Consider the following 104,965-nt stretch of genomic DNA (forward strand, 5'->3'; position numbering starts at 1 on the left):
CCTGCAAGGGGCGAAGGAAATAGAGATCGCGGATTTCATAGGGGTAATCGCCCCCCTGCGCCGCCATCGCCTCGGCTGCCAGTTCCAGATAGCCGGTGCCGGGCATCAGCGCCGCGCCCGAGGCCAGCCGGTGCTGATCGAACACCCAGCGCGCCTGCGCATCGTAATCGGCCACGAAAAGCTGGTTTCCGGCGGTATCGAATCCGGTTTCGTCCAGTAGCGGCTGCTCGATCGGGTGCCGCTTCGTGGGTTTGCCCGCGTTTTCGCGCGCCGCCATTGCTTCGGCGGCCATGCCGACCTCGGCCCAGACGCCCCAGTCCACCGCCATCACGCGGGTGGCGCCGTGCTTCCGCCCGGCGGCAAAGGCATTGAGGTATTCGTTGGCCGCGATATAGTCGATCTGCCCCGCTGGCCGCGTCGCGGTCGAGGAGGAGGAGAACAGCACCATCAGCTCCAACATCCCATCGGGAAACAGCTGATCCAGCACCCGCAGCCCGGTGATCTTGGGGGCAAACACCTGCGCCACGCCCATCTCGGTCTTGGTCAGGATCGGGCCGTCGTCGATATGGCCCGCGGCATGGATCACCCCGGTGATCGCGCCAAAGCGCTCCTCGGCGGTGCTGACGGCGGCGCGCATTCGGGTGATGTTGCCGACATCGGCGGCAATCGCCATCACCGCACCTTTGCCCAAGGCCTCAAGATCCTGCAGCGCGCACAGGCGTTGTGCGATCCGGTCGGCGGGGCTGTGCGCGGCAAGATAGGCGTCTCGCGCGTTGGGCGCGGGCAGTGCATCGCGCGACAGCAGGATCACATTGGCCCCGTGCTCGCGCATCAAGGCGCCCGCCAGCGTCAGGCCGATGCCGCCGAAGCCGCCGGTGATCAGATAGGTGCCGCCGGTCTTCCAGATCGGGGTTTGCGGTGCCTCCAGCGCCACCGGGCGCCAGCTGCGGACAAAGCGTTTGCCATCGCGTCGTGCCACGGTCTCGCCGTCGGGGTCTGAGCCGGGCTCTGCAAAAAGCTCTTCCAGCACGTCCGGGACAAGCGCGGCAAGCGGGTCGTGGGGCGCGTCCCTTCGCAGGCGGGACAGGAGCCCGCCCTCGGCCCGTTCCGGCAGGCGCAGATCGACGGTCGAGCAGGTCACACCGGGCAGTTCACGCGGCAGCACGCCCGCCGGGCCGGAAATCAGCGCCTTTTCGGGATAGGGCAGCCCTTCGTCGCGCAGCTGTGCCGCGCCACTGGTAAAGACGACCAGATGCACCGGGGTTTCCAACTCTGCCGCGCCCAAGGCCTGGCCAAGATACATCAGGCTGAAAAAGCCCTGTTCCAGAATGCGGTCATAGAACGAACTGCCGGGGCGAAAGCTTTCTTCGCCCGTCACCAGCCAGAAATGCCCGATCCGGGTTGGCGTGCGCCCGGCCTCGGCCAGATCGACGAGCAGGCTGTCATAGCCAAAGCGCCCCTGTTCCGGAGGCAGGAGATAGTGATCCTCGGCCAGTTTCGCGTAAGAATCGCCGGGGCTGACCCGGGTCACGCTGTGGCCCGCCTGTTGCAGCTGCACCGCGATCCGCGCCGCCAGCCCCTCGCCATCCTCGAACAGCAGCCAGTTTTGCGGCTCTGCCGTGTCCAACTCGGTTTCGACGTCGATCTCGCAGGCCGCCGGGCGCGGCCGCCATGCCGGGCGATAGCCCCAGCGCGTCATGTCCTCGATCCGGGTCAGCGCGGTCTGCACCGTTTGCGCCACCGGCGGCGTGCCCGGTTCGATGAAATAGCGGCTGGACTGGAACGCATAGGTGGGCAGGGGCAGCCGGTGGCGTTTCGCCTCGCCCCAAATCTGTTGCCAGTCGGCCTCGACCCCGCAGGCCCAGAGCCGCCCGATCACGCCGAGAAAATAGGAATCGTCTGCGATCTCCTGCTCCGGGTGGCGCAGCGACGACAGCACCTGACCCGGCGCGACACCGTCCGACATCTGTGCCAGCGAACTCAGCGCCTTGCCCGGCCCGACCTCAAGGAACACCCGTTTGCGCCCCTCCGACAGGGTCGCGACACAATCGGCGAACCGCACCGTGTTGCGCAGCTGTTCGACCCAATAGTCGGGGTCGCAGGCCTGTTCCGCGCTCAGCATCTGGCCTGTCCGGTTCGACATCACCGGCAGGGTCGGCGCGGCGAGCGGGATGGTTGACAGAAACGCCCGGAACTCTGCCAGGATCGGGTCGAGCATGCGGGAATGCGCGGCGATATCAATCGGTACGCGCTGGTAGTCGATCTCGCGCGCCGACAGCTCTTCGGACAGTTGGTCCAGCGCTGCCTGCGGCCCGGACACGGCGCACAGGCGCGGTGCGTTCACGCTGGCGATATCCAGATCCTCGCCCAGCAGCGCGCGCAGATCTTCCTCGGGCAGTTGCACGCTCAACATGCCGCCCGCCGGGACGGTATCGAACAAGCGCCCGCGCAGCAGCACCAGATCAATGCAATCCTCGAACCGCATCACGCCAGCGAGGCAGGCGGCGGTATTCTCGCCCATGGAATGGCCCAACAGCGCGGCGGGGCGCACGCCCCAGCTGATCCACAGCTGGGCCAGTGCATATTCCACGATCATGATCAGCGGCAATTGTACTGAGGGCTGCGTCAACTTGCGGTCGGCCTGTTCCCGCGACGCCTCGTCCTCGGGCAGCCAGAGCGCGCGCAGATCGTACTCCAGCTGCGGCTCCAGATGATCAAGCCCGCGATCCATCCAATCGGCGAAAACCGGTTCGGTTTCATAAAGGTCGCGCGCCATGCCGGCATATTGTGCGCCACCACCGGGGAACATGAACACGGTTTCGGGCGCATCGCCAAGCCGGTCGTGGGTAAAGACCCGGCGCGGATCGCCGTCCTCCAGCAGCGCGGCGGCCTCTTGCGCGGTTTCGGCCACCAGCACCCGGCGTTTGTCAAAGCCGCGTCGCCCCTGTTTCAGGGTAAAGGCCACATCCGCCAGCGGTTGCTCCGGGTGGGCGCGCAGATGGGCGGCCAGCGCGGCGGCATTGGCGTCCAGCGCCGCCCGGGTCCGCCCCGACAGGCACAGGATGTGAACCGGAAATTCGCTCTCGTCCGAGGGCACGCGCTCGGGCGCCTGCTCAAGGATCACATGGGCATTGGTGCCCCCGACCCCCAGCGCGTTGATCCCGGCCCGGCGCGGTCCCTTGTGCGAGGTCCAACCGGTGAGCCTGTTGTTCACAAGGAACGGGGAATGGGCGAAATCAATTGCCGGGTTGGGGGCCTCATAGCCCAACGAGGGCGGGATTTCCCCGTGTTTCAGCGCCAGCGTGGTCTTGACCAGCCCGGCGACCCCGGCGGCCGCGTCCAGATGGCCGATATTGGTCTTGACCGAGCCCAGCCGGCAAAAGCCGGTTTCGCCGGTTTGTTTGCGATAGGCATCGGTCAGGGCAGACACCTCGATCGGGTCGCCCAGATAGGTGCCGGTGCCGTGGCATTCGACATAGTCGATGGTCTCGGCAGGCACCCCGGCAGCCTTCAGCGCCAGCGAGATCGCCTGCGCCTGACCATCCACCGAAGGCGCCAGATACCCCGCTTTTGCCGCGCCGTCATTGTTGACCGCGCTGCCCTTGATCACCGCCCAGATGTGATCGCCATCGGCCAGCGCATCCTCGAGCCGGCGCAACGCCACCACGCCCGCGCCTGAGCCGAACACCGTGCCCTGCGCCCGATGGTCAAAGGCGTGACAGTGGCCGTCAGGCGACAGGATTTCGTTTTCCTTGTAAAGATAGCCGCGCCCCTGCGGCAGTTCGATCGTGACCCCGCCCGCCAAGGCCATGCCGCAGTCACCATCGCGCAGCGCCTTGCAGGCATAGTGCACGGCAACCAGCGAGGTGGAGCAGGCGGTTTGCAGGTTGATCGACGGCCCGGTCAGGTTGAACACATGGCTGACCCGGGTGGACAGGAAATCCTTGTCGTTGCCGGTATGGCGCAGCAGGAACATGCCCACATCCTCGACCAGACCGGGGTTGGAGCAGATGTTGAAATAGAAATAGCTGCCCATGCCACAGCCGGCAAAGACACCGACCGGGGCGCTCAGGGTCTCGGGCGGGTGGCCGGCATCCTCCATCGCCTCCCATGCAACCTCAAGAAACTTGCGGTGCTGGGGGTCAAGGATCGCCGCCTCTTTCGGGGAAAAGCCAAAGAAATCGGGATCGAACTGGGCGAAGTCGTCCAAAGGCGCGGCTGCGGGCACATAGTTGGGATCGGCCATCAACTCGGGGCGCTCGCCATTGGCCAACAGCTCTTCCTCGCTGAGGCGGCGAATCGATTCCGTTCCGGTGCGCAGATTGTCCCAGAATGCCGAGGTAGAGTTCGCCCCCGGCATGCGCACCGACATCCCGACGATGGCAATATCTCTGGTTGTGCTGTTTTTTGTGTGCGACGTCATATCCCGACCACTCGATCAAAACCCATTTACTCTGGCGTGCCGTCCAAGCCCCTGATCCTTAAGCCCCTGTTCCCAAGGGGGGGATGGTTGGCGGGCAGAGCCTGCACTTCAGGAAGACTGCACCACCGGCTGCCGGTGCCGACCGCGAAACGCTCGACACATTCAACTCTTTAAATTCAATACACTACTTTGCGCATGGTTGCATTGATCAGGGCCCAATCGGGCTTGGATAAGGACAGATTGTGGCGATTTCGGCCCAAGCCTGTCTTGCCCCTATATCGTCGTGCGTGGCGTTTTGGCGTTGCGTCGGCGTCCGATCACCGGCCCTTTTCCGAACAGGGGGCCGGGCCCGGTGCTGCCGAACCGGGGCTTGCGCCCAAGTGTCTCAGCGTAGCCCAACAGCGCCCCGGTGCACAGCCAGGTCAGCGGGATCAACGTTGCGTTCAGCAACATGTCGATCATGTTCACCGCCAGAATGACCGCGACCGTATTGGCATAGGGTGAAAACCGCTCCGGCAGACTTTTGCGCGTGGACCACCAGAGCAACAACAAAGGCAGCGCCAGCAGCCCCATTTCGGCAATATAGCCGATCCAGCCATAGACCCCGAACACGATGATCCAGCGCCCGTCGGGGACGGTCAGGATCTTTCCGGAATTGGGATCGAACAGCAGATTGCGGCCCCAGCCGGCCCAGCCGAACCAGGGTTTTTCCTGGGCGCGGTCCAGCAGGATCTGTTCATTGTTGAACCGATAGGCCAGCGACGATGCCCGGTCCGGGTCGATGGCCGAGGCCTGTTCGAGGATCGTATCGAGCGGGATCATCCCGGTGTTGCGCAGGATCGGGTAGGTGATCGCGACCAGCGCAAGCAGCGCGGTCAGGCGCAACTGGGTCCGGGCATCGGACAGCACGATGACCGGCAGGAATGCGATGGCATAAAGCTGTGTGGCCAAGCTTTTGCACAGGTACAACACCCCGACAAGATAGACCGTCGCGAGGATCAGCCTGACCAGGTCGGCGTTGCTGGCGCGCCGCGCCAGCGCGGCGGTGGACAGCAGCGCGCTCAGCACGAACAGCGCCAGCCACAGGGCATGGGGCAGGAAGACGATGGGTCGGAACCCGCCCCCGCGCATCATCTGCTCGAAATCGTGCTGAAAGAACCCGTAGATCCAGATATTGAGCTGCGGGCTGAGCCTAACCTCAAGCAGGGCCGGGATTGAATAGATCAGCCCGCCCAGCATCAGGGCCCGCAAAATCTCGCGCTGGCCGGTCTCGGAGGCTAGCAATTGCCGTCCCAAAAAGAACGGCAACAGCACGATGATCTTGTCGACCGCGACCGAGAGCAGATCATGTATCGTGGCGCCCGCGATGGTAAGCCCGTGCGCCGACGTGCCGGGGTCGGAATAGGTCACCGGTTCGCCATTGCTCAGAACGGTTGGAATGACGCCCAGCAGGAACAGCAGCACCAAGGCGCGCGCGGCCCCGGACTCGGGCCAGAACGACACCTTGCGGCGCAGCATCAGGACCACGAACAGAAAGGCGCAGATATTGGGCAATGAGGTTTTGTCCATCGCCGGGACCAGTGGAAAGTCAAAGGCCGCCTTGGGCGGCAGCAGCAGATAGCCGCCCAGAATGCACCAAATCAGGGCGCGTTCCAGCGGCAGGCGCTTGAACAGGACAAGGCAGACAAATGGCCATGTCAGCAGCATGAGCGAGGCAAAGGTATTGGGCATGGGCGGATCTGCTCGGCGTTTCATATTGGGACGCGGGCTGCGTCCGCCGGGCAGTTTAGCAAGTTGTTCCGGACTTGTCCCGCATCTGGGGCGCGACAGGGGGCGCAGATACCGCACCGGGGGAAATTTTTGTCCGCTGACTGGCGTGGAGGGTGGTTCCGGCCTATGCCAAGGCCAAGGAGAATTCCGGTGAAGTTTTGCTTTTTCGACCAGACAATCAGCATCAACATGCCCAGCCGCGCCGCGCTTCTGGACGAGATTCGCCGCCGTTTTCGCGCTGGCGAAGGCTTTGCGCTGGCGACCATCAATCTTGATCATCTCGCCAAGATGACCGCTTCGCGCGCGTTCGCGCAGGTCTATGCCGGTCAGGATCTGGTGGTTGCCGATGGCTGGCCGGTGGTGGCGCTTTCGCGGTTGGCCGGGCGACCGGTTGAACTGATGCCCGGCTCTGATCTGGTGGTGCCGCTTTGCCTGTTGGCGGCCGAGCAGGGCGCGCGGGTGGCGCTGGTGGGCAGCACTGATCGCGCCCTTTCCGACGCCACCGAGGCGCTGTGCGCCCGCGCACCGGGGCTTGAGATCGTTCTATCGATCGCCCCCTCCGGGGTGTTTGATCCCGACGGGGCAGAGGCGGACGACATCCTGCGACAACTGGCCGGGGCCGGTGTGCAGCTTTGTTTTCTGGCGCTGGGCGCACCCAAGCAGGAAACATTCGCCGCCCGTGGTCGCGCTCTTGCGCCGGGGGTCGGGTTCGCCTCGATCGGGGCGGGGCTGGATTTCCTTGGCGGCCATCAGGTGCGCGCGCCGCGCTGGATGCGGCGGGTCGGGCTGGAATGGCTGTGGCGCATGGTAAGCAGCCCCGCCCGCATGGTGCCGCGCTATGCGCGCAGCGCGGCGGTGCTGCCGGTGCAGGCGCTCAAGGCGCTGAAACTCAGGTGGTTCGGCGCCTAAGGCCTCCGACGGTTGCACCGGGCGGCGCTTCTGTGATTTTTGAGGTCGGGTAACGCAGGCAGCTTTGGCGCCTCACTTGTACTCCATAAGACCCCGGCGATGCCCACGAAGCCGTCGCAGGTGAAACTCCAGTGCGCCCTGTGCCTCGGCGAATTTTCCAAGCACGGTGAACAGCGCACTTTCCCAGCGTCCCGCGCCGGACCCGCGCAGCCCCAGCCGCAGAACCTGCGCCGGGTAGACCAGCGCGAGCAGCGCCGCCCAAGGCGTGACCAGCATCAACAGCAGGATCGCCAGCGGCAGCCCCGCGCCCCAGATCAGCGCGCGGCGGGTTTCCCTGACCCAGTGCTGCTCCGGCCCCGTTCCGTGCAGATGCGCGCCCTCGGCAAAGGCATGGCCAGCGCGCCGGCTACGCTGCCACCACTGGCCAAACTGCAGGATGCGGGCGTCGTGCCGGGTCATTTCGGCCTCCAGCCGCCAGATGCGCCACCCGGCGCGGCGCAGCCGCAGGCACATCTCGGGCTCTTCCCCGGCGATCAGGTCGTCGCGAAATCCGCCCACCGCCTCCAGTGCCACCCGGCGCGCCAGCGCATCGCCGCCACAGGCCGTGGTCTCGCCGACCGGGGTGTCCCATTCGCGGTCGCACAGCCGGTTATAGACCGAGGCCTCTGGATGCTCCTCGCGGCGTCGTCCGCAGGCGATGGCGGTCTTGGGATGCGCGATCAGGGCGGCGGCGGCGGTTTCGATCCAGCCCGGCGCGATCGTACAATCGCCATCCACCAACTGTACGAAATCCGCTTGGCCCCCGGCGAGCCGCGCCAGCCCGGCATTGCGCGCCCGCGCGGCGGTAAAGGGGAGGGAAAGATCGAGCGCGACCACCTCGGCCCCCGCCGCCTGCGCCGCCGTGACACTGCCGTCGGTCGAGCCGGAATCCACATAGACGATGCGCTGAACCCGGCCCTGCAACGAGGTCAGGCAGGCAATCAGCCGCGCGCCTTCGTTGCGCCCGATCACCACCGCGTCGATGTGCGGCCCCGCGCCGGTCTGCCCGCCAGTCTGTCCGCTCATCCTCTGTCCGGTCTTCACTGCCCTGATCCGCCCGTATTGTTGCGCGCCCAACCTAGCCGCTTGGCGCCCACCTGCAAGGCGCGGCTTGGCGGCGGGGTCGGAATAGGGCAGCATGGGGGGACGGATGCGATGGGAGGGCCGCGCATGACCATACTGTTGGCGGATATGGGAGGCACCACGACCCGGCTGGCGCTGTTGCGCGGGGACGGAGAACTGCAATGCACTGTGGGCTGGAGCAACGACAAGTATGACGGGCCGGGGCCCTTGCTGCTTCGCTATCTGCGCCAATGTGGGGATCCCGCCTTGCGTGGGGCCTGCATCGCCATCGCCGGCCCGGTTGGCCCTGCCGCGTCGGACGAGCTGCGGTTGAGCAACCGCGACTGGCACATGCAGCGTAACGATTTGATCGCGCTGCTGCGGCTGCCGGGGCAGGGTGCGCTGCGGGTGGTCAACGATCTGACCGCGCTGGCGCTGGCCTTGCCGGAACTGACGGCAGAGCAGATCAGGCCTTTGCGCCCGCTTGCGCCGCCTCCGCAGCCCTTGGGTAACGGGCAGGCGCTGGTCGCCAATTGCGGCACCGGCTTCAATGTCGGGCTGGTGAAACACACCGCCGCTGGCCCCGTGACTTGGGAGGCGGAACTGGGTCATGCCGCGTTGTCGGCAACGATTGTGGCGGAGCTGGGCGCGCAGGCGGCACATTTTCCCAGCATCGAGTCGCTGTTTTCGGGCCCCGGGTTGTCGCGGTTGCATGCGGCGCGGCAGGGTGGGGCAGAGATCCCGGCCCCGTCGCTGGTAGAGGCGGCAGGAACCGATACCGCCGCGCAGCAGACCGTCACCCTGATGGCGCGGCTGATGGGCCTTCTGGCCCGTGATCTGATCGCCGCCTACTTGCCGCGCGACGGGTTCTATTGGGCGGGCAGCATGGCGCGCGGGGTGCTTGGCCCGCCGGTCTCGACGCCGTTTCCGGCACAGTTTCTGCGCGCGACGGGGGCCGGGCCGCTGAGGGAGATCAGCGAAACGCTGCCGCTGTGGCTGATCACGGAGGATGCCGCCGCGCTTTGTGGGTTGGCGCGGCTGGCGCGGGCGGATCAGTAGTCGCGTTCGTAAAACAGGCCGATCCCGGTGCTGCCGGAATTGTCCACGCTGCCCTTCACGGTCAGCGATTTGCTGAGGTCCAGATTGAGGTTCAGCTCGGTCTCGCCCTGCGTGTTTATGTTGAAATCCGTATAGATGTTGTCCGACAGATAGGTGCCTGCGCCAACTTGGGCCGCACCGCTGTCATCGGTGCCGAAATCGACCGTGTCCACCCCGGTGGCCTTGCGCAGCTTGTCCTTGGCCCCGCCGGAGCGGCCCAGAGTGGCGAGCGAGGCTGCCATCTTGGCGATCACGAAGGGCGACAGGTCGGCGACCCGGCTGCCGAAAACCACCATCGCCAGCGCCTCCTCTGCGGGGCGTTCCGGTTCGGCATAGACGCTGACCTTGGGGCCATCCATCGGGCCGGCGATTTCGATCGTGGCCTTGCCGTCCTCGGTCGTGGTCGAGGAGGAGAAGTCCACATAGGGGGACAGATCGCCCTGCATCGTGACCACGCCCTTGGTCAGCTTCAACCGTCGCCCGATGATGTCGATCGTGCCGCGGATCAGTTCGATCTGGCCGACCGGCTCGACCGCGGCGGTGGTGCCGCGCAGATACAGCGTGCCGCCCAGTTCAGCCTGAAGCCCGAAGCCACGGGCAAACACCCGGTTCAGGGCCACCAGCGTCAGGTCAAGCCCGATGGCCGGTCCACCGCCGCCGCCGCCGTTCCCGGTCTCGATCAGCCCGGCGCGGGCGCGGGTGGCGCGCACGGCGGCGGGTTCGTTCACATGGGCGATTTGCGGGATCGGGGCGGCGGCGGCGCTGCCTGAAACCGCGTTGAGGTTGAGCTCGGTCTCGCCGAACACCACCCGCCCCGAAAGGGTCGGACCAGCCGTGAGCGGACCGGACAGTAGCAACTGCCCGCTGGCCGAGGAGGTGACGGATTTGTTATCGGTCAGGATCAGGTTTTGCAGATCGACCGCGATGCGCCCGTCATAGGGCGGGATCAGCGCTACCGGCCCGCTGACACGGAAGCCCCCACCGGCCCCCAGCGCGCCGGTTATCGCGAGGGCGGCGCTGGAATTGCCCAGCGTTACGCGCCCTGAGATATTCTCGATGGTTTGCGCCGCGGCAGGAATGGCCATACGGGTGCCCGAGGTCGAAACCGTTCCGCTGAGCGACGACAGTGCTGGCGGCCCGTTGAGCGCCAGATCGAATTCGGCCCGCCCGGCGATGGAGTTCGGGGCCATGAACGGATTGGCCGCCTCCAGCCGCAGATCACCACGCGCGGTCAGATCGGCGGTGCCCGCCGTCTCGTCGAAACCGCCCGCGATCCGGGTGGTGACACCGGCCGGGCCGGTGGCGTCGGCCGCCAGCGTCCAGAGGCCAGCGGTGTCGCGACTGGCCTTGCCCTTGGCAGCCAATTGCCCGGGCAGGTCGGGAACAAAGCGTTGGATGCGGTCCAGCAGCGCGTCAAAGGTCAGATCGGCCTGCCCGTCGGGGTCAAAGGTGCTGCTTAGATCGGCATAGGATTTGTCCGGTCCTTTCAGCGTGATCTTGCCTGTCCATTCGCGCCCGGCCGGCCCGGTCTGATCAAGATCGCCGGTAAGGGTGAGCGGGCCGGAGACCTCCGGTGTGATCCGCTTCAGATCGTCCAGCGCGGCGCTGAACCGCAGCGAGCTGCCAGTGCTTTTCAGCACGCCTTTCGCCTGTGCCGACAGGGCCGTGCCGTCAAGCGTGAAGCTGCGGATGTTCAGCCCGTCGGTGCCGCGCGCGGCCTCCAGCGCAAGGGTGCTGGTTCCTGCGATCAGCGGATCAAGCTGCTCGATCCCCGCCGAGAGATCCTGTGCCTGCATCGCCAGCGTGATGTCGAAACTGCCCGCCAGCGGCGCACCGGTGCCGGACAGATCGGCACTGACCGCGCCGCCCAGATCGCGCCCGGCCAGACCCGAAAAGCGGCCCAGATCTGCTGCCTCAAGCCGCAGCCGACCTTCCATCTCGAAGCCGCTTTGCAGGCCGTCAAGGCTGCCGTCGAGCGTGGCGGTGTAATCAGTTCCCGTCAGTTCGATCCCTTGGAACGCCAGCGCGCCGGTTCCGGGCAGGGTAAAGTGCCCGTCCAGCGTGACATCCTTTCCGACAGCCTGGGCGAGGGCGGTATCGGTGAACTCCAGCCCGCGCAGCCCGGCGGTGATGTCCCCGTCCAGTGCCAGCCCGGCGCTTTGATCCATCGTGCCGCTGGCACTCAGATCGGCCCGGCGCAGGGTGAGATCGGGGCGCGAAAGCCGATCGGTCGACAGCGTCAGATCCCAGTCCTGGGTCTCGCTCCCGTCCATCCGCAGGGTGATCTGGGCCGCGCCGATCCGGGTTTGTGGCCCGCTGATCGGCAGTAGAACGGTTTCCCCCGAGGGCGGCGCGATGCGCCCGTGCAGCAGCGCCGTTTCCAGCTTGCCGCCCGCCGCCATCGCCATCTTGCCGTTCAGAAGCAGCGCATCAGAGCTGAGATCCAGCTGCTCGATTTCCATCCGCCCGTCGGGGTGGTTGACCCCGTTCAGCGCCAGCCGCGTTTCGGCACCGAAAAAGGCGCGGTATTCGGGCGGCAGCATCGGGGTGATGTCACCGGCCAGATCGGCCGAGAACCGGGTGCCTTGCGGGGCTGTTGGATCGGTGCCCTCGGGCACCTCCAGTCCGCGCAGGCGCACCGCGCCGCCGATCCGCTCGGCGTCGTCGCTGACCAGCGCGATATCGGCGGTGAAATCGCTGATCGGCCCGTCGCCCTTGGCGGTGAACAGCAGCGGCGGGCGATCCGGCATCTTCAGCACGGTCGAGATCAGCCCACCGGCATCCTCGATCAGCTTGAGATCCAGCGCGATCTGCCGGGTGGTGTTAGAAAACTGCGCCATCAGATCCAGCGCATCGCCGGGCCGGTCCAGCCGCGTGACCGAAAGCTCGGTCTCCAGCGCCCCGTCCGCAAGGCTGAGCGCGCCCGACATCCGCAGTTCTGCGGCAAGCCCAAGCACCGGTTCGCCCAGTTCAAACCGCTTGACGCCGATCTCGCCCAGTTCCACCGCCACCGGCAGTTCGGGGAGCGCAAAGGGCTGCGCCTCGGGGTTGGGCAGGTCGACTGCGGTACTGGGCAGCGGTTTGCGCGCGATCACGATCTCTTCGGCGGTCAGCGCGTTGACGGTGAATTTACCGCGCACCAGATCCAGGCGGTTCCAGTCAAGCACCGCGCCAGAGATCGTCAGCCAGACGCCATCCGCATCCGAAACCGTCAGTTTCTTGATCGACGCCTGAGAGCTGAAGGCCCCCTCCAGCCCGCTCACCTCGATCTGGCGGCTCTCGTCCGAAAAGGTGCCCTCAAGGAAGCGCACCAGCAACCCGCCGGCCTCGTCCTCGTCCGAGACCTGCGCGCGCATCGGTCCTGCGACAGCTGTGCCCAACACCAGAAGGATGGCGAAAACCCGTTTCAAAATGCCTGTCCGATCCCGATATAGAACTGGAGCCCGTCGCCGGTTGATCCGCCTACCGGAACCGCGAGGTCGAGCCGGATCGGTCCGAACCCGCCGATATCATAGCGCACCCCGAGCCCGGCGCCAGAATGGCTGGGCGAGCTGCCGTCGATGAAGGCCCCGGACCCGACCGCGCCATAGTCAAAAAAGCCCACCGCCGAAATCTTATCGGTGATCCGCCCGCGCAGCTCGACCGAGGCACCGAGGAAGGCGCGCCCGCCCGCCAGCAGGGTGCTGGACGGCTCGTCGATACCCAGCGTTTCATAGGGTTGTCCGCGCACGGTGCCCGCGCCGCCGGAAAAGAACAGCAGATCGGGCGAGACCTCGGACTGCGCCGCGCCGATGACCGAGCCAAGCTGCATCCGCCCGGCCAAGGTGAGGCGCCCGGCAGCGCCAAAGGTGCGATAGGCCCGCCCGTCCAGCCACAGCCGTCCGCCCGAGGCGCTGCCCGCAACGCCAAGGAACGGCATCATCTCGGTATCGAGATAAAACCCTTTGCGCGCATCCACCGGGCTGTCGCGCCGATCCCATTCCAGTTTCAGCGGCAGGGCGGCATAGCGGAACTTGCGGTCGGAGCCAAAGGCGTCGTCGGCATCGGCATAGTTCGCGGTGAGCGACAGCTCTCCGACAAGCTTGTCGGAGAACACCCGCCGCGTCCCGATCCCGATGCTGCCCCGGGTCACCGCGTAATTGGTGCGGTCCTGCCGCTCCAGCTCGAACAGGTAGAAAATGCTGTCATCCGGCCCCAGCCGGTCGGGGCGATCAAGCCGCGCGCCGATGCGCCCGTCGATCTCTTCGCTGCTGCCGATATTGCTCAGCACTGCCTCAAGTTGCAGCCGTTCGGCACCGCCAAACAGGTTGCGATGCGTCCATGTCGCGCTCAGGTCCAAGCCTTCGTTCGACGCCAGTTCGGCGCCGAAAGAGATGCGGCGCTTGGGCATGTCTTCGAACGTGGCGGTCACGTCCAGGGTGCCGTCTGGGTTGGCTGTTTCGCCCTCTTGCAGGGTGACGGAGGAGAAGGTTCCGGTGCGGCGCAGACGGGCGTTCACGGTGGGCAGCGCCTCGGGGCTATAGATTTCGCCGCTGGGAAACCCGGCGATGCGCCAGATCGAGGTGTCGCGCACCCCGGTCTGCCCCTTGATGGTCATCTGGCCAAAGCGCAGCCGGGGGCCGGGGGTCAGGCGGAGGGCGGCATCCAGCCGGGCCTGCGTGTGATTGGCGGTGATGCGCTGGCCTGCGACCCCGGCTTTGGCATGCCCGACCTCGCGCCAGCCCTTGATCCCGGCGGCGGCGGCATCGCGGATCGCGCCGGTGGTGGCCGGCTGATTAGGGGCGAAGGTGGCGGGGAGGGCAGTGCCCGGGGCCAGCGGCGTGATCTCGGTGCGGCCAAAGCGAAACGGGCGTCCGGGTTCGACGGTGATCTCGATCCGGTCGATCCGGCGCGGCTGGTTCAGCGGTCGGATATAGGCGGCCTCGCGCCCGTCGACGCGGATCTGGACGACCGGGCTGAAATAGCCCTGATCGTACAGCACCTGCACCAGCGTGTTGTAATCGGATTGGGCGGCGGCCAGCAGTTCCTGCGCGGTGCTCAGCCCGTGGGTCTGCGCCGCCATCACGGAGGAGGCGGTCTGCAACTGCTCGCGCAGCGCCTCGGGCGCGCCGGGGGTCTTGAACGCGGTGTCGAGCGCCAGCGCGGTGACCGGGGCCATAGCAAGGCAAAGCGCCGCCCCGATCAGGGTGGCCCTGCGCAAGACACCCTGTCCACGATCCGTGGCGGTCATTCCGGCCCCTCTCTCACTCTGTACGCCCCGTAAAACATCCGGGGCCGTGCGGCTGCGGGTCTTCCGGCACCGGCACGTGATTTGTTTACCACGCTCTTTGCTAGGGGTGAAATCAGTTTCCGGGCCAAACAGCGCGATCCTCTGTTGGCTGGCCGATTTTCGCCACCCTCGGGGTGCGGGCAGGTCCGTGTTTTGGGTTAGCGTGCTGCCATCCGTTTGGCCATGTCCAGCATCCGCGCCGAGAATCCCCATTCGTTGTCGTACCAGCCGAACACGCGCACTTGGCGCGGGCCGATCATGCGGGTTTCCGGTTGCGCGATGACCAGCGATTCGGGGCGCGCGCGCAGATCTGACGAGACCAGCGGGCGTTCGGTCCAGCCCAGCACCGGGCTGGCGGCGACGGCGGCTTTCAACTCGGCGGTAAAGCCGGTGATGTCGCGGTCCTGCTCCAGTTGCACCACCAGATCCACCGCCGAGACGCTGGCGGCGGGCACCCGCACCGCCGCGCCGCTGATCCGCCCGGACAGATGCGGCAGTACGGTGTCGATCAGATGGGTGGCGCTGGAGGTGGTGGGAATCATCGACAGCGCGGCGGCGCGGCTGCGCGCAAGATCGCCGCGCGGCGCATCCACCAGCGGCTGGCTGTTGGTGTAGCAGTGGATCGTGGTCATATGCGCCCGCTCCACCCCGGCAAGGGTGTCGATCACCTTGACCAGCGGCGCCAGCGCATTGGTGGTGCACGACGCGTTGGAGACCACTCGCTCATCGCCCAGTGCCTCTTCGTTGGCGCCCAGCACCACGGTGATCTCGGCCGCCGGGGAGGGGCCGGAAATCAGGACCTTGTCCGCCCCGACGTCGATCCCGCGATGCGCCAGCTCCGAGGTGCGCGCGATGCCGGTGCAGTCGAGCAGAACCGCGACCCCGCTCAAGTCGACATGGCGCAGATCGGCTTCCTGCGTCAGCCGGATCTGCCGCCCATTGACGTTCAGATAGCCGTCCCGCGCGCTGACCTCGCCCGGGAACGGGCCAAAGGTGCTGTCATATTGGAACAGATAGGCGCAGGTCTCGGCTGGTGCGATGTCATTGATCAGCACCAGGTCGATGTCAGCCCCGCGCGGGGTGGTCAGGATCTGGCGCAGAATGCTGCGTCCGATCCGTCCGAATCCATTGATCGCCAGTTTCATGGGCGAAGCTATGGCAGGCTGTTTGAGCGGGCTCAATCCCGGAAGTTCTGGCTGCGCCGATCAGCCGCCCTTGGTGCAGTTAAGCTGGGCAAAAACCGCGCCGGAAATGGTCTGATACATGCTGGAATAGATCGCCTTGCAGCCGGTGGCGGCATGAAAGGCGCGGATCGCCTGATGGGTCCGCAGCCGGGCCGGCGGGCCGAAGGGGCTCAGGCCGTTTTCATGGCGCACCGCCTTGTAAAATCCGGGCTTGTCCCGCGGCTGGGTGATGGTCCAGACCCGGCCCCAGACCGTGACCTCGGTTGCCGGGGCGCTGCGCGTGAGGGTCCAGTTTTCAGGCAGGTCCGTACAGGCCGACAGCATCAGGGCGAGGCCAAGCAAAGCATATTTCATCGGGTCCGGTCCTTTGGATTGCTGCCGTTGTACCAATGTGAGCAAATTATCGCGCCTAAGTGAAGCCCTTGTGGCGTCGCAGGGCCGGTTTGCGGCGCAAAGCCGGATATCGTTGACGGATGTTTTTGCGGGCATACTCTGGGCGGGAGCGTACAGTGATGCGGTGAAAGATCTGAGGATGAGCGGATGAAGATTCGGCAACAGACTCCGTGGCAGAATCGGCGGCAGAATCGGCGACAGAATCGGCGGCACAGGGCATCACGAGGCCTGATCCGGGCGGCGTTGGCCGGGGCGGCGCTGGCGCTGTGGCCCTGTCTCGGCGTGGCGCAGGACTGGACCATGTCGCAATTCGACGACGGCTCGTTTTTCAGCGCGACGCTGGCGCCGGTGGACGGGCCGGGCCCGGCGCTGGTGTGCGGCGAACGCTCGCCACAGGGGGTTTCGGCGGCGGTGACCGGCAATACCGAGCCCGACATCACCCCGGCGGGGGCGTTTCGTGTCTATGTCAGCGACCGGGCGATCGGAGCACCAGGGGCGCATCTTCAGACCCGCGACGACGTGCTTTTGGTGGCCGGTGACAGCGGGTTCCGCCTGCACGGGCTGCGCTGGAATGAAATGTTCAGCACTTGGGAGGTCGATCTGCCTGCCAATGACCCGGCCTTTGCCGCCATCGCCGGGCAGGAACGGTTCGAGCTGCGCTCGGATCGCGGCAGCGACATGGTCTCGGCGCTGGGGTTTGACGCGGCGCTGGAGCAGCTGGCAGGCTATTGCGCGACCATGTTCACCTCGGTCGGCCTACCTTGGCCGCAACAGCAAGCGGCGGCGGTGGCTGGGGCCATGCGGCGCGCCGCCGAGGCGGATATAAGGCGTGGCTGCAACGGCCCGGCGCGCTGGAGCGCGGCGGCGATGAAACCGGCGCAGATTGATGGCGACGGCGCCGAGGATATCGTGTTGGACTGGCGCGAGGTGAGCTGCTCCACCGGGAAGGCGCGCCCGTTTTGCGGCGCGGCCATGTGTTCGGCCGACCTTTATCTCAGCGCGCTATATCCGGGCAGACGCCAGCCGGAGAAAATGCTCGCTCAGGGGGTGCGGATCCAGCCGCTCGACAATGGCAAGGACGCGGTGGCGCTGGGCAGCGCGCTGGCGACTTGCCAGCAGGCGGGCACCGGAGGGGGCTGTGAAACCCTGTGGTACTGGGCTGGCACCGGGCTGATGCGGCTGCGGTAACGCCTGCGCCTGCTATGACTTGACAGATGTATCATCGGGACGCTAAGGGCGAGCCGGGCTACAGACGCCCGCCCCCCGCAGACGCAAGTCTTGGTGAAGTTCTGTGAAAGACATCCGATCTGAGTCCTTTCCCGCATGGCGCGCGGATGGCAATGCGGGGCCCGTCCTTTAATACGCGACATGCGCGATAGAGGAGTACCGGGCCGATGTCTGAGCTTGCCCGCAATTCGTTTCTCGAAGGATCGCTGCCGGCGATCTATGCCAAGACGGCGCTGCCGATCATTTTCGTGATGGGGATGAGCGGCCTGTTGAGCGTCGCCGATGCCGTGTTCCTTGGCGTTTACGTTGGGCCGCGGGCGCTGGCGGCGGTGACTCTGATGTTCCCGATCTACATGGTGATCGTGGCGCTGGCGACGCTGGTGGGCAGCGGCATGTCCAGCCTGCTGGCGCGTCATCTGGGGGCCGGGCAGATGGAACAGGCGCGCGCCACCTTGGCCGGGGCGCATGGGCTTGCCCTGGCGCTGGGCATCGGGCTGATCGCCTTGTTCGCGCTGATTGGCGGGTTTGTCGCCAGCCGCGCCGCCGGGGGCGCTGGTGATCTGGCCGACATGGGGCTGGCCTATCTGCGGATCATGGTCGCCTTTTCGCCGGTGATGTTCGTGCTGTCGGTGCAGTCCGACGCGCTGCGCAACGAAGGCAAGGCCGGGACAATGGCGGCGATGAGCCTGCTGGTGACGCTGGCCAATATCGCCCTGAACTACCTGCTGATCGCGCGGCTCGAGATGGGCGTGGCGGGCTCGGCGCTGGGCACCGGGCTGGCGCAACTGCTGGCGCTGGCGGCAATCCTTGCGCTGCGTTCGAGCGGGCGCACGCTGCTGCCCGTTGATGCGATGCTGCGCGGCGGGCTGTGTCGTGGCTGGCGCCAGTTGCTGGCGTTGGGGGCACCGCAAAGCCTGAATTTTCTGGGTCTGGCGCTGGTGTCGGCGGCGCTGATGGCGGGGCTGCAGATCGCTGCGCCACCAGAGTATTCCACGCTGGTCTCGGCCTATGGTATCATCACCCGCATCATGACCTTCGTGTTCCTGCCTGTCCTTGGTCTGTCGTTCGCGATGCAGACGATCACCGGCAACAATTTCGGGGCCGGGCTTTGGCAGCGCTCGGATCGCAGCGTGCGGATCGCACTGGGTGCGGCACTGCTTTATTGCGGTGCCATGCAGCTTGCCCTGTCGCTGGGGGCGGCAGAAATCGCCGGGGCCTTTGTCGATGATCCCGAGGTGATCGGGGCGGTGGCGCGGATCCTGCCGGTGATGACGGCGCTGTTCTGGCTTGCCGGGCCTTTGATGTTGATTGCCAGCCATTTTCAGGCGCTGGGCGATGCGGCGCGGGCGGCGGTTCTTGGGCTGTCGAAACCCTATCTTTTCGCCATTCCGCTGACGCTGGTGCTGGCGCTGTCGGTGGGCGAGGCGGGGATCTGGTTCGCCGGTCCGATCGCCGAGCTGTGCCTGTTGGCGCTGACCGCGATCGTGCTGGCTCGCACCGCACGGCGGCGGGCGTTGCGTTGGGGGTTGTTCTCGGCGCGTGTGGAGGCGGGGCAATGAGCGCCCCGCTCGCCAATATCGCCGCCGCCAAGGCCGCGGCGCGTGATCTGCGCGCACGGTTGGCCGCCGAGGGGCGCGAGATCGGGCATGGTCAGGCGTTGGAACTGATCGCGCGCCAGCACGGGTTTCGCGACTGGAACGCCTGCCACGCGGCGCTCGTGGTTGCCGACACCCCAGCTTGGCAGCCCGGCGGGCGGGTGCGCGGGCGCTACCTGTCGCAGCCGTTCGAGGCCACGGTGATTTCGGCCGCGCCGCAGGGGGCGGGCTGGTACCGGTTGGCGCTGGATCTGGACGCGGCGGTGGACGTGGTCCGTTTCGACAGCTTCTCGTCGTTTCGCAAGCGGGTGCAGGGCACCGTCGGCCCCGCTGGCACCTCGCGCGAGCGGACCTCGGACGGGCATCCGCAGCTGGTGATTGAGCTGTGATCCGGGCGGGGGAGGCGGTGGGGCGGAACCAGCTGCTTGATTCGACATCTTGTTTCGGCCACCTGATTCGGCCACTTGATTCGGGCGCCTGTTTCAACGGCCGAATCAATCACCGCTTTGATCCACTCAAAGGGGTCAACGCATAGGGCAAAGACTTGACGTCCCAGCTTTTGCGGACCAAGCGGGCAAAGCGGGCACGCGATCTGGCCCCGGCGTTGGAATGGGGCCGGGCGGCGCAGCCAAACCTGTTCTGAAACCGACTTTTCTGACCTCTTGTGCGGCATCGGTATCGTCGCTAGTGTGACCTCGAACACGTGGGAGAACCGGTGAAAACCGGTGCCGAAGGAGCAACCGCCCCGGAAACTCTCAGGCCCAAGGACCGCGTGTTCTGACAGACTCTGGAGAGTGGCGACATGTGCGCCCGCCGAAGGGATAACGATCTCAGGCCAAAGGACAGAGGGGGCATCGCATGGGGGGCTTGAGCCCGCCAGAGAATGGGATGCCGGTGGAGTTCGTCGTAACAGCCCCGGATACAGACAGGACGGGCCATGACGGAACTGCGCAGAACGCCGCTCTATGATCTTCATGTGGAATTGGGCGGCAAGATCGTGCCCTTTGCCGGCTATGAGATGCCGGTGCAATACCCCGCCGGGATCATGGCGGAACACATTCACACCCGCACCAAGGCCGGGCTGTTCGATGTCAGCCATATGGGGCAGGTGATCCTGCGCGGGGACAGCCCCGAGGCGGTCGCGCGCGCGTTCGAGACATTGGTGCCGATGGATGTGATGGGGCTGGGCGAGGGGCGGCAACGCTATGGCCTGTTCCTGAGCGAGACCGGCGGCATCCTTGATGACCTGATGTTCGCCAATCGCGGCGATCATCTGTTCGTGGTGGTCAATGCCGCCTGCAAGGGTGAGGATACCGCCCGCATGAAAGCGGCGCTGGAGCCGGAGGTGAGCGTCACGGCAATCGAGGATCGCGCGCTGCTTGCGCTTCAGGGTCCCCGCGCCGAGGCCGTGCTGACCGAATTCGCCCCCGAGGCCGCAACCATGCGCTTCATGGATGTGCGCACGCTGGAGCTTGACGGGGTCGAGGCCTGGGTCTCGCGCTCGGGTTATACCGGCGAGGACGGTTATGAGATTTCCGTGCCCGCGGATCAGGCCGCGCGTCTGGCGCGCAGTCTGCTGGCGCATGACGATGTGGCCCCGATCGGGCTGGGCGCGCGGGATTCGCTGCGGCTGGAGGCGGGGCTTTGCCTCTATGGCCACGACATCGACACCGAGACCTTGCCGGGCGAGGCCAGCCTTGCCTGGGCGATCCAGAAGGTGCGCCGCAGCGGTGGTGCCCGCGAGGGTGGCTTTCCCGGCGCCGCACAGGTGTTGCCGCAACTGGTCAACGGCCCCGCACGCAAACGCGTCGGTCTGCGCCCCGAGGGCCGCGCGCCGATGCGCGAAGGGGTGGAACTTTTCGCCGAGCAAGAGGGCGGCGCGCCGGTGGGGCACATCACCTCGGGCGGGTTTGGCCCCACTGTGAGCGGCCCGATCGCCATGGGCTATCTGCCCGCCGATCTTTGCGCCCTGGGCACCACGGTCTACGGCGAATTACGCGGCAAGCGACTGCCTGTCACCGTTGCCGCGTTGCCTTTCGTGCGGGCCAGTTTCAAACGCTAATCTCTATCTCCATCTCCAACAGGATCCTGAACAGATGAAATACACCGAAGAACATGAATGGTTGCTCACCGAGGGCGAATTGGTCACCGTCGGCATCACTGAACACGCCGCCGAACAGCTTGGCGATGTGGTGTTCGTCGAACTGCCCGAGCCGGGCACCGAGGTGTCCAAGGACGACGAGATCGTCGTGATCGAAAGCGTCAAGGCTGCCTCGGACATTCTGGCCCCGCTCGACGGTGAAATCGTCGAGGTGAACGAGGCGCTGGTGAAGACCCCCGGCTTGGTCAACGAAGACCCGCTGGGCGATGCCTGGTTCTTCAAGATGAAGGTCTCGGACCTGTCGCCGATGGATGATTACATGGACGAAGCCGCCTACAAGAAATTCATCGGGTAAGCGGCGCCTCGGAGGCCGTCCGTTGGACGGTTTCCGCCGCGACCGGGCAGCGCCCCGGATAGCCCACGGCCGGGGGCGGGGTGCCCCCGGTTGAAAACTGTTGCAACGAAATGACCAGGGGCGGTGCCGGGCCGGGCGCTGCCATTCCGGAGAGACATCGCAATGACCTACACGCCCACCGATTACCTGCCCTATGATTTCGCCAATCGCCGCCATATCGGCCCTTCGCCCAAGGAAATGGACGAGATGCTGGCCGTGGTCGGGGCTGACAGTCTTGAGGATCTGATTGACCAGACCGTGCCGGAGGCGATCCGGCAGGTGTCCAAACTGGATTTCGGCAAACCCGAATCCGAACGCGAGTTGCTGCGGCACCTGCGCCGGGTGGCGCAAAAGAACAAGGTTCTGACCTCGCTCATCGGGCAGGGCTATCACGGCACGGTGACGCCGCCGACCATCCAGCGCAACATCATGGAAAACCCGGCCTGGTACACTGCCTATACCCCGTATCAGCCTGAAATCAGCCAGGGCCGGCTTGAGGCGCTGCTGAACTTCCAGACCATGATCAGCGATCTGACCGGGCTCGAGGTTGCCAATGCCTCGCTGCTGGACGAGGCGACCGCCTGCGCAGAGGCGATGACCATGGCGCAACGGGTGGCCAAATCGAAGGCCAAGGCGGTCTTTGTCGATGAGAACTGCCACCCGCAAAACATCGCGGTGATGCAGACCCGCGCCCGCCCGCTGGGCATCGAGGTGATCGTGGGGGCGCCGGAAATGCTGAAGCCCGACACGGTGTTCGGTGCAATCTTCCAGTATCCGGGCACCTATGGCCACCTGAGCGATTTTTCCGCGCCGATCAAGGCGCTGCATGACGCCAAAGCGGTGGCGGTCGTGGTTGCCGACCCGATGGCGTTGACGCTGTTGAAGGAACCGGGCGCGATGGGGGCCGACATTGCTGTCGGCAGTGTCCAGCGGTTCGGTGTGCCGATGGGCTATGGCGGCCCGCACGCCGCCTATATGGCGTGCCGCGATGACTATAAACGCAACATGCCGGGCCGGATTGTCGGCGTCAGCGTGGACAGCCATGGCAACCGCGCCTATCGGCTGTCGCTGCAAACGCGAGAGCAGCATATCCGGCGCGAAAAGGCGACCTCCAACCTGTGCACCGCGCAGGCGCTGCTGGCGGTCATGGCCTCGATGTATGCGGTGTTCCACGGGCCCGAGGGGTTGCGCGCCATTGCACAGCGCATCCATCGCAAGACCGCGCGGCTGGCCCGCGGGCTGGAGGCGGCGGGCTTCAAGGTGGTGCCGGCGCAGTTCTTTGACACCATCACCGTCGATGTCGGCCTGTTGCAGCGCGGCGTTCTGCAAGCCGCCGTGCGCGAGGGTGTGAACCTGCGCCGCGTCGGCGAGGCCAAGGTCGGCATCACGCTGGATGAACAGACCCGCCCCGACACCATCGAGGCGGTCTGGCGAGCGTTCGGCATCATCATGGACGCGGATGAGATCGACGTGGCCTATCGTCTGCCCGACGCGCTGCTGCGCAAAAGCAGCTATCTGGACCACCCGATCTTTCACATGAACCGGGCCGAGACCGAGATGATGCGCTATATGCGCCGTCTGGCGGATCGCGATCTGGCTCTGGACCGGGCGATGATCCCGCTGGGCTCGTGCACGATGAAGCTGAACGCGGCGGCCGAGATGATGCCGATTTCCTGGCCGGAGTTTTCGGAACTGCATCCCTTTGTGCCCGCCGATCAGGCGCTGGGATATGCCGAGATGATCGCGGATCTTTCGGCCAAGCTGTGCCAGATCACCGGCTATGCCGCCTTTTCGATGCAGCCCAATTCCGGCGCGCAGGGGGAATACTCCGGTCTGCTGACGATCTCGGCCTATCATCGCGCGCAAGGGCAAGGGCACCGCAAGGTCTGCCTGATCCCGGTCAGCGCCCATGGCACCAACCCCGCCAGCGCCCATATGGTGGGCTGGGACGTGGTGGTGGTGAAATCGGCCGAGAATGGCGATATCGACCTCGATGATTTCCGCGCCAAGGCCGAGAAACACGCCGACAATCTGGCCGCCTGCATGGTGACCTATCCCTCGACCCATGGGGTGTTCGAGGAAACCGTGCGCGAGGTCTGCGAGATCACCCATTCCCACGGCGGGCAGGTCTATATCGACGGCGCCAACCTGAACGCGATGGTCGGGCTTGCCCGGCCCGGCGATATCGGTGGTGACGTCAGCCACCTGAACCTGCACAAGACCTTTGCCATCCCCCATGGTGGCGGCGGCCCCGGCATGGGCCCGATTGGGGTGAAAGAGCATCTGATCCAGCATCTGCCCGGCCATCCCCATACCGGCGGCACCGAAGGGCCGGTGTCTGGCGCGCCCTTTGGTTCGGCCTCAATTCTGGCGATCAGCTGGGCCTATTGCCTGATGATGGGCGGTGATGGTTTGACCCAAGCCACCCGCGTGGCGATCCTGAATGGCAACTACATCGCCAAGCGGCTCGAGGGGGCCTATGACGTGCTGTACAAGGGCGGCAAGGGTCGGGTGGCGCATGAATGCATCATCGACACCCGCCCCTTTGCCGACAGCGCCGGGGTTACCGTCGATGACATCGCCAAGCGGCTGATGGATTGCGGCTTTCACGCCCCGACCATGAGCTGGCCGGTGGCGGGCACGCTGATGATCGAACCCACCGAGAGCGAGACCAAGGCCGAGCTGGACCGGTTCTGCGACGCGATGCTGGCGATCCGCGAAGAGATCCGCGCGATCGAAGAAGGCCGGATGGACCCCGAGAACAACCCGCTGAAGAACGCGCCGCACACGATGGAAGATCTGGTCAAGGAGTGGGAGCGTCCCTATTCGCGTGAACAGGGCTGTTTCCCTCCGGGTGCGTTCCGGGTCGACAAATACTGGCCGCCTGTGGGCCGGGTCGACAATGTCTATGGCGACCGGCATCTGGTCTGTACCTGCCCGCCGGTTGAAGATTACGCCGACGCGGCGGAATAGACGCGCGCGCGGCAGGTTGGAAACGATAGGGGCGGGCCTTTGGGTCCGCCCTTTTTGCTTCCGCATCTGATTCCGCTTGCGCGCTTGTTTTGCTTGGCGAAATAGCCTTTCGCAAATACCTGCTGCTTGAACGCTGCGCTCTTGATCGGAAAAATCCAGCGATTTTCGCGTTCTGACGGGTGGTGACGTTCCGTCAGGGCGCTAGACATTCGCCCATTCCCTGCGCAGTCTTGCCGCGACAGATTGGGACCGTGCGCGATGCCGGTCGGACGGGAGGGAGAGCCTAGATGAACATGTCATTTACCATTCGCGAGGAGAACGCGAAACTGCTGGAGCGGGTCCGCGACATGGTCCGCAACGAGATCATGCCGTTGGAGGCGGAATACCAGCAGGAGATCGGCAAGGGTGACCGCTGGCAATATACTGAACGTCAGGCCGAGATCCTTGAAGGGCTCAAGGCCAAGGCAAAGGCGCAGGGGCTGTGGAATTTCTGGCTTACCGACAGCGACAAGGGCTTTGGCCTGACCACGGTTGAATACGCCCATTTTGCTGAAGAGATGGGCAAGACCCCGCTGGGGGCCGAGGTGTTCAACTGTGCCGCCCCCGACACCGGCAATATGGAGGTGTTCGAACGCTACGGCACCGAGGCGATGAAGGACGAGTGGCTGAAACCGCTGCTGGAGGGCGAGATCCGCTCGGCTTATCTGATGACCGAACCGGATGTCGCCAGCTCGGACGCCACCAATGTCGCCATGTCCTGCGTGCGCGACGGCGATGACTATGTGCTGAACGGTGAAAAATGGTGGTCCTCGGGCGCCGGCGATCCGCGCTGCAAGGTCTATATCACCATGGTGAAGACCGGCGGCGAAGAGATGCCAAAGCACCAGCGCCATTCGATGATCGTGGTGCCCGCCGCGACAACCGGTGTCGAGGTTCTGCGCGCGATGGAGGTCTATGGCCATGACGACGCGCCGCATGGGCATATGCATATCCGCTTTAGCAATGTGCGGGTTCCGGTGACGAACCTGCTGGTGGGCGAGGGCAAGGGCTTTGAAATCGCACAAGGCCGCCTCGGCCCGGGCCGCATCCACCACTGCATGCGCGCCATCGGTCAGGCCGAGATCGCGCTTGAGCAGATGTGCAAACGCTCGCTGAACCGCGAGGCCTTTGGCAAGAAGCTGGCGCAGCTGGGCGCCAACTATGACATCATTGCCGAGTGCCGGATGGAGATCGAGATGGCGCGGCTGCTGTGCCTCAAGGCGGCATGGTACATGGATCAGGGCGATGCCCGTGCCGCCGCCCCGTGGATCAGCCAGATCAAGGTGGTGGCCCCGCGTGTCGCGCTCAAGGTGATCGACGAGGCGGTGCAGATGTTCGGCGGTGAGGGGATCAGCCAGGATACCCCGTTGGCGCAGGCCTGGACCCATGTGCGCACCCTGCGCCTTGCTGACGGGCCGGATGCGGTGCATCGCCGTCAGGTGGCGCGCACCGAATTGAAGAAACACACGCAGGAAAAAGTCTGACTCGGGCAGGGTTTTGACACCATGATCGGGCGGCCCCTTGGGGCCGCCTTTTTTGTCGCCCGGTTTCCGTTGCGGCAACCCCGCCAAGGTTCATCTGGCTGTCACATAGTTTCATCCAACTGTCATCTCTCCCTCCTATGACCGCGCCATGACCGCAGGACGGGATCGGTTCCCGCCTTGCCTGTTTCAATGACGGGCTTGGGGTGGGGCGCGCCCCCATTCGCCATGCCGAAGGAGAACGAGATGACCTTCAAGACCATTCTGACGGCCACGACGGCCCTCGCCATTGCCGCCCCGGCCTTTGCGGCCGACAAGGCCCAGGTTCAGTTCTGGCACGCCATGGGCGGCGAGTTGGGCACGATCGTCGACAAGTTCGCGACCGACTACAATGCAGGCTCCGAAACCTGCCAGATCAACGCCATCTACAAAGGCAACTACACCGAGAACATGACCGCCGCGATCGCCGCCTTTCGCGCGGGCGAGCAGCCGCACGTCGTGCAGGTGTTCGAAGTGGGCACCGCCACCATGATGGCTGCCGAGGACAAGGGCGCGGTCTATCCGGTCTACAAGCTGATGCAGGATGCCGGCGTCGATTTCGACCAATCCGCCTATCTGCCCGCCGTGATCTCCTATTACACCGACACCGACGACAACCTGCTGTCGCTGCCGTTCAACAGCTCGACCCCGGTCATGTGGTACAACAAGACCGCACTGGATGCCGCTGGCGTCGCCGTGCCAACCACTTGGGACGAGGTCGAAGCCGCCGCCCGCGCGCTGAAAGCCAACGGGGTTGAAAAGCCGTTCTCGATGGGCTGGCAGTCCTGGACCCAGATCGAAAACTTCTCGGCTTGGCACAACATCCCGATGGCGAGCGAAGAAAACGGCTTTGCCTCGCTCAAGACCGAGTTCACCTTCAACAACGACGCCGTGGTCAACCACATCCAGCGGATTGCCGACATGGGCAAAGAGGGCCTGTTCGGCTATGGCGGCCGTCGCGGTGACTCGCGCGGGATGTTCGTCAACGGCGAAACCGCGCTGTGGATCAACTCTTCGGGCTATTACGGCGGCTTCAAGACCGACATCAAGGATTTCGAGTTCGGCCAGACCATGCTGCCGCTGGAAACCTCTGTCGCCGACGCGCCGCAGAACTCGATCATCGGGGGCGCGACCCTGTGGGTGCTGAACGGCCACCAAAGCGACGAATACAAATGCGTCGCCGAGTTCTTCCAGTACCTGTCGCAGCCGGAACAACAGGCGTTCTGGCATCAGAACACCGGCTATGTTCCGATCACCACTGCCGCCTATGAGCTGTCGAAAGAGCAAGGGTTCTATGAGACTGATCCCGGCACCGACACCGCGATCAAGCAGCTGTCGCTGAACGCACCGACCCCGAATTCCAAGGGCATCCGGTTTGGCAACTTCGTGCAGGCGCGCGACGTGATCAACGAAGAGCTGGAGGCCGTCTGGGCGGGCGACAAGACCGCGCGCGAGGCGCTGGATGCGGCCGTCAAACGCGGCAACGCCTTGCTGCGCAAGTTCGAAGACGCCAACTCCTGACATCAGAAACGACGCGGGCGGCCCGGATCGGGTCGCCCCTGTCTTTAACGGCCTGACCCATGCAGAAACGTGTTATCTTTCGCTCCAAGTCGCTGCCCTATCTGCTGGTTCTGCCGCAGATCGTGATCACCTTGGTATTCTTCTTCTGGCCCTCCTATCAGGCGCTGGAAAGCTCGTTCTTCATCGAAGACGCTTTCGGCTTTTCGCGAGAATGGGTTGGGTTGCGCAATTATGCCGAGCTGTTCGCCGATCCCGGATACCTGAGATCCTTCCGCACCACGCTGATCTTTGGCCTGTCGGTGGCGGCGCTGGCGCTGGGAATGTCGCTGGGGCTGGCGGTGGCGGCGAACCGGGTGCTGCGCGCGGCGCAGGTCTATCGCACCTTGTTGATCTGGCCCTATGCCGTGGCCCCCGCGCTGGCCGGGGTGATCTGGTATTTCCTGATGAACCCCTCGATGGGCATCGTCGCCTATTGGCTCGAAGGACTGGGGGTGGAGTGGAACCACTATGTCAACGGCGATCAGGCGCTGCTTCTGGTGGTGGTTGCCGCCGCCTGGAAACAGGTCAGCTACAACTTCCTGTTCTTCCTCGCCGGTCTGCAAAGCATCCCGAAATCCCTGATCGAGGCCGCCGCCATCGACCGCGCCGGCCCGATCCGCCGGTTCTGGACGATCACGCTGCCGTTGCTGTCGCCGACGACGTTTTTCCTGCTGGTGGTCAACCTCGTCTATGCCTTCTTCGACACCTTCGCGCTGATCCATGCCACCACCGAAGGCGGCCCGGCGGACGCCACCTCGGTTCTGGTGTTCCGGGTTTATAACACCGGCTTCATCGGGCAGGACTATGGCTCCAGCGCGGCGCAGTCGGTGATCCTGATGGCGCTGGTGATGGGGATGACCTTCATCCAGTTCCGCTATGTCGAGCGTAAGGTGAATTACTGATGGTCGAGAACCGCCCCATCCTGAACTTTGTCACCCATGCGGTGCTGATCCTTGGCGTGCTGTTCCTGTGCTTTCCGGTCTGGATGGCGCTGGTCGCCTCCACCCATGGCCCCGACGCGCTGTCGAAATCGCCGATCCCACTGTGGTTTGGCGGTCAGGGCTGGGACAATTACACCCAGCTTCTGTCCGCCGGCCTACCGGCAGCGGGCGGTGTGCCAATCGGGATGATGATGTTGAACAGCCTGATCATGGCGCTGGTCATCACCTTCGGAAAGATCGCGATCTCGATCATCTCGGCCTATGCGATCGTCTATTTCCGGTTTCCCTTCCGCATGGCGTTCTTCTGGATGATCTTCCTCACCCTGATGCTGCCGGTCGAGGTGCGCATTCTGCCGACCTTTGACGTGGTGACCAAACTGGGAATGCTCAATACCTATGCCGGGCTGACGATCCCGCTGATCGCCTCGGCGACGGCGACCTTCCTGTTCCGGCAGTTCTTCCTGACCATCCCCGATGAATTGGTCGAGGCCGCCCGCATCGACCGCGCCGGCCCGGTCCGGTTCTTCATCGACATCCTGCTGCCGATGAGCCGAACCAATATCGCGGCGCTGTTCATCATTCTCTTTATCTATGGCTGGAACCAATACCTTTGGCCGTTGTTGGTGACCACGGACGAGGCGCTCTACACCGTGGTCATGGGCATCCAACGGATGGTCAACTCGGGCGAGTCGCTGCCGGTGTGGCACTTCGTCATGGGCACCGCCGTGCTGGGGATGATCCCGCCGGTCGTGGTCGTGGTGGCGATGCAGAAACTCTTTGTCAAAGGCCTGGTCGAAAGCGAGAAATAACAACATGGCGACCCTGAATCTGAATGCACTTGGCAAGACCTATCCCGGCGGCGTGACGGCCGCATCGGATGTCAGCGCCGAAATATCGGACGGCGAATTCGTCGTGCTGGTCGGCCCCTCGGGCTGTGGAAAATCCACCATCCTGCGCATGATCGCCGGGTTGGAGACGATCACCACCGGCCAGCTCGACATCGACGGCTCCCGTGTCAACGACCGCGAACCGGGCGAGCGTGACATCGCCATGGTGTTCCAGAACTACGCGCTTTACCCGCATATGAGCGTGCGTAAGAACATGGAATACGGGCTGAAAAACGAGGGGCTGCCCAAGGCGCAGATCGCCGAGCGCATCAGCGAGGCCGCGCGCACGCTGCGGCTTGAGGGTTATCTTGATCGCAAGCCGCGCCAGCTTTCGGGCGGTCAGCGCCAACGCGTCGCGATGGGCCGCGCCATCGTGCGTCAGCCCAAGGTGTTCCTGTTCGACGAGCCGCTCTCGAACCTTGACGCCAAACTGCGCACGGAACTGCGCGCCGAGCTCAAGGCGCTGCATCACCGGCTTGGCGCCACCTTCATCTATGTCACCCACGATCAGGTCGAAGCGATGAGCCTCGCGGATCGGATCATCATCATGAACGCCGGTCGGGTCGAGCAGATCGGCACCCCGATGGATCTGTATCTGCGCCCGGCGACCCGTTTCGTGGCCGAGTTCATCGGCAGCCCCTCGATGAACATGCTTGAGGGGCGGATCGGCGCGGATCGCGCCAGTCTGAGCTTTGACTCCGCGCCGCCGTTGTCCTTGCGGGGGGATCTGCCGGGGGTGGAAGGCCAGCGCATCGCACTGGGGGTGCGGCCGGAACATCTGGACCTTGCAGGCGACAGCGCCGGGCGGATCGACCTCTCGGTCCGGTTCGTCGAACAGCTTGGGGCCGACACGGTCGTGCATGGCGCCGTGTCGGGCGCCGAGGTGCCGCTTGCGGTGCGGCTTGCCGGGGTGCAACGGCACGAGACGGGCACGGTGCTGCCGCTCAGCTATGCGCCCGGGAACCTGCACCTGTTCGATGCGGACAGTGGGCGGCGGCTGGAGGTGGAGGCGGGGTAGAGCGTCCAAACGCTCTGATCGGATTAAATCGCGGTCGGAGCAGATCACGGTTTTGCCCGAACAGCGCCAAAGGCGCCGGGCGAGCGCCTGCCCGGTCCGGCGGGCTGGCGCTTTGGAAATGGGGTGCTCCGGTCATGTCGGGGAGGGGTTTGGCTGGGATAAAGCGCGCCGCCCGTCTGTTGCACGCGCCATCCCCCGGGCAGGCACTTGCCCGGCGCGGGGTGCGCCAAGGGGCAGGCCCTTCAGGGATTGCAGCCGGCCTCGCGCCTAGTCGCCGTCGAAGGAACACAGCGCATGCACGTCCATGCCCAGCCCTTCCAGAACCTTGCGCCCGCCCAGATCGGGCAGGTCGATCACAAAGGCGCAGCTGACGATATCGCCGCCCAGCCGCTCGATCAGCTTGATGCCCGCCGCGCAGGTGCCGCCGGTGGCCAGCAGGTCATCGACAACAAGGATCTTTTCCCCTGGCGCGATGGCATCATCGTGGATCTCGACAATCGCCTCGCCATATTCCAGCGTGTACTCTTCGCTGATCGTGGTGCCGGGCAGCTTGCCCTTCTTGCGGATCGGCACGAACCCGACGCTGAGCTGGTGCGCAATCGCCCCGCCCAGAATGAACCCGCGTGCCTCAAGCCCGACCACCTTGTCGATACGCTCGCCGGCATAGGGGTGCAGCATCTGGTCAATCGCCATGCGGAATCCGCGCGGGTCGGCAAAAAGCGTGGTCACATCGCGAAACATGATCCCCTCATGCGGGAAATCCACGATGGTGCGGATATAGTCCTTGACGGAAGTCGGTTTGGCCATTGCGCGGCTCCGGTTGTTCTCAACGCGACGGGTTTGGCCGATGCGGCCCGCGCATGCAAGGGGCGGGGCCGTTATCATGGCGGGGCCGCTGTCATCGCTTTCGCGGCCCTATGGAAAGCGCACCTTTGGGAAGTGCATGCCTCAGCCCAGCACCCGGCCCGCCACCGCATCCAGCTTGGCCACCAGATCCGCGTCGCGTTTTTCCGGCGCGGTCATGACGGCAAACTCCAGCGCGTGATCGCAGCCCTGCGGGCAGGGCGCGCGCTCGGCCCCCAGCAGGGCGGGCAGGCGGCGCACCTTTTCGCGGCCCTTTTCGGCATTGCCGGTCAGCGTGGCGATGATCTGCGTCACATCGACCTCGCCATGGTCGGGGTGCCAGCTGTCGTAATCGGTGATCATGGCGACAGAGGCATAGCAAAGCTCGGCCTCGCGGGCGAGTTTGGCCTCGGGCATGTTGGTCATGCCGATCACATCGGCGCCCCATTGATCGCGATACATCTTGGATTCTGCCAGCGATGAGAATTGCGGCCCCTCCATCGCCAGATAGGTGCCGCCGCGATGCACGGTGATGCCAGCCGCCTTTGCCGCCGCCTCACAGGCATCGCCGAGCCGCGAACAGGTCGGGTGCGCCATGCTCACATGCGCCACGCAACCGGTGCCGAAAAAGCTTTTGTCGCGGGCGAAGGTGCGGTCGATGAACTGATCGACGATGACGAAATCGCCCGGCGCCAGCTCTTCGCGGAACGAGCCGCAGGCGCTGATGCTGATCACATCCGTCACCCCAAGCCGTTTCAGCGCGTCGATATTGGCGCGGTAGGGCACATCGGTGGGGCTGAGATAATGCCCGCGCCCGTGACGCGGCAAAAACGCCAGTTCGACACCATCGAGCCGCCCGGTCAGGATCTCGTCCGAGGGGGCGCCCCAGGGGCTGTCCACCGTGACCCAACGGGCATCCTCCAGCCCTTCGATCTCGTAAATGCCCGATCCGCCGATAATGCCGATTTTGGTCTGTGCCATGCTGCTTGCCCCAACGCTTTTTCTTGGCCGAGATTACCCGGGGGCGAGCGGGATGCAACCGGACGCCGCCTCGCTTACCCAAGGACACCGTGCATATTTTGTCGGGTCCGGTATGATCTGGGTGCATAGCGACCTTCCGCTGGGTGCGGTGGCAACCGCGGGCGGAACCGGGTACACGCTGCGTTTTAGCGAACAGATCATCACAGGACCCCCTATATGAAACGCGCCATTATGGCCTCCTTCGCCAATCGTCTTGCCATTCCCGACCTGCGCTGGATGCCCGATGAGGGATTCAGTCTGGGGCGGATCCGAATCGAGCTGTTGTCGGGGTTGACCGTGGCGCTGGCGCTGGTGCCCGAGGCGGTGGCCTTTGCCTTTGTCGCCGGCGTGAACCCCTTGGTGGGGCTTTATGCGGCGTTTCTGGTTGGCCTGATCACCGCGCTGATCGGCGGTCGGCCGGGTATGATTTCGGGCGCGACAGGGGCGCTGGCGGTGGTCATGGTGGCGCTGGTGGCGCAGCACGGGGTGGAATACCTGTTTGCAACCGTCGTTCTGATGGGGCTGATCCAGGTGCTGGCCGGGGTCATGCAATGGGGCAAATTCATCCGTCTGGTGCCGCATCCGGTGATGCTGGGCTTCGTCAACGGCTTGGCGATCGTGATCTTTCTGGCGCAGATGGGCCAGTTCAAGGTGCCCGGCAGCATGACCAACACCGGCCACGGCGTGTCGGGGGGCGAATGGCTGTCGGGCCTGCCGCTGTACACCATGCTGGGGCTGGTGGGGCTGACCATGGCGGTGATCTGGGTGATGCCGCGGATCACGCGGATCGTACCGGCACCGCTGGCCGGGATCGCGGTGGTCGCGGCGCTGGTGATCGGGTTTGGGCTGGATGTGCCCCGGGTCGGGGATCTGGCCTCGATCAAGGGCGGGCTGCCGCAGTTCCACATTCCCATGGTCCCGCTGAGCTGGGAGATGCTGCAGATCATCCTGCCCTATTCGGTGATCCTTGCCGCCATCGGCCTGATCGAAAGCCTGCTGACCCTGAACCTTGTCGGCGAGATGACCGGCAAGCGCGGCGGCGCCAGTCAGGAATGCATCGCCCAGGGGCTTGCCAATACCGTGACCGGATTCTTTGGCGGCATGGGCGGCTGTGCCATGATCGGGCAGTCGATGATCAACGTGAAATCGGGCGGGCGCACCCGCATCGCCGGGATTGCCGCAGCGCTGTTCCTGCTGATCTTCATCCTGTTCGCCGCACCGCTGATCGAACAGATCCCGCTGGCCGCGCTGGTCGGCGTGATGTTCATGGTGGTGATCGGCACCTTCGCGTGGAACTCGCTCACCATCCTGCGCAAGGTGCCGCTGACCGATGCCTTCGTGATCCTGCTGGTCACCGTGGTCACGGTGATGGAGGATCTGGCGGTCGCCGTGGTCGTCGGCGTGATCGTCTCGGCGCTGGCCTATGCCTGGAACAACGCGCGGCGCATCCACGGCAAGACTTACCTCACCCCCGAAGGCGCCAAGGTCTATCAGGTGCAAGGCCCGCTGTTCTTTGGCTCGGCCGAGGGGTTCTCCGAGATGTTCGACCCCAAGAATGACCCCTCTGTCGTGATCGTCGATTTTGCCGACAGCCGGGTGGTCGATCAATCCGCCCTGCAGGCGATCGAAGCGGTGGCCGCGAAATACGAGGCCGAGGGCAAGCATATCCAGTTGCGCCATCTCAGCCGAGATTGCCACCGGCTGCTGAACAAGGCGGGGCATCTGATGGTCGACAGCGATGATGATCCCGATTACGCGCTGGCGGTGAACTATTCCGTCAAGACTGGGATCCTCGGCGGCCATTAGGGCCGCCGCTGGTCGCAATCTCCTGCCGCCTGCGCCGCGCGTGGCCCGGTCTGCGGCGGGGATGGGCCGCCAGACCGGGAACGCTCTGCCTCAGTCGTCGGGGCGGGTCATCTCGAACAACTCGGTCACATGGCTGTAATCGCGATAGCCCAGCCGCGCCAGCGGTTGAAACGACAACACATCTAACCGCCCGTCCTTGATGCAATCCTCGCGCAGATGCACGCCGACGACCTCGCCCAGAACCAGAAAGTTGTCCTGCCCCAGCAGCGGCACGATCTGGGTCAACCGGCACTCCAGCGCGGCGGGGGCATGGGCGATGCGCGGGCAGTCGATGGTCGCGCACTCTGCAGCCTCCAGCCCGGCATGGGCAAATTCATCCACCTCCTTGGGCAGGGCGGCGGAACTGGCATTCATCGCGTCGCGCATGGCGTATTCGGCCACGTTCACGCAAAAGACGCCGGTGGTGCGGATATTGCTGACGCTGTCCTTGGACTCGACCTGATCGGATTTGCCCGAGGTGCTGGCAAACATCACCTGTGGCGGGGTATAGGCCACGCCGTTGAAAAACGAATAGGGCGCCAGATTGTTGACCCCTGCGGTGTCGCGGGTCGAGATCCAGCCGATCGGGCGCGGCGTGATGATCGCGTTGAACGGGTTGTGCGGCAGGCCGTGGCCATCCTCGGGGCGGTAGAACATTGCTCTTTCCTCTTGTTTTGGACTGTTGTCTTGTTTGCCCAAGGGGTAGCGCCGTGCTAGGGCGATTTCCACCTTGGAATCAGAGGCGCGCGGATAGGTGATCGAGCTACAACCGGAAAATCCCGCCGATTGGTGGGCTGTCGAGGCCCTTTATGATCTGTGTTTCGCACCGGGGCGCGAGGCGTTGTCGTCCTATCGGCTGCGCGATGGCATTGATCCGGTGCGGGGGCTGTCGATGGTGGCGCGCGACAGCGACGGCACCATCGCGGGCGCGATCCGGTTCTGGCCGGTGCGTGTGGACGGGCGGCCCGTGCTGTTGCTGGGGCCGGTCGCGGTGCACCCGACCCATCAGGGCGAAGGTCTGGGCGGGCTGCTGATCGACGAGGGGCTCGCCGCCGCCCGTGCCTCTGGCTGGGCGCGGGTGATGCTGGTGGGCGATGCGCCCTATTATGGCCGTTTCGGCTTTACCCGGCTGAGCGGGGTGGTGATGCCGCCCCCTACCAACCCGGACCGCGTTCTGGGCCGCGAGCTGGAGCCCGACGCCTGGCGCGATGTCCGCGGGGCGGTGACCCGCTGGATCGAACGGGAAGAAGCACGGGATTGAATTCTGCCCCCGGTATGCCAATCTTGAACAGATGACACCCGAGGACATTACCCTGAGCCTGCCGGTCGATCCGGAGGCCGAGCTGGATCGCCTTGCCGCGCTGTATCGTGCGGCGGGTGGGCCGGGGATGCGCCTGCTGACGGCCCTAGGTGGGCGCGCTGAGGGGCTGCTGTCGCGCCTGCCGCCCGAGCTGCGCGGCAAGCTGGGCGCCGCCACCGAACAGGCGCTGACGCTCTCCGTGCGCGCCGCCCAGAGCAGCCGGGGCAGGGTGCCTGACCAGCCCGGCTGGGTCGACACCGCGCTGACCACCGCGATGGGGGCCGCTGGCGGGTTCGCCGGCCTGCCCGGCGCGCTGGTGGAACTGCCCGCCACCACCACCATGCTTTTGCGCACGATCCAAGGCGTCGCGGCGCAAAGCGGCTTTGACCCCGCCGCCGAGAACGTGCAATTCGACTGTATCCAAGTGTTTGCTTCGGCCGGTCCTTTGAGCCATGACGACGGTGCCGATACCAGCTTTCTTGCGCTGCGTCTGACCCTGACCGGCGGCGCGTTGCAAAAACTGATCGCCCAGGTCTCGCCCCGGTTGGCCGTCGTTCTGGGGCAGAAGCTTGCCGCGCAAAGCGTGCCGGTGCTCGGGGCCGTGGCGGGGGCCGGGACCAATTTCCTGTTTACCCGCTATTACCAGCAGATGGCTTTTGTGCATTTCGGTCTGCGTCGGCTGGCAATCGACGCCGATATCCCCCATGCTGAATTGACCGAGAGGCTCGCCGCACGAATGGGGGCCGTGAAAGCCTGAAGGCGACCCGGGGGAGGCTTGGCAGTCGCCGATAAACGCCCCGAAACGTTGCCGATTTTGTACACTCTCGCGTGATCTGCCCCCCGCGACCGCCGCGGCCCTTGATCTCGTCCCCCGTGCGGATATCTAATCACAGACCCCAAATGGCGACACGAAGATGATCCAATACGCCTTGAAATGTGCCGATGGGCACGATTTTGACAGCTGGTTCCAGTCTGCTGCGGCCTATGACAAGCTGGCCGCCGCCGGCATGGTGCAATGTTCCATCTGTGGCAGCGGCAAGGTGGAAAAGGCGATGATGACCCCGCGCGTGCGCCCCGAGCGCCAGATCGCGGACGCGCCAGAGCCAAAGACCCCGGATCGCCCGCTCAGCAAACCTTCCAACGCCGCCGAACAGGCCCTGTCCGAATTGCGCCGCAAGGTCGAGGAAGGCTCTGACTATGTCGGCGTTAACTTCGCCTCCGAGGCGCGCGCGATGCATCAGGGCGATGCGCCCGAGCGCCCGATCTATGGCGAGGCCAAGCTCGAGGAGGCCCGCGCGCTGGTCGAGGAGGGCATACCGATCGCGCCCTTGCCCTTTTTACCCAATCGAAAGGTCAACTGAGCCTATGCATGTTCTTATCACCGGCGCCGGGCGCGGTATCGGCGCGGCGCTGGCCGGGCGGTATCGCGCGCAAGGTCACACGGTCAGCGGCACCGCCCGCGATGGCAGCGCCGAGATTGCCCTCGACGTGACCGACCCGCAGGCGCATCGCGCTATGGCGGCGCAGCTTGCCGATCAGCCGCTGGATCTGCTTGTGTGCAATGCCGGGGTCTATCTGGACAAGGGACAGGCGCTGGAGGGCGGCTATCCGGCAGATATGTGGGCGCAGAGCTTTGCGGTGAACGTGACCGGCGTGTTTCTGGCTGTTCAGGCCCTGTTGCCAAATCTGCGCGCGACACCCGGTGCAAAGATTGCCATCATTTCGTCGCAGATGGCCTCGCACACCCACGCACCGGGGGGCAGCTATATCTATCGCGCCTCTAAGGCCGCCGTGCTGAATCTGGGTCGCAACCTTGCCACCGATCTGCGGGGCGAGGGAATCGCTGTAGGCATCTACCATCCGGGCTGGGTGCAGACCGACATGGGGGGCGGCACGGCAGAGATTTCGGTCGCCGCCGCCGCCGCCGGGCTGGTGGAGCGGTTTGCCGAACTGGATATGGGCCGAACCGGCTGTTTCGAGACATGGGACGGACGCGCGCACGCGTACTGAGGGCTCCCGCCACAGCCGCATCCATCGCGTTTATCGCAAGTTGTCGCCCCGCCCCGGCCGACCACTGCAGGCGGCGGGGCGCGCTTCGGGGGCGGATGTGCGCGAGACTCGCGCCACACCCCACGCGCCTTTCTCTTGCGCCCGTCGCGCGCTGCGCGTACACCGCGCCCGACTTCGGGACCAAGGGAAAAGCGCATGCCCGTCCTCGTGATGAAATTCGGCGGCACATCCGTCGCCAATCTGGATCGTATCCGGCGCGCCGCCAAGCGTGTCGGTGTCGAGGTGGCCAAGGGCTATGACGTGATCGTCATCGTCTCGGCCATGTCCGGCAAGACCAATGAGCTGGTCGGTTGGGTGGAAGAAACCTCGCCGCTGTTTGACGCCCGCGAATATGATGCGGTGGTGTCTTCAGGCGAAAACGTCACCGCTGGTCTGATGGCGCTTACCTTGCAGGAAATGGATGTCCCGGCGCGCAGCTGGCAGGGCTGGCAAGTGCCGCTGAAAACCACCAGCACCCATTCGGCCGCCCGGATCGTGGAAATTCCGACCGCGAATGTCACCCAGAAATTCGCCGAGGGCATGAAGGTCGCCGTTGTCGCCGGGTTTCAGGGCATCAGCCCCGAGGGCCGGATCACCACCTTGGGCCGGGGCGGCTCGGACACCACGGCGGTGGCCTTTGCTGCCGCATTCGGGGCCGAACGCTGCGATATCTATACCGATGTGGACGGTGTCTATACCACCGACCCGCGGATCTGCGCAAAGGCGCGCAAGCTGGACAAGATCGCCTTTGAGGAAATGCTGGAACTGGCCAGCCTTGGTGCCAAGGTGCTGCAAACCCGCTCGGTCGAGCTTGCGATGCGGTTTGGCGTCAAGCTGCGCGTCTTGTCGAGTTTCGAGGAACAGTCCGACGAAGCGGGCACACTGGTCTGTGCCGAGGAGGATATCATGGAATCCAATGTTGTGAACGGCGTCGCCTATTCCCGCGACGAGGCCAAGCTGACGTTGCTGTCGGTGGCGGACCGCCCCGGCATCGCCGCGACGATCTTTACCACGCTCAGCGAGGCAGGCGTCAATGTCGACATGATCGTGCAGAACATCTCGGAAGAGGGGCGCACGGATATGACCTTTTCCTGCCCCACCAACGAGGTGACCCGCGCCGAGGCGGCGCTGGACAAGATCAAGACCGACGGTCAGCTGAACTATGGTCAGATGATCGCCGATACGGAGGTCGCCAAGGTGTCTGTCGTCGGAATCGGCATGCGCAGCCAGTCGGGCGTCGCGGCAAAAATGTTCAAGGTACTCTCGGGTGAGGGGATCAACATCAAGGTCATTACAACCTCAGAGATAAAGATTTCTGTCCTGATTGACCGGAAATACATGGAACTTGCCGTTCAGGCGCTGCATGATGCGTTCAATCTGGACAAGGCGGCCTGAGTGGATTTTCCTCGGGTCGTCTGATACCCCAATGTGAACGAGGCCCATGCCCGACGGCACGGAAAGCGAGAGTCGCAAGCTGCTGAGGCGGTTGCAAGAGGTCATGGCGGGCAGTGATGCCGGTCAGGCCCGGCTGGACAAGATTACCCATTTGATCGCCGACAGCATGGGGACCGAGGTTTGCTCGGTCTATCTGTTCCGCGATCCCGAAACGCTGGAACTTTGCGCCACCGAAGGGTTGGACGCTGCGGCGGTGCACAGCACCCGGATGCGTCTGGGCGAGGGGTTGGTGGGCCGGGTGGCCCGGACCGGGCGTGTGATCAACACCCGCAATGCGCCGGCCGAACCCGGTTTCCGCTACATGGCCGAGACCGGCGAAGAACGCTATTCCTCTTTCCTCGGGATCCCGATTCAACGGCTGGGCGAATCGATGGGCGTGCTGGTGGTGCAATCGCACGACGCTCGGGAATTTTCCGCCGATGAGGTTTATGCCCTTGAGGTGGTGGCGATGGTGATCGCCGAGATGACCGAGTTGGGCGCTTTCGTCGGCGAGGGCGCGGCGCTGTCGCCGCTGCATCAGCGCTCGGTGGTGATCCGTGGCATCAGTGCGCAGGAAGGCGCCGCCGAGGGCCATGTCTGGCTGCATGAGCCCCGGGTCGTCGTCACCAACCCGATCGCCGATGATCCCATTCGCGAGCTGGAGCGGATGACCGAAGCGGTCGAGGAGCTGCGCGTTGGTGTCGACAAGATGTTGGAGCTGTCGCGCGGGGCCGACACGGAACAGCTTCAGGTGCTTGAAGCCTACCGGATGTTCGCCAATTCCAAGGGCTGGATGCGCCGCATGTCCGAAGACATCGCCCGCGGCCTGTCGGCCGAGGCGGCGGTGGAAAAGGAACAAAGCCTGGCGCGCAACAGGATCTCGCAGTCGCAGGATGCCTATTTGCGCGAACGGCTGTCGGATCTTGATGATCTGTCGAACCGGCTGCTGCGCATCCTGACCGGGCAGGGCAACAACACCGGTGCCGAAATGCCGGCGGATCCGATCCTGATCGCGCGCAATATCGGGCCCGGGGATTTGCTGGAATATGGTCGCGGCCTGCGCGCCATCGTGCTCGAAGAGGGGTCGGTCGGATCGCACGCCGCCATCGTCGCCCGGGCGCTGGCGATTCCGCTGGTGGTGCGGGCCAAACGGATTACGACCGAGGCGCTGAATGGCGATCATCTGGTGGTGGATGGCGATCACGGCATGGTGCATCTGCGCCCCGACGAGTCGGTGGTCGGCGCCTTTCGCGACAAGATCGCGATGCACGCCGAGGCCCAGCAGCGCTATGCCTCGATACGCGACAAACCGGCCGAGACGCTGGATGGGGTGAGCATCAGTCTGCTGATGAACGCCGGGCTGATGGCCGATCTGCCGTCGCTGGACGATTCCGGGGCCGAGGGGGTTGGCCTGTTCCGGACCGAACTGCAATTCCTTGTCCGCAACAAGATGCCGAAACGCTCGGAATTGGTGGCGCTTTATGACCGGGTGCTGGATGCCGCGCATGGCAAACGGGTGGTGTTCCGGACGCTGGATATCGGCTCGGACAAGGTGCTGCCCTATATGAAGCCCAACGATGAACCCAACCCGGCGCTGGGGTGGCGCGCGATCCGGGTCGGGCTGGACAAGCCCGGGGTGATGCGGATGCAGCTTCAGGCGCTGCTGCGCGCGGCCAACGGGCGGCCGCTGTCCGTCATGTTCCCCTTTGTCGCCCAGTTCGAGGAATATCGCGCCGCCCGGGCCGAGGTCGACAAGACCATCGCGCGGGAAGAGCGGCTGGGCCACACGCTGCCCGAAAGCATCGAGATCGGCGCCATGCTGGAAACCCCCTCTCTGGCGTTTGCACCACAGAAGTTCTTTGACGAGGTGGGGTTCGTGTCGATCGGCGGCAATGATCTCAAGCAGTTCTTTTTTGCTGCGGACCGTGAAAACGAACGGGTGCGGCGGCGCTATGATACGCTGAACGTAAGTTTTCTCAGCCTGCTTGAACAGATCGTCGAGCGCTGTGATCGCTCTGGCACGCCGCTGAGTTTCTGCGGTGAAGATGCGGGCCGCCCGGTCGAGGCCTTGTGTCTGGCCGCGATTGGCCTGCGCACCCTGTCGATGCGCCCGGCCTCGATCGGGCCGGTGAAAAGCCTGCTGCGGCGTACCAATCTGGGCGAGGTGCGCAAGATCATCTTTGACGCCCGCCATCGCGGTGATCAGTCGGTCCGCCCGGCGGTGATGGAGTATCTGCGCAGCATCGGATGAGGGGCGCGGTTTCGCGCGCTAAATCTCCCCTATGCGGCGGGTCCTGAAGGGTTCGGATGCGCTAGAGAGTGATTTCTGAGTTGATATATTGCGATATATTTCATGATATATGCTCAGTTAACTGCGCGATTGCCTAACATATCGAACATTGGTGTCATTTCTCCACAAGGTGACCTCGGCGCTAAGACCTGCTTTGGCGAGGATAGACGGCGCGCGCCGCACCGGGCAAAGGCCGGGCAAAAGGCAGAGCGGTGCAGGCCGCTTTTATCAGGGGAAAACCGCAAAACGGGGGGCGAAACTCGTAGAACTTCAGAAAGGGCCACCCAATTTGGTCTCTTTCCGGCGGTCAGGCACCGATATCGGGGCGGAGAAACGGATTGTCGTTGGTAGTCTTATTGTTATTTATCAAATAAATAAGATGCAAAGATAATGTGATTTTCGGAAAGCCCTCTCTAGATCCAGCGGCGCCTGCAATGGAGGTGGGCTCACCCTGCGCGAGTTCCACCAGTGACCGAAGGCAATGGCCCCTGGCTGAGCCTGAGCCGCCCTGAACCGCAGGGGGATATCGCCCGGACCAGACTGCGCGCGCCTTTGCCGTGGCGGGCCTGTCCTGCGGTTTCGGGTTGCAAATCCGGGCCCCGCTTTGGATTGTGAATGCAAGCGTCCGGGACACATGCGCATATGGCGCTGCGGGACCAAGCCCGCGCCCGATCGCAGAAAAGATGGCGGACCGCCGCCAGAGCAGGAGAGCGATGACCTTACACCCTATCCTTTACAAGGTGACCGAGCGGATCATCGCGCGCAGCCGGGCGTCGCGCACGGCCTATCTGGCGCGCATGCAGGCGGCCCGCGAGCAGGGGCCGGCGCGGGCACATCTGTCCTGTTCCGGTCAGGCCCACGCCTATGCCAGTGCGGGCCCAGATCAACAGGCGCTAGCGCAGGGCGGCGCTGGCAATCTGGGCATCGTCACCGCCTATAACGATATGCTTTCAGCGCATAGCCCGTTCGAGCAGTTTCCCGAACTGATCCGCCAAGCCGTGCGCGAGGTCGGCGGCACCGCACAGGTTGCGGGGGGCGTTCCGGCCATGTGTGACGGTGTCACCCAAGGCGCGCCGGGGATGGAGCTGAGCCTGTTTTCGCGCGACCTGATCGCCATGTCCGCCGGTGTCGCGTTGAGCCATGATGTGTTTGACGCCGCCGTTTTCCTTGGGGTCTGTGACAAGATCGTGCCCGGGCTGGTGATCGCGGCGCAAAGCTTTGGCCATCTGCCCGCTGTTTTCCTGCCTGCGGGGCCGATGACCAGCGGTCTGGCGAACGATGAAAAGGCCAAGGTGCGCCAGCAATTCGCCGCCGGTGAGATCGGGCGCGAAGAGCTGATGGCAGCCGAGATGGCCGCGTATCACGGGCCGGGCACCTGCACCTTTTACGGCACCGCCAATTCCAACCAGATGCTGATGGAATTCATGGGGCTGCACCTGCCGGGGGCCAGCTTTGTCAATCCGGGCACGCCGCTGCGCGCGGCGCTGACCCGCGCAGGCGCGCAGCGGGCGCTGGCGATGAGCGCTCTGGGTGCGGAGTATACACCGGTCTGTCGCATCCTTGACGAGCGTGCCTTCGTCAACGGCATCGTCGGGCTGAACGCGACGGGCGGGTCGACCAATCATCTGATCCATCTGATCGCGATGGCACGGATGGGCGGTATCATTCTGGATTGGCTGGATTTTTCCGAAATTTCAGAGATCACGCCGCTGGTCGCGCGGGTCTATCCCAACGGGTTGGCCGATGTGAACCATTTCCATGCCGCTGGTGGGCTGGGCTATACCATCGCCACGCTGCTTGACGCCGGCTTGCTGCATCCCGACACCGAAACCGTGGCCGGACCGGGGCTGCACCGCTATACTCAAGAGGCGCAGCTGATCGACGGTGAGCTGAGCTGGGCGGCGGGGGCGGGTCACAGCCTGAACGAATCCATCCTGCGCCCGGCAAGCAAGCCGTTCCAGCCCAGTGGTGGGTTGAAGCGGCTGGCGGGCACGCTTGGAACGGCGGTGATTAAGGTGTCCGCGGTGGCCCCCGAACACCACGTGGTCGAAGCGCCGGTGCGGGTCTTTGACGATCAGGAGGCGGTCAAGCTGGCGTTTCACAATGGCGAGCTGACCGGCGATGTCGTGGTCGTGGTCCGCTTTCAGGGGCCGCGTGCCAACGGCATGCCAGAATTGCACAGCTTGACGCCGATTCTGTCCATTCTGCAGGGGCGCGGGCAAAAGGTCGCTCTGGTGACGGATGGGCGCATGTCCGGCGCGTCTGGCAAGGTGCCTGCGGCGATCCATGTCTGCCCCGAGGCGCTGGAGGGCGGCCCGATTGCCCGGCTGCGCGATGGCGACGTGCTGCGGGTGGATGCGCGGGCCGGGCGGCTCGACATCGTGAGCGAGGGCGTGTTGGAGCGCGCCGCTGCGGTGGCGGATCTCTCTTCCCATGCGGTGGGGATAGGGCGCGAATTGTTCGCGGTCTTTCGCAAGGCGGTTTCGCCTGCGACGGCGGGGGCGTCGGTGTTCGGTGATGCGACGGGGGCAAGCGATGGCGATTGATCCGGTGACAGCAAGCCACCGAATGCGCGCGCTGGGGGCGATGGCCCCGGTGATCCCGGTTCTGGTCGTCGAAGACGCGGCCCAGGCCCGACCGCTGGCCGAGGCCTTGGTAGCTGGTGGCTTGCCGGTATTGGAGGTCACACTGCGGACGCCGGCAGCGCCCGAGGTGATCCGGCAGATGTGCGATGTGCCCGGTGCGATTGTCGGGGCTGGCACCGTGATCACACCGGCCGATGTGCAGATCGCGCGCGCGGCAGGGGCGCAATTCGCGGTCTCTCCCGGCGCGACGGATGCACTGCTTGCGGCCTGCGAGGCGGCGGATCTGCCGCTTTTGCCCGGTGCGGTCACCGCGAGCGAGGCGATGGTGCTGCTGGCGCGCGGCTATGATCTACTGAAATTCTTTCCCGCCGAAGCCGCGGGTGGCGTGGCCGTGCTCAAGGCGCTGGCTGCACCGCTGCCGCAGATCAGCTTTTGCCCCACCGGCGGGGTCAGCCCGACAAATGCGCGCGACTACCTTGCGCTTTCGACAGTTCCCTGCGTCGGTGGTAGCTGGGTGACCCCGAAATCGCTGCTCGCCGCCGGAGACTGGCCCGCAATCCGCGCGCTGGCGCAACAGGCGCGGCATCTGGGGAAGTAAGCGACCAGCGACATGTTCCGGGAGCCGGGGAAGTTGGAGGCGAGTAGGAGAATCGAACTCCTGTACACGGATTTGCAATCCGCTGCGTAACCACTCCGCCAACTCGCCGCCGATGGTGTAGACAGGCATTTAGACGATCCCTTGGCGCCGTGCAAGAGGGTCTGCGACACACAGGGGCTACTGCGTCATGTTTCGGTGGCTGGCACGACAAAACCATGGCCTTTGGTGCTATAGATCCATTTCACGGGGGCTCGCGGCATGTCCCGCGTCGCCTTCTGACGTGCACTTGGCCCCGTGCGGTAACTCTGCGCGGGGCAGGATTACACGGCCAATGTAAAAAACAGGAATTAGGGGCTGATTTTCACGGCCATGCCGGATATTTCGGCCCTCAAATAGGGGGCGAAAGATGATCCTGTACGGGCTGAAAACCTGCGATATCTGCCGTAAGGCACTGAAGTTGCTTGGCAATGCGGATTTCGTCGATGTCCGGGGTGCCGGGGTGCCAGAGGAGGTTTTGCGCGCGGCCCATGCCCAATTTGGCGCCGCGCTGCTTAACACCCGATCCACTACTTGGCGCGGGTTGTCCGAGTCGGACCGCGCGGGTGATCCGCTGGCGTTGCTGGCTGCGCATCCGGCGCTGATGAAACGCCCGCTGATCGAGGCGGATGGCGAGCTTTACCTCGGGTGGGGGCCCGAGGTGCGCGCGGCCCTTGGCTTGGGCTGAGCGCGCCTTTATGTGAAGGTTCGAAACAGGAGGCGAGACAAGATGCGCAACGCGGCCCTCGTATTGGGGATTATCGCCGGGGTAACCGGGATGATCGTGGGGTTCTTCAGCTATGGCTATACCGCCGCAGTCGAACATTTTGGCACGATCGACGGGCTGGCCGAGCAGGTGCTCGATGTGCAACTGATCCGCGTGACCTCGGTTCTGGCGCCGATGTTGGCGATCGCCGGGGGTGCGATGGCGCGTGCGCGGGCGCTATGGGGCGGGATTTTGCTGCTGCTTTCGGCGGCAGGGATGTACCATGCCTTTGGCTTCAATGTTTTCACCATGTTCCCGATTGCATTCGCGGGGCTGGCGGGGGTGCTGGCGCTGGCCGCCGGTAAGCCGGACGAGCCCAAGGCGCATTTCTGAGACGGCTCAGGCCGAGTAAACACACCCGGCCAAGCCTCTTCAGGACGCGTGCGCTCAGGCCCAAGCCGGTGCCATGCGGCGGCGCAGAAGCGCGTCCAGTGACAGCGTGCCGGCGCCCTTGATTACCGGTATGGCCAGCAGCACGACCCAGAACAGGCGCTGATCCAGCAGGGTGCCGTCGGGCATCCGGTCGAACCAGACGCCGATGGTGGCCGCATCCGTCATCCCGTGTCCGTATATATCGGTCAGCGTTTGCAGCAGGACAAAGCCGATCATGCCAAGCGCGGCCAGCCGGGTGAACAGGCCAAGAACGATCATCGCTGGCAGCAGGAATTCGGCCCAGGTGCCCAGTGTCACCATCAGCCAATGCAGCACCGAAAGCTGCGAGGCGTCATAGCCGACCGCTTCCAACTGGCGGGGAAAGATCTGCGCATAGGCCCCGGTCGAGGGGCGCAGCAGGCCCAGCGGCCCGTCGCCCAGTTTGGTCAGCGCCGAGGCCCAGTAATAGCCCAGCAGCGTGGCGGCAAAGGCGAGCCGCGCCAGCAGCGGCAGGATCTCGTTTCCGGCGCGGTCCAGTGCGCCGAAAACAGAATGGTGAAGGCGGATCAATGGCTGCATTCGTTATCGCTCCGGTATGAGGTCGGTGATCGCGCCGCCCTGCAACAACAGGGTCAGCACCGGCGTAAGGTCGAAATCGGGGGCCTCAGTGCGGGCGGCATCCTCGGCCGCGCTCCAGCTTTGGCCTGCTTGCAGCGTGGCGATCCATGCGGCCCCGCCGGGGGGCAGAAGGTGCGGCGCGGGATCGAAATCGGGGCGCGTGATCAGCATGTCTTGCGGCTCTGTGCGGGGCTGGGGCGCGCCGGGCTCCAACGCATAGCGCCAGATGTCGTGGATCGGCCAAGGCGCACGCAGCAGGCGCAGCGCTGGGGCCAAGGTCAGGCGGGCTGTCAACAAGGTTTCGGGCGCGGTCTGGCCCAGCCGCTCTGGTGTGATCGGGGTGGCATCGGCGGCGTGATAGGCGTGGCGCAGTGCCAGTTCCAGACGGGCCACATCGGCGAGATAGCCCAGATGCGCGAGTTGTTCGAGCCCGGCGAGAAAGTCGGGGAAGGCGGCACCATATAGCATCAACCGGGGCGTGCGCGGCGGGTGCGCGCGCAGGAAAAGGCCCGCGACCCCATCCATATTGGTCTTGCCCAGCAGGCTTGAGATGGCCGGAAATCCCTCGTGCAGCGCGTCGGTCAGCGAGGCGGCGACATTGTTGCGGTACACATCAAAGCGGCACCCGGCGGGGCGCGCGGCGCTGTCGTGCAGGCCCGTTGGCACCGGTTGGTCGGCGTCCAGCAGGGCGGCGCGGAATTCGGTCTCGCTTACGCGCATGCGGGCACCTCTTGCAGGGCGACACGGGCGCGGTCGGCCTCAGTCTCCAGCACGGGCCAGTCGGGCACGTCATTGTCCCATTCTATCAGTAGCGGGCGCGGCCCCGAGCGGGCCAGCGTATAGTCGAGCAGCGCCCAGACCGGATCGGCCACCTCGCGCCCATGGCTGTCGATCAGCAGTGGTGCGCCGTGATCGTCGGCTTGGGTGTCATGGCCGCCGAGATGGATCTCGCCCACCGGATCAAGCGGGAAGGCGTCGATATAGCCCTGCGGTGAGAAATTCAGATTGGTGGCCGACACGAAGACGTTGTTCACGTCCAGCAGCAGACCACAGCCGGTGCGGCGGGCGATTTCGGCCAAAAAATCGGGTTCGGACCAAGTGCTTTCGGCAAAGGCGAGATAGCTGGAAGGGTTCTCCAGCAACATGCGGCGGCCAAGCGTGGTTTGCACCTGATCGATATGATCGGCGACACGGGCCAGCGTGGCATCGGTATAGGGCAGCGGCAGCAGATCGTTCAGAAAGGCCTCGTCGTGGCTGGACCACGCCAGATGTTCGGAAAAGCTGGCGGGATTGAGCCAATCGCACAGCTGTTTCAGCCGGGCCAGATGATCGCGATCCAGCGCGCCTTCGCCGCCGATCGACAGGCCGACGCCATGGACCGAGATCGGAAAGCTTTGCGCGAGGTGGCGCAGTTGCGCCAGCGGGCGGCCGCCATCGCCCATGTAGTTCTCGGCGTGGATTTCAAGCCAGCTCACCGCACTGGGAGCATCGCAAAGCGCCGTGAAATGCTGCGGCTTGTAGCCGATGCCTGCGGCGTTGGGCAGGCGTGCGGGTTGGGCGGTCTGGTCCAGCATGGGATCGCTCCCGAGGGGAAAGATTGGGAAAAGGAAAGTCGGGCGGCGCGCACAGGGGCGCCGCCCGGGGGCGTGTTGCCCTTATGCGGGCACGTCGCGGGCCAGCGGCTCCAACGAACCGGCGCGCGCGGTGCCGTCCATCATGGCCGGCAGCTCCATCGAGGTGCAGGTGCCTTCGTCGACCAGCTTCCAGGAGTTGCCCTGATAGTCGACCTTGGAGGTGCCGGCGCAGGTTGTACCGGCCCCTGCGGCGCAGTCGTTCTGTCCGGCCATCGCCACGCCGTAGCATTTTTCCTTGGCTTGGGCCGAGGCGCTGTGGGTGGTGGCGGCGGTCATGGCTGCGGCAACGGCGCCGGCAACGGCGAGGGTCTTCAGAGTGGTGTTCATTGCGAGTCCTCCAGAAATGAATTCAACAGTAGTCGTATGTCGCAGGAGGACTGTAGCGCGGCGGGGCTGATTTGGGGAATTCACGTCGGCGTGCGTCACGCCCGTGTCAGGATACGTGAGCGAAACGAAGCCTTTCGGGCCTGAAATCGGTGGAAACCCGCCAAAATGTTGCATTCCGACCCGGTTCAAGGGCCGGAATGCAGGATCAGGGCGGGAAATGTTACAAAAGATCCGGCGGTGTCGCCTCAAGGCCGAGCGCCTTTGTAACATCTTCGAGCGAGTGGACCGCGGTTTGTTTCTCGCCCAGACGGCGCAGCGTCACGGTGCGCTCTTCGACCTCACGATGTCCAAGGGCAAGGATCACCGGCACTTTGGCGACCGAATGTTCGCGGACCTTGTAGTTGATCTTTTCGTTGCGAATATCGGCCTCGGCCCGGACACCGACAGCTTGCAGTGCGGCGACCACCTCGGCCACGTAATCATCAGCCTCGGAGGTGATCGAGGCCACCACGACCTGACGCGGAGCCAGCCAGAACGGCAGCTTGCCGGCGTGTTCCTCGATCAGGATGCCGATGAAGCGCTCGAAACTGCCCAAGGTGGCGCGGTGCAGCATGACCGGGCGATGCTTGGCGCCATCGGTGCCGATATAGGTGGCGTCCAGCCGCTCGGGCAGCACGAAATCCACCTGCAAGGTGCCACATTGCCAGTCGCGCCCGATGGCGTCGGTCAGCACGAACTCCAGTTTGGGGCCGTAAAAGGCGCCTTCACCGGGGTTCAGCTCGATATCGTTGGTCACCTTTTGGGTGGCCGACAGCAGCGCCGCTTCCGCGCGGTCCCAGACCTCGTCCGAGCCGGCGCGCATATCGGGGCGGTCGGAGAACTTGATCTTGTAGCTGGCAAAGCCGAGGTCGCGATAGACGTCGCTGAGAAAGGCGATGAACTTCTCGGTCTCGGACGCGATCTGATCCTCGGTGCAGAAGATATGCGCATCATCCTGGGTAAAGCCGCGCACCCGCATGATACCATGCAGCGCGCCCGAGGGCTCATAGCGGTTGCACGACCCGAATTCGGCCATGCGCAACGGCAGTTCGCGATAGGATTTCAGCCCCTGTTTGAAGATCTCGACATGGCAGGGGCAGTTCATCGGCTTGAGTGCGTTGACGGTTTTCTCGCGCGCGTGCTCTTCGTCGACCTCGACGATGAACATGTGCTCCTGGTATTTCTCCCAGTGACCCGAGGCTTCCCACAGCTTGCGATCCACGACTTGCGGCGTGTTCACCTCGACATAGCCGCCGCGTTTCTGCTGGCGACGCATGTAGTCTTGCAAGGTGGTATAGATGGTCCAGCCATTGGGGTGCCAGAACACTTGACCCGGGGCCTCTTCCTGCATGTGGAACAGGTCCATCTCGCGGCCCAGCTTGCGGTGGTCGCGCTTGGCGGCCTCTTCCAGCATATGCAGATAGGCCTTGAGCTTTTCCTTGTTCTGGAAGGCGACGCCATAGATCCGCTGCAACATCTCGCGATTACTGTCACCGCGCCAATAGGCGCCGGCGATGCTCATCAGCTTGAACGAATCGCCGGGCAGCTGTCCGGTATTCTGCAGGTGCGGACCGCGGCAAAGATCCTGCCAATGGCCGTGCCAATACATGCGCAGGGGCTCATTGCCGGGGATCGCCTCGACCAGTTCGACCTTGTAGGGTTCGTTGTTGGCCTCGTAATATTCGATCGCGCGGGCGCGGTCCCAGATCTCGGTCGTGACCGGATCACGGCGGTTGATGATTTCTTTCATCTTCTTTTCGATCACGGCGAGGTCTTCGGGCGTAAAGGGCTCGTCGCGGTCGAAATCATAGTACCAGCCGTTTTCGATCACCGGGCCGATGGTGACCTTGGTGCCGGGCCAGATCTCTTGCACGGCGCGGGCCATGATATGGGCCAGATCGTGGCGGATCAGCTCAAGCGCCTGCGGCTCGTCCTTCAGGGTATGGATGGCGATCTTGGCATCCGCTTGCATCGGCCACTGCAGATCCCAGTGCTGGCCGTTCACGGTGGCGCTGATCGCCTTCTTGCCCAGCGAGGTGGAGATCTCTGACGCCACCTGCGCAGGCGTGATGCCGGCGTCGAAGTTGCGCGAATTGCCATCGGGAAAGGTGAGTGAGATTTGGGCCATGTCTGGCACTCCTCGTCAGTTTGGCGCCCACGGAACGCCCGGTTGCGGGTTATGGTGTAGGGGTCATCTGGCAGGCGAGCGGGGCCAAGTCAAGATGGGTGCGGCATTGCGTCTTGGGTTGAGTGCGGCGGCGGCGTTGCCGTCGGGGGCGAGCGGCGCGCGCCATCACCCCAGCACGTAAAGCCAGAACCACACGGTGAGCGCCGAGGCCCCGGTGGCGATCAGCACGGAAGAGGCAGCCACCCGTTTCGCCCGCCCGTACATATTGGCAAAGATATAGGCGTTCACCCCCGGCGCCATCGAGGCCGTCAGCACGCCCGAGCGGAACAGATCCTGCGGCAAGCCCGTTGCGCGCCCCAGCATCCATGTGAGGGCCGGATGCACCAGCAGCGCCAGCGCGCAGACCATCGCGATGGCGCGCAGGTCGCCTTCGGGACGGTATTGCACCAGCACGCCCCCCAGCGCGAACAGCGCAGTGGGCAGGGCGGCGCGGGTGATCAGCCCGAGCGCATCGTTCACCGCGCCGGGCACGGCGATGCCGGTGAGGTTGACGATAAAGCCCAGCAGGATCGCAAGGATCAGCGTATTGCGGAACATCGCGGTCAGCACCGCGCGGGCGGTGTGACGACCGCCGCGCCCGTGGTTGCGCACGATCTCCATCGCGGTGATGCCGACGCCGTAGCAAAACGGCGAGTGAAAGGCGATGATGGCGTAGTTGCCGGTCAGGCTGTCGGGGCCGTAGGCGCGTTCGGTGATCGGCAGGCCCATCAGCACCGAGTTGGAAAACAGGCAACAAAAGCCGATGGCGACGCAATCTTCCCAGTCGCGGTTGAACAGCAGCCGCGCCCCCACAATCCCGAGGCCGAAACAGGACAGCGCCCCGGTGTAGAAACTGATCAGCAGTCGCGGGTCCAGCCCGGCGCGCAGGTCGATGTGCGATATCGCCGAGAACAGCAGGCAGGGCACGGCAAAGCTTTGGGCAAAGCGCATCAGCCCGTCGACATGGCTGGACTGAAAGTACCCCGCCCGCGTGGCGGCATAGCCAGCGCCGATCACCAGAAAGACCGGCAGGATCACGTCGATCAGGGCTTGGATCATCCTGCGGTGCGCCTGCGGTGGGGTCGGGACGCCTCCGGCGGGAGTATTTGCAACAAGAAGAAGATCATGGGGCCGGGAAGGGCAGCCGGATCACCATGCCGTCATAAGCCGGGATGATATGGTCCGGCGTCTCGTCGGCGAGGGTGTCATGGTCCAGGTCGATATGCAGGTTGGTTAGCACCGCCTGTTTCGGGGCGGCGCGTTCGATCCACTCCAGCGATTGCGCCAGGTGCGAATGGGTCGGGTGCGGGGTGCGGCGCAGGGTGTCGAGCACCCAGACGTCGAGATCCTGCAACTCGTCCCAAGCCTTGTCATAGATTTCGGCCACGTCAGGCAGATAGGCCAGCCCGGCAATGCGGAACCCCAGCGCGTCAATCGAGCCATGGCCAACCGTAAAGGGGCGGAACGGGATCGGCCCGCCGGGGCCGGTGACCTCAAACGGGCCCTTGATGGTCCGCAAATCGAGGATCGGCGGATAGGGCGAGCCCTCGGGTTGGACGAAGGCATAGCCGAACCGGCTCAGCAGCGCGTTCTGGGTGTCGCCATCGGCCCAGACCGGCACCCGGGCGCGCATGTTGAAGACGATCATGCGCAGATCGTCGATGCCATGCACGTGATCGGCATGGGAATGGGTATAAAGCACCCCGTCGAGCCGCCCGGTGCCGGTGTCGAGCAACTGGCTGCGCATATCGGGGCTGGTGTCGATCAGCACGCTGGTGGTGCCCTCGGGGCCGTCGCGTTCGACCAACATCGAACAGCGTCGGCGGCTGTTGCGCGGGTTTTGCGGGTCGCAATCGCCCCAGTGCCCGCCGAGGCGAGGCACCCCGCCGGAAGAGCCACAGCCGAGGATGGTAAAGCGCAACCCCTCGGTCATGCCGTCACCCCGTAGGCGGCGACCTTGGTGAACAGGCGGTCGAAATTGTCCTGGGTCCGGGCCGCGAAGTCGGCGTAGTCGAGGCCAAAGGCCTCGGCCCCGACCCGGGCGGTCAGGGCCGAGAACGCCGGTTCGTTGCGTTTGCCGCGATGGGGCGGCGGCGCAAGATAGGGCGAGTCGGTCTCGACCAGAATGCGATCCAGCGGCGCGGCGGCGAAGATCGCGCGCAGATCGGTGCTTTTGGGAAAGGCGGCGATGCCCGACATCGACAGGTAAAACCCAAGGTCAAGCGCGGCCTTCGCCAGCGCGGCGGACGAGGAGAAGCAATGCATCACGCAGCCATAGGCGCCGGCGCGGTATTCCTCGGCGAGGATGCGCGCCATGTCATCATCGGCGGCGCGGGCGTGGATGATCAGCGGCAGCCCGGTCTCGCGGGCGGCCGTGATATGGATGCGCAGGCTTTGTTTCTGCACCTCGGCGCTGTCGGCGCTGTAATGGTAGTCGAGCCCGGTTTCACCGATGCCGACGAATTTCGGGTGTTTGGCCAGTGCGATCAGCTCGTCCACCGTGGCCATCGGCTCTTCCGCCGCGCTCATCGGGTGGGTGCCGGCGGCGTAGAAGACCGGCGCATAGGTTTCGGCAAGCGTGCGCACCGCGGGTTCGTTACGCAGGCGGGTGCAGATCGACACCATGCGGGTGACCCCGGCGGTGGCGGCGCGGGCGATGACAGCGTCGAGCTGCCCCTCGAAATCGGGGAAATCAAGGTGGCAATGGCTATCGGTGATCTGGGCGGTGCTTTGGGGCGGGGTTTGTATGGTCTCGGTCATCGGCTTCCGGTCGGTTTCTGTCCGTCGCGCTGGCGGGTGCAGGGCAGGTGGCGCAGGGCTGGTGGCGCAGGGCTTGGGGCGCCGGACTTAGCCCGTGGCTGTCTTGTGCATCCTGAAAACCGTATCTAGGACAAGCGCCGCAGGGTCAAGGTTGACCGCCCGTCCGTGTCGGCTGCGGGCGGTGATTTCGGAGGCGGCCTCGGCCCAGGCGCGGGCGCGGGGCAGGTCGGGTGACAGGCGGGACAGGGTTTCGCTTTCGCCGTTGGCGGCCTCGGGCGTGGGGGCGATGCCGGTGGCGCCGGTGCGCGCCAGCCGGGCGAGCGCGGTGTCGATCAGGTCCAGCAGCAGGTCGAACCGCTCACCGCCACCGCGCTGGGCGGCGGTCTCGGCCAGTGCCAGCGCCCGCGGTCGATCCAGTTGCGGCAGGCTGTTCAGCAGGGCGATCAATTCGGTATAAAGCGCCAGACCGTTCAGCGCGCTCAGCCGTAGCGCCGCCCCGACCGACCCGGCAGAGAGCGCCGCCAGATGCGTGGCATCGCCCGGCAGCGCCACCCCGGCCTGTTCCAACGCGGCGCGCATGTCATCGGGGTTCAACGGACCCAGCCGCAGGGTGCGACAGCGCGAGCGGATGGTCGGCAACAGCCCCGAGGGCCGGTGCGAAATCAGCAGCAGCGTGGTGCGCGCCGGCGGTTCTTCCAGCATTTTCAACAGCGCGTTGGCGGCGCTCGTGTTCATTTCGTCAGCGCAATCCACGATCACCACCCGCCGTCCACCATCGGCCGCCGAGAGCCCGAAAAAGCGGTTGAGCGCGCGAATGTCGTCCACCACGATCTCATCGCGCATGCGGCCGGTCTTTTCGTTGACGCTGCGGGTGATGGCGGCAAGCCCAGGATCAGACCCGGCCAGCAGCCGGTGCGCGACCGGGTGGTCGGGGTCGATCTGCAGCGTCTCGGGGGGGGGCGGCCCGGCAAAAAGCCCGCCGTCCTGCGGGTCTGGCGTGGCCAGCAGAAAGCGCGCGATGCGCCACGCCAGCGTTGCCTTGCCGACCCCTCGTGGCCCGGTAAGCAGCCAGCCGTGATGGAGCCGCCCGGAGTTGAACGCGGTGAGAAAGGCCTGTTCCGCGGCATCCTGACCAAACAGCCGGGGCGTTTCGCGCGGATGCGGTGCGCCTTGCACCTGATCGGTGGGCGGGGGGGTGTCGCTCATGCCAGCGCCTGTTCGACGACCGAGAATACGTCGCGGGCGACCTCTTCTTCGGTTCGGGCGCCGTCGATGATGCGAAAGCGGGGGGCGAATTCGCGGGCCAGCGCGCGGAACCCCGCGCGCATGCGCTGTTGCAGATCCGGGCCGAAATCCTCGAACCGCTCTTCATGTCCTTGCCGGCCCCGGGCGCGGGTAAGCCCGGTGTCGGGGTCAAGGTCGATCAACAAGGTCAGGTCAGGCTCTCGCCCGATCATCAGATCATGGAGCGTGTCGACCAGCGCGCGCAGATCGCCGCGCGACAGGCCCTGATACATCCGGGTGCTGTCGACAAAGCGATCGCAGATCACGATCTTGCCTGCGGCGAGCGCCGGCTCGATGGTGCGTTCCAGATGGTCACGCCGCGCCGCGGTAAACAGCAGGATCTCGGTTTGGGCCGACCAGCGGTCGGGGTCGCCCTCCAACACGAGGCTGCGGATTTCCTCGGCCCCGGGCGAGCCGCCGGGTTCGCGGGTCAGCACAACCGCGTGACCGGCGGCGCGCAGGGCGTCGGCCAGGCGGCGCGCCTGGGTGGATTTTCCCGACCCGTCGATACCCTCGAAGGTGATGAAGCGGGCGGGGGCGGTCACATCGTCCCCTCGGGGCCTTTGACGAAGCGGGTTACAAGCGCCCGCGCGGCGGTCTGCACCCGGACAGTGAACCCGCCTGTGGGCACCGTGCGATCAGCCACCAGCGGGCGGCGGATCTCTTCCAGCCCCTCGGGTTTGAGCACCAGTTCCCCCAGTTGGTCGCCCTTGGTGATCGGGGCGTGGATCGGCCCGGTATAGACCACCTCGGCCTCAATCTTGTCCGCCGAGAGCGCAGGCAAAAGCGCGGTGACATCCTCGGTTGCGACCAGATTCACCTCAGGCTCTCGCCCCATGAAGACCTTGGCCTGGGCGACTGGCGTTTCGGCGCGAAGAACGATTTTTTCGGCAAATTGGCGAAATGACCAGTTAACGACGGCCTCGGCCTCGTCGGCGCGCGCCTCCTTGCTGCCCAGTCCGAACAGGACAAAGATCACCCGACGATCGCCCTGCTTGGCCGACCCCACCAGCCCATATCCGGCCTCTTCGGTGTGACCGGTCTTGAGCCCGTCGGCGCCGACGCCCAAATGCAGCAGCGGGTTGCGGTTGTGGGTGTTCGAGGGAGCGCGCCCGTCAAAGGCGAACTCGGTCTCGGAAAACAGCGAATAATACTGCGGGAAATCGGTGATGATATGTCTGGCAAGGACAGCAAGGTCATGCACCGACATGCGGTGTCCGGCGGCGGGCCAGCCATTGGAATTGGCAAAGGTAGAGTTGGTCATGCCGATCTGCTGGGCGCGCTGGGTCATGTAGCGGGCAAAGCCGGCCTCGGTGCCATCGGGGCTGAGCGCCTCGGCGATGACGGCACAGGCGTCATTGCCCGACAGCACGATGATGCCGCGCAGCAGATCCTCGACCCGGACCCGGTCGGTGGTATCAAGAAACATGGTCGAGCCGCCATAGCTCATGGCGTGTTCGCTCACCGGCAGCTTTTCGTCCAGCGTCAGCCGCCCGTCGCGCAGCGCCTCGAAAGCGACATAAAGCGTCATCAGCTTGGACATCGAGGCCGGCGGCAGCGGTTGGTCAGGATTTTTGGACAAAAGCACCGTGCCGGTGCCTTGGTCGAGGATATAGGCCGCACGCGCCCGGGTCTCGAAGGCTGCAGCCGGCAACGCCCAAAGGACGGTTGCAAAGGCCAGAACGGTCAGGCGAAGCGCCCCGGAGAGGCGGGGATTAATTTGTAACAGCATAGGCATCCGAGAATCCGGTTTCCTTGACTTTCTTCAACAAGGCCGCGCGTTCGGATTTGTTCCGTGCGGGGCCGACGACGACGCGCCAGAACTGTTTTCCGTTCGACTCCTGCTCCAGCAGGGTCGGCACCATGCCGGTGCGCCGCATCTGGTCGGCGGTGCGTTTGGCATTGGCCTCGACGCTGAAGATCCCGATCTGGATATAGGGCTTGTCCAGCGCAGAGGCGCGCGATGTTGAAGCCGGTTTCGCCGCCGGTTTGGCAGCCGGTTTAGCCGTTGCCTTGGCTGCCGTTGCGGAGGCATCAATCGCCGCCGCTGCCCCGGCGATGGGATCCAGCGCGGTCTCCGTCACGTCGGCGGGGGCGTCCGGGGTCGCAGAGGCGGCGGCCTCCGGATCGGGCTCCGGCTCGACGGTTTCGCGCCGCAGCGCGGTGACGTTCAGCTTGACCGGCGCACCGGCCAGCATCCCCAGCGCGGCAGCGGCATCCGAAGAGGCCTGAATGCGCGGCCCCGGAATCGCCCGTTCACGCCGGAACAGCGCGCCGATGACGAATTTGCCGTTGGCGGCATTTCGGATGATCACTCGCTCGGGCTCGGTCACGTCCGGATGCGCCACCCAGACCCCGCCCAGCGAAGGCCGCCCGTCCCACAGCCCCGCCTCGGTGACCTGAAACACCTCGGGGGCCTCGACGTCGCGCTCCACCAGTTTGGTGCGGGTGGTCTGCACGGGCGCGCTGTCTGCGGGTTTGTCCTTGGCCTGTAAAAAGGCGGGCATCTGTGCCCTATCCTCGCAGCCCGCGAGCACCCCGACCGCCCCAAGAAGCAGCGCGAAACGCACGGGGCTGCGGAGAGTACAAAACGGGCGCCCGAATGTACGTAATACGCGATCCATCTTCATGTTCCTTGCCTGTCGGCGGGCCACCGTCCGCAGATGCACCCCATATGCACCTACGCCCGTGCGCCCCGCGCCGGTTGACCCGGTCGTGCAGCCACGTCGCACCCCGACAGGGTCCGACGCAACCGGTTGGGTGGATCATAACGCGACGATGCTGGCATGGAAAGTACGCCGCGCAGTCCTCGGCAAGAAATCCCCGGTTTTGTCTTGCCTGCCCCCGCCGGGCAGCTTACACCCGCGCCGTGCCGGGGAGGTGGCAGAGTGGTCGAATGCGGCGGTCTTGAAAACCGTTGAGCGTGAGAGCGTTCCCAGGGTTCGAATCCCTGTCTCCCCGCCACCCACCTTCCGGTATTCCCCTGATGACGACGCTCTCGCGATTTCTGCCCGGGTTTTCGGGCGGTTGCGGGTTAGACTCTTGGGGAGAGACGCCTTGGCTTGGCGCGAAACAGGCGGTTTTCGGGCGCAGTCTCCGCGAGGCAATTTCGGGGGTTCGGTTTTCGGACCCGGGCCCGTGATGAACAGGGAATTTACAGGGAAACCGCATCCTGTGAGCCATCGCTTTTTTTCCGCAGAATGAATGGAATCGCGCCACGGGCGACCCCCGGGAAAGAGAGTGCTCCGCGGCGCGAAGTGATCTCGAACACTGTTCAGGTGGCGGGAGGACCGTAGAGATGTTCCTGCTCGGCCCAGTCGAGGGGGATCGGTTTGGCGAGGATGCGCTTGAGGGTGACGTCAGGCGGCAGGGTGCCTGAGAGGATGGCGGCCTGAAGGCTCGGGGAGAGGAAGGCGAGCTGCGCCCGGGTGCGGATGAAGGATTCGGAGTGTCCGCTCTTGCGGGTGATCCCGGATATGGGTGTCCCGGCATGAAGGTCGCGGGTCCAGGAATGGGCTGCGGCCAGGTTGCGCAGCAGAACCGGGTCCGAGGCCGGGGCAAGCGTGCCACTGACGATGCGTGTCTCGACACCGCGGCGGCGTAGCGTCAAGGGGGACGCGAATGCGACGGCGCCGGAAGAGAGGGCACCGGTGGCAAGGCCGAGGCCGTCGGTCAGGGCATCCTCGTCGCAGGTGACGTGCAGGCTGGTGCGGGTCACGCGGACCTCAGCAATTAGTGGCGCTGCCGTCGCCGGTGTCCTGCGCAGGTTGTCGGTCAGGGTGTCGACGCGTGCCTCGAGGCTGAGGGCCGCCGCTGCGTCCGGGGTTTCAAGCAGGCGATGCGATTTGACCAGCGCTGTCAAATGCTCCGCCAGGCTGCCAGCGACGGCCCGCTCAAAGCTCGCGGCGGGCAAGCGCCAGCCGGAGGGATCGGTGCCGCCAGATATCAGGCGGTTGGAGACATAGTAGCGGTGGCGCCGGCCTCTCTTCACGGTGTGGGTGGGTGTGAGGCGATCTCCGGTCTCATCGCGAAGCTTGCCGACGAGAGCCGCGGCGGGGGATGCGCCGGAGGGGATTGTCCGTCCACGAGGCCGTCGCGATGCTGCGTCGAGCCCGGCCTGGACACGGTCCCAAAGCTCCTGCTCGAGAATCGGATCGTGCAGGCCGGGCCAGAGCTTGTCCTTGTGGCGGATCTGCCCGGTGTAGACCGGATTGCGCAGGAGGTGGTGTACCTGCCCGTTGCTGAGGCGACCGCCTCCGCTCGCGCGACCGGACAGGTTGGTCCGGCGTTTGGACCCTATGCCAAGCCGCTCGGCTTCGCGGGTGACAGCGCCTAGGGACCCCAACTCATCGTAGAGACGGAACAGGGTCTTGACCACTTCAGCCTCGACCGGGTTGATCGCGAGGCTGCGCTTCTCCGGATCGGGATGGCGGTCATAGCCGAGCGGCAGGTTGCCCCCCATCCAGAATCCCTTCTTCTTGGAGGCGGCGATCTTGTCGCGGATGCGTTCGGCCGTCACCTCACGCTCGAACTGGGCGAAGGAGAGGAGCACGTTGAGGGTGAGCCGCCCCATCGAGGAGGAGGTGTTGAAGGCCTGGGTGACCGATACGAAGGAGCAGTCCGCGGCCTCCAAGCGTTCGACCAGTTTTGCGAAGTCGGTCAGCGATCGGGTGAGACGGTCGATCTTGTAGACCACGATCATGTCGACCCGGCCCGCCTCGATATGGCCGAGCAACCGCTGGAGGGCAGGGCGCTCCAGCGTGCCGCCGGAGAGGCCGCCATCGTCGTAGCGGGCAGGCAGGAGCTTCCAGCCCTCGTGCTTCTGGCTGGCAACATAGGCGGCGCAGGCCTCGGCCTGGGCATCGAGGGAATTGAACTCCTGCTCCAGCCCGTCCTCCGAGGATTTGCGGGTGTAGATTGCGCAGCGGATGGTCCTTGGCTTCGGCTTCATTTTGCGGCCCCTTTGCCTTTCGACCCTGACCGCGACTGGCGTCGGCCCGCCTGATCGGCGAGGCCGAAGAAGCGCGGTCCGGACCAGTGGGCACCGGTGATGGCGCGGGCGACGGCGGAAAGGGAAGGGTAGGTCTCGCCCTGCCACAGGCAGCCATTCTCGAGAATGTCTACCACGTGGGTCACGCCGTTCCACTCCCTGAGCAGTCGGCCGCCAGGACGGAGCGCGGGCGCTGTCTTGCGCGTCGTGCCCGCCGCTTCCCGCGCGATCCGGTCGATCAAGCTCTTAGGCAGGCCACCATGCTGGCAGGATTGCAGCTCGAAGGCGAGAAACCGGCGCAGGAAGACCTGGCTCATGCCCTTGGGCGGTGGCGCGGCGAAGGTTGCGCGCCAGTGATCGAGCAGGGTGGCGCGATCCGCTGCCGCAAGGTCGGCGAGGGACGGGGCTCCCGTTGCTTGCCTCTTCGCCTGCCTCTTCCGGGCATCGGCCTCTGGGGGTGTCGGGATGTGGGACAGGTCCTGCATGTTTGTGTCTCTCCTTTGATCCAGCGACCGGGGTGGTCCGCTGCTACCGGGAGAGGCCCGGAAGAGGCCGGGCACGGGGCCAGTGACGCTCTGTGAGGCTTGGAAGTCCAGTACCTTTCTGGGGCAGAAAAATCAATTCTCATATCACGGGCGTGATACTAAGTGACTGTAATCAAAATAAAATATATACCACCCCACTCTGTTCGTGCTATGTTCCATGTTGCGGAGCCGCCGTGATTCCCATCATCGCCAGACCTGCTCCGCCCCGCCCACGGGCCACAGCATGCAGCATCATGAAGTGGTCCTTTGCCGCAGACACGCCGGATCGGAGGACGGCTGCCTGCCTTCAGGGGGATTGCATCCCCTTTTTAAGGAGCGTTTGAGACATGTGTGCTCAAATCGAACAGATCTCTGTCACGGCATTGACGCCGTGGAAGCGCAACGCGCGCAAACATCCGAAGAAACAGGTCGAGCAGATCGCCGCCAGTATCGAGGCCTTCGGCTTCAACACGCCGGTGCTGATCGATGCGGCGAACCGTATTCTGGCGGGGCATGGCCGGGTGGCCGCGGCGCGGCACCTCGGACTCGACACGGTGCCCTGCCTCAGGCTGGAGCACATGGGCGAAGCGGAGGCGCGCGCTTTTGTCATCGCCGACAACCAGTTGGCGCTGAATGCCGGTTGGGACGAGGATCTGCTGGCCGAGGAATTGGAGGCCTTGCTGGCATCGCCCGACCTCACCTTCGACGTCAGCGCGATCGGCTTCTCGGTGCCGGAGCTTGATGCATTGATCGCCGGGGGATCGCCAGCAGAGCCGAACGATCCGGCCGATGACCGTCTGCCCGATGCGGCGGGGACCCGGTGCGGCCCGGGCGATGTCTGGCAACTCGGGGCGCATCGCCTGATCTGTGGCGATGCGCTCGACCCGGCGGTGGTCGAGACCCTGATGGCGGGCGAGAAGGCGCGCATGGTCTTCACCGACCCGCCCTACAACGTGCCGATCAAAGGTCATGCGGGGAACTCGGGCCGCACCCGGCACCGCGAGTTTGCGATGGCGGCGGGCGAGATGAGCCCGGAGGCCTTCACCGCATTCCTTGCCGGCGCCTTCGGGCAGTTGACGTTGCACAGCATGGACGGGGCGATCCACTTCATCTGCATGGACTGGCGCCATCTCGGCGAGGTGCAGGCGGCGGGCCGCGAGGTCTATTCCGAGCTCAAGAACCTGATTGTCTGGGTCAAGGACAATGGCGGGATGGGCACCTTCTACCGTTCGCGTCACGAGATGATCCTGGCGTTCAAGCATGGCACCGCCGCGCATGTGAACAGCTTCGAGCTGGGCCAGCACGGGCGCTACCGCACCAATGTCTGGGAGTATCGCGGGGTGAACACGCGCAAGAGTGGGCGCATGGACGAGTTGACGCTGCACCCGACCGTCAAGCCGGTGCAGATGATCGAGGACGCGATCCGGGATGTCTCGGGGCGGGGCGAGATCGTGCTCGATCTCTTTGGCGGCTCCGGCTCGACGCTGATCGCGGCGGAGAAGACCGGCCGCCGCGCGCGGCTCTGCGAGATCGATCCCGTCTATTGCGACCGGATCATTGCCCGGTGGGAGGCCTATGCCAAGGACACCGCGGTGCGGCTGGACCCGAAACCGGGTGAGGACGGCCAGGTCCGGGAGGCTGCGCAATGAGCCGGGACAAGAACAAGCCGCCCTTCCTGCCCTCGCCGGATTACGAGGTGGGCTATGGCAAGCCGCCGCGGGACAAGCGCTTTCGCAAGGGTAGTTCGGGAAACCCCAATGGCCGTCCGAAAGGAGCGTTCAACCGTCGCTATATCGGGCAGGAAGAACGGCTTTTTGACGCGTTCCGCAAGCATGCTGCGCGGGAGATCACGGTGCGTGACGGGAGTGCGGAAGTGTCGATGACCATGATCGAAGCGGCAGTCAGAACCCTTCTCGTGAAGGTAGTCCAAGGGAGTGCCCGTCACATCGAAATATTTTTCAAGTTCATGGCTCTCATTGAAAAGAATGACCGTGAACTGCATGAGCAGCTTCAGCAGGCCTTCATCGAGTACAAGGTCGGCGGCGAGCGGGAATTGGCCCGCCGCAAGCGGTTCGGGATCACCCATCTCCCTGACCTTGTCCCGCATCCGGAAGACATCGAGATCGACTTCGAGGATGGCAGCATTACCGTCAACGGGCCGATGACGGAGAAGGAGAAAGCCGAACACGATGCCGCGCTCGAGCGCCTGGACCAATGGTATGCCAGACGGCAGAGGGATCTCGCCTTTCTCGAAGCGGAGAGCTCCGGTGATCCGAAACTCAAGGCTGTCGTTGACGAACTACGCCGCTGGGTCGCGGCGCAATACGACCAGACGCGCGCCAATCTCGGCAAGTAAAGGCGTCGATCGGCCCGGGTCTAGCCCGATCCGGGCCGATCAGCTTACGTCGAAGAGTTGGTGGGCAAGGTCCTCGATCCGGCTTGACCAGGCAAGGCCGTCCCGCCACGTCCGTGGGATCGCACGCGCACCCTGCAGGGCGCCCGCCAGTTGCCCGGTGATGGCGGCGGTGGTGTCTGCATCCTCGCCGAGATTGGCGGCTCGCAGGACCGCCCCAGAAAAATCTCCGGATGCGCCAACGCTCCAGAGCGCGGCCTCGAGCGAATGGGCAACATAGCCCGAGGCCCGGATCTGCCCCCTTGTCCGGCCGCGCCACGAGCCGCTCATGATTTCTTCGATGCGGTCGGCATATCCACCGGATCGGTTGCGCAGGACTGCACTGCGTGGCTGGCCCTCGATCGCGTCGGCAAGCAGGTCGGCCCAGGCCACGCAGGCATCGACCGCTTCGGCCGCAGCATGGGTGGTCCGGCTTTGCCGGGCCGCGACATCGCGCAGCCGCTCCCGGTCTCGCCAGTGCCGGATCGCCACCGGGGCCAGGCGCATTAGGCTGCCATTGCCGGCGCTCATGGGATCGGTCGAGCCCGCCATTGGATCGCCAGAGCTTTTCCAGCGCGCAAGCGCCTGACGCGTGGTGATGCCGATGTCGAAGCACTGCCCCGTGCAGGAATAGGTGCCATGTTCGTGCCAGTCGACGAAGCGCTGCATGAGATCGCCGACATCGAGATCTGCATCCGCGGCGAGGCTGTCGCCCAAGGCCAGTGCCATCGCGGTGTCGTCGGTCCACTCTCCCGGCTTCAGGCCGAAGGGGCCACCGCCCACCATACCGGTCAGCAGGGGGTAACTGTCCCGGCTGCGGAACTCCAGCGTCGTGCCGAGAGCATCGCCCAAGGCGAGACCTAGAAGGGCCCCGGCCGCGCGGTCGCGGATCGCGCCCTCAGTCGCAAGCGGTTCGGGTTCGGGCCTCTCGTGCTGGCGCAGCACGAAGCGCTCCTGCTCCAGCGTTTCGATCGCGCCTGGCCGCACGGCCCGGACGGCAGCAATGGCCCTGCCGGGATCTGTTCCCAGTTCGGCCATCAGCCGGGCTGCAATGGTGCCGGCTCGGCCGAGCCCGCCCTTGCAATGCACCAGGACGTCGAAACCGGAGCGCAACCGGCCGAGGAGATCCGGCCCGGCAAGGGCCCAATCCCGTTCGAAGCGCTGATCCGGAACCGCGACGTCCGGGATGGGCAAATGGAACCAGTCCATGTGTCGAGCCCGGACCTCGGCCCCCATCCCGGCGACCTGCAGCGTTGCCAGTTCATGATCCTCGACCAGCGTCACGACGGCCACCGCACCCCAATCCCCGATCGCATCGAGATCGAGGCCAAGATCCCGGTTCCAACTGCCGGACATCGCACCCGGCTGGACCTTGCCGGGGCAGAAGGTGATCCCGATCCGGCCTGAGTCCGCGAAGGGGCGGAGTTCGGCGATCTGGAGCGGGTGGGTTAGGCTTGTGCGCATTGGGATACTCCTCAAGCAAGAACGCAGGCGCCACGCGACACACTGGTTCCGATGCCGCTGGCAGCAGCACAGCAATGCTCCGAAATGAATGACTTGCAACGGATTTGTGCTGGAAAACGTGAAAAACGCTTAAGTGCGTCAGCGTCTCGGCAGTCCGAATCCCGTTCCCTCCGCCATTATCCCCATTGCGAACCAGTGACGCCGTCCTGACGGGCACGTATTTTTCCGTGTTATCAAAGGGGTTTGCGCGAACCGACCGAACTTCATAGACGCGCTGTCAGGCTAAAGTCGGGCTCAGAATGACCCTCAGTCTCAGTTTGGGCGAACCGCGCTCGCCACGGTTCGGTCCACTTTTCTTACGCTTTTTCAATAACCTGACGTCGAACTCCGCCAAAACCCAATCGTGCGATCCGAATGATATCGATGGCAACATAGACAGAACGCGCAGTAGGCGCGTTGCTCGGGAAGCCAGCGTAAATTGGCGGATTGCTAGGGTTGGTTCGCGACGCTTTTCCTTACCGAAACCCATTCCATCATCAGATCCTACTGGCCCGCTTGGAGAGTAACGATACTATCAGTTTCTTCCTGGAGTCTCGCAGTGCGCGTTATCTCTTGTATGAGCAGCGTCTCCTTGCCCCGGTGCCCGGAAATCGCTGACCCCAGCTTGTGATGCAACTTGGAAAGAACGATCCCCATCGACCTACACACGACAGGCATGTTATCTTTTTGCGCTCTTTCGAATACCATTTTGGCCGTCATCAGGATTTGAGCCAATACCTCGATTTGCTCGTCCTCAACGTCCGACTCTGACAAAGCCTCTGGGATCGCCTCCACAAAACCTTGAAGGCAGCGTCCGAGCATGCGGATCCAACCGCTTCCCGGCTTGTTCGGCCCAAAAGCTTTGGCCTCACCCGCGGTACTATCTGTCTCCGCGGCCTCAGATCGCATCGTGGTGATGAACGCCTGAATCATGGTTAGGGCCGTTATTGACAAGGGCTCCAACCCACCAGATTGGAGACCGTCGAGAATGACCTGCAGGAATTCACTCAGCTGATCCCGCCGCTGGTCTGGTGAGCGCTTATGAACTGCCGCTGGCTGCTTGCTTCCACTCGAAGATCCACCATTACTCAATTCGGACTGCGTCGTGCGGGGCTGTAGATGCCGCAGGATCTGTGCAATCCGATCATATGCGCTCCGGAACGCCACATCCCTCTCAGCATTCGTCGAAAACCCTTGGGCCGCCTCCCCGAATGCATCGCTGTCAAGATGCCGACTATCATCCTCGTCCTGGGGATCGTCTCCGCGGGAAGAGGAACCATCCCGCGTGGGAACTGGTGCATCATTCTCCTGCAAGAGTTCGAAAAGACGCCTGAGTTGCTCGCACAACTCTGCATCGATCGTTTCCTGCGCATAAATCTCGTCGAGGATCTTCTGCGCTCCTGCGCGCGAAGGCGGGTTGGATCTCGCCTTGAGCTGGGAAAGGGATACGATTGGCATCCGAACACTTCGCCTGTCTTCGATGAGCGCTTCAGCCGCAGCTGCCGCGTTCAGGTCGTCTATCCCCTCAATCCATATCCGCTCCCCGACTCCCACCGGCTCGCCGACACCTAGGCTTTTTCTCGCCACGTCGAATACCTCGATCAGGCAGGAGGACAGATCGACATCACCGGGCGGCTGCCACTCGAGCGCCGCCGCATCAAGGAAGACTGCCCCTCCGTCGATCAGCCTCTCTTCCTTGGTCTCCCCCTCATTCACAGCTCTCTGCCTCGGCTTTAAATCCGAAAGCGGCATATTTACCGCAAGAGCGGCATCGATACCGAGCCGCTGGACAGCTGTGCCGGGCGGTTCCCAGCGCAGGATTGCTGCCTCTGCGTTACCGTTGCCCGCGACTTCTAGAAGCGCAGGTCGGGAGATATTCGCAGAGCCTGACAAGACGAGATCACCCTCGTTAGTCTCCACTATGATCAACTTGGCGTGAAACCGACGTTTTTCGCAGGCTGATAATTGACCTGCCGAATGCAGGGAAGCCCGCTCCAGAGCTCGAAAGCCCGGTGCATCGAAATCCTGCGCCTTTGGATCGACGACTAAAGCCGTGATCTCTGGCGAAAGCCTCCTCTGCAGGATTTGCACGGCTGATAGATTGCTGTCCCAGAACGGTGCCGCGCAGACGACACGGGAAACTCGCCGTCCGCCAACGGCATCGACAAGCCGATCCGCGATTGTGGCTCCGGCACTTTCGGTGACAAATTCCACGAAACCGCTAGGTGTCTCTATGCGACTGGCGGCCCTCACGTGTTGCAACCAGTCCGTATTCCTCGATGCCCGCTCGAGGGCCTGCTTCATGGCTTTGTCCCGCCGGTCCGTGTGACTTGCGAAATAGGCCAGCGCTGCGGCCAGAAGGGGCGCTGCCGTCATGTCGTTTTGATTAACTTCAAGAACTTCCAGTATTTCGAGATTACCGTGAAGGCCAGCACCGGTCAGATTGGCCGACCCAACGATCAGTCGGCCTTTCGTCTTGCCAAACTGGAGGACCATCTTCGGATGAAACGCTCCTTTAACTGATCGTTTGGCGAGGTGGTAACGTGCGCCAGCTGAGACTGGCAGCCCTGTCTCGGCAAAAGCCGCATTGAGCATGTCAGTGTCAGCGAGAACAGCAATGTTGCGGCAGCCGTTTGATCGAAGTCGAGACCTGATCACGTCTTCGAACACTCCAGCATCGAAACGGAACGTGGTCATTAGTGCAGTATGAAATCCGTGCTCCGCGAAAGCCTCGTAGTACTTCAAGCAGATCCTCCCAATGAATTCTCGCGGCGATGCATCCACCGCCGCCCAAGGGCCGTGATCCGACCGTCTTTGAGCAGGCATATGTCGTTCAAAAACTGAACTGCCGTTCCCAGTCTCGGGCCGCTTGCTTCGACTGTGCGGCTCTCCCGTGCCCGCACAGTCCCGCTTTCCGCCTCGATCAGGAACGTGTAGTTGTTCTGCCCATGGAACTTGCGCGCCGCGACCCGCAAGTGCCTCCTGATGACACGCTCATCAAGGATTTGGGCGAAACCCCGTTCCGCTGAGGCGCTGTCGAGCTTTTTGATCAATTTCAGCTCCGAATACACCGTCTGCCCTTCGTTTGTGGGTGGATAGGCGTCCTCAAGAACATCCATATCTTCCGACCAAAGGCGCGCCAGCCGGGCGACAGGGGCAATTATCTCATCCAGTGAGGCGCCGCGCACCAGTGCCGATTCCTGCAATTCTTCGAAATCCGTCTCGCGATACGCTTCATCGACGCCGCCCCGCCAGTTGCGGAACGATTGCCCAGACAAGGGGGCGGAAATCTCTCCGACGAGACCCGACAACGAAGTACCGTCAGGATATTCCTCCAGTATTAGTGTTGCGTGTCGCAACAGGGCCTCGTAGCTGGTGCGGAGCACATCGCCGGCTTGGTAGGCCGCCCATAATTTGACGACATCGGTAACCGCGGAGTCGCGCTGGGCATGCCACTCCCACCGCAGACCGTTTGCCGACACTCCGTTCCTGAAGCCCGCATCCTCATGTGCCGCAGCCATTTCCAGGATGGCTCGCAGGGTTGCACCGCGGCATTCTCCAGAATCCTCTGGGCCTTCATATCCCATCAAGAGAGCGCGAAGCAGTTCTGCCTCTTCACCGTGAGGGTCGATTCCCGATGGGGCGAATACTGAAAAACGTGCTAGATCATCCCGAGACACCACGCCTTCTTCTGCGACCGCCAGAAAAGCATCGCCTTGATCTTTGATGACGGCCTCGAACGCGGCTGCTAAACGGCGTCCAAGCTTCGTCGGAACCATTAGGTCATGGTTTTTTGCCTTGGAAATAAGACCGATCTCCTCCATTTGACCGGCATAGATACCCGGGAAAGCCCCGCCCATGGGACTGAGGTAGCGATCCTTCTCGCCAGACTGCCTGTCTGTCTCTCGTCGGAAGTCAACCGGATCTACGGCTTCAGCGAGCTTGTCACGCGCAAAAAAGTAGCCCGCGAGTCCGGTTTCATCGGGCTTGGCCGCTAAGCCTGACAGGGCAAAAAGCGCTTCGACGCGTCGGGTGTGATCCTGAAATATCTCCTGGCTCGTCGATTGCCCGCCCTTGGCGTCCGCGTATCTGGTCAACCACCAGGCGTGAAAGCTGTAATAGCGTATCCGCGTGGTTACAGAGCTGAATCCCGGCAGAAGCCCCTTTTGATAGAGCTGCTCGATAGGGCCCAACATCGCGAGAGGATCGAGCCCCCGCGTTTGTCCGGCCGTCGTCCAACGAGATGGCGCGTCCAGCAATTTTTTACCTCGCCTTGTTCAAGTGTCCTCATATTGGCCGATAACTAAGCGCAGAAGCAAATGCGGATCGAAGTCTTTGGTTTAGTGAAAAACGCTGTGGTTTCATCCGAATGAGGGTGGTCGCAAACGACCGAAATCGAAGCAATGTCTACAACAGAGCTTCTTAGTCGGACATAGACTGCTCTCCCGCCCGTACCCATGAGTTTCCCGGCGCGAAGGGGTTGGACCTCAGTCAAACACTTGCCCCGGCTGCTCGGCCCACGGCAGCTCCGCCACGCCACAGAGGTCGAAGATCGACAGCACCGTGGGCTCGCGCCGCAGGACCAGCCGCTCCAGAACGGAGGGCGAGAGCCAAGCCAGCCTGATCACGCGGCTGACATAGCGGTCGGAGATGCCTTCCTCTTTTGCCAGATCGGCGATGGTGGTGACGTCGCCGCGCTCAAGTCTGCGTCGCCAGTCCCACGCCCGGCCGATGGCGCGCAGCAGGCGGGCATCCTGGCCGCGTTCCATGGCGACATCGATCTCCTTGGGAGGAAAGATGCGTGGGCGGCCGCCGCGATTGCGCATGGTGAGCGGGATGTGGACGCGGAGGGTTTCGGGCTCTGCCATCACGCCACCTCCGGCTTGGCCGGGGCCATAAGGGCGGCAATCGCGCCCAAGCCCTCATGTCGGAGATCGACCGCGAGCCCGGCGTCGCTGGCGGTGACTCGCGCCACCAGAAGCCTGACCACGCGTGCCTGCTCGGCCGGGATCAGCGCCTTCCACATGTCGTCGAACTGGGTGAGCGACGCACTGATGTCCGCCTCGCCAAGGTCTGGTCGGTCCTTGCGCAGGGTCCGCGACACTCGCGCGGCAACCTCCGGCGTGCGTAGCAGGCGGCGGATTTCGCCGACCACGGCATCCTCGACCATGCCACCGGGCAGCCGCTGCGGGCCTCGGATCTCGGCTTTGGGCCGTTTTTTGATCACGTCCATCGAGACATAGTAGCGATAACGCCGCGTGCCTTTCTTGGTGTGGTGCGGGGTCATCGCCACGCCGGTCTCGGTGAAGATCAGTCCGCGCAGCAGCGCCGGTGAGGGTTCCTTGGCAACGGCAACCCGCTTGACGCGGTTGTTCACAATTACATCATGGACGTCGTCCCAAAGTGCGGCGTCGATGATCGCGTCGTGCTCACCGGGATAGGCCGTGCCCTTGTGGACGGAGAGGCCGCGATAGACCTTGTTGTGCAGGGTCTTAAGTAGCGAGGTCTTGTCGTATGGCCTGCCGGTCTTTGTGAGGATTGCGCGCGCGTCCAATTCGCGGATCACGGCCGCCGTTTAACTGGACCGGGCGTAGAGCGTGAAGATCGTCCGCACCGTCTCGGCCTCGGCCGGGTTCACGATCAGCTTGCGGTCCTTCACGTTGTAGCCGAGCGGCACCGGCCCACCCATCCAGATGCCCTTCTTGCGTGATGCAGCGACCTTGTCGCGGATCCGCTCGCCGATAACCTCGCGCTCGAACTGAGCAAAGCTGAGCAGGATGTTCAGAGTCAGCCGCCCCATGGACGTGGTGGTGTTGAAGGACTGCGTGACGGACACGAAGGTGACGCCATGGCGGTCGAAAATCTCGACCAGCTTGGAGAAATCCATCAGCGCGCGGCTGAGGCGGTCGATCTTGTAGACCACGACGATGTCGATCAGCCCATCCTCGATGTCGGCGATCAGATCCTTAAGTGCGGGGCGTTCCAGTGTCCCGCCGGAGAAGCCGCCATCGTCGTATTTATCGCGCAGGCAGACCCAGCCCTCGGCTTTTTGGCTGGCGATATAAGCCTCGCAGGCCTCCCGCTGGGCATCAAGGCTGTTGAACTCCATATCGAGCCCTTCCTCGCTCGATTTGCGGGTGTAGATGGCGCAACGCAGGCGGCGGGGCGGTTGTGGCTGTGTTTGGCGCGTCATTTGCTGATCCTCGTGCGTGGGGTGAAGCCGAAGAACTTCCAACCGTTCCAGTTCGCACCTGTGATGGCCCGCGCCGCGCCGGAGAGCGACTTGTACCGGCGTCCCTGCCACTCGAAGCCCTTCGTCAGCACCGTGACAGTGTGCTCGACGCCGTTCCACTCACGGACCAACTTGGTGCCCGGCAAAGGCCGTCGTGGGTCGGTCATCACCTGACCGGGTTCACCAGAGACCACCTCGGCCGCCAGCGCATCCAGCGTCCGCCGCGCGTCGCGACCAATGCCGCCAAGGGCCAGTTCCTGGATGCGGTATCCCAGCCGTAGTTCAAGGTTCTGGCGGCTGGTGTTCGGTGCTGGCGAATCAAAGATCGCCGCCCATTTCTCGCGCAGCTCCGGCACGGTCATGGCCCTCATCGCGACCAGGTCCGCCAAGACAGCGTGGCCCTGCGCAGGGCCAACGCCTGTTCTCTTCCCTACTGATTTCGTTTTGGTTTTCGTCATTCGTCCTCTCCAACTCGGGTTCGCAACTGGTGACGACGACGGCGAACAAGGGCGAGGATGTCCAGCGAACTGTCTCGGTCGTCCGCAGGATTCTCGTTTATTTTTGGTGGGTTGGCGCGATCCACGGCCACAGCGAGGATCTGGGCGAGTTCCGCCAGCCGCTCATCGGTGGTGAGCGTTTCAGGCGGTGGTGCGAAATTGACGCTGGTGTCGGGCATGATGGGCGAACCTCAGGAGCTGTTTTGTCCTGTGGTGGCCGCGATGCGAAAGGGATTTCAAGTTAAAACAATGGGTTGTCGCAATGCTGCGTATTTCAGAGAGCTTGTTCGTGCGCGGCGCATCTGGTCATAATTGGCGGAACACATCTTTCACTCCGGTAGCAGGCTGCGGCTACACACTGGGTGAAGCATCTCGCGCCAAGTGTATCAACCAGAGCGGTAGTCTAGGTGGAACGAGTATTTCCCGATTAGACCTAGCCCGAGTGATCGCCAACTTCGCTTACCACCGCTTCCTTTCCCGTCTGATCGGCTTTGTCGACCTCGAACCAGAGATGTGGCGGCAGAGGTATGCGGTGATGCCGACACGCAGTCATGAACAACGGGACCAAACCGCGCTTGAAAGCTTCCATTCGAAGGATCTGATCATGTTCGGTGACCACCGCGTCAATTTCCGCGGATAGTGACGCATCGCTGTCGTCTTTGTTTATTTCTGGAATGGGGATGCCAAACCCAATCGATTGGCCAGTTCGCCAGATGCAATCATCCGTCTGTTCGCTTGGAACCCATACCTGCTGGGTCATGTGAGACAGCACACGGCGCACGACATCTCTAAAAGCTTCCAGTTCGTCCTTTGCCGAGAGGCGCTCCAGCCCAACGAGGACGAAAGGAACAAGAACACTCCCGCACGTGGAGCGCTCAAAATAGGCGTCATCGCGGCTGATTGGATGGCGGGCCAACTGACGATAATCTTGGAAGTAACTAGTCCAGTGTGAACGACGAAGATATCGATAGGACAGCCGAGACGCTACCTCACGAAGATAATGGTCAACATCATGCAACCGTCCGCAAGCCTGGGCCAGAAGCATAAGCATACCAATCTCAATGTGATGGTCGTCCCGCATCGGGGCAACCAAGCTTGGATTGGTGTTGATCATGGAAATGGCTAGGTCAAGGATCTGGTCGCGCAACTTGAGGTGCTCGGTTTGTCGCTCACCCTCGCTCAAGCAAGCGATGTAGTGGTGCCATAGTCCCAGAAGTACGGCGCGTCCTAGGGTCTCAAACAATGCCAGGTTCACGTCGAGCGAAGACCGTGATCGGACAGCAGCCGAAAGCGCGTGCTGGTTCATTGTGTGCGGCCCGACTTTCTCGACAATGAGCTTATTACTCACGTTAAGGTAGAGCGAAAGAACGTGGTCAAGAATCTCCTGACGTTCTGCACGCCGAACCCTCGCGCTTTCCGGGCAGCGACGGAACGCGTCCCAGGCATGCAACATCGCCAACTCGCACGCGCGGTAGGGCGCGTCGAGATTACCAGCATCAACACCGTTGCTCACGAGGATCCAGAGGCAAATCATCATTTGCCGGAGGTGTTTTGTGCCTTGCCGGTCTGCTCCAATGTTTTCGGTGAGCGCGTCGAGCAGCGCTCGGAAGTTTCGGTATGACTCTTCCGGCTCGCTCACCAGCGCTACCGTTTTCTGGAAGTGTGCCCGATGATCAGGATCAAGAAGCTCTTGCCCAAGGATGCCCGACAGGATCAAATTTGCCAGACGATCACCGTTCCATTCACGAATATTGAGCGTTGCCGTTGAATGGCGATCAACAAAACCGCGCCACTGCGCCCGGATTCCTTCTTGAATCTCTCCACCCATGCAAACGCATATGGCCACAGGCAGCCCGCGATACTGCTGTGGAACTCGGTTTGGAATGTAGTCGTCCAGAACCTCTCCCAAGGATGGACGTACCGCCTGCAACGTTCCGTCCCAATCTGCGCGTCCTACATCGCCAGCCTTAATAACAAAGAGCAAAAGTGATTTTGCTCCTTCTGCGTCAGGATCAGGGCCAACCGCGACGACGTCGACACCTGCTTGTCGTCCACCAATCCTTGGATGATGAACAATCTCGTAGCCCAATTCGCTGAGGAGCAGTGGCAGCAGGACGTCTAGCTCTCCACGCTCCTTCATGCCTTGCAGATGTTGTCTGACGAGGAGCTTCATGCGATCACCCTCTGCTCATGGCGGAACTGTTCTAGCAACCACTCAGTTCCGACCGGGTCGAAAATGACGCCCTTTGGAAGCTCACTGCTGACAGACATTTCGGCCATGTGCACCGTCTGGGAGCGGCGGTTGCCGTCACCGTCTTTCATGCTGAAACTCGACTGATCGCCATAGAGCAGCGATTGAGTGGTCACAATCTGTGCGAAGATTGATTTCTCTCTGGCCATTTCTTGAATCCGAGCGGCTTCTTCTGCTTCCTGAAAGCGGACAAGAGCCCTTTGAGACGCTGGTGGCTCTAACTCGACAACCTCACGGGCCGCCTCAAATCCGTCCCACAGCTGATTTGCCTGTTGGATGGCTTTCTTAATGGCTTTTGTTCCAGGCGCATCAGCTTTGCTGACATCCCCAAGCCAATCCTTAAGAGCGCCACCGTAGTTTAACAGCAGTGGATCGAAGAGTAGGTCCGCAACTTCGCTTGCAGCTTCGGCATGCCCGCCCCGGAGGACTGCGATTATCCACGATGCGGCAGTCATTGGCGAAAGGAATAGGAAGCCAATTGCCTTGCGGCACAAAAAAACCTGATCGATGGCATCGACGGGCAGGTCAGCGGGCTGAATATCGACGCAAGGAGACGTTCGGTTTATCTCCGATAGGTGGGACGTGAGCGTTGAACACACATAGTAATTCCCCGCCAAGAGCCAGCTGGTTGCAAGCGTTCCAAGGTTCTTGCGATCATCGGATTCTGTTGCTGAGAAAAAGCCCTGCAATTCGTCTGTTCCGATAGTTCCTTCAGTTCGGGAGATAAGTTTTGCAGCCACCTGGCCTGCCTGTTGTGGGTTGATTTTCCAAAGGCGTCGTAATGCCGAGTCAATTTCTCGTATTGTGCCTCGATTCTCTGGATTGACTTCGAGGATACCCTTCAGACAAATTTCGACTTCTTCGGGGCACATCTGCCCAAGATGCATGTGCACTGCGCTTGCCATTAAATGAACAGTGATTGGGCAATCGCTTGCTGTCGTTCGATTGAACGTTTCTGCAAATTGCGCTCGGTCGAGATCTTCATGCTTGCCTGCCATGTCCAGGGCAGCTTTGATTAGCCCAGCAGTCTCCTTTGCTTCGCTGGTCTCGGCGATCCCTAATATGTATTCAATGGCTTGCGCCGCCTCGACTAGCGTAAGCTTCATCCGTGAAAGGGCGAGAACACCTGCTATCCGCTCTTCACCCGAGGCTTTGGCAGAGCGCAACGCTTCTTGGAAGTCGCCCTTGCTTTCTAGTGCGAATACAAGGTGACGAAGCGACAATGGATCGCTAGCGCGCGCAGATGACACTATCTCATCGGCCCGTTTACTGTCGGATGCACACCATTTTCGGAACGCTGCGTTCGGCTGATTTGCGGCTAGATCCTCCCCACCTTTTTCCACGAGCAGATGAACCAAATTCATCACTTCGCTTGGAGCTACATCCAAGAGCGGAATGATCTCGCAGGCAATTGTTTGGATACTGAAGAAATCTGAACCCGAAAGATCGCTAAGCAAGTCCACGTCCTGCTGGGATAGAAGAACACTACGCTGGGAAGCGGCTTCCGCAATCTCTCTTATTAGCTTTTCATCCTTGCGGTCGGTACGATCGAACTCCTGCAATGTCCCAAAGAACCCTTGCGCGGCAATCTTGCGTTCAATTTCGTTCAAGTCCATTCTCCAACCACTACTCAGGTTCTGTTCCACTTCCGAGAAATGAAATGTCCTGTTGTCATCGTAATTAGCGTGTAGATCACAACTCCCGCGCGAACCAGCGGATGCGGCCGATGATGTGGATTTCTTCGGCACTGCGCTCATAGGGACTGTAGAAACCGTTGTCCGAGATCACGCGCACGGCGGGTGGGTCGCTGTTAGGAACGTGCTCGAGTCGCTTGGCAACTAAGCCTACACCATCGTCCAGCACGAAGATCCCCGGCGGGTTCGGCGCCCGGCGGGTCATGTCGACCAGGACGGCGTCGCCGTCCAGCAGGGTCGGCGACATGCTGTCGCCCTCTACATGCATGATGCGCAGCTGCGACGGGCTGGCCTTCAGGCTGCCCTTTATCCAGGAGCGGCGGAAGTGATAGGCGCGGCCGGGTGTGTCGTGATCCTCGGTCACCACCGCACCCCCGCCCATCGACGGACGCGGGCTGGCATGTGCGATCGCGACGAAGGTTTCATCCGGGTTCTCGATGAAGGGCGGCTCGCCTTCGACCTCGCCGATGCCGTGGATCAGCCATTCCCGCTCGACTTTCAGCACGCGGGCAACCTCTGCCAGCTTGTCGATACCGGGGCGTGTAGAGCGGCCGCGCAGGATGTCATAAACGAAGGATCGATTGACCCCGGCCATCTCGGCAACATGGGCTGGGCTCAGCCCGAGTTGCTGAGCGCGGGCGCGGAGGCGGTCTGAGAGCGTGTGATGCTCAGTCATGTTTTCCCCAGAGGGCTGTGGATCAAATAGGATAAAACAGGATTGATCGGAGGGCGTCAAGGATTTAGAACAAACCCTAAACACTCAATGGCAGGAATCGGGGGTCAGATGGAGATCGAGAAGGCGTATTTTACTCTGCCGGAGATCCTTGATCGCTGGTCCATCTCCGAGGCCGACCTGATCTATCTGGCGGAGAACGACAAGCTGCGGCTGTCGGTGCGCGTCTTCGGCATTCCGCTTGAGCTGGGTGATTACGAGGAAACCGGCAATGGGGAGCGGTTCCGCGTTCCCTGGGAGCCGAGCCGCTTCAGCGGTCTGCTCGATCTGTATGCGCAGGACGTCTTCCAGCTCTTCCGGTGCAGCGAGGCTCATCTCAGCGATTTTCGTACGCCGCGCGCGTCCTATGCAACGCTCTATGGCGAAGCTGAGCCGATCTTCGTCATGATTGGAGATCTGCTGCTAAGGCGCGAGGAACGTGACCGTTTCGAAGCCGAGACAGGGTTCTCCGGCGCAGAGACCGGGCCGCAACTGCCGGTCTTCAGCGCGTCACCTGACTATCACGAGGTGCGTTGCGGAGGGCATCAGTGTGAACAGGCATGCAAAATTGACCCCGTAGCGGGGTGATCGGCGTCCAAAAATGGCTCTGACGCAGATTTAGTGCAGTTCTGGCATGGCTAACGCTATATTTCGGCCATCTTTCGCGGAGGTTGCCGATGGCGTTGCACTTTTCACGGCGGGATTTTCTACCCGCAGGTCTCAAGGCCGATCAGATCGAACTTGTCGAGAACACGATCCGGATCCATTCACATTCCGCCAAAGCTGCGGCGTCCTGTCCGCACTGCGGCACGATTTCGCGTCATGTCCACAGCAGGTATCGGCGTCGTCCGGCTGATCTGCCTGCTCATGGCCGGGCAGTGGAACTGGTCTTGCTGGTTCGTCGCTTTCGGTGCCGCGCCATGAATTGCTCTGCGAAGATATTTGCGGAGCGGTTCCCACCTGCGGTGACCCGGCCGTATGCGCGGCGCACCTCCCGTCTGCAAGGGGCTGGTCCGGCACCTTGGCTTGGCACTGTGCGGGCGTCCAGCACAGGCACTTGCTGCACGGCTCCAGCTGCCGGCCGGCAAGGATACCTTTCTGCGCAGCATTCGAAGCACGACGGAGGCTGCCAGCAGCGAACTCCGCGTCATCGGCATCGATGACTGGGCATGGCGCGAAGGTCAGCGGTACGGCACGTTGATCTGCGATCTGGAGCGGCGCCGGGTCATCGATCTTCTTCCGGACCGGGAGCCTGCTACGGTCGAGGCGTTGCTGCGGACCCGCCCAGGGATCGAGGTCGTCGCCTGCGACCGCAACGGGGGCTATGGCGGTGCCGTCTCAAGGGCTTTGCCGAAGGCGGTTCAGGTCGCCGACCGCTGGCACCTGTTGGGGAATGTGAGCGCGGCCTTTCTGTCCGCAGTACAGCGGAACATGCCTGCCATCCTAAAGGTGACCGGGGCGAATACCCTCGATCAGAAGCTGCTGACAGCGGCGGAAAGGCTGCAATACGAGGGCTTCCTGCGTCGCCAGCAGATCAATCGAATGGTTCGCCAGATGGCCGATGATGGCACTCCCATCAAACGCATCGTTCGCCTGACCGGGCTGAGCCGCGGTTTGGTTCGCCAAATCGTTCGCGGGGAGCGTAAGGACGTTTTCCGAATCCGCGAGAGCAGTCTCACCCCTTGGCTACTGCGGTTGGAACGGGAATGGGCCGGCGGCTGCCGGAATGGCGCAGAACTTTGGCGCAGGCTGCGCGCGGACGGCTTCCAGGGCAGCCTTCGCGTCGTCGGAGAATGGGCAACGCGCCAACGCCGAGCCGAGCAAACAGTGCCACCGGGAACTGGGAAGTCTCCCTCCGCGCGCAGGATTGCGCGCCTCCTGACCATGGGCCGAGACCACCTGAACAAGGCCGATGCAATCCAGGTTGCAAGGATCGAGGCCGCGCTGCCAGCGCTTGCCACTGCCCGAAGGCTAACCGACCGGTTCACGGACATGGTGCGGAATGCTCGTGAAGGCGAGTTGGAAGGATGGCTGGATGAAGCGGAGGGCGGGCTGCTCTGTTCCTTCGCCCGCGGGCTCCGGCGGGATCAGGCTGCCGTCATCGCAGCACTGCGTGAACCGTGGTCAAACGGGCAAACCGAGGGCCAAATCAATCGTCTCAAGACCCTGAAACGTCAGATGTATGGCCGGGCGAACATCGACCTGCTCAGAGCCCGACTCGTTGCAGCGTCTTGATAGGAAGGAACCCCAAAGCTGCACCGAAATTGATTCAGAGCCAGAATTGCATGCCGATTGACACCGACTTCATGGCAGCCTAAAATTGCGCCCGCAGAATCAAGGCCCTCAACGGGCTCACGCCTTATGAATACATCTGCAAGATCTGGACTTCCGAGCCAGATCGATTCATCCTAAATCCGATCCACCAAATGCCGGGACTAAACACCTAAGTCGCCGTCCACGAAACCGGCAGCAGCTCACACCGCGCATGCCGGAGGGAAAATTGGGGCGCAGGTCGGTCGGACATGCGAAATGCCGACTTTCGGCGGTGTCTTGATCGGTACAACCGATCAAGACCACAGTCAGTTCCAAGCGTTACTCCCCGCTCGAAATGGGGGGCACAACCGGATGAGATGTTACACCTATTTCGGCAGGGAACGCCTAGAGTTGCTGTGATGCCTCATGTGGGCGGAGCGCTATTCGCCAGTGTAGGTTGGCGCACGTTTTTCTCTCATGGCGGCCACGGCTTCTTCATGGTCGGCGGTGGCGTGAACCAGAGCTTGGTAGGCGGCCGAGGTTTCCAGAATTTCGGACAGGCTCTGCTGACCGGCCTTGCGCAACAATCGTTTCGTCAGGCGCACCGCGTAGGTTGGGTTCGCGGCTATGCGCAGGGCGACTTCGCGCGCAGACTCCATTAGCTGGTCCTGAGGGACGACGCGTGACACCAGGCCGATGGCTCTGGCCTCCTTGGCATCCACCATGTCGCCGGTGAGGGCCATTTCACAGGCTTTGGACCAGCCGACTACGCGGGGCAGCAGCCAAGCGCCGCCGTCGCCGGGAACGATCCCTAGCTTCACGAAGCTTTCCGCGAACTTGGCGTGTTCGCTCGCGATACGCACGTCGCACATCAGGGTCAGGTCACAGCCGGCACCGATGGCTGCGCCGTTCACCGCGCAGACCACGGGAAGTTCCATCGCCTCGAATAGCTGCGGTAGACGCTGGATGCCGGTGCGATAATTGCGCCGGGTCTTGGCGGGCAAGGGATCGTTCAGTCCGCCGCCCGCGCCCATCTTTTTGATGTTCCCACCGGAGGAGAAGGCCTTGCCTGCACCGGTCAGGATGATGACCCGGGATCGGGAATCAGCCTCGGCCGCGGTGACAGCGTCGATAAGCGCCTCGATCATCGGGGCGTCCGAGATAGCATTGCGGGTGTCGGGGTCATTTAAGGTCAGTGTGACGATGCCGTGATCGTCAGTGTCGTTCAGTATCAAGTTCATTGTCATTCTTTCAGGTTTGGGAGCTTTGCCGTTCAGCGCAGGCCGAGCCCGCGGGCGATGATGCCGCGCAGGATTTCACGAGTTCCCCCCCGCAGCGAGAAGCTGGGCGCGGACATCAGGGTGCGTGCCAGGGCGTAGGCGAAGTCTTGCTTCGGGCCGGGAATGGGTTCGACGGGGACAAGGGTACGCGCGATCTCGGGGATCTCCTGTTCGAGCAGCGCGCCCAGGTCCTTGACGATGGTGGCCTGAAGGGGCGGGTTTTCGTCCCGTGCCAGCTTGCCTGCAACCGCTCGCGACATCTGCCGCAACACCATCAGGTGTGCAGCCATCCGTCCGATCGCGCGGACCGAGGATTGATCAGGCGCGGTACCAAGCACCCGGATCAGATCGTTCAGTAGCGCGAAGGAGGATAGGAAGCGGTCGGGACCGGAGCGTTCAAAGGCCAACTCGCCCATTACCAGGTTCCAGCCCTGGCCCTCCTGCCCAATCAGGGCGGAGGCGGGCAGGCGAACGTCATCGAACTGAACCTCGTTCAGGTGATGTTCGCCCGACAGATCCAGGATTGGGCTGATTGTGATGCCGGGGGTCGAGAGATCTACCAGCAGTTGGCTGGTGCCGCCGTGCCGATCGTCGGTGTCGCCGGTGCGGCAGAAGACGATCATGTAATGCGCGTGCTGGGCGTAGGTGGTCCAGATTTTAGTGCCTTTCAGAATCCAGTTGCTACCATCCTTGCGGGCGCGGGTTTTGGTGGCCGCAAGGTCCGAGCCGCTGCCCGCCTCGCTCATCCCGATGCAGAAATAGCATTCGCCCGAGGCGATACGGGGCAGGATGTCACGGCGTTGCTTTTCGGTGCCATAGCGCAGCAGAAGGGGACCAGACTGTCGGTCGGCGATCCAATGGGCGGCGACTGGCGCTCCGGCGGCAAGTAATTCCTCGACGACAATGTAGCGGTCAAGGGGCGAGCGATCCTTGCCACCGTACGTTTCCGGCCATGTCATGCCGAGCCAACCTTGCTGGCCCAACTTGCGTGAGAATGCGGGGTCATAGCCATTCCAGCTACGTGCCCGGTCATTGGCACCGTAGTCTGGGCCGAGGGTGTCGGCCAGAAAGGCGCGGACATCTCGACGCAGATCGTCCTGGCGGGGCAGGATGGGCGGAGCGGGGAAATCCAGAAAGTTTCTCATGCCAGGGCTCCCATGCGGGTCAGGAAGGGCCAGAAGTCATCGGGCCCCAATGTGCAGACGCGTTTGCCAAGGGCGTCGGACCATTCGGCCTCGCGCCCCCATTCGTCGCGCCAGGACCAGAGCCTCCGGGTCAGCGGGTGTAGCCTGTATTCACTGGTATAGCCGATGGCCCCGTGAGTCTGATGGGCTATCGGCGCGCTGGTTCCGGCGGCCTCGCCGGTGCGGATCTTGGCCGCCATGGCGGCCGCGGAGAATGCGCCGGTCCCCACCAGCGCATCGGGCAGAAGGTCAGTCGCCATGTCAGCGGCGGCTCCGGCAGCGGCGACATGGGTGGCCATAACAGCCATGTTCTGCTGGATCGCCTGGAACCTGCCAATTGGGCGACCAAACTGTTGGCGTTCGTTGGCATAGGCCACGGTCATCGAGAGCGCTGCGTCCAATGAGCCTGCGATAGCCTGGGACCGGAGGGTGGCTCCCAGCAGACGAAAGGTCTGTTCATCTACCGAGGCGGGGGCGGTTTCTACGGCTCTGGTCCATTCCAACGTGTCGCGCGGCTCGCCTGCGATGTTGTGGGAATGATCGGTCACCGTCGCGCCAGTGGCTCGGACCAGCCGGTCACCGACCAGCAACACAACGGTCTGCGCATGACGTCCAAATGCAACGCGGGCTGCGGTGCCGGTAAGCCGATCACCATCCAGTGTTGGGCCAAGAGCCAGGCTGGCGGGCCCCTCGGCCGGGGGCAGGCCGGCATGGGCCAGCAGCCAGTTGGCAATCATCGTCTCGCCCAAGGGCAGGGGAATCGCCTGAGTCGCGGCCAGACGTACCAAGCCGAGGGCCGTAGTGGGGGGCAGCTCGAAGCCGCCCTGAACTTCTGTGGGAAGTGCGAGCGGCAGGCCAAGTTCCTCCACTTGGTCCCAGAGTTCTGCAAGCCAGGCCACCGCCCCCTCGGTCACATCGTCGGGATGTGCTGCGAATGACGCATCTGCATGTTCGGCGAACAATTTTGCGCCCATATCCAGAACCATTTCCTGCATCAGAAACCGCTCCTTCTGGTTCGATCAAACTTATCTGATTTCAAAAGGTTCTCCTTTGCGAACTCAAGTCCTGTTCCGCCGGACTGGCCGGGGCAAGAGGGCCGTGGAACAGAATCCTATTGACGATACAAATAAATCATGAATGATTGTTTTTGCAACCGAAATCCTTCAAGATGGTGGGATCGGAGCAAGATAGAAACGCCCGGATCGGCTGTGCCAGCCCCCGGGAAAGGGGAGGAGACCCTATGAATTTCGCCAAGAATGTCGCCCGTGGTTTAGCTGCGGCACTGGTTGTGATGCCCATTTCGGGCCTGGCCAAGGAACTGAAATACAACACCTACCAGCCCGGTACTCATCAGGTGACCAAGAATACCGCCAGCTTCGGAGAGGCCCTGAGCGAGGCAACAGGTGGAGATCTGAGTATTGACGTGCTGTCGGGCGGGGCTGTCGCGTCGGGAAAGGCGACGCTGTCATTCATTAGTGACGGGCTGATTGATGCAGGGCTTGTCACTGACGTCTACGTGCCGGGTGACCTGCCGCATACCGTGATCGCCTCGAGCCTGGCACTGGAGGGGGAAAGTTCCTGGGTGATGGCGGCGGCGATGGCCGAATACGCCATGCTGAAATGCCCCGGTTGCCAGGAAGATCTGGACGAGATGGGTGTGATCAACTTGGGATTCCAGTCGACCTCGACCTATAAACTGCTCTGCAACAACGAGATCTCGGGGATCGAAGACCTGCAAGGCAAGAAGATAAAGGCCGCAGGTCCCTGGAGTCGGCTGGTTGTATCTTGGGGGGCGGCGCCGGTGAACATCCCCTTTAACGATGTGTACGAAGGGATGCAGCGCGGCCAGATAGACTGCGCCCTGGCTCCGGACAGTGCGATGGAGGATTATGGTCTCTACGACGTGGTCAAAACTGTGGTCGACTTGCCCATGGGCACCTACCACGGCTTCCACAGCTTCGTGTTGAACCGCGATGTCTGGGACGGATTGCCTGAGGAGCAGAGCGCGCTAATCCTGGACAAGATGCCCGGCTACATCACCAAGAACGTGCAGGCCTATCACGACAGTTCCGAGGTTTCCAAGGCCAAGGCCATTGAGAATGGAACGGTCTACACTCAGGCTGGGGCGGATTTGAAAGCTTCGATCGCGGCCGCGAAGGAAGAAGGTCGCAAGATCAGCCTTGAGAATGCCCACAAGCAGGGGATCGATACGCCTGAGGAGAACCTTGAGACCTTTCTGGCGATCCTGTCCAAGTGGACCGGGCTTCTGGGCACCGACGCACCGGATCCGGCTCGATACGAGGAACTGCTGCGCGAAAACGTCTACAGCAAGGTCAGCTTCTGAGCTGGGCGCATAAGGGCAGGAGGGATCACATGAACACGTTGACCCGGATCGCCATGCGCGCGATGCAAGTTGCTTCGTCAACCGCATTTGCGGTTGGCGGGGCCTGCATGGTGGCGATGATGGTGCATATCTTCGCCGACGTGCTGCTTCGGGGGCTATTTTCCATGCCTCTGACCGGTACGCTAGAAATCGTGTCTAGCTATTACATGGTGGCTGTCAGCTTTATGCCCTTGGCCGCGTTGGAACTGTCCCGCGACCTGGTCTTTGTTGAGGTCTTCACGCAGCGCATGTCTCTGAGGCGACGCCGGGCGATGGATGCCTTCGCCCGGCTTCTGAGCCTGCTGGCCATGGGGCTGATCGCCCTCAGTGCCGGACAGTACGCGTTAAAACAGACAAAGCGTGGCGAGTTCATGGATGTCGTCTATTTCGACCTGCCCATCTGGCCAACCCGTTGGATCGCGGCCGTGGGCTTCGGGCTTGCGGCGTTTGCTGCCATCGCTGTTTTCATCCGGACCCTGCGCGACAGGTTGCACGGCGCCTCCGAACCGGCTCCCGAGCAATCCGCGATCGGGCCGGACCATGGCGCGGTCGACTGATCGCGCGCACATCGCATATCCTGAAAGGTTCCCATGTCCGGCACCGTCATTGCTTTGATTTTTCTCGGCTTGCTTCTTGTTCTTCTCGTCGTGCGAGTGCCGATCGCTATCGCTCTGATCACCACGTCCGTGGGCGGTATCGCGGCGCTACGCGGGATGGACACGTTGTGGGCCGTCGTGGGCAAGCTGCCCTACGACTTCGCCGCGCACTGGTCGCTGTCGGCCATCCCTATGTTCCTGCTGATGGGAACGATCGCGTTTCGCGGGGGGCTGACTGCATCGCTGTTTTCTGCGTGTCGGATCTGGTTCGGGCGGTTACCCGGCGGGTTGGCCATTGCCGCCAATTTCGCTTCTGCCATGTTCGCGGCAGCATCGGGTTCTAGCCTCGCCACGGCCGCTGCGATGGGCAGGATTGCTGTGCCCGAAATGTTGAAGAGTGGCTATCAGCCGGGGTTGGCCACGGGCACGGTGGCGGCGGCAGGGACACTCGGGGCGATGATCCCGCCCTCAATCGCCTTCATCGTGTACGGCTGGTATACTGGGGTGCCTATCGGCCAGCTACTGATTGCGGGGATTCTTCCGGGCATCCTGACGGCAGTGGCCTATAGCGCCACCGTGGTGATCCGGGTCCTGATAGACCCAAGTCTGGCCCCGCGGTCGACCGAACGGCCCACTTGGGGTCAGTCGTTGTCGGCCTTTGTCTCGGTTTGGCCAATCCCAGTGTTGATCTTCGCGGTGATTGGGCTGCTCTATTCCGGTTTTACCACGGCAACCGAGGCCGGGGCCATCGGCGCGGTGGCTGCTCTGCTGATCTGCGCTCTGCGCGGTACGCTGACCCTTGATGTCGTCCGCAACAGCATCCGTGACGCGGTAACCAGCACGACCTCGATCCTGATCATCGCGGTCGGTGCCTCGCTTCTGTCCAAGTTCTTGGTTCTTGCGGGGCTGCCCCAGACCATGGGCCGCATCGTGACCGAGGGCGAGGCAACGGTGTTCATGGTGATCGGGTTCACGGTGGTGCTCTATCTGGTGCTGGGTATGTTCCTGGACCCGATTGGCGTGATGCTGGTGACCCTTCCAATCCTTCTGCCAGTCTTTGATGCGCTCGACTTGAACCTGATCTGGATGGGCGTCGTGGTGGTCAAGTTGATCGAGATCGGCCTGTTGACGCCGCCCGTGGGGTTGAATGTCTACGTGGTCAAAAGCGTGGTCGACCCGCGTATCCCGGTCGAGGAGATATTCAAAGGCGTGATGTGGTTCCTGGCCGCTGAGGTCGTGATTACCGCACTTCTAATCTTCATTCCCGAAATCAGCCTCTGGTTACCGTCACATATGTGACGGGGCAGGGCAAAAATAACTAAGGAGCATGAAATGCACAAACCAAGTGTTGTCCTGACCGGTGTCAGTCGCGGGATCGGGGCACAGACGGCGAAATATCTGACAGAGCAAGGCTATCACGTGATCGGCTTGGCTCGGACCGAACCGCTGGACTTTGATGGCACCTTCCGCGCGGTGGACTTGGCTGACGCCTCGGCCAAGCAGGTATTCGCCGAGATCGCCGAAGAATTCGGGCCGACCCGGCTGGTGGCCAATGCTGGCTATGTTGACGCAAAGCCGATTGAGGATGTCACGGATGAGGGGTTCGAACAGACCATCAAAGTCAACCTGCAGTCGCAGATTTGGGCGATGCAGGCGATGATCCCGGCTATGCGCAAGGCGCAGTTTGGGCGGGTCGTGATGATCGGAAGCCGGGCCTCACTGGGCAAGCCGGAACGGGCAACCTATTCATCATCAAAGGCGGCGCTAACCGGGCTCGCGCGGACCGCTGCGCTGGAATTGGCGCCTGACGGGATCACTGTCAACGTCATCTCTCCGGGGCCGTTTGAGACCGAGATGTTCTCCGCGCTCCAACCCGAAGGGTCGGAAAAACGCGCTAATTTCATGGCCAATGTACCGATGAACCGTGTTGGAAAGCCCGAGGAGATCGCGGCCACCATCGCCTTTTTCCTGTCCGAAGGCTCAGGCTTTGTGACTGGGCAGAACCTGTTTATTTGCGGGGGGCTGAGCCTGGGCTCGGTCTTCTGACGGCTTGCGTCCTTCCGGGCGTTTTGTTGGCCGCCTTTGCTGGGCACGGTTTTACCGGGCTTCGCGGCCAACATGATATGTTCGCATTGCATGTTGCGCATATACGGTGGCCTGTGGAGAGAAGGCCTTCATTGCCATCGGGGGCGCAGAGCCTACCCGGTGGAATGAAGGTCTCGATTGTCAGGTCCAGCCCGTGGTTTTTGCCCAGTATTTCGTGACAGCAAAAGGGCATCGTCTTTGCGGACGATGCCCTTTTGCTTTTGGCCGACGACGAAGCTGGGGTCTGACGGGGGTCAGTGAATGGCCCCCGCCTTGCGCAACTGCTCTTGCCGGTCGGGAGCGATGCCGAAGCGGGTCAGCACCCCGGCAGTATTAGAACCCGCCGGGACTGGCGCGCAGGGTGTGCCGGGCTGGCTGCGGCTGAAGCGCGGGGCAGGGGCTGCCTGAGGCAAGCCCGCTATGGTCACATAGGCGTCCCGGGCGATGGCGTGGGGGTGCGCCACTGCCTCATCGGGGGTCAGGACGGGCACAAGGCAGGCGTCAGACCCCTCAAAAATGGCGGCCCAGTCGGCGCGGGTGCGGGCAGCGAAAATCTGGGCATAGGCCGCTCGTTGTTCGGGCCATGTGGAATGGTCGTCGCGGCGCGCGGCCAGTTCGGCGGGAATACCTGCCTTCTTGACCAGTTCAGTGAAGAACTGTGGCTCGATCGCGGCGATCGACACATGGCCGCCGTCGCTCGTCTCGTAGACCCGGTAGTAGGGAGCGCCGCCATCCAGCATATTGGCACCGCGCGCCGGGCCCCACATGCCTTGGGCGGTCATGCCGGCAAAGACAGCGCCCAGAGCGTTGACCCCGTCGATCATCGCCGCGTCGACCACCTGACCTTGGCCGCTACGCGATCGCTCCCAGAGAGCGGCGAAGATGCCAAAGAGCAAGAACATCGTGCCGCCACCATAATCCGCCACAAGGTTCAGGGGCGGTGCTGGGGGGCGGTCGGAATCGCCCATCATGTGCAGCAGACCGGTCTGTGCGACGTAATTCAGGTCGTGCCCGGCCATCCGGGCCATCGGCCCCTCCTGGCCCCAACCGGTCATCCGGCCGTAGACTAGGTCTGGATGTTGCGCGAGGCAGACATCAGGCCCCAGGCCCAGCCGTTCCATCACGCCGGGGCGGAAGCCTTCGATCAGTACGTCGGCCTGCGATGCCAGGTCCAGCACTAGGTCGGTCGCCCCCGGAGCTTTGAGGTTCACGGCGATGCTGCGCTTGTTTCGGTTGTTGATGTCGTGCGGGCGGGCGCCACCTGGCGCACGATCCACCACGATCACCTCCGCCCCCTGGTCGGCCAACAATTGGCCGGCCAAGGGGCAGGGGCCGATGCCCGCCATCTCGATCACGGTTAGGCCTTGCAGGGGGCCGGTCATGGGTGCCGCCTCACACCGAGTACACACGCTGCGCGGTGCCGGCGAAAAGCGCGGCCTTCTCGTCAGCGCTGCATCCCGATGCCAGCCGTTTGAAAGTGTTCCAGAGCGTGCCGTAGGTGCAGGTGATCATGTCGACCGGGAAGTTGCTTTCGAACATGCAGCGGTCGGCGCCGAAGGCTTCGATGCAGGTCTCGACATAGGGTTTCCAAGCTGCCGCCAGATCTTTTGACGAGGCTGGCTGTGGCAGGGTCTCGAACCTAAAGCCGCCCAGCTTCATGCCCAGCCCGCCGATCTTGCAGCTGACATTGGGCTGGGCGGCAACCTGATGGATGCCAGTCTTCCATTCGGCAAAGACCTCGTCCCGTTTGCCTTCATAGGCTCCGGCGCCGATCGGGCCGCCCACGTGATCGAGGATGATGTTGGCGTCGGGATAGCTGGCGGCCAGGTCGGCCACCTCACCCAGTTGGGGGTGATAGACCCAGCTGTCGAAAGTCATGCCTAGGGCGACCAGTTTCTCGAAGCCTTCGCGGAACTTGGGGTCCATCAGCACACCCGCCGGTGGGGTTCGGGCAGTGGTGCGTACCGTTCCGGTCTCGTCATGGGCGGTGGACTGGCGGATGCCACGCCAACGTCCCTGGCCTAGGTCCTTGTGCATCTGCAGCACCTCCTCGACCGAGGCGCCCTCCAGCAAGTCGGCACGACCGATGATTCCTTTGCAGACGCCTCGGTCACCTTCGGGAGCATTGGCTGCCTCTTTCGCGAAAGCCACTACGAATTCGGTCTCCCCCAAGGGTTTGAGCCGCTCGGGGCCATCTTCGCGGTAGCTTTCGGTGCATTCGGCGAAAACGGTGGCGATCACGTTGTGGCCGACCGCCAAGTCGGCTGAGAATTCCTCCTGCAAGTAACGGGGCACACGGGGGCTGTCCCACAGGTGGTGGTGCGGATCGACAATGGGCAGCGTGGGCTCGAGTATTTCTTCGGTGTGTAGCGACAGCCAGCCGGGGTCGGCAGTCGGTAGAATCGTTGCGAATTTCGGTGCATGGGGCTGGGCCAAGTCATTCTCCTCCAGGCGTAGCGATTGAGCTTATCGGTGGATGAAGGGCATGCCGCAGATCGCGGCAACGGCCCCTCCCACAGGTGGCTGAGGCAAAATTGGCATGCAGAAAGAAAACAGTCAAGAATGATTTTTTATGAAGAAATCCTCTTGATCATGAGGTCGGTCAAGATCTCAATTTGCGGCGTCACGTTAATGCCGGCACCCTGTTCGATACGCCGCAGGGCAAGACCGCGCAGGCAATCCAGCATGTAGAGCCGATAAGGGATTAGGTAGTCAGGACTCAGCCCGGTATCAGAAAAGATTTCCTGCCATTCGGCGTTCCGCTCGCCGGTCAGCTTGTTCATCCGTTCCAGCAGGGTCTTGTGCATGCTGCGGTTGAACCGTTCGTACAGGCGGACTTCCAGTGCTGCGATGTAGTTCTTGGAGCCAATAAAGGTCCAGTAGTGGTCAATGATCATGCGTATGCGCTCATCCACCGGTCGTTCTCGCAGTGTCTCCGGTTTCCAGGGGAGGTTTAATGCCCGCGCGACGTAGTCTCGTGCCGCAACCAAAATGTCGTCGCGGGTCTGGAAATGGTATTGCAGGGCGCCACGCGAAACCTTGGCCTTTTCTGCCACCATGGAGGTCGAGAAATTGGCATAGCCGCGCTGGGCTAGCACGGAAATAGCAGCCCTAATTAGCTTCTGGTGGGTTTCTGCACTGCGTTCCTGCTGTGGCTTGGATGTCTTGCCTGCGCTGCTGTTTTTTTTCTCGGTCACGATCTTCGGTCTCCCTGTTTTGACGTGGCTCCCGGCGCCTGAGTCACACAAAAGAATACGTCCAGAATGATTTTTCGAGTGTTCCGTTTTTCTCTGAAAATAGTAGCGCGGGCAAGTGTTCAATACCCGTTTCTTCGTGAGGGGCAGATTTTCACAAAGCCTTAGAGAATACCTTGATGCCGTTCAGTCCTCGTTGCGGCACCACTTGACGGGGGTTGTTAAAAAAAATAAGTCATGATTGTTTTTTATTGATGTCGAGGCGGGCTATTGGCCGCGCGTGGCAAAAGGGAGGTGACCATGATCGAACGCTGGACAATGCCGGATCTGCCGTTCTTCGATGACTCGCATCGCGCATTGGGCGAGCGGTTGGCAGACTGGGTTGAGCAGGCCGAGGAGCCGGCCGAAGAGGGCTCGGCATATTTTCGTCAGGAGTGCCTAGATGTGGCAGCCGAGATGGCGGAATGGGGGTTTCTGGGCTACGTGATCCCGGATGTGGAGGAGCCCGCTCCTCGGGTCGACGTGCGGGCCGTGTCGCTGATCCGCGAGGCCTTGGGTTTCCGTTCAGCTCTGGTGGACAGCGTTTTTACCATGCAGGGGCTGGCAACGGCACCATTGTGGCTCTCGGAGTCCAGGGTGTTGAGCCGTCGATACCTGGGCCCTTGTAGGCGGGGGGAGAAGATTGCGGGTTTCGCGGTGACCGAGCCCAACGCGGGCTCGGACGTGGCCGCGTTGGAAACTTCGGCCACCCGTGACGGCACCGACTTCGTACTGAACGGAACCAAGCGGTGGATTACCAACGCGGGTGCGGCGGATCACTATATCGTCGTTGCAAGGACGGGTGAGGCACCCGGTGCGCGGGGGCTCTCGGCCTTCATGGTTGATGCGGATACGCCCGGCTTGAGTGTGGGTCCCGAGGTGCGGATGATTGCACCCCATCCCATCGGTGAACTGATCTTTGACGCATGCCGCATTCCAGCGACAAATATGATTGGCGCTCCGGGCGAGGGGTTCAAGGCTGCGATGAAAACTTTCGATATCTTTCGCACGTCGGTCGGGGCAGCGGCGGTCGGCATGGCGCGGCGGGCGCTTGGCGCGACCGTCGAGCGGATGCGGGGTCGGCAGTTGTTTGGCAATCCGATGGGGCAGATGCCCACGGTTCAGGCAGCTATGGCAGATATGGCGCTTGATACCGAACAAGCCAGCCTGTTGGTTTATCGCGCCGCCTGGTTGCGCGATACCCGCGATGGTCGGCACTCTGATGCTGTGGCCATGGCTAAGCTGGGTGCAACCGAAGCTGCGCAGCGCGTGGCAGACCAAGCGGTGCAGTTGTTCGGGGCGCTTGGTGTCGCCCATGGCTCGATCGTCGAACAGATTTATCGCGACGTGCGACCCATGCGGATCTACGAAGGCGCATCTGAGGTGCAGAAGCTGATTATCGGCCGGTCGTTGATGAAAGGCGGAGAGGCCTGATGACCGCATTTCCCGCCTTGTTCCAACCTGGCCGGATCGGTGCGTTGACCTTGCCAAACCGCCTGATCATGGCGGCGATGGAGACCAACCTTGCTGGCCCTGGCGGCACCGTATCGGACCGGATGCGGGCGTACTACGCTCAGCGCGGGTCAGGGGGCGTAGGTATGGTCACAGTGGAATACACCTGCGTCGACAGCCCGCGCGGCATGGGCGGCGCGCCTCAGGCGGCGCTGGATGATGACGCGCAGATTGAAAGCCATGCCGCCTTGGCCCGGGCGATCCGCGCGGGCGGGGCGCGGGCCTGTGTGCAACTGTTCCATGCCGGGAGGCAGACGTTGCGACAGTACACCGGCGGGGTAATGCCCGTGGCGGCGTCGGCCGTCGCCTGCAAGGTCTATCGCGAGGCGCCCGAGGCGCTGGACGCTGCCGGTATCGAGCGGTTGATTGAGCAGTTTGCCGCAGCGGCCCGGCGGGCGGTGCGAGCGGGCTATGACGCGATCGAGATTCATGGCGCGCATGGCTACTTGCTGGGGGGGTTCCTGTCTGGTGCGGCCAACCGGCGCGACGACGCCTATGGCGGGTCACTGGAAAACCGGATGCGTTTCCCTTTGGCCGTGATCTCGGCTGTCAAGGCGGCGGCCGGATCTCTGCCCGTGATCTTTCGCTTCTCGGCTGATGAACATGTGCCCGGTGGTACGGTGTTGCACGAGGCGTTGAGGATGGCGCCGCGCTTCGAGCAAGCGGGTGCAGATGCGCTGCACGTCTCAACCGGCACGGCCGAGGCGATGGACTGGAACGTCGACCCTGTCTCACGGCCCCAGGGCGCGCGGCTACCTCTGGCGCGGGCAGTACGAAAGGTAGTGGAGGTGCCGGTGATCGCCGTCGGTGTCATTCGCGAACCGCGTGTGGCCGAGGCCGCGATCACCGGGGGAGATGCCGATTTCGTGGCCTTGGGCCGGGCGCTGCTGGCGGATCCGGACTGGCCCGCCAAGGCACGCGAGGGGCGGTTGGCTGATATCCGGCCCTGTACGTCGTGTAACTGGTGCGTCGATCGGCTGTTGGCCAAGAAAAGCCTCTCCTGCGCCGAGAATCCCTTGGTTGGGCACGAGGCCCAACCGATGCTCGCGTGTGACGGCGGTGGTCGAACCGTGACTGTGGTGGGGGGCGGCCCGGCGGGTATTGCTGCGGCACTGTTGCTGGACGCGACGGACTGGCGAGTGACGCTTTACGAACGCGATGCGACCCTGGGGACGGGGTTGCGCGCCTCTGCCGAGCCGCCGGGCAAGGAAAAGTTCCTGTGGTACCGCGATTATCTTCTGCATCGACTGGAGCGGTCGGGCGTTTTGGTGCGTACCAGCTATGCGCCGAAGGCCGAGGAGTTGACGGCCGCGAACGACATAGTTCTGCTGGCCATCGGTGGACAAGATCGCCGTCCTGAAGCGAGCGGGCTGGAAGACCCGCGCGTCGGCTATGCCTATGACGTTCTGACCGGGAGGTTGGCGCTGAGGCCGGGCCAGATATTGGTTTATGGCGGTGGCGAGACGGGGTGTGAAATTGCCGACTACGCCGCAGAACAGGGCTGCGAGGTGTTGCTGGTGGCGCGCGGCGCCGCGCGACTGGCGCGGCGGGCGCAATATGTCTATCGCCGGCACCTGCTGGGACGCCTGCACGACAACCCTCACGTTAAGATTCTTGAAGGTTGGTCGCTAGAGGCGGTGACGCCTGCAGGTGCCACCTTCACCGATGCGGACGGGAGGCGCGCGACCCACACCTTTGACCAACTGCTTCTGGCAGCGGGCCGGTTTCCAGGCGGGCCTCTGATGGAGGAGTTGCAGGCTCTAGGTCTAGAGGTCCACAGCATTGGAGATTGCCGAGACGTGCGCCGGATCGGCGATGCAGTGCATGACGCCTACGCTGTCGTACAGGCGATGAACGCCGCAGCCAGCCCCGGGACGCCGCAGCTGGAGGCTTTGCCGGTTTGATCCGGTTTCATTCAGCATCCGTGCGATCGGGGTGCCCGACCGAACAAGCAAGAGAGAAATGGAGAAACCCATGAAAAATCCGGTTATCGTTGATGCGTTGCGCACGCCCATAGGGCGCGGCAAACAGGGTGGAAGCCTGTCCTCGGTTCACCCGTCAGACCTGTTGGGCCAGGTGCTGAAAGCCTTGGTGGAGCGCAATGGCATCGACCCCGCCCGAGTCGATGACGTCCTGATCGGCTGCGTGAGCCAAGTCGGAGAACAGTCGGCCACGCCCGGTCGCTGGGCGCTGCTTGCGGCGGGGTTCCCCGCCTCTGTCCCCTCGGTCACGATCGACCGCAAATGCGGCTCAGGCCAGCAGGCGATCCATTTCGCAGCTCAGGGAATCATGGCGGGGGCCTATGATATTGTGATCGCGGGGGGCGTCGAAAGCATGAGCCGTGTACCCATGGGAAGCGCCCGGATCGGCATGGATCCCTTCGGCGATGGCGCGAACACGCGCTACGCTCCTGGGTTGGTTGGCCAAGGCGTCTCTGCCGAACTAGTGGCGCGCAAATGGGGGCTGAGCCGCGAGGAACTGGACGACTATTCCGTCCGTTCGCATCATCTGGCGGCACGGGCGCAGGCCGCAGGTCGGTTCAAGGACGAGATCCTTCCCATCCTGACCCCCGAAGGGTTGGTCGATCAGGACGAGACGATCCGCGCCAATTCTACACTCGAGGGGTTGTCCGGGTTGAAGACTCCCTTCGCCGATCCTGCCCTCGACGAACGGTTCGGTGGCATCGATTGGAAGATCACGGCGGGCAACTCCTCGCAGATCACCGACGGGGCCTCAGCTCTTCTGCTGATGAGCGAAGAGACCGCGGCGGCGCTGAACCTGACGCCGTTGGCGCGGTTCGTGGGTTTCGACGCGGTGGGCGATGATCCGACCTTGATGTTGACAGCGCCCATCCCTTCGACCCGGCGGGTGCTCGAGAAAGCTGGCCTGAGCCTAGATGACATTGGCCACTACGAGGTGAACGAGGCCTTCGCGCCCGTGCCCTTGGCCTGGCTGAAGGAACTCGGCGCCGATCCTGAGCGGTTGAATCCGCGTGGTGGGGCTATCGCCCTAGGTCACCCTCTTGGAGCCTCGGGCGCGCGGATCATGACGACCATGGTCCATGCGATGTCCCAGACCGGGACGCGCTATGGCCTGCAAACGATATGCGAGGCTGGTGGCATGGCCAATGCCACCATTCTGGAAGCGATGAACTGAGGAGAGAGAAGACATGGACATCAAGGGAAAATCCGCAGTGGTTACGGGCGGCGCTTCGGGGCTGGGCTTCGCCACCGCTCAGAAACTGATTGCGCAAGGCGGACACGTGGTGATCGTCGATCTGCCGACTTCGGCGGGCGAGGAACAGGCTAGGGCGCTGGGGCCCCGTGCGCGGTTCGTGCCTGCCGACGTGACCGAGACCGTGCAGATGGCCGAGGCCTTCGACGCGGCCGAGGACATGGCAACTTTCCGCGCTTGCGTGCACTGTGCAGGCCGGGGAGGAGCTCTGCGGATCCTCGACAAGGAAGGCAAGGCGGGCGCGCTTCAGCATTTCGAGGACCTGATCCGGCTGAATCTGGTCGGATCCTTCAACGTGTTGCGCCTTGCGGCTGAGCGGTTCAACAACAACGACCCGATCGACGACGAACGCGGTGTTTTCATCCTGACCGCCTCGGTCGCCGCGTGGGAGGGCCAGATCGGCCAGATTCCCTATGCCTCGGCCAAGGCAGGCATCGTCGGTATGACGATCGTGGCTGCGCGCGATCTGGCGCGGCGTCTGATCCGGGTCTGCACCATTGCACCCGGAATCTTTGATACGCCAATCTTGGCGCGGCTGCCACAGGACGTGCGGGATTCGCTGGGGGCGTCGGTGCCACACCCGGCACGCCTTGGCCAACCGCCCGAGTTTGCCGCGCTGGCCGCGCATATTATCGAGAACCAGATGCTGAATGGCGAGACGATCCGTCTGGACGGCGCAATCCGAATGCAACCGAGGTAGAACGATGTCGAACCTGACCTTCGAGGTGGCGGACCACGTTGCCCTGTTGACCATCAACCGCCCCGAGGCACGCAATGCCGCGACCTTGGCGTTGTCCGAAGCGATGGTCGAGGCGATCGACCGGATTGATGCCGATCCGGGCATCCGCGCTATCGTGCTAACCGGGGCGGGGGGGCATTTCTGCGCCGGAATGGATCTTAAGGGATTTCTGCGAGGCGAACTGCCCAAGATCCCTGGGCGCGGCTTTGCTGGTATGACCGAGGCGCCCCCCAAGACCCCGATTATCGCGGCGGTAGAGGGCTATGCGCTGGGCGGCGGGTTTGAACTGGCGCTGGCCTGCGACATGATCGTGGCAGCGGACACGGCGCGTTTTGGCCTGCCGGAGGTCAAGCGCGGACTCGTGGCGCGGGCCGGCGGGCTGTTGCGTCTGCCGCGTCAGATGCCGCAGCGCATTGCAATGGAACTTCTGATGACCGGCCGCATGCTGCCACCGGACGAAGCGTTGCGCCTGGGGCTAATCAACCGTGTGGTGCCGGAGGGCGGTGCGTTGGAGGCCGCCCGGGCGTTGGCCGCCGAGATCGCGGCGAACGGCCCGTTGGCCGTGGCGGCTGTAAAGGAGGTGGTCATGCGCCAGCAAGATTGGCCGGCGGCCGAAGGGTTCACCCGGCAGGCCGAGTTCACCGACCCGATCTTCGCGTCCGATGACGCCAAGGAAGGCGCCTTGGCCTTTGCCGAAAAGCGTGCACCGCATTGGACTGGCCGCTAGAAAAGCGGAGATTGGTATGTCGAGACAAGGCCGTGTCGGGGAACTGCCGCGGCCTTGTCTATATCGGGTGATGGTGAGCCGCTGCTCTGACCGGGTCGGCAGGTCACAAATCTTCCAGTACCACTACCGGCTTGCCAATACTGCGCCGGGCAACCAGATCTTCGATCGCTTGGCCAAAGGTTGCGACGGTGTATGTCCGGCTGGGGCTCGGTGTTAGAGAGCCAATGGTGAGCATTTCTCCCAGTCGGGCCAGCAGGGCCGCATTGACATTGGGTTCCTGCTGGGCGAAGCCGCCCCAATCGACGCCAACTAGGTTGGCGCGTTTCAAGAGCGGTAGGTTCAGCGGCAGGCGCGGGATTTCTCCGGCGGTAAAGCCCAGAACCAGATGACGACCGTTGGGGGCGAGGTGGCGGAAGGCGGGTTCGGAATAGCTTCCGCCCACGGGGTCGACCACGATATCCACGCCGCTCGGAGCCAAGTCGCGTAGTCGATCACGCCAGTCGTGGGCGGTGTAATCAACAGTGGCCTCGGCTCCGCGCATCCGTGCCGCTTCGCGCTTGGCGGGCGTCGATGCGGCGGCAATGACACGGCCGCCCAGGGCCCGGCCAAGATCGATTGCTGCCATGCCTAGGGTGCCAGAGGCGCCCAATACCAACAATGTTTCGCCGGCTCGCTGATGACCGCAGTTGGTCAGGGCATAAAGCATCGTGGCGTAGGCCGACAGGAAGGCGGCACCGATGGTGGCTGGCATGCGCCGAGGCAGGGGAACCGTGTCGCTGATCCTCACTATAGCATATTCAGCCATGCAGCCGGTAAAGGCGATGGCGGCCACGCGGCGCCCCAAGAGGGTTGGGTCTGTCCCGGCACCCAGGGCGACCACTGTGCCGCAGCATTCGCGGCCAGGGATCATCGGCAGGGGAGGTTTTTCCTGGTACATGCCGCGTAGCAGTACGGAGTCGAAATACCCAAGCCCGACGGCCTCGACTGCCAGCTTTGCCTCGCCGGGGCCTGGTGCGGGATCGGGTATCTGGCCCCGCGTCAGTTTTGGCGGAGACCCATATTCCTCGCATATTAAAGCTCGCATGACATCCCTTTCGTCTTTTGGTTTGACTACAATAAAACAATCATAAATGATTGTTTGCAATGGCCTTGGTGGCCGAAAGGGGAGCGAATGGAGAATGTGATATATGAGGTGTCGGAGGGAGTGGCAGTGATCACGCTGAACCGTCCGCAGGCGAAGAACGCCATCGACGCGGCGACGGCGCAGGCAATCGAGGCCGCTATGGACCGGTTGGAAGCTGATCCGTCAGTCCGGGTGGGCATCTTGACTGGCGCAGGAGGGACCTTCTGTTCAGGAATGGATCTTAAGGCATTTCTGCGCGGTGAGGTCGTGGTAACACCCAGACGGGGCTTTGCGGGCATCGCCTCGTGTCCGCCGCCGGTTCCGTTGATTGCCGCGATCGAGGGATATTCCGTGGCGGGTGGGTTCGAGATCGCCTTGTCCTGCGATCTGATCGTCGCATCCCGGGCGGCGCAGTTTGGCCTGCCTGAGGTCCGGCGCGGGCTGGTAGCGACAGCAGGCGGCATGTTGCGGATTCCGGGGCTTCTGCCGCCGAATGTGGCGCACGAGTTGGTGTTGACCGGCCGCATGGCCTCAGCTCAGGAGATGGCCGGTTACGGCTTGGTCAATCGGCTGGTTGATGAGGGCGAGGCCCTGCAGGGGGCGAAGGCCTTGGCGGCCGAGATTGCGGCGAACGGGCCTGTGGCTGTACGGACAAGCAAGGCGGTGATGCGACAGAGCCTGCACTGGAGCCAGGATGAGATGTTCGAGCGGCAGGATGAGGCGGCGCGGCCGGTTTTTACCTCTGAAGATGCGAAGGAAGGCGCGCGCGCTTTCGCAGAGAAGCGCGCGCCGCGTTGGTCAGGGCGGTAGCGCGGGCACCGGGCCGGGGGAGTGCCTCCTGGCCCGCGCGGCCAGGACCTGTGGGTCGTTGGGTCAGGCCAGTCCGTCGGCCATCGCCTGTTGCGCGATGTCACGCAGAACATTCTTGCGCACCTTCAACCCGTTGGGGCCGTCGGCCACGGGGATCTCGTTGATCTCGAATATGCGCACTGGAACCTTGTAGATCGCCAATTGCGCTCTGCATGTTGCAATTAGAGACGCATGGTCGGGAGTGGTGCCGGCTGCTGGTACGACAAAGGCCACCGGGCGCGGTCCCTGTTTCAAGGTAACCGAAACGACTTGGCACTGGTCGACCGAAAGGTCCTCCTTGATGACCGCCTCGATCTCCTCTGGTGCGACGAGGTATCCGCCGATGCGCAGGATGTCGTTCATTCGGGTCAGGAAAGTGAAGCTTTCACCTGCGCCGCGCAAGCCCAGATCTCCGGTGCGCAGGTAGCCATCCGGGGTGAAGGTGGCAGCTGTCCTTTCGGGGTCGTTCAGATAGCCGACCATGACGTTGGGCGACAGTATCTGGACCTCACCCGCCGCGCCTTCAGGTTGCTCAGCGCCAGTGTCGGGATCGGCGATGCGCAGCTTTGCGCCGGGGGTCGTCAGGGTGCCGCCGCCCTCCTTGCGCTCTTCCAGTGGGGCGTCGGCGCGACGGGCGGCCACGAAAGCAAGGGTCTCGGACAGTCCGTAGAAACCACGTATAAGAACGGCGCGCCGTTCCGCCTCGGCGGGCAGTTCGGTTAGGCCGGGGGTAAAGTTGGCGTGGCCGAACATCTTGAGACCGGGAAAAGGGCGATCACCGGGGGTCACTGTCAGCAGTTTGTCCAACATATCGTTGGTGCCCATGGCATGGGTTACGCCCAGGTCGTTGATCAGGCGCGAAACTTGTTCGGGTTCAAAGGTGTCCAGCAGTACCATGGGAATGCCGGAGGCGATCGAAGTCATGGCCACGGCAAAGCCGAAGCCGCCACAGAACGGGATGGCCAAGATGGTGCGGCTGTCGGCGTCGAAGCCGATGGCTGCGGCGGCGTTGGTGCAGTGGTGTGCGACCCGATTCTGGATATGTTGCACGATCTTGGGTTGGCTCGTGGTGCCCGAGGTGGCCAGGTAGAGGCAGACGTCCTGCGGTTGCGCCTGTATCTCTGTCGTCGAGAAATCAGAAAGGGTAGACAGCGCCAGCGTTTCAACTCCGGGGATGACCTCATCGGCCGGGATGTCCTCGACCGAGAGGACCAGTTCAAGGCTGGCGCGATCCTTGGTCGGGATGCGCCGCACGGCGTCGGCTACGGCCCCTTTTCGATAGCCGGGATCCAGCACCAGGGCGCTGGCATCAGTGCGACGGATCAAGTCGCCGATCTCCTTGGTGCCGAAACGGGGGTTCAAGGCCAGAATGGCTGCCCCCAGCCGCCAGGCGGCGAAGGCGGCGACCATCCATTCCGGCCGGTTGCCCAGGCACAGTGCCACTGTATCACCGCGACCGATGCCCCTTGCATGCAGGGCCGCCGCCAGCCGTTTGCTCTCGGAGCGCAACTGGCCGTAGGTGTAATCCGGTTGTCCGGGTATCAGAAACAGGGGCGCATCGTCGGGTGCTTGCTCGACTAGGTTAGAAAGCCTGTCTCGGCTGGCGGAGTCCGTTTTATTCAAGGGTTTCACTCACTTTTCGTCTGGTAGCCCGGTCTTGGGGTGGGCGTCTCTCCCTTGCCATGCAGAGGTGCGTGGCGCCATAACAATCATTCTTGATTGTTTTAAATTGTCAATCGAAAATGGCGCGGCCGAAATCTTTATAAAACAATCATGATTGACTTTTATTTGTCGGACGGGCAAGTAATGTCAACGACTGAGGGGGAGGACTTTCATGTTGGATCTGACGTATTCAGGCGGCACTGTTGGGCGTCTGATCGCCGATGCCGTAACACGGTTTTCGGACCGGCCGGCGCTGGCTGACGATCACGTCCGCTGGACTTATTCACAGCTTGGCGATGTCATCGGGCGTTTACTCACGCTCTACCGACAACTGGGGTTGAAGCCCGGTGATGGTATCTGCATGGTCACGGGCAATCGGGTCGAGGCTTGGGCGGCTACTTGCGCATCAAACGTCATGGGGCTGCGCCATACGCATCTGCACCCGATGTCGGTCGAGGATGATCACGCCCACATCCTGCAGGATTCACAGGCCACCACGCTGATCGTTGACAGCCGCAAGTTTGCCGGGCTGGGCCAAAGGCTGAAGGCCCGTTTGCCGCAGGTGCAGCGGCTGTTGTCGCTGGGGCAGGTCGAGGGCGCGACGGATATCCTGGCGCGTATCGAGGGTCTAGAGGCTGCGCCGCTGGTCTGCCCCTGCGATCCCGAGGACACAATGCTGCTGACCTACACCGGTGGTACCACGGGCAAGTCCAAGGGCATAGATATGCCGCACCGGGCGATCGTGACAATGTCCTCGATCATCGCGGCGGAGTGGGAATGGCCGCAAAATTTACGCTACATGGCGATGACCCCGATCAGCCATTCTGCGGGGGTGAAGATTTACCCGGTCATGTCGCGCGGCGGCTATACCCGGCTGGTCGACGGGTTCGACGTTGAGAGCTTTTGTCAAATTGTTGCCGAAGAAGGTATCTCCGCGACCTTCCTGGTGCCGACGATGCTCAATGCAATGTTGCAACGGCCCAAGATAGTGGAGAACTATGACCTGTCAAGCCTAGGCCTGATCATCTACGGAGCTGCTCCGATGGCTCCTGATCAGATGCGCCGAGCGATCGAGAGTTTCGGGCCGGTTTTTCTTCAACTTTACGGCCAGTCTGAGGCGCCGGAATGCATCACTACGATGCGGGTGGCTGATCACGACTTGGCGCGCCCAGACCGGCTGGCTTCCTGCGGGCGTGCAACCATGCTGTGCGAGGTGACGCTGCTGGATACCGGCCTGAACGAGGTGCCGGACGGTACGCCGGGTGAGCTTTGCGTACGCGGGCCACTAGTGATGAATGGGTACTGGGGTTTGCCCGAACTCACCGAGGAGGTCTTTCGCGGCGGCTGGTTACACACCGGCGACGTGGCCTGGCGTGACAGCGACGGGTATTACTACATCGTTGATCGTACCAAGGACATGATCATCTCGGGTGGATTCAACATTTACCCGCGCGAAGTCGAGGATACTCTCGCGGCCCATCCGGCCGTGGACATGGCTGCTGTGATCGGCGTGCCGGACGCCAAGTGGGGCGAAGCTGTGACGGCTTTCGTCGTGCTGCGCGACGGTAAAAGAATTACGCCAGAGGAGCTGATGGCCCACGTAAAGGCCGAGCGCGGCGGGCCTTGGGCCCCCAAGACAATACATTTTCTGGATGAACTGCCGCTGACGGGGCTGGGCAAGCTGGACCGAAAGTCCCTGCGCAAGCCCTATTGGGAAGGGCGCGCGCGCGACATATGACCCAGGTCCCTATTCAGTACGACCGCGTCTTGGCGCAAACCGCAGAGACGCTTGTGTCCTGGAGGCCCGAGGACGCGTTGCTATATGCCCTAGCCATCGGGATGGGGGCTGAAAATCTGGCCTATGTTTATGAACGTGACCAGCGGGTTTTTCCGACCTTCGCTGTCATCCTGGCCTTTCAAGGCGGGCCGTTGTCAGACTTGGCAATTGATCCGCGCTTCTTGCTTCATGGCGAGCATGCGTTAGTGCTTCACCGGCCCCTGCCTGTCGCCGGCAAGGGGGTCGTGCGGGGCCTGATGACCGGGGCCTGGGACAAGGGGGCGGGACGCGGAGCGATCTTTCGCGAGGAAAAGCAGATTGTCCTTCAAGGGGAGGAGCTGCCTCTGGCCACGATCACTACTACGTCCTTCGGCCGGGCCGAGGGAGGTTTTGGCGGCCCGCGTGAGGGGCAGCCCGCTCCGCATCCGCTACCCGGTCGTGCTCCCGACGCGGTGGTGCACATGCGGACAGGGGCGGATCAGGCCCTTCTGTATCGGCTGTGTGCTGACCGAAATCCGCTGCATGCGGATCCGAAGTTTGCGCGTGAAGCTGGGTTTTCCGGGCCGATCCTGCATGGACTTTGCACCTATGCAATCTGCGCTCGGGCGGTGCTGTCGCACTACGTTGGAATGGACGGAGGGCGGCTACGGTCTCATGCGCTGCGGTTTTCGGCCCCGGTCTATCCGGGAGAGGTGCTGCGGGTCGAGATGTGGCGCGACGGTGTGGTCATCTCGTTTCGTGCATTGGTCGAAGATCGAGACACGGTGGTCGTCACGAATGGAAGAACTGAACTGGGAGAGCCCGAATGACTGAAAGCCCTTATCGGCAATATCTAATGGACGAAATTACCATGGGGTCTCCCGTGGCGAAAGGGTTGGGGCTGGAACTGGTGAAGGCGGCCCCGGAACTGACAGTTTTGCGCCTGCCATTTCGTCCTGAGAACACTACCTTTGAGGATGTGGTGCATGGGGGCACAATCGCCACGCTGATCGATATCGCTGCAGCCGCCGGTTTTGTCGCCGGTGCGGGTGAAGGGGTGGTGGGTGGCGTCACATCGGCCTTGTCCATAAACTACCTGTCTGCGGCGCGCGGCTGCGACCTTCTGGCCGAGACACGGCCTTTGCGGCGGGGGCGTTCGCAAACCACTTGCGAAGTTACGGTGCTGGACACCGAAGGGCATCTGATCGCCAAGGGAACAGTCACAAACCGGGGGTTTGCAGCACCGGTCGGAACAGCGTGATGGGCCATACCTTCAAATCAGCTGGGGGCTTCGAAAAAAACTTTGCCAAGCTGATCCAATGAAGAATTTGTAATTTTCGACACGCCTTCGTCCTTTTTGCTGTTCATCACCAAACAATCATATTCGACTGTTTTTTAATGGCAGTGTTTTGGGCGATGGAGGGCGCGGGGCGATGCCTGAGCGTAAAGGGGAGACGACATGATCAAAATTCCGGAACTTCTGGCGACATGGTTCTCGAGGGGGTTGATGGCGCTGTCTTGCCTGGCGCTGCTGGCAATGGCCCTCCATGTGACCGCGGACGTGGTGATGCGCACCTTCTTTAACAGCCCAATCCCCGGTACGCTCGAAATTGGCACGCATTATTACATGATTGCTGTGTCGTTCTTGGCGCTTGGCCAGGTTCAGATCCGCGACGGCCATGTCGCGGTCGAGTTCGTGGTGCACAGCCTAAAGGCTCGGCCCCGCATGGTTTTGGAGTTCCTGGCCCTGCTGGTTACCTTCGTTTTCAGCGTGATTTACCTGAACATGTCCTGGGTTTCGGCGGCGCAGAAGACCGCGCGACGGGAATATGTGCTGAGCCAGGACAATATTCTGCTCATCTGGCCCTCGCGCTGGATCCTCGTGGTCAGCGTCGCCGCCTTCTTGCTGGTGTTGCTGGTCCAGATGGTCCGCATGGGACAGGCTCTGTGGCAGGGCCATGTTCGCAGGGTTGGGGAACTGATGGATGAAGACCGGGTAGAGCCGGCTGAAGAGGAGGCGCGCTGATGTCGCTGATGCTGATTGGGTTCCTGGGGCTGGTGGCCCTTGTCGTTATGCTGGCCATTCGCGTACCGGTCGGCATTGCGCTGTCGGTCGTGTCGCTGATCGGGATCACATTGGTCCGGGGCCCGAATGCGGCCTTCGGCGCGCTGCGCTCGCTGCCCTATGACTTCACTGCTGTCTGGACACTATCGGCCATCCCCATGTTCCTGCTGGCGGGTTCTGTTGTGTCGAACAGCGGCATGACCACAAGCCTCTTCAAGGCGATGCGGGTCTGGCTTGGCTGGTTGCCCGGCGGTGTGGCGGTGGCCACGAACTTTGCTGGAGCGGGTTTCGCGGCGGCTTCGGGGTCGTCAATTGCGACCACCGCGACACTGGGTCGGATCGCCGTGCCCGAGATGCTGGATAGCAAGTATGACCCGGGCTTGGCCACAGGGGTGGCTAGCGCGGTCGGCACATTGGGGGCGGTGATCCCGCCCAGTATTATCATCGTTCTCTATTCGATCTTCGCTCAGGCCCCAGTAGGGCAGGTGCTGATCGCGGGAATTATCCCGGGTCTGCTGACCGCTTTTTGCTATGCCGCGATGATCATCATCCGCTGCACATTGAATCCGAAGCTCGCGCCTCGCGTGATAGGACCCAAGCTTACCCTGCGCGAACACCTGAGGCTCGTGTCGGCAATCTGGCCGCTACCTCTGCTGGTGCTCTGCGTCGTCGGCGGCATCTATTCCGGCATTATGACTGCGACCGAGGCGGGTGCCGTTGGTGCGGTTTTGGCGATCCTTACATCGATGCTGCAGTTCCGCTTTAGTTTGACCATGCTGCGCAGCAGTCTGATTGATGCGGCGGGGACCACTGCCAGCCTGTTAATGATAGCCATTGGCGCGATCCTTTTTACCCGGTTCCTGGCACTGTCCGGTGTGCCGACCATCCTTTCGGACCTTATCGCGATGAACGACACCAGCCAGCTCTCGATCGTGCTGTCGATCGCCGTGGTTTATCTTTTCCTTGGCTGCTTCTTGGATCCGTTGGGGGTGCTGCTGCTGACCCTGCCTGTACTGCTTCCGGTCTTCGAAAGTGCCGATATTAACCTGATCTGGATCGGCATCATCCTAGTGAAGTTCATCGAATTGGGGATGCTGACGCCCCCGGTCGGGTTGAACGTCTTTGTCATGAAGGGAGTGATCGGTGATCGCGTCTCACTGCCCACGATCTTTAAGGGGGTGGGGTGGTTCCTGCTCGCTGAGGTCGTGGTCATGGTGCTGTTGGTCTCTTTCCCTCAGATTACTCTGTTCCTGCCCAACTTCATGGAATGACCGGCATTGCCTGTGGAAAAGGGGTTGGCAGATTGCGGATCTGCAAATAACATTCAATCAAGATTGTTTTTAATTATCGAGTCGCCGGTTGGTGGCTTAAGCGAAAACGGACCTAGGGGAGGATACGATGGGAAAATTTAGAAATACGGCGCTGGCTGCGGCATTGGGGGTCTCGACGGTAATTCCGGCGCAGGCTGCCGACATGAACATCGTCTACGCGACGTTCTTGGGGCCGAACGCGAGTTTGGTGAAAGACGGCGTGGTTGTGTTCCTGGATTACGTCAAGGAACATTCGGACGGCGCCATCGACTACACGCTGCACAGTGGTGGATCGCTGCTTAGCGCGACAGGGATGCTGGAAGGGATCCGCGACGGGATCGCCGACGGAGGCCAGATTTTGGGCGTTTACAACCCAGCTGAACTGCCGGTGACGAACGTGGTGATGGGGCTCGCTCCCGCGATGACTAGCGATCCACGAGCGGTCGCGGCGGCGCTGACAGAATACATTCTGCTCGAGTGCCCCCGCTGTATCGGGGAATACGAGGAGAACAACGTCCAATATATCGGTAGCTGGGCTACCAGCCGCTATGCCATGCTCTGTGCCGCCCCGGTCAACGGTCTGGACAGCCTGAAGGGTCGCAAGGTCCGCGCGTCGGGCGAATGGGCTGGAATTGGTGCCGCGTTGGGGATGACGCCGGTGACTATGTCCTTGGGAGACACCTACGAGGCGCTACAGCGCGGTCAGGTAGACTGCACCCTTGGCGAGATCAACTGGATGACCAACAATTCGTTCGGAGATGTTGCCAAATATGGGATCGAACTGGACCAAGGCATTTCCTACATTGGGCCGGTCTTCAGCCTGCGCAAGGACATGTGGGATGATCTGAGCGATGAGCACAAGCAGGTCTTTTACGAGGGGACCGCTCGCGGCATGATCAACGGCGCAATCCAGACCGTCGCCTCGAACCAAGACGCCAAAGACATGGCAGACGAGAAAGGCTGGGTTATCGCGCCGCCCTCGGATGACATCAAGGAAAAGCTTGAAACGGTGCCGCCGAAGGTGCGTGCTGCGCTGATCTCACGCAGCGAACAACTCGGGATTGAGAACTCCGAGGCCATCATTGATGGCTTTTTGGCCAAGCTGGAGAAGTGGGATGAAATCGTTGCCAAGACGCCAGATCAGGATGCGCTGGTCGAGCAGGTAATGATCGAGATCTACGACAAGCTCTAAACCTCCCCGGGCATGCCGAGATACGCCGTCGCCCTATGTCTTCTGGGCGGCGGCCTGTCTTCGAGGCGCCTGAGGTAGATGAGCACTCGGGTAGGAAGCGCGCGGTGTTTGGCAAGGTGCCCACGTAAGGCAGTAATTATTCGGGTATGCCTCTGCGACCGCATACGAAACAGCGATACGCTGTTCTGCCGTCGTTCCCGCCATGAAGCACATGGTGGGCCCAAAAGCAGCGTCGACCGTCGCCTCGGTGCCCAGCGCATCGTTCATCGTCTGATTGTTGCGCAGCACCCGCCGTTCCCGAAGCTATAGTATCATTAGGTCCTTCGATCCGTTGAGTGCATTGTCTAAGTGGCAGAGGTGCAAAAATTGGTCGCGCAAGTGTCTTGCGAGGGCAAGGAGGAGGGGCGTCTGACGGCAACAAAAGGTGTCGAACTCATTATTCCGAAACAATGGCCGACCAAATGAGGTGCGGAAAAAATAATTTGGAACAGTGGATTGGCATTGATGATGTAACTGCCCCCCGACGGCATCTGTGTGCCAAGGTGGGTCTTTGAGGATCCACAAAGGAGAGCGGTCATGTCAGAGATTATCACGGTCGGGCTCGATCTGGCGAAGAAT

86 protein-coding genes, 2 tRNA genes, 2 pseudogenes and 1 riboswitch (1 of these 91 running past the window's edge) are annotated in these 104,965 nt (G+C 63.2%); of the genes and pseudogenes, 46 read left to right on the top strand and 44 right to left on the bottom strand.

All coding sequences use genetic code 11. The features are described from left to right. Both E1B25_RS16670 and E1B25_RS16675 read right to left on the bottom strand, forming a co-directional pair. Window positions 1-4,423 carry the 5' portion of a type I polyketide synthase gene (locus E1B25_RS16670; protein ID WP_132830653.1) on the bottom strand. The gene continues 2,090 nt to the left of window position 1, outside the view, so the window shows 4,423 of its 6,513 coding nt (coding positions 1-4,423); it begins with the start codon at window positions 4,421-4,423; its stop codon lies off the left edge, out of view. A 273-nt stretch (window positions 4,424-4,696) separates the two neighbouring features. Next, the gene (locus tag E1B25_RS16675; RefSeq protein ID WP_132830654.1) at window positions 4,697-6,178 is read right to left on the bottom strand and encodes a hypothetical protein; all 1,482 of its coding nucleotides are present in this window, start codon (window positions 6,176-6,178) and stop codon (window positions 4,697-4,699) included. A 165-nt stretch (window positions 6,179-6,343) separates the two neighbouring features. On the opposite strand from E1B25_RS16675, the gene E1B25_RS16680 reads away from it, so the two are divergent. Next, the gene (locus E1B25_RS16680; RefSeq protein WP_425358942.1) at window positions 6,344-7,102 is read left to right on the top strand and encodes a WecB/TagA/CpsF family glycosyltransferase; all 759 of its coding nucleotides are present in this window, start codon (window positions 6,344-6,346) and stop codon (window positions 7,100-7,102) included. Window positions 7,103-7,174: 72 nt separating this feature from the next. Here the strand turns inward: E1B25_RS16680 and E1B25_RS16685 are convergent, their stop codons facing one another. Continuing rightward, window positions 7,175-8,167 carry a glycosyltransferase family 2 protein gene (locus tag E1B25_RS16685; protein ID WP_132830655.1) on the bottom strand — a complete coding sequence of 331 codons (993 nt, stop codon included), beginning with the start codon at window positions 8,165-8,167 and terminating at the stop codon, window positions 7,175-7,177. A 144-nt stretch (window positions 8,168-8,311) separates the two neighbouring features. Between E1B25_RS16685 and E1B25_RS16690 the strand changes: the two genes are divergently transcribed. Then, entirely contained in the window at window positions 8,312-9,262 is a 951-nt protein-coding gene (locus E1B25_RS16690; RefSeq protein WP_165937648.1) for a glucokinase, read from the top strand. Here the strand turns inward: E1B25_RS16690 and E1B25_RS16695 are convergent. From E1B25_RS16695 to E1B25_RS16710, 4 genes are all read right to left on the bottom strand, one after another. After that, window positions 9,256-12,711 (bottom strand): translocation/assembly module TamB domain-containing protein, encoded by a 3,456-nt coding sequence (locus E1B25_RS16695; protein WP_132830657.1) that lies wholly within the window; start codon window positions 12,709-12,711, stop codon window positions 9,256-9,258. The genes E1B25_RS16690 and E1B25_RS16695 overlap by 7 nt on opposite strands. Beyond that, window positions 12,708-14,531 carry an autotransporter assembly complex protein TamA gene (locus E1B25_RS16700; protein ID WP_132830658.1) on the bottom strand — a complete coding sequence of 608 codons (1,824 nt, stop codon included), beginning with the start codon at window positions 14,529-14,531 and terminating at the stop codon, window positions 12,708-12,710. The genes E1B25_RS16695 and E1B25_RS16700 overlap by 4 nt, the downstream gene beginning before the upstream one ends. A 197-nt stretch (window positions 14,532-14,728) precedes the next feature. Next, window positions 14,729-15,715, bottom strand: coding sequence for a type I glyceraldehyde-3-phosphate dehydrogenase (locus tag E1B25_RS16705; protein WP_132830659.1), 987 nt, complete (start codon window positions 15,713-15,715; stop codon window positions 14,729-14,731). 60 nt (window positions 15,716-15,775) lie between these two features. Then, a complete protein-coding gene (locus tag E1B25_RS16710) occupies window positions 15,776-16,108 on the bottom strand; it encodes a hypothetical protein (protein ID WP_132830660.1) in 333 nt (110 codons plus the stop codon). Window positions 16,109-16,294: 186 nt separating this feature from the next. Here E1B25_RS16710 and E1B25_RS16715 point away from each other — a divergent pair, with 186 nt between their 5' ends. The 11 genes from E1B25_RS16715 (at window position 16,295) to ugpC (ending at window position 30,402) form a co-directional block, all read left to right on the top strand. Beyond that, complete coding sequence (locus E1B25_RS16715; RefSeq protein ID WP_132830661.1) at window positions 16,295-17,335, top strand: hypothetical protein; 1,041 nt, start codon at window positions 16,295-16,297, stop codon at window positions 17,333-17,335. A 206-nt stretch (window positions 17,336-17,541) separates the two neighbouring features. Next, entirely contained in the window at window positions 17,542-18,933 is a 1,392-nt protein-coding gene (locus E1B25_RS16720; protein ID WP_132830662.1) for an MATE family efflux transporter, read from the top strand. Next, entirely contained in the window at window positions 18,930-19,358 is a 429-nt protein-coding gene (locus E1B25_RS16725) for a glyoxalase superfamily protein (RefSeq protein WP_132830663.1), read from the top strand. The genes E1B25_RS16720 and E1B25_RS16725 overlap by 4 nt, the downstream gene beginning before the upstream one ends. Window positions 19,359-19,663: 305 nt before the next feature. Then, a riboswitch (glycine riboswitch) is annotated at window positions 19,664-19,750 on the top strand. Window positions 19,751-19,906: 156 nt separating this feature from the next. Then, on the top strand, window positions 19,907-21,031 hold the full coding sequence (gcvT, locus tag E1B25_RS16730) for a glycine cleavage system aminomethyltransferase GcvT (RefSeq protein WP_132830664.1): 1,125 nt from the start codon (window positions 19,907-19,909) through the stop codon (window positions 21,029-21,031). A gap of 34 nt (window positions 21,032-21,065) precedes the next feature. Further along, window positions 21,066-21,425, top strand: a complete 360-nt coding sequence (gene gcvH, locus E1B25_RS16735; RefSeq protein WP_132830665.1) for a glycine cleavage system protein GcvH — start codon at window positions 21,066-21,068, stop codon at window positions 21,423-21,425. Window positions 21,426-21,587: 162 nt separating this feature from the next. Beyond that, on the top strand, window positions 21,588-24,437 hold the full coding sequence (gcvP, locus tag E1B25_RS16740; protein WP_132830666.1) for an aminomethyl-transferring glycine dehydrogenase: 2,850 nt from the start codon (window positions 21,588-21,590) through the stop codon (window positions 24,435-24,437). Window positions 24,438-24,724: 287 nt separating this feature from the next. Next, window positions 24,725-25,960, top strand: coding sequence for an acyl-CoA dehydrogenase family protein (locus tag E1B25_RS16745; RefSeq protein ID WP_132830667.1), 1,236 nt, complete (start codon window positions 24,725-24,727; stop codon window positions 25,958-25,960). Between the two features lie 243 nt (window positions 25,961-26,203). After that, window positions 26,204-27,517, top strand: a complete 1,314-nt coding sequence (gene ugpB, locus E1B25_RS16750; RefSeq protein ID WP_132830668.1) for a sn-glycerol-3-phosphate ABC transporter substrate-binding protein UgpB — start codon at window positions 26,204-26,206, stop codon at window positions 27,515-27,517. A gap of 59 nt (window positions 27,518-27,576) precedes the next feature. Next, complete coding sequence (ugpA, locus tag E1B25_RS16755; protein WP_132830669.1) at window positions 27,577-28,458, top strand: sn-glycerol-3-phosphate ABC transporter permease UgpA; 882 nt, start codon at window positions 27,577-27,579, stop codon at window positions 28,456-28,458. Beyond that, window positions 28,458-29,306: a sn-glycerol-3-phosphate ABC transporter permease UgpE gene (gene ugpE / locus E1B25_RS16760; RefSeq protein ID WP_132830671.1), complete on the top strand. Its 849-nt coding sequence runs from the start codon at window positions 28,458-28,460 to the stop codon at window positions 29,304-29,306. Before ugpA ends, ugpE begins: the two co-directional genes overlap by 1 nt. A gap of 4 nt (window positions 29,307-29,310) precedes the next feature. Then, window positions 29,311-30,402 (top strand): sn-glycerol-3-phosphate ABC transporter ATP-binding protein UgpC, encoded by a 1,092-nt coding sequence (ugpC, locus tag E1B25_RS16765; RefSeq protein ID WP_132830672.1) that lies wholly within the window; start codon window positions 29,311-29,313, stop codon window positions 30,400-30,402. Between the two features lie 267 nt (window positions 30,403-30,669). Here the strand turns inward: ugpC and E1B25_RS16770 are convergent, their stop codons facing one another. After that, a complete protein-coding gene (locus E1B25_RS16770; protein WP_132830673.1) occupies window positions 30,670-31,209 on the bottom strand; it encodes an adenine phosphoribosyltransferase in 540 nt (179 codons plus the stop codon). A gap of 141 nt (window positions 31,210-31,350) precedes the next feature. Further along, window positions 31,351-32,226: an S-methyl-5'-thioadenosine phosphorylase gene (locus E1B25_RS16775; protein ID WP_132830674.1), complete on the bottom strand. Its 876-nt coding sequence runs from the start codon at window positions 32,224-32,226 to the stop codon at window positions 31,351-31,353. Window positions 32,227-32,442: 216 nt separating this feature from the next. Between E1B25_RS16775 and E1B25_RS16780 the strand changes: the two genes are divergently transcribed. After that, the gene (locus tag E1B25_RS16780; protein WP_132830675.1) at window positions 32,443-34,071 is read left to right on the top strand and encodes a SulP family inorganic anion transporter; all 1,629 of its coding nucleotides are present in this window, start codon (window positions 32,443-32,445) and stop codon (window positions 34,069-34,071) included. A 90-nt stretch (window positions 34,072-34,161) separates the two neighbouring features. Here E1B25_RS16780 and E1B25_RS16785 read toward each other — a convergent pair whose 3' ends face one another. Then, on the bottom strand, window positions 34,162-34,767 hold the full coding sequence (locus E1B25_RS16785) for a flavin reductase family protein (RefSeq protein ID WP_132830676.1): 606 nt from the start codon (window positions 34,765-34,767) through the stop codon (window positions 34,162-34,164). A gap of 97 nt (window positions 34,768-34,864) precedes the next feature. Here E1B25_RS16785 and E1B25_RS16790 point away from each other — a divergent pair, with 97 nt between their 5' ends. From E1B25_RS16790 to eda, 8 genes are all read left to right on the top strand, one after another. Then, window positions 34,865-35,371, top strand: coding sequence for a GNAT family N-acetyltransferase (locus E1B25_RS16790; protein WP_132830677.1), 507 nt, complete (start codon window positions 34,865-34,867; stop codon window positions 35,369-35,371). A 31-nt stretch (window positions 35,372-35,402) separates the two neighbouring features. After that, window positions 35,403-36,167: an EcsC family protein gene (locus E1B25_RS16795; protein ID WP_132830679.1), complete on the top strand. Its 765-nt coding sequence runs from the start codon at window positions 35,403-35,405 to the stop codon at window positions 36,165-36,167. 157 nt (window positions 36,168-36,324) lie between these two features. Further along, a complete protein-coding gene (locus E1B25_RS16800) occupies window positions 36,325-36,771 on the top strand; it encodes a DUF1178 family protein (protein ID WP_132830681.1) in 447 nt (148 codons plus the stop codon). 4 nt (window positions 36,772-36,775) lie between these two features. Then, entirely contained in the window at window positions 36,776-37,420 is a 645-nt protein-coding gene (locus tag E1B25_RS16805; protein ID WP_132830683.1) for an SDR family NAD(P)-dependent oxidoreductase, read from the top strand. 195 nt (window positions 37,421-37,615) lie between these two features. Further along, entirely contained in the window at window positions 37,616-38,854 is a 1,239-nt protein-coding gene (locus E1B25_RS16810) for an aspartate kinase (protein WP_132830684.1), read from the top strand. Between the two features lie 46 nt (window positions 38,855-38,900). After that, window positions 38,901-41,144, top strand: a complete 2,244-nt coding sequence (gene ptsP / locus E1B25_RS16815) for a phosphoenolpyruvate--protein phosphotransferase (RefSeq protein WP_132830686.1) — start codon at window positions 38,901-38,903, stop codon at window positions 41,142-41,144. Between the two features lie 752 nt (window positions 41,145-41,896). Next, entirely contained in the window at window positions 41,897-43,729 is a 1,833-nt protein-coding gene (edd, locus tag E1B25_RS16820; protein ID WP_132830687.1) for a phosphogluconate dehydratase, read from the top strand. Beyond that, window positions 43,719-44,366, top strand: a complete 648-nt coding sequence (gene eda, locus E1B25_RS16825; protein WP_132830689.1) for a bifunctional 4-hydroxy-2-oxoglutarate aldolase/2-dehydro-3-deoxy-phosphogluconate aldolase — start codon at window positions 43,719-43,721, stop codon at window positions 44,364-44,366. Before edd ends, eda begins: the two co-directional genes overlap by 11 nt. 34 nt (window positions 44,367-44,400) lie before the next feature. Here eda and E1B25_RS16830 read toward each other — a convergent pair. Next, window positions 44,401-44,474, bottom strand: a tRNA-Cys gene (locus E1B25_RS16830). Window positions 44,475-44,772: 298 nt separating this feature from the next. Here E1B25_RS16830 and E1B25_RS16835 point away from each other — a divergent pair. Together E1B25_RS16835 and E1B25_RS16840 are read left to right on the top strand one after the other, a co-directional pair. Then, window positions 44,773-45,090 carry an ArsC/Spx/MgsR family protein gene (locus E1B25_RS16835; RefSeq protein WP_132830690.1) on the top strand — a complete coding sequence of 106 codons (318 nt, stop codon included), beginning with the start codon at window positions 44,773-44,775 and terminating at the stop codon, window positions 45,088-45,090. A gap of 42 nt (window positions 45,091-45,132) precedes the next feature. Continuing rightward, window positions 45,133-45,501: a hypothetical protein gene (locus tag E1B25_RS16840; RefSeq protein WP_132830691.1), complete on the top strand. Its 369-nt coding sequence runs from the start codon at window positions 45,133-45,135 to the stop codon at window positions 45,499-45,501. 54 nt (window positions 45,502-45,555) lie between these two features. On the opposite strand, the gene E1B25_RS16845 is transcribed toward E1B25_RS16840, so the two are convergent. From E1B25_RS16845 to E1B25_RS16900, 12 genes are all read right to left on the bottom strand, one after another. Continuing rightward, complete coding sequence (locus E1B25_RS16845) at window positions 45,556-46,119, bottom strand: DoxX family protein (RefSeq protein ID WP_132830693.1); 564 nt, start codon at window positions 46,117-46,119, stop codon at window positions 45,556-45,558. Window positions 46,120-46,122: 3 nt separating this feature from the next. Further along, window positions 46,123-46,878, bottom strand: coding sequence for an HvfC/BufC N-terminal domain-containing protein (locus E1B25_RS16850; RefSeq protein ID WP_132830695.1), 756 nt, complete (start codon window positions 46,876-46,878; stop codon window positions 46,123-46,125). After that, entirely contained in the window at window positions 46,869-47,732 is an 864-nt protein-coding gene (gene bufB / locus E1B25_RS16855; RefSeq protein ID WP_132830696.1) for an MNIO family bufferin maturase, read from the bottom strand. The genes E1B25_RS16850 and bufB overlap by 10 nt, the downstream gene beginning before the upstream one ends. An 81-nt stretch (window positions 47,733-47,813) precedes the next feature. Further along, window positions 47,814-48,119: a BufA1 family periplasmic bufferin-type metallophore gene (locus E1B25_RS16860; RefSeq protein WP_132830697.1), complete on the bottom strand. Its 306-nt coding sequence runs from the start codon at window positions 48,117-48,119 to the stop codon at window positions 47,814-47,816. A 220-nt stretch (window positions 48,120-48,339) separates the two neighbouring features. Continuing rightward, complete coding sequence (gene thrS / locus E1B25_RS16865; protein ID WP_132830699.1) at window positions 48,340-50,286, bottom strand: threonine--tRNA ligase; 1,947 nt, start codon at window positions 50,284-50,286, stop codon at window positions 48,340-48,342. A 165-nt stretch (window positions 50,287-50,451) separates the two neighbouring features. Further along, window positions 50,452-51,384, bottom strand: a complete 933-nt coding sequence (locus tag E1B25_RS16870; protein ID WP_132830701.1) for an AEC family transporter — start codon at window positions 51,382-51,384, stop codon at window positions 50,452-50,454. 64 nt (window positions 51,385-51,448) lie between these two features. Next, the gene (locus E1B25_RS16875) at window positions 51,449-52,258 is read right to left on the bottom strand and encodes an MBL fold metallo-hydrolase (protein WP_132830702.1); all 810 of its coding nucleotides are present in this window, start codon (window positions 52,256-52,258) and stop codon (window positions 51,449-51,451) included. Next, on the bottom strand, window positions 52,255-53,085 hold the full coding sequence (locus E1B25_RS16880; protein WP_132830704.1) for a TatD family hydrolase: 831 nt from the start codon (window positions 53,083-53,085) through the stop codon (window positions 52,255-52,257). Before E1B25_RS16880 ends, E1B25_RS16875 begins: the two co-directional genes overlap by 4 nt. Before the next feature lie 87 nt (window positions 53,086-53,172). Further along, window positions 53,173-54,291 carry a DNA polymerase III subunit delta' gene (locus E1B25_RS16885; RefSeq protein WP_132830705.1) on the bottom strand — a complete coding sequence of 373 codons (1,119 nt, stop codon included), beginning with the start codon at window positions 54,289-54,291 and terminating at the stop codon, window positions 53,173-53,175. Further along, window positions 54,288-54,914, bottom strand: a complete 627-nt coding sequence (gene tmk / locus E1B25_RS16890) for a dTMP kinase (protein ID WP_132830707.1) — start codon at window positions 54,912-54,914, stop codon at window positions 54,288-54,290. Before tmk ends, E1B25_RS16885 begins: the two co-directional genes overlap by 4 nt. Continuing rightward, on the bottom strand, window positions 54,911-56,101 hold the full coding sequence (locus tag E1B25_RS16895; protein WP_132830709.1) for a D-alanyl-D-alanine carboxypeptidase family protein: 1,191 nt from the start codon (window positions 56,099-56,101) through the stop codon (window positions 54,911-54,913). The genes tmk and E1B25_RS16895 overlap by 4 nt, the downstream gene beginning before the upstream one ends. After that, window positions 56,085-56,876 carry an SPOR domain-containing protein gene (locus tag E1B25_RS16900; protein WP_245510746.1) on the bottom strand — a complete coding sequence of 264 codons (792 nt, stop codon included), beginning with the start codon at window positions 56,874-56,876 and terminating at the stop codon, window positions 56,085-56,087. Before E1B25_RS16900 ends, E1B25_RS16895 begins: the two co-directional genes overlap by 17 nt. A 367-nt stretch (window positions 56,877-57,243) precedes the next feature. On the opposite strand from E1B25_RS16900, the gene E1B25_RS16905 reads away from it, so the two are divergent. Then, a tRNA-Ser gene (locus tag E1B25_RS16905) sits at window positions 57,244-57,333 on the top strand. 310 nt (window positions 57,334-57,643) lie between these two features. Here the strand turns inward: E1B25_RS16905 and E1B25_RS16910 are convergent. Together E1B25_RS16910 and E1B25_RS16915 are read right to left on the bottom strand one after the other, a co-directional pair. After that, a complete protein-coding gene (locus tag E1B25_RS16910; RefSeq protein ID WP_132830712.1) occupies window positions 57,644-59,320 on the bottom strand; it encodes a recombinase family protein in 1,677 nt (558 codons plus the stop codon). Further along, window positions 59,317-59,844: a DUF2924 domain-containing protein gene (locus E1B25_RS16915; protein ID WP_132830714.1), complete on the bottom strand. Its 528-nt coding sequence runs from the start codon at window positions 59,842-59,844 to the stop codon at window positions 59,317-59,319. Before E1B25_RS16915 ends, E1B25_RS16910 begins: the two co-directional genes overlap by 4 nt. Before the next feature lie 386 nt (window positions 59,845-60,230). Here E1B25_RS16915 and E1B25_RS16920 point away from each other — a divergent pair, with 386 nt between their 5' ends. Together E1B25_RS16920 and E1B25_RS16925 are read left to right on the top strand one after the other, a co-directional pair. Beyond that, complete coding sequence (locus E1B25_RS16920; RefSeq protein ID WP_132830715.1) at window positions 60,231-61,532, top strand: site-specific DNA-methyltransferase; 1,302 nt, start codon at window positions 60,231-60,233, stop codon at window positions 61,530-61,532. Next, entirely contained in the window at window positions 61,529-62,239 is a 711-nt protein-coding gene (locus E1B25_RS16925) for a DUF5681 domain-containing protein (protein ID WP_132830717.1), read from the top strand. The genes E1B25_RS16920 and E1B25_RS16925 overlap by 4 nt, the downstream gene beginning before the upstream one ends. 39 nt (window positions 62,240-62,278) lie before the next feature. Here the strand turns inward: E1B25_RS16925 and E1B25_RS16930 are convergent, their stop codons facing one another. From E1B25_RS16930 to E1B25_RS16975, 11 genes are all read right to left on the bottom strand, one after another. Continuing rightward, on the bottom strand, window positions 62,279-63,739 hold the full coding sequence (locus tag E1B25_RS16930; protein ID WP_132830719.1) for an ADP-ribosylglycohydrolase family protein: 1,461 nt from the start codon (window positions 63,737-63,739) through the stop codon (window positions 62,279-62,281). A gap of 543 nt (window positions 63,740-64,282) precedes the next feature. Continuing rightward, complete coding sequence (locus tag E1B25_RS16935) at window positions 64,283-66,523, bottom strand: phospholipase D-like domain-containing protein (protein WP_132830720.1); 2,241 nt, start codon at window positions 66,521-66,523, stop codon at window positions 64,283-64,285. Next, complete coding sequence (locus E1B25_RS16940) at window positions 66,520-68,037, bottom strand: hypothetical protein (protein ID WP_132830722.1); 1,518 nt, start codon at window positions 68,035-68,037, stop codon at window positions 66,520-66,522. Before E1B25_RS16940 ends, E1B25_RS16935 begins: the two co-directional genes overlap by 4 nt. A 228-nt stretch (window positions 68,038-68,265) precedes the next feature. Continuing rightward, window positions 68,266-68,646 carry a hypothetical protein gene (locus tag E1B25_RS16945; protein WP_132830723.1) on the bottom strand — a complete coding sequence of 127 codons (381 nt, stop codon included), beginning with the start codon at window positions 68,644-68,646 and terminating at the stop codon, window positions 68,266-68,268. Continuing rightward, a complete protein-coding gene (locus tag E1B25_RS22800; protein WP_342635600.1) occupies window positions 68,646-69,344 on the bottom strand; it encodes a recombinase family protein in 699 nt (232 codons plus the stop codon). The genes E1B25_RS16945 and E1B25_RS22800 overlap by 1 nt, the downstream gene beginning before the upstream one ends. A 9-nt stretch (window positions 69,345-69,353) precedes the next feature. Then, on the bottom strand, window positions 69,354-69,971 hold the full coding sequence (locus E1B25_RS22805; protein WP_342635601.1) for a recombinase family protein: 618 nt from the start codon (window positions 69,969-69,971) through the stop codon (window positions 69,354-69,356). Next, on the bottom strand, window positions 69,968-70,468 hold the full coding sequence (locus tag E1B25_RS16955; protein ID WP_206338572.1) for a DUF2924 domain-containing protein: 501 nt from the start codon (window positions 70,466-70,468) through the stop codon (window positions 69,968-69,970). The genes E1B25_RS22805 and E1B25_RS16955 overlap by 4 nt, the downstream gene beginning before the upstream one ends. Next, window positions 70,465-70,686: a hypothetical protein gene (locus E1B25_RS16960; RefSeq protein ID WP_132830725.1), complete on the bottom strand. Its 222-nt coding sequence runs from the start codon at window positions 70,684-70,686 to the stop codon at window positions 70,465-70,467. The genes E1B25_RS16955 and E1B25_RS16960 overlap by 4 nt, the downstream gene beginning before the upstream one ends. Before the next feature lie 254 nt (window positions 70,687-70,940). Next, on the bottom strand, window positions 70,941-72,680 hold the full coding sequence (locus tag E1B25_RS16965) for a hypothetical protein (protein ID WP_132830727.1): 1,740 nt from the start codon (window positions 72,678-72,680) through the stop codon (window positions 70,941-70,943). Further along, window positions 72,677-74,368: a hypothetical protein gene (locus E1B25_RS16970; RefSeq protein WP_132830729.1), complete on the bottom strand. Its 1,692-nt coding sequence runs from the start codon at window positions 74,366-74,368 to the stop codon at window positions 72,677-72,679. The genes E1B25_RS16965 and E1B25_RS16970 overlap by 4 nt, the downstream gene beginning before the upstream one ends. 82 nt (window positions 74,369-74,450) lie before the next feature. Then, window positions 74,451-75,128 carry a LexA family transcriptional regulator gene (locus tag E1B25_RS16975; RefSeq protein WP_132830731.1) on the bottom strand — a complete coding sequence of 226 codons (678 nt, stop codon included), beginning with the start codon at window positions 75,126-75,128 and terminating at the stop codon, window positions 74,451-74,453. A gap of 108 nt (window positions 75,129-75,236) precedes the next feature. Between E1B25_RS16975 and E1B25_RS16980 the strand changes: the two genes are divergently transcribed. From E1B25_RS16980 to E1B25_RS16990, 3 genes and pseudogenes are all read left to right on the top strand, one after another. After that, on the top strand, window positions 75,237-75,752 hold the full coding sequence (locus E1B25_RS16980) for a hypothetical protein (RefSeq protein WP_132830733.1): 516 nt from the start codon (window positions 75,237-75,239) through the stop codon (window positions 75,750-75,752). Between the two features lie 89 nt (window positions 75,753-75,841). Beyond that, window positions 75,842-77,399: pseudogene (locus tag E1B25_RS16985) on the top strand (ISL3 family transposase). 83 nt (window positions 77,400-77,482) lie between these two features. Then, a pseudogene (locus E1B25_RS16990) lies at window positions 77,483-77,611 on the top strand (IS481 family transposase); the annotation flags it as partial. Window positions 77,612-77,857: 246 nt separating this feature from the next. Here the strand turns inward: E1B25_RS16990 and E1B25_RS16995 are convergent. From E1B25_RS16995 to E1B25_RS17005, 3 genes are read right to left on the bottom strand one after another with little or no spacing between them, the layout of a single operon-like run. Further along, window positions 77,858-78,658 carry a crotonase/enoyl-CoA hydratase family protein gene (locus E1B25_RS16995; protein WP_132830735.1) on the bottom strand — a complete coding sequence of 267 codons (801 nt, stop codon included), beginning with the start codon at window positions 78,656-78,658 and terminating at the stop codon, window positions 77,858-77,860. A 32-nt stretch (window positions 78,659-78,690) separates the two neighbouring features. Next, the gene (locus E1B25_RS17000; RefSeq protein ID WP_132830736.1) at window positions 78,691-79,842 is read right to left on the bottom strand and encodes an acyl-CoA dehydrogenase family protein; all 1,152 of its coding nucleotides are present in this window, start codon (window positions 79,840-79,842) and stop codon (window positions 78,691-78,693) included. After that, window positions 79,839-80,876, bottom strand: coding sequence for an acyl-CoA dehydrogenase family protein (locus E1B25_RS17005; RefSeq protein ID WP_132830738.1), 1,038 nt, complete (start codon window positions 80,874-80,876; stop codon window positions 79,839-79,841). Before E1B25_RS17005 ends, E1B25_RS17000 begins: the two co-directional genes overlap by 4 nt. A 245-nt stretch (window positions 80,877-81,121) precedes the next feature. Between E1B25_RS17005 and E1B25_RS17010 the strand changes: the two genes are divergently transcribed. Genes E1B25_RS17010 through E1B25_RS17025 form a run of 4 tightly spaced genes read left to right on the top strand, consistent with a single transcriptional unit; the run spans window position 81,122 to window position 84,906 of the window. After that, on the top strand, window positions 81,122-82,225 hold the full coding sequence (locus E1B25_RS17010) for a C4-dicarboxylate TRAP transporter substrate-binding protein (protein ID WP_165937649.1): 1,104 nt from the start codon (window positions 81,122-81,124) through the stop codon (window positions 82,223-82,225). A 29-nt stretch (window positions 82,226-82,254) separates the two neighbouring features. Then, window positions 82,255-82,821, top strand: coding sequence for a TRAP transporter small permease (locus E1B25_RS17015; protein WP_132830742.1), 567 nt, complete (start codon window positions 82,255-82,257; stop codon window positions 82,819-82,821). Window positions 82,822-82,854: 33 nt separating this feature from the next. Then, complete coding sequence (locus E1B25_RS17020; RefSeq protein ID WP_132830744.1) at window positions 82,855-84,159, top strand: TRAP transporter large permease; 1,305 nt, start codon at window positions 82,855-82,857, stop codon at window positions 84,157-84,159. 33 nt (window positions 84,160-84,192) lie between these two features. Further along, the gene (locus E1B25_RS17025; protein WP_132830746.1) at window positions 84,193-84,906 is read left to right on the top strand and encodes an SDR family NAD(P)-dependent oxidoreductase; all 714 of its coding nucleotides are present in this window, start codon (window positions 84,193-84,195) and stop codon (window positions 84,904-84,906) included. A gap of 293 nt (window positions 84,907-85,199) precedes the next feature. Here the strand turns inward: E1B25_RS17025 and E1B25_RS17030 are convergent, their stop codons facing one another. From E1B25_RS17030 to E1B25_RS17040, 3 genes are all read right to left on the bottom strand, one after another. Further along, a complete protein-coding gene (locus E1B25_RS17030) occupies window positions 85,200-86,327 on the bottom strand; it encodes a CaiB/BaiF CoA transferase family protein (RefSeq protein WP_132830747.1) in 1,128 nt (375 codons plus the stop codon). A 10-nt stretch (window positions 86,328-86,337) separates the two neighbouring features. Continuing rightward, window positions 86,338-87,381 (bottom strand): amidohydrolase family protein, encoded by a 1,044-nt coding sequence (locus E1B25_RS17035; RefSeq protein ID WP_132830749.1) that lies wholly within the window; start codon window positions 87,379-87,381, stop codon window positions 86,338-86,340. Between the two features lie 134 nt (window positions 87,382-87,515). Next, entirely contained in the window at window positions 87,516-88,142 is a 627-nt protein-coding gene (locus E1B25_RS17040) for a TetR/AcrR family transcriptional regulator (RefSeq protein WP_165937650.1), read from the bottom strand. A 297-nt stretch (window positions 88,143-88,439) separates the two neighbouring features. On the opposite strand from E1B25_RS17040, the gene E1B25_RS17045 reads away from it, so the two are divergent. The 5 genes from E1B25_RS17045 to E1B25_RS17065 all read left to right on the top strand — a co-directional run bounded on the left by E1B25_RS17045 (window position 88,440) and on the right by E1B25_RS17065 (window position 94,390). Next, the gene (locus E1B25_RS17045) at window positions 88,440-89,612 is read left to right on the top strand and encodes an acyl-CoA dehydrogenase family protein (RefSeq protein WP_132830752.1); all 1,173 of its coding nucleotides are present in this window, start codon (window positions 88,440-88,442) and stop codon (window positions 89,610-89,612) included. Beyond that, complete coding sequence (locus E1B25_RS17050; RefSeq protein WP_132830754.1) at window positions 89,612-91,594, top strand: oxidoreductase; 1,983 nt, start codon at window positions 89,612-89,614, stop codon at window positions 91,592-91,594. The genes E1B25_RS17045 and E1B25_RS17050 overlap by 1 nt, the downstream gene beginning before the upstream one ends. A 70-nt stretch (window positions 91,595-91,664) precedes the next feature. Further along, window positions 91,665-92,846 (top strand): thiolase family protein, encoded by a 1,182-nt coding sequence (locus E1B25_RS17055; protein ID WP_132830755.1) that lies wholly within the window; start codon window positions 91,665-91,667, stop codon window positions 92,844-92,846. Between the two features lie 13 nt (window positions 92,847-92,859). Beyond that, window positions 92,860-93,624: an SDR family NAD(P)-dependent oxidoreductase gene (locus tag E1B25_RS17060; RefSeq protein WP_132830757.1), complete on the top strand. Its 765-nt coding sequence runs from the start codon at window positions 92,860-92,862 to the stop codon at window positions 93,622-93,624. Window positions 93,625-93,628: 4 nt separating this feature from the next. Continuing rightward, window positions 93,629-94,390, top strand: coding sequence for a crotonase/enoyl-CoA hydratase family protein (locus E1B25_RS17065; RefSeq protein ID WP_132830758.1), 762 nt, complete (start codon window positions 93,629-93,631; stop codon window positions 94,388-94,390). 103 nt (window positions 94,391-94,493) lie between these two features. On the opposite strand, the gene E1B25_RS17070 is transcribed toward E1B25_RS17065, so the two are convergent. Then, the gene (locus E1B25_RS17070; protein ID WP_206338573.1) at window positions 94,494-95,534 is read right to left on the bottom strand and encodes an NADPH:quinone oxidoreductase family protein; all 1,041 of its coding nucleotides are present in this window, start codon (window positions 95,532-95,534) and stop codon (window positions 94,494-94,496) included. Between the two features lie 27 nt (window positions 95,535-95,561). Here E1B25_RS17070 and E1B25_RS17075 point away from each other — a divergent pair, with 27 nt between their 5' ends. Continuing rightward, window positions 95,562-96,323: a crotonase/enoyl-CoA hydratase family protein gene (locus tag E1B25_RS17075; RefSeq protein WP_132830760.1), complete on the top strand. Its 762-nt coding sequence runs from the start codon at window positions 95,562-95,564 to the stop codon at window positions 96,321-96,323. A 63-nt stretch (window positions 96,324-96,386) separates the two neighbouring features. On the opposite strand, the gene E1B25_RS17080 is transcribed toward E1B25_RS17075, so the two are convergent. Next, window positions 96,387-97,985, bottom strand: a complete 1,599-nt coding sequence (locus E1B25_RS17080; RefSeq protein ID WP_165937651.1) for an AMP-binding protein — start codon at window positions 97,983-97,985, stop codon at window positions 96,387-96,389. A 211-nt stretch (window positions 97,986-98,196) separates the two neighbouring features. Between E1B25_RS17080 and E1B25_RS17085 the strand changes: the two genes are divergently transcribed. The 6 genes from E1B25_RS17085 to E1B25_RS17110 all read left to right on the top strand — a co-directional run bounded on the left by E1B25_RS17085 (window position 98,197) and on the right by E1B25_RS17110 (window position 104,347). Continuing rightward, complete coding sequence (locus E1B25_RS17085) at window positions 98,197-99,762, top strand: AMP-binding protein (RefSeq protein ID WP_132830763.1); 1,566 nt, start codon at window positions 98,197-98,199, stop codon at window positions 99,760-99,762. Beyond that, complete coding sequence (locus E1B25_RS17090; protein WP_132830764.1) at window positions 99,759-100,610, top strand: MaoC family dehydratase; 852 nt, start codon at window positions 99,759-99,761, stop codon at window positions 100,608-100,610. Before E1B25_RS17085 ends, E1B25_RS17090 begins: the two co-directional genes overlap by 4 nt. A 26-nt stretch (window positions 100,611-100,636) precedes the next feature. Next, window positions 100,637-101,041: a PaaI family thioesterase gene (locus tag E1B25_RS17095; protein WP_165937652.1), complete on the top strand. Its 405-nt coding sequence runs from the start codon at window positions 100,637-100,639 to the stop codon at window positions 101,039-101,041. Window positions 101,042-101,239: 198 nt separating this feature from the next. Beyond that, a complete protein-coding gene (locus E1B25_RS17100; RefSeq protein WP_132830767.1) occupies window positions 101,240-101,806 on the top strand; it encodes a TRAP transporter small permease subunit in 567 nt (188 codons plus the stop codon). Next, window positions 101,806-103,116, top strand: coding sequence for a TRAP transporter large permease (locus tag E1B25_RS17105; RefSeq protein WP_132830769.1), 1,311 nt, complete (start codon window positions 101,806-101,808; stop codon window positions 103,114-103,116). The genes E1B25_RS17100 and E1B25_RS17105 overlap by 1 nt, the downstream gene beginning before the upstream one ends. Window positions 103,117-103,243: 127 nt before the next feature. Continuing rightward, entirely contained in the window at window positions 103,244-104,347 is a 1,104-nt protein-coding gene (locus tag E1B25_RS17110; protein WP_132830771.1) for a C4-dicarboxylate TRAP transporter substrate-binding protein, read from the top strand. The last annotated feature ends 618 nt before the right edge of the window (window positions 104,348-104,965 follow it).

Origin of the sequence: Antarcticimicrobium sediminis (genome assembly GCF_004348975.1) — a bacterium.
Lineage (GTDB): Bacteria > Pseudomonadota > Alphaproteobacteria > Rhodobacterales > Rhodobacteraceae > Antarcticimicrobium > Antarcticimicrobium sediminis.

What these genes read in the sequence shown, in the direction of transcription:
- E1B25_RS16675 (WP_132830654.1), bottom strand. Translation starts at nt 6,178, where the DNA reads ATGAAACGCCGAGCAGATCCGCCCATGCCCAATACCTTTGCCTCGCTC.
- E1B25_RS16685 (WP_132830655.1), bottom strand. Translation starts at nt 8,167, where the DNA reads ATGAGCGGACAGACTGGCGGGCAGACCGGCGCGGGGCCGCACATCGAC.
- E1B25_RS16690 (WP_165937648.1), top strand. Translation starts at nt 8,312, where the DNA reads ATGACCATACTGTTGGCGGATATGGGAGGCACCACGACCCGGCTGGCG.
- E1B25_RS16700 (WP_132830658.1), bottom strand. Translation starts at nt 14,531, where the DNA reads ATGACCGCCACGGATCGTGGACAGGGTGTCTTGCGCAGGGCCACCCTG.
- E1B25_RS16705 (WP_132830659.1), bottom strand. Translation starts at nt 15,715, where the DNA reads ATGAAACTGGCGATCAATGGATTCGGACGGATCGGACGCAGCATTCTG.
- E1B25_RS16710 (WP_132830660.1), bottom strand. Translation starts at nt 16,108, where the DNA reads ATGAAATATGCTTTGCTTGGCCTCGCCCTGATGCTGTCGGCCTGTACG.
- E1B25_RS16715 (WP_132830661.1), top strand. Translation starts at nt 16,295, where the DNA reads ATGAAGATTCGGCAACAGACTCCGTGGCAGAATCGGCGGCAGAATCGG.
- E1B25_RS16720 (WP_132830662.1), top strand. Translation starts at nt 17,542, where the DNA reads ATGTCTGAGCTTGCCCGCAATTCGTTTCTCGAAGGATCGCTGCCGGCG.
- E1B25_RS16725 (WP_132830663.1), top strand. Translation starts at nt 18,930, where the DNA reads ATGAGCGCCCCGCTCGCCAATATCGCCGCCGCCAAGGCCGCGGCGCGT.
- gcvT (WP_132830664.1), top strand. Translation starts at nt 19,907, where the DNA reads ATGACGGAACTGCGCAGAACGCCGCTCTATGATCTTCATGTGGAATTG.
- gcvH (WP_132830665.1), top strand. Translation starts at nt 21,066, where the DNA reads ATGAAATACACCGAAGAACATGAATGGTTGCTCACCGAGGGCGAATTG.
- gcvP (WP_132830666.1), top strand. Translation starts at nt 21,588, where the DNA reads ATGACCTACACGCCCACCGATTACCTGCCCTATGATTTCGCCAATCGC.
- E1B25_RS16745 (WP_132830667.1), top strand. Translation starts at nt 24,725, where the DNA reads ATGAACATGTCATTTACCATTCGCGAGGAGAACGCGAAACTGCTGGAG.
- ugpB (WP_132830668.1), top strand. Translation starts at nt 26,204, where the DNA reads ATGACCTTCAAGACCATTCTGACGGCCACGACGGCCCTCGCCATTGCC.
- ugpA (WP_132830669.1), top strand. Translation starts at nt 27,577, where the DNA reads ATGCAGAAACGTGTTATCTTTCGCTCCAAGTCGCTGCCCTATCTGCTG.
- ugpE (WP_132830671.1), top strand. Translation starts at nt 28,458, where the DNA reads ATGGTCGAGAACCGCCCCATCCTGAACTTTGTCACCCATGCGGTGCTG.
- ugpC (WP_132830672.1), top strand. Translation starts at nt 29,311, where the DNA reads ATGGCGACCCTGAATCTGAATGCACTTGGCAAGACCTATCCCGGCGGC.
- E1B25_RS16770 (WP_132830673.1), bottom strand. Translation starts at nt 31,209, where the DNA reads ATGGCCAAACCGACTTCCGTCAAGGACTATATCCGCACCATCGTGGAT.
- E1B25_RS16775 (WP_132830674.1), bottom strand. Translation starts at nt 32,226, where the DNA reads ATGGCACAGACCAAAATCGGCATTATCGGCGGATCGGGCATTTACGAG.
- E1B25_RS16780 (WP_132830675.1), top strand. Translation starts at nt 32,443, where the DNA reads ATGAAACGCGCCATTATGGCCTCCTTCGCCAATCGTCTTGCCATTCCC.
- E1B25_RS16785 (WP_132830676.1), bottom strand. Translation starts at nt 34,767, where the DNA reads ATGTTCTACCGCCCCGAGGATGGCCACGGCCTGCCGCACAACCCGTTC.
- E1B25_RS16795 (WP_132830679.1), top strand. Translation starts at nt 35,403, where the DNA reads ATGACACCCGAGGACATTACCCTGAGCCTGCCGGTCGATCCGGAGGCC.
- E1B25_RS16800 (WP_132830681.1), top strand. Translation starts at nt 36,325, where the DNA reads ATGATCCAATACGCCTTGAAATGTGCCGATGGGCACGATTTTGACAGC.
- E1B25_RS16805 (WP_132830683.1), top strand. Translation starts at nt 36,776, where the DNA reads ATGCATGTTCTTATCACCGGCGCCGGGCGCGGTATCGGCGCGGCGCTG.
- E1B25_RS16810 (WP_132830684.1), top strand. Translation starts at nt 37,616, where the DNA reads ATGCCCGTCCTCGTGATGAAATTCGGCGGCACATCCGTCGCCAATCTG.
- ptsP (WP_132830686.1), top strand. Translation starts at nt 38,901, where the DNA reads ATGCCCGACGGCACGGAAAGCGAGAGTCGCAAGCTGCTGAGGCGGTTG.
- edd (WP_132830687.1), top strand. Translation starts at nt 41,897, where the DNA reads ATGACCTTACACCCTATCCTTTACAAGGTGACCGAGCGGATCATCGCG.
- eda (WP_132830689.1), top strand. Translation starts at nt 43,719, where the DNA reads ATGGCGATTGATCCGGTGACAGCAAGCCACCGAATGCGCGCGCTGGGG.
- E1B25_RS16835 (WP_132830690.1), top strand. Translation starts at nt 44,773, where the DNA reads ATGATCCTGTACGGGCTGAAAACCTGCGATATCTGCCGTAAGGCACTG.
- E1B25_RS16840 (WP_132830691.1), top strand. Translation starts at nt 45,133, where the DNA reads ATGCGCAACGCGGCCCTCGTATTGGGGATTATCGCCGGGGTAACCGGG.
- E1B25_RS16845 (WP_132830693.1), bottom strand. Translation starts at nt 46,119, where the DNA reads ATGCAGCCATTGATCCGCCTTCACCATTCTGTTTTCGGCGCACTGGAC.
- E1B25_RS16850 (WP_132830695.1), bottom strand. Translation starts at nt 46,878, where the DNA reads ATGCGCGTAAGCGAGACCGAATTCCGCGCCGCCCTGCTGGACGCCGAC.
- bufB (WP_132830696.1), bottom strand. Translation starts at nt 47,732, where the DNA reads ATGCTGGACCAGACCGCCCAACCCGCACGCCTGCCCAACGCCGCAGGC.
- E1B25_RS16860 (WP_132830697.1), bottom strand. Translation starts at nt 48,119, where the DNA reads ATGAACACCACTCTGAAGACCCTCGCCGTTGCCGGCGCCGTTGCCGCA.
- thrS (WP_132830699.1), bottom strand. Translation starts at nt 50,286, where the DNA reads ATGGCCCAAATCTCACTCACCTTTCCCGATGGCAATTCGCGCAACTTC.
- E1B25_RS16870 (WP_132830701.1), bottom strand. Translation starts at nt 51,384, where the DNA reads ATGATCCAAGCCCTGATCGACGTGATCCTGCCGGTCTTTCTGGTGATC.
- E1B25_RS16875 (WP_132830702.1), bottom strand. Translation starts at nt 52,258, where the DNA reads ATGACCGAGGGGTTGCGCTTTACCATCCTCGGCTGTGGCTCTTCCGGC.
- E1B25_RS16880 (WP_132830704.1), bottom strand. Translation starts at nt 53,085, where the DNA reads ATGACCGAGACCATACAAACCCCGCCCCAAAGCACCGCCCAGATCACC.
- E1B25_RS16885 (WP_132830705.1), bottom strand. Translation starts at nt 54,291, where the DNA reads ATGAGCGACACCCCCCCGCCCACCGATCAGGTGCAAGGCGCACCGCAT.
- E1B25_RS16895 (WP_132830709.1), bottom strand. Translation starts at nt 56,101, where the DNA reads ATGCTGTTACAAATTAATCCCCGCCTCTCCGGGGCGCTTCGCCTGACC.
- E1B25_RS16900 (WP_245510746.1), bottom strand. Translation starts at nt 56,876, where the DNA reads ATGCCCGCCTTTTTACAGGCCAAGGACAAACCCGCAGACAGCGCGCCC.
- E1B25_RS16910 (WP_132830712.1), bottom strand. Translation starts at nt 59,320, where the DNA reads ATGAAGCCGAAGCCAAGGACCATCCGCTGCGCAATCTACACCCGCAAA.
- E1B25_RS16915 (WP_132830714.1), bottom strand. Translation starts at nt 59,844, where the DNA reads ATGCAGGACCTGTCCCACATCCCGACACCCCCAGAGGCCGATGCCCGG.
- E1B25_RS16920 (WP_132830715.1), top strand. Translation starts at nt 60,231, where the DNA reads ATGTGTGCTCAAATCGAACAGATCTCTGTCACGGCATTGACGCCGTGG.
- E1B25_RS16925 (WP_132830717.1), top strand. Translation starts at nt 61,529, where the DNA reads ATGAGCCGGGACAAGAACAAGCCGCCCTTCCTGCCCTCGCCGGATTAC.
- E1B25_RS16930 (WP_132830719.1), bottom strand. Translation starts at nt 63,739, where the DNA reads ATGCGCACAAGCCTAACCCACCCGCTCCAGATCGCCGAACTCCGCCCC.
- E1B25_RS16945 (WP_132830723.1), bottom strand. Translation starts at nt 68,646, where the DNA reads ATGGCAGAGCCCGAAACCCTCCGCGTCCACATCCCGCTCACCATGCGC.
- E1B25_RS22805 (WP_342635601.1), bottom strand. Translation starts at nt 69,971, where the DNA reads ATGACGCGCCAAACACAGCCACAACCGCCCCGCCGCCTGCGTTGCGCC.
- E1B25_RS16955 (WP_206338572.1), bottom strand. Translation starts at nt 70,468, where the DNA reads ATGACGAAAACCAAAACGAAATCAGTAGGGAAGAGAACAGGCGTTGGC.
- E1B25_RS16960 (WP_132830725.1), bottom strand. Translation starts at nt 70,686, where the DNA reads ATGCCCGACACCAGCGTCAATTTCGCACCACCGCCTGAAACGCTCACC.
- E1B25_RS16965 (WP_132830727.1), bottom strand. Translation starts at nt 72,680, where the DNA reads ATGAAGCTCCTCGTCAGACAACATCTGCAAGGCATGAAGGAGCGTGGA.
- E1B25_RS16975 (WP_132830731.1), bottom strand. Translation starts at nt 75,128, where the DNA reads ATGACTGAGCATCACACGCTCTCAGACCGCCTCCGCGCCCGCGCTCAG.
- E1B25_RS16980 (WP_132830733.1), top strand. Translation starts at nt 75,237, where the DNA reads ATGGAGATCGAGAAGGCGTATTTTACTCTGCCGGAGATCCTTGATCGC.
- E1B25_RS16995 (WP_132830735.1), bottom strand. Translation starts at nt 78,658, where the DNA reads ATGAACTTGATACTGAACGACACTGACGATCACGGCATCGTCACACTG.
- E1B25_RS17000 (WP_132830736.1), bottom strand. Translation starts at nt 79,842, where the DNA reads ATGAGAAACTTTCTGGATTTCCCCGCTCCGCCCATCCTGCCCCGCCAG.
- E1B25_RS17005 (WP_132830738.1), bottom strand. Translation starts at nt 80,876, where the DNA reads ATGCAGGAAATGGTTCTGGATATGGGCGCAAAATTGTTCGCCGAACAT.
- E1B25_RS17010 (WP_165937649.1), top strand. Translation starts at nt 81,122, where the DNA reads ATGAATTTCGCCAAGAATGTCGCCCGTGGTTTAGCTGCGGCACTGGTT.
- E1B25_RS17015 (WP_132830742.1), top strand. Translation starts at nt 82,255, where the DNA reads ATGAACACGTTGACCCGGATCGCCATGCGCGCGATGCAAGTTGCTTCG.
- E1B25_RS17020 (WP_132830744.1), top strand. Translation starts at nt 82,855, where the DNA reads ATGTCCGGCACCGTCATTGCTTTGATTTTTCTCGGCTTGCTTCTTGTT.
- E1B25_RS17025 (WP_132830746.1), top strand. Translation starts at nt 84,193, where the DNA reads ATGCACAAACCAAGTGTTGTCCTGACCGGTGTCAGTCGCGGGATCGGG.
- E1B25_RS17030 (WP_132830747.1), bottom strand. Translation starts at nt 86,327, where the DNA reads ATGACCGGCCCCCTGCAAGGCCTAACCGTGATCGAGATGGCGGGCATC.
- E1B25_RS17045 (WP_132830752.1), top strand. Translation starts at nt 88,440, where the DNA reads ATGATCGAACGCTGGACAATGCCGGATCTGCCGTTCTTCGATGACTCG.
- E1B25_RS17050 (WP_132830754.1), top strand. Translation starts at nt 89,612, where the DNA reads ATGACCGCATTTCCCGCCTTGTTCCAACCTGGCCGGATCGGTGCGTTG.
- E1B25_RS17055 (WP_132830755.1), top strand. Translation starts at nt 91,665, where the DNA reads ATGAAAAATCCGGTTATCGTTGATGCGTTGCGCACGCCCATAGGGCGC.
- E1B25_RS17060 (WP_132830757.1), top strand. Translation starts at nt 92,860, where the DNA reads ATGGACATCAAGGGAAAATCCGCAGTGGTTACGGGCGGCGCTTCGGGG.
- E1B25_RS17065 (WP_132830758.1), top strand. Translation starts at nt 93,629, where the DNA reads ATGTCGAACCTGACCTTCGAGGTGGCGGACCACGTTGCCCTGTTGACC.
- E1B25_RS17075 (WP_132830760.1), top strand. Translation starts at nt 95,562, where the DNA reads ATGGAGAATGTGATATATGAGGTGTCGGAGGGAGTGGCAGTGATCACG.
- E1B25_RS17085 (WP_132830763.1), top strand. Translation starts at nt 98,197, where the DNA reads ATGTTGGATCTGACGTATTCAGGCGGCACTGTTGGGCGTCTGATCGCC.
- E1B25_RS17090 (WP_132830764.1), top strand. Translation starts at nt 99,759, where the DNA reads ATGACCCAGGTCCCTATTCAGTACGACCGCGTCTTGGCGCAAACCGCA.
- E1B25_RS17095 (WP_165937652.1), top strand. Translation starts at nt 100,637, where the DNA reads ATGGACGAAATTACCATGGGGTCTCCCGTGGCGAAAGGGTTGGGGCTG.
- E1B25_RS17100 (WP_132830767.1), top strand. Translation starts at nt 101,240, where the DNA reads ATGATCAAAATTCCGGAACTTCTGGCGACATGGTTCTCGAGGGGGTTG.
- E1B25_RS17105 (WP_132830769.1), top strand. Translation starts at nt 101,806, where the DNA reads ATGTCGCTGATGCTGATTGGGTTCCTGGGGCTGGTGGCCCTTGTCGTT.
- E1B25_RS17110 (WP_132830771.1), top strand. Translation starts at nt 103,244, where the DNA reads ATGGGAAAATTTAGAAATACGGCGCTGGCTGCGGCATTGGGGGTCTCG.